Source organism: Gemmatimonas sp., assembly GCF_027531815.1.
Lineage (GTDB): Bacteria > Gemmatimonadota > Gemmatimonadetes > Gemmatimonadales > Gemmatimonadaceae > Gemmatimonas.
On sequence record NZ_JAPZSK010000017.1, the window covers coordinates 57,672 to 171,845 of the forward strand.

The window sequence follows — 114,174 nt, forward strand, 5'->3', positions numbered from 1 at the left end:
GGGCACCGGATCGGTGGCCTTGAGAAACGTCGTCCAGGCCGTGGCGCGGTCGGCGAGATCGGCATCGCGCAACGCCCTGAGCTGATCGGGTGTGGTGAACCAGCGCAGGAACGCGAGCATCTCGTCGAATGTGCCAATGGGCACATCTTCGCCGAGGGTGACCAGGACGCGCGTGCGCGCCGTGTCGGTGCGGCCGGCGGCCGTGACCTGAATGGTGTTGATGCCAATGGCCATGCGGTTCACGGGCAGCCCGACGGTGGTGCTGCGCCCCGCCCCGCGCTGCGGCAGTTCCACGACGGTGTCGATGCCCACGATCTCGGCGTCACCCACGGCGCGCACGCGCACACTGCCCGGTGGCGTGCTGCCGACCGCATCGATGTAGAGCGCCAGCAGCGAGTCGATGCCGTATACCACCGTGGAGCGCGGACGCGCCAGAACACGCGGCAGCGAGTCGACCGTCTGCCGCGGAATGGCCTCGTACACGGGTATGGCGGTGGTCAGGCCGCCCGGCGCCAACGCTGGCACCTGCAGCGAGACCTCTTCGCTGGAGCTCCGGATGCTCGATTCGTCCTTGACGCTGACCGTCATGGTGTAGCGTCCCGGCGCCAGCCGCAGGAACTGCTGCCAGATGATGCTTTCGTCGGTACGAGACGTTTCGCGGAAGGTGGGAACGCGCACCTGTTCCGTGGCTTCGATGGTGCGCACGACCGTGGCTCCCTGTCGCAGCTGCACGCGGGCCACGTAGGCGGCCGCGTACCGGTCGCCCTCGCGCGCAAAGCCCAGCGAGCGTGAAGGGATCGACAGCGCCAGCAGCGTGAGCGTACTGTCCGGCGACGGCGCACGGAGGAACGACACGGAGGCAGTAAAGGGGATCGTCCCGGCCCCGGCGACCAACCCCATGGCGCGGTACAGCCGTGTCATCTCCGCCGGGGCACCGGGGATGGGGACGCCTGGCGCACCTGGCGCTCCGGGTGGTACGGCCGAGGCTGCTCCGGTGGGACGCGGCTTCGCACACCCCGTCAGAGCAAGGGTAACGGCGACGGCACCGGCGATCGTCCCAGCCGCGGGACGTGGGAGCAGCTTGCGTAACATGGGTGGCTGATGGGCCGAAGGGTACGGCACGTTCCTGACCGTTGTCTTGCTGCGACTGCTGGACGGCGTTACGTTCGCCCCGTGGCTATCGAGACGCTAGTCGGGACGACAATGGCCGGGTACACGGTACGTGGGAAGGTTGGTGAGGGTGGGACGGCAACCGTCTTCCGCGCCGACCATCCGACGCACGGTACCGTTGCCCTGAAGGTGCTGCGGGAGAAGTTGCAGCACGACAAGACCGCGGTGGCGCGCTTTCTCCGTGAAGCGCAGTTCGGTGCTCGGGTAGAACACCCCAACATCGTCCGCACCCTAGACTACGGTCAGTCGGACACCGATCGCTACTATCTCGCCATCGAATGGGCGGGTGGTGAGATTCTCGACAAGTACGCCGAAAAGAGCGGTTCTCTTCCCTGCAAGGAAGTGGCCGCCATCATGGCGCAGATCTGTGGTGCCGTTCAGGCCGCCCACGACGTGGGTATCGTCCATCGCGACCTGAAGCCGGAAAACATCATGTACGACCCGGCCGCACGGCAGGTCAAGCTGCTCGACTTCGGCATTGCCGCCGACACCGAGGCGGCCCCCGATCAGCGCCTCACCCGCGCCGGCTTCTTCGTGGGCACGCTCATGTACGTGGCCCCCGAGGCGTTGTCGGGCGAGCTGGTGGGACCGGCCGCCGACCAGTACTCGCTGGCGACAATCGCGTACTACCTGTTGTCGGGGTGCCTGCCCTACACCGGCAAGTCGCCGCGCGAGCTGTTCTCGCAGCTGCTCACGCAGCCGCCCGTGTCGCTCAACAAGGCCAAGCCGTCGCTCGCGTTCCCCGCCGCCGTCGAGGCCGTGGTCATGAAGGCGCTGTCCAAGACCCCGGCGGAGCGGTACCCGTCGGTCATGGCCTTCAGCGACGCCTTCAGCGACGCCGCGAACGCCGAGGTCACCAGCTCCGGCGCTGCGCCCGCCACCGCCGCCAACGATGCCGGCAAGGACAAGGGTGGGCTGTTCGGGAAGATGAAGGGACTGTTCGGACGTTGACCACTTCGGACACGTCGCTCGCCCGATATTCCGCACGACTGATCGCCCTGCTGGCTGAACGTTCGGCCAAGCGGGGTGATTTTGTGCTCGCCTCGGGACGTCGCTCCTCGCTGTACGTGGACTGCCGCCTCACGGCCATGCACCCCGAGGGACAGCTGCTCATTGGGCGGGTCGGCCTGGCGACGCTTCGCCACAGTGGCTGGCCGGTCGATTCGGTAGGCGGGTTGACCCTGGGAGCCGATCCGATCGCGTATGCCATCGCCCACGCCAGCGCCCTGGCGGCCGAGGCGGGTACCGGGGAGATGGTTCGGGCCTTTACCGTGCGCAAGGAAGCCAAGCAGCATGGTACCGGCAAGCTCATCGAGGGCCCGTTCCAGTCTGGCGACCGGGTGGTCGTGGTGGAGGATGTGATCACCACCGGGGGGTCGGCGCTCAGGGCCGTCGAGGCCGTGCGCGCTGCCGGCGGCGTGGTGGTTGGTGTGCTGGCGCTGGTTGACCGCCAGGAAGGCGGGCGCGAGGCCATCGAGGTGGCGGCGGGGGTACCGGTGATCAGCCTGGTCACGGCGGAACAGCTCGGGCCGCTGATCGGATAACGCCGAACGGGTCACCCGAGGCGTTTCGGGCAGGCTCGGTGGCGCGTCCTTGCTCTGTCATGACCGCCTCCGCCCGTCCCCGCGCCACCCCGCTGTCGTCGTCGCGATTGCCCACCCCGCGCGCCGGCGTGCGCGCCGTGGCCCTGCCCTCGGCCGTGCTGTTCGAGGAAGAGCGCGCCAAGGACCTGGCCACGTTCCGCCAGGCGGGCAAGCGGCGCCTCTGGAGCACGGTGGTCATTGCCGTGGTCCTGGTGGCGGCCATGCAGCTGGGGCTGGCGCGTGTGCCCCTGGCCACGGTGGCCACCCTGGTCGCCACCGCCCTCGCCCTCAACGGTGCGCTGTCGGCGCTCGGGCGCTCGCCGGCACTCTACCGCCGGTGGCTCAAGTATGTCTTTGCCGTCTTCGACGCCGCGCTGATCAGCAGTGTGGTGTTCCTGTTCGGCGCCCCCGTGCTCGTGCTGGCGTACGTGTTGGCCATCGTGCCGTACTCGTTCGATCGGGGGCCGGCGCTGGGGTACGCCACCACGGCCGCTTCCGTCACCGGCTTTCTCGTGGCGAGCCTTGCCCACAACGCGGCGGTCCCGCAGAACGCCACCCCGCTGCCGCAGATCCTGCTGGCGGCCGGACTGCTCGTGGTCATTGCGCAGCAAGTCATTCAGATGCCGTCGCGGCTGATCGCGCGGTTGCGCCGAACGCGTGAGCGCATGGCGCAGGTGGAGCGTGGGGATCTCGCGGTGCGCGCCGATGCCCGGCACGCCGACGAGCTGGGTTTTCTCGAGCGCAGCTTCAATGGCATGCTCGACGAGCTGCAACTGCTCATTGAAATGGTGCAACGGGAAGCGGATGAACTCGCGGGCGTAGCCTCGCAGGTGTACGGCGCAGCCAGTACGCTGCAGCGACGCGCCGGTGAGGTGGCGGGCGGGGCGCACGCCCTGCGCGAGGAGTTGGAGGCGCAGCAGGCACACGCCGCCGCCGGCGTGCACACTGGTCATGAGGCGCGGCGCACAGCCGATGCCGCGCGCCGCACGGCGGACGTCACGGCCGCCGACGCGCACGTGGTGGATAACGTGGCCGCGGCCAGCCGCGAGGCCATCGAGCGGGCGGCGCAGGCGCTGGTGCGGGTGGGCCGAGACGTCACGGCCACGGCCGCCACGGTGCGTGCCCTGCAGCCGGCCTCCGAACAGGTGGGTCGATTCGTGGAGACCGTCTCCCGCATCGCGCGCCAGACCAACATGCTCGCCCTGAACGCCGCCATCGAGGCCTCACGCGCAGGTGAGGACGGGTTGGGGTTCGCGGTCGTGGCCGACGAGATTCGCGCGCTGAGTGTGGAGAGTGCCCTCGCCGCGAAGCGGGTAGCGGCCACCGTGCAGCGCGTGCGTGACGAGATTGACACGGCGGTGCTGGCCATGGACACCACCGCCCACGAAGTTCAGGGAGCCGGCACCATTGCTCGTGATGCCACGCGGGCGCTGTCGAGCATGGTGGACGGAATCACCCGCATCACGAAGCAGAGCGACGAAGTCGCCGCACTGGCGCAGACCCAGGCCACCCTGTCGGCCTCGGCGGCCATGGCATTCGATGCGCTCGAGCTGTCGGCGCAGCGGGCCTCCAGCGGCGCCCGGGCGGCGGCCGATGGCTCCGATGCGCAGCGGGCCAGCATTGGGGAGCTCTCGCGCAGTGCCCAGCAGCTCACGCAGGCCGCTGCGCGGCTCCGGGTGCTGGCGCGGCGTCACACGGCGGAGTTCCCTGCGGTGTGATGGTGTACTGGCGCGCTGATTGCCGTTGCTGGGTACGGCTCCGGCGCATGCGGCTCCGGCGCGCGCGACAACCACGCGGGCGGTGACGCGAAGGGGTCGAATTCGCGCAGCTGGGTGAGATACGGCAGCACCAACTGGTCCCGCATCATCTCCAGCATGCTCTCGCCGGTGTGCCGACGACGAAACTCGGCGGCGCCAATGCGCAGGGTACCGGAGAGATGACGGGAGAAGCTCTGTGGCGAGGAGTACTCCATGAGGAAGGCCGCCTGGGTGATGCTGCACCCCGGGTTCTCGAGGAGGTGGGCTGCGCGCACCATGCGGGCGGATGCCAGGTAGCGCTTGGGTGTGGGAATGCCGTGGCGGACGAACCGACTCATGAGCGTGGTGGGAAGGACGCCCATGTGCCGAGCCAGCTGTTGCACGGTGGTGAGACTGCGCGGCACGGTAAAGAGCGTCTCGAAGAAGCGCACGCTGGCAGACACCGCTCCCTGCAGATCGCGCCGCAGAACGGCGATGGCGCGGGTGTCGATATCCTGTACGTACTCGGTGGTGACCAGCGTCCGCAGCGTGCGCCATCCGGCCGGGTCGCGCGCATCGACGAGCGTGCGCACCCCATGTTGGCCGAGCGAGAGCAGGGCGGCCGAGCTGCGGGCTTCGTTGCCGGTGAGCAGGGCAACGGCGGGGACGCGCGGAAACTCCCGAACGAGTCGCGCCATGGAGGGGGCGTATTGCTGCTGATAGCGCGACACCGACACGATGACGGCGGACACCGAATGTGTTCGCAGGTCGTGCAGCACCTGATCAAGAGTGTCGCGGTGCATCGCCACACAACGGCCGTTCGTCAGGGCATCGACGCGTTGCTGTTCGGATGGGGTGACGAAGGTGACGACGGCGGACGCGCCGCGTGGGCGCGCCTGGTAGCTCGTGGACATGACCACCCTCGATCGGTGGGAGTGCGGGGTTTCGCCACGGGCGCTCATGGGCGCTGGCGGTGAGTGAGCGGGGATGGCCAGCACGGTAGTCGCGCGTGTCAGTCATGTGTCACCGTGACGCGTCATCGCGGGCGCCGGCCGCGTGAAATTGATGCCGCCGAGGGGTGAACCGGATGCGCGCGGGGCGGCGATTGCGCGTGCGAGACCGCTATATTGCGGATGAACGGATATCGTCGGCCGGACGGTCGCGAAATCGGGGAACGGGCCTTCGTGGTCACGCCACGATTCCGAGGAAAGTCCGGGCTCCACAGAGCAGGTCGCCAGGTAACGCCTGGGCACGCACGGCGCGAGCGGTGCGTGACGGACAGTGCAACAGAAAGCAAACCGCCGTCTTCGCGAGAAGGCGGTAAGGGTGAAAGGGTGGGGTAAGAGCCCACCGCGCGGCTGGCAACAGTCGTGGCACGGCAAACCCCGGCCGGAGCAAGGCCAAATAGGCGGTGAGAGGCGGCTCGCCTCGACCCCGTCGATCTGCCTTCGGGCAGACTCGGCGAACCGCGGGTAGGCTGCTGGAGCGTGTCGGTGACGGCACGCCGAGAGGAATGACCGTCCGGTGCACCTCGGTGTACCGACAGAACCCGGCTTACAGGCCGGCGGTATCCGTTCAACTCCTGTTTCGGGTTTGGGGTCTTGGGTTCTGCGCTCATCGGTACGGCGCGTCGCGCGATGGCGTCGGCGTTGTTGCTCACCGCCTGTGGCGGGGGTGGAGCGCGCGTGTCCACCGCGGCGGCCCCGGCCCCCGATACGGCGCCGGCGCCACCGTCCGCGGTGCCGGCCGTCGTGCGCGTATCGCTGCCGGCGCGGCTCGTCAGCACGACCTGGCGAGTCCAGTCATCCGCGCGAGTGGCCCTCGCCGGTGGCGGCGGGGAACAGCGCATTGACAGCTACGCGCTCGTCTCCTGGTCGGCCGAGCGACAGCCGCATGGCGCCCTGCGGGCCAGCGGCCAGGTGGATTCCTTCACGGTGCGCAGCGGGCTGGACAGCCGACGCACGGCTCCGGTTCCGACCATGCCGGCGCTTATCCTGCTGGACGCGACGCTGGACAGCGGCGCGGTTCGGGTCTCCACGCGCCCCCCGTTAGCCAACGAATGCGATCGTCCGGAAGCGAGCGCTGCGGCGCTGGCGCGCGATCTGCTCGTGCGGGTCCCGAACGGTGTTGCGGTCGGCGATCGATGGCGAGACAGCGTGGTGACGCTTACCTGTCGCAGTGGTGTTCCTATGGTTGTCCAAACCACCGTGCTCTCTCAGCTGGAGGATCTGACCGACGAGATGCTGGTGGTACGTCGGGACCTTGCCGCCCGGTATCAGGGGAAGGGCGGAACGGCCTTCAGGACGCTCGAACTGACGGGCACCGGGGTAGGAGTCCAGCGCGCCCGCGTTCATGCGCTGCGGGGCACCCTGGAGCGCCTGGATGGCATGATGACACTGACGTTGCAGGCCACGGAGCGCACCCCCGGGAATGCCCCGCGCAGTCAGCAGATCGTGCAGCGCACGGAGTTCTCGGCGGTGCGGGCGCGCTGAGCATGGTGTCGCGGCCGTCCGGTGGGCCGGCCGTTTATGACAAGGGAGGGGGCAGGGGGAAGGTGGTCAGGAGGATGGGGGAAGTTCTTGCCCCTGCTCCCTGAATGCCTTCCGCCTGCCCCCTCCCTTGTCACCCCACGCGCGCCCCCGGCGCGCGCACCATCCAATCAGTCCATCAACCGCAGGGGCATGACCAGGCAGAGGTACTTGGCCGGATCGTCCCACCCTTCGGGCTCGATCGTTGCGGCGCGCTCCGGCGCCTTGAAGGTGAGGCGCACCTGCTCGGTGGGCATGAAGCGGAGGATCTCGAGCAGGTAGGTGGCGTTGAAGCCGATATCGAGCTGGTCGCCCGTGTAGTTGACCGGGAGTTCGTCGCTGGCTTCCCCAAGATCGGGGGTGGTGACGCTGAACTTCAGCATGCCGGCGTTGAAGGACATCTTGATGCGGTGCGTCTGATCGCTGGCAATGACGCTCATGCGCTTGAGCGCCTGCGTGAGCGCGGCCTTGTCGGCGAGGGCGTAGCGATCGTTGTCCTTCGGGATGACCTGCTCGTAGTTGGGATACGGGCCTTCCACGAGGCGTGTGAACACCGACGTGAACGGCGAGCGGAAGCCCAGGTGATTGTCACCGCGCGCGATCTCGAGTTCTTCTTCGGCGGGGAAGAGGCGACGGATTTGTTCGAGCGCCTTGGGGGGCACAATGAGATCGCCCGGCGGCGCACTGCTGGCTTCGACCGGCAGCTCCATCTTGGCCAGCCGATGGCCGTTGGTGGCCACCATGCGCATGCGCTCCTCACGCAGCTCCCAGAGCACGCCGTTGAGAATGGGGCGCGACTCTTCGGTGCTCACGGCGAAGGCGGTGTGGGCGATGAGCTTCTGCAGCTCCCCCGACCTGACGCGCCACGAGTCGTTGAAGCGCACGCTGGGGAACGTGGGGAACTCGTCGCGGGGCAACCCCAGCAGCTTGAACTTGGATCGGCCGCACTCGAGCGTCACCCGCTGCTCGCCGCTCGCCGCGATCTTCACCGGCGATGGGGGGAGCTCGCGGGCAATCTCGCTGAGCTTCTTGGCGGGAATGGTGATGGCGCCAGGCGTTTCGACATCGGCACTGACTTCTGTGCTGACGGCGATGTCGAGGTCGGTCGCTGAGAACCGGATACCGCGATCGGTGGTCTCGACGAGCAAATTGGCCAGCACCGGCAAGGTGGTCTTGGCCGGTACGGCAGCGGTCACGGCCTGGAGGCCTTCCTGCAGCTTCTCACGCGAGATCGTGAACTTCATGCCCGGAATTGTGGAAGGACTGCTGGTGCCTGCTGTTTAAAAGCAGACTTAGATAGAAAACCAGTAGTAGCAGCAGGGGGTGTGGGCTTGTTTACAAACGCTGCAAGCTACGCGTTTTCAGTCACTTCCGCCATACCACCTCATGTGGACATCCTGTGGGGTGCTGGAGGTACTCCCCGGCGGCACACAGTGGGGGGGTGGGCCAATGTGGGGTCGTGTGGAGCGGCGGGGATTCAGGAGCCCAGCTGACCGGTTGTCCGCAGGGTTTCCAACATGCTCCGCACCTTCAGCACCCGCTCGGCGAACCCCGTCTCCGCGGCCATGTCTTCGGCCACGCGCTCCAGGGAGTGGATGACCGTGGAGTGATCGCGACCCCCGAAGGCGTTGCCGATCTCCACCAGCTGCAGCGCCAGCAGCTCCCGACACAGATACATGGCAATCTGCCGCGGCACGGTGAGCTGCTTGGTGCGCGTCTTGGAGCGCAGGCCATCCGGCGTCACGCCCCACTCGCGGGCCACGACCTGCTGAATGGTGGCGACGGTGATGGTGGTGGGCGGGACGTCGGGGAAGTCGGAATGCGTGGCGCCGCGCAGCTTGTCGCGCAGCGCCTCCCGCGCGAGGTCCACGGAGATGTCGCGGTGCTTGAGGGAGGCGTAGGCCAGCAGCTTGATGATGGACCCTTCGAGCTCGCGGACCGACGACTTCACATGCTGGGCGATGAACTCGATGACTTCGTCGGGGATGGTGAGTTCGAGGTGATCGAGACTCGCCTTCTTCTTGAGGATGGCGATGCGATGCTCGAAGTCGGGCGAATCGACGTTGGCGACCATCCCCCACTCGAAGCGCGAGACGAGGCGCGACTCGAGTCCGGGGATCTCTTTCGGGGGCCGATCGGAGGTCAGCACGATCTGTCGTCCGGCCTCGTAGATGGCGTTGAAGGTGTGGAAGAACTCCTCCTGGGTGCTCTCCTTCCCCTTCAGGAACTGCACGTCGTCCACCAGCAGCAGGTCGATTTCGCGGAAGCGACGGCGGAAATCGCCCATCTGGCCGGTCTGGATGGCGCCGATGAACTCGTTGGTGAACTGCTCGGTGCCGACGTAGGCGATGCGCAGGGCGGGGGTGCGCCGCAGCTGTTCGTGGGCGATGCCCTGCATGAGGTGGGTCTTGCCGAGCCCGGTCTCGCCGTAGATGAAGAGGGGATTGTAGACCTTGCCGGGCGCCTGGGCGGCGGCCTGGGCGGCGGCGGCGGCGACATCGTTCGACTTGCCGATGACGAACTGGTCGAAGGTGTACCGCGGGTTGAGTGGCGTAGACATGCGCGATTGCTGCGCCACTGGTGGCGCGACAATCGGGGCTGGAGGAGGCGCCACGAACATGTCCATCTGGACCCGCCCCACCCGCTCCTCGTGCACCTTGAAGCGGATCTTGATGGGATGTCCAAGCGCGACCGGGGCAAAGGTCGCGAGCAGGTCGGCGTGCTTCGAGTCGCTCCAGTCGGCGGAGAACTGGTCCGGGGCGCCAATGACGAGCGTGTCGCCTTCGACCGCGATGGCGTCGGTGGGCTCGAGCCAGGTACGGTACGTCTGCTCCGGAAGCACCTGCCGCGCCCGTTGGCGCAGGCGATCCCAGATTTCAGCAGGCGATAGCGACATTGGCGACTCGAGCGGTGGCGAACGGAAGCGACGCGGGCGGCGAAGGTACCCCGTTTATTGTGGATAAGTCAATTGGTACAACCCGCGTGAGTTGGGCGGCGCCGGCGCGCCGATACGTGTTGGCAAGCAAGTGGACCTGTTGATGCTCAAGTCGTTGTCCGGAGCTAGTTTAGAAGTGCCATTCCGGCGCAGACGCCCCTTGACCCTCACCACGGGCCCGGATACATTCCGAGGCTCGACGGGATTGCGCTACGTGCGCGGCCTGTCCACCACGCTGACGTTGCGCCGGCATTCCGGCTCGTTTTCACTCGTTCTTCGTAGAGTTCGCCATGGGCAAGCCCACTTATCGTCCGCGCAACACGCGTCGCATCCGTAAGCACGGCTTCCGTGCGCGCATGGAGACGAAGTGGGGTCGCGCCGTCCTCGCTCGTCGCCGCAAGAAGGGGCGCAAGCAGCTCACCGTCCAGCTCCCGTCCAAGTACGCTTGGCGCCTGAGTCCCGCGCCTTCCCGCGTCCGCTTCGGCTGACGCGCGGCACCGACCTCGAACGGGTTCGTCACGAAGGGAAGCGAGTGCGCACCGCGTCACTGGACGTGCGCGCCACCGCTTCCCTTCATGCGTTATCGCGCGTCGGGTTTGTCGTGCCCAAGTACAAGCACTCCGGGGTGGCGCGGAACCTGGTGAAACGCCGCCTGCGGGAGCTCGTACGGCTCCGCATGCTCGGCCTCCTGCAGGAGCACCCCCCACTCGATGTGGTCGTGCGCGTTTTCCCCTCTGCCTACGACCGCGACTTCGCGGTGCTCGGCGGGGAGCTGGAGCAGGCCATCCGCCAGCTGCTCAAGCGGGTTGGGTAAGCCGAGCATGGTGCGGCAGCTCTTCATCCTGCTCGTGCGCGGCTATCAGGTCGCCCTCTCGCCCATCTTCGGTGGGGCGTGCCGCTATTATCCTTCCTGTTCCGCCTACGCCATCGAAGCGCTGGAGAAGCATGGCGCGTGGCGCGGGGGGTGGATGGCGTTGCGCCGCATTGGCCGCTGCCATCCGTTCCGCCCAGGCGGATTCGACCCGGTGCCCTGACGCGATCGCTTGCCGGACCCTCCCGCCGGGATTCGCCGTCGGGCCAACCGGACAGGGACATTCCAGCGCCACTCTCAATTTCCCATGGAACCACGTCGTATCGTTCTGGCTGTCGTGCTGATGGCGGCCGTGCTGCTCGTCACGCCGTACCTCTTCCCCACGCCCACGCCGGTCCCGGGCGCCCGGAAGGCCACGGCGGATTCGGCACAGACCGTGTCCGACAGCAGCGCCCCGAGCGTGCGTGGTGCCGTGGCCGGCGACGCGCTGGGCGTGCCGGTGGCGCCAGCCGAGCCGGCGGTCGTGCTGCCGGTCGATACCGCGGTGGTGAACACCGCCGTGGCCGACTACCGCACCACGAGCAAGGGCGCCGCGCTCATTGGCGCATCGCTGACGCAGTTTCAGGCGCTGTCGAACGGGGGACGGACCCGCAGCGGCACCGTGGAGCTCGCGCTCCCCAACGAGCGCATGCTGGGGTATCGCCTCGTCGTGCCCGGCGACACGATCGACCTCACCACGCAGACGTTCCGTTCCACGCAGTCGGCTGACGGCGACAACACCGTCATCACCTACGAGGCGGATCTGGCGGGGCGGCTGGTCTCGATCCGCTACTCCTTCCTTCCCGACAGCTATCGCGTGAACGTCGCGGCGGCGGTCGCCGGGGTGCCCGAGAACAGCTACCTGCTGGTGGACCTGCCCACGGGGTTCCGCAGCTCCGAGTCGGACACTACCGAAGACCATTCGCATCTGGCGTACGCGTACAAGCCGGAGCTGTCGGGCGCCGAGGGGATCGCCTTCCACTCCGTCGACCCGGGCGAGCGCGAAATCGACGCCGGTCCCATTACCTGGGGCGTCGCGAAGAACAAGTATTTCATCGTGGGCGTGCTCGCTCCCAAGGGGGGCACCCCTTTCGCCGAGATCAACGTGACCGGCGGGCCACGCATCAACGATGAGGCGGTGCGCGGGCAAGCCACCCTGGTCACCCCACTCAAGGCCGGCAACGCCGCCTTCGAAGTCTATGTCGGCCCGCAGGAGTTCAAGCGGCTGGTGGCGCTGGGGCGCGAATTCGAAACGTCCAACCCCTACGGCGGCTGGATCCAGGGAATCGTGCAGCCCTTCGCCACGATCGTCATTCGCCTGCTCTTGTGGATGAAGAGCACGCTCGGGCTGTCGTACGGCTGGATCCTCGTGATCTTCGGTGTGGCCATCCGCATCATTCTCTGGCCGCTCAACCAGAAGGCCATGCGCAGCAGTATGCAGATGCAGCGTATCCAGCCCGAACTGCAGGCCATCCAGACGCGCTACAAGAACGAGCCGCAGAAGTTGCAGGCCGCCATGATGGAGCTCTACAAGGAGCACGGCATGAGCCCGTTCAGCTCGCTCTCGGGGTGCTTGCCCATGCTCATCCCGCTGCCGGTGTTCTTCGCGCTCTTCTTCGTCTTCCAGAACACCATCGAGTTCCGCGGTGTGCCGTTCCTCTGGTTCCCGGACATCTCGGTGAAGGACCCGTACTACATCATTCCCGTGCTGGTGGCAGCCACGACCATGCTCATGTCGTGGATCGGCATGCGTGGCCAGAAGGGCAATGAGCAGCAGAAGATGATGATGTATCTGATGCCCGGCATCATGCTGGTCTTCTTCTTCAGCATGGCGTCGGGGCTCAACCTGTACTACTTCATCCAGAACCTCGCGTCGCTGCCGCAGCAGTGGCTCATTTCGCAGGAGCGCACCAAGCCGCTGGTGAAGGGATGACGCTGCTGCCCGGCGACGACGATACGATCGTCGCGCTGGCGACCGCCTCCGGGCGCGGCGCGGTGGCCATTGTTCGTCTTTCGGGAGCGCGCGCCATCGACATGGCGCGCGCTCTCGGCGCATTCGGTGGGGTAACGGGTGGCGCCATCAACCCTCGCCGCACGCAGTTGGTGAAGCTGGCCGACCCGGAAACCGGGGCGCCGCTGGAGCAGGCGCTCGTGACCGCCTTTCCCGCCCCGCATTCGTTCACCGGCGAGGACGTGGTGGAGATCGGCACCCACGGCGGGGCAGTGTCGCCGACGGTGGTCATGGGCGCCTGCATCCGCCTTGGCGCGCGCGCGGCCCGGCCGGGGGAGTTCTCCCGTCGCGCCGTGCTGCTGGGCCGCATGGACCTGCTGCAGGCGGAGGCCGTGGCCGACGTGATCGAGGCGCGCACGCAGGCCATGCAGCGGCAGGCGCTCGCCCAGCTGGACGGCGGGCTCTCGCGCCGCCTGCTGGCACTGCGCGACGAGGTGATTCAGCTTGAGGCGCTGCTGGCCTACGATATCGACTTCCCCGAGGAAGATGACGGTCCCATCGCGCCGGAGCGGGTGACGACCGCGGCGCGGGCCCTCGACGAGGCGCTGGAGGCGCTCCTGCGCACCGCACCTCGTGGCGCGATGGTACGCGACGGCGCGCTGGTGGTCATCGCGGGGCCGCCGAACGCCGGCAAGTCGAGCCTCTTCAATGCGCTGCTCGGCGAGTCGCGCGCGATCGTGACGGCGGTGCCGGGCACGACGCGTGACGCCATCGAGGCGCTACTCGACCGGGAAAGCGGGCTCCTGCCGCTGCGCCTCGTGGATACCGCAGGGCTGCGCGACACCGACGACGAGGTGGAACGACTGGGGATCGAGGTGAGCGGACGCTATCTCGCGCAGGCCCAGGTGGTGCTGGCGTGCGGGGCCAGCACGGAAGACCTCGTGCACACGCAGCAGGTCGTGCGCGAGCGCACGATGGCGGTCGTGGTGCCGGTGCTCACCAAGAGCGACCTGCGGAACGCCACCAACGGAACGGGTGACGGCGATGCGGTGCCGGTCAGCGCGGAAACGGGCGCCGGACTTTCCGCGCTCCTGCAGCGCATCGATGCAGCCGCGCAGGCGCACACACCGGGGGAAGCCGACGCCGTCCTCATTACCCGGGAGCGCCATCGCGCGGGGCTCACGATCGCGCGCCACGAGGTGGTGGCCTTTCTGGCGGCGTGGGACGGAGGCGCGCTCCCCGCACCCGTGGCGGCGGTGCATTTGCTGGCAGCGCGCGAGGCGCTCGCGGAGCTGATCGGCGCGGTCGACACGGAGGAGGTGCTGGACCGGGTCTTCCGCGACTTCTGCATTGGGAAGTGAGTGAGACGGGAGCCCCGGACCGTCTCGGCTCCCTTCTCTCAGCTGACGACCGTCAGACGCGGGCGCTCGGTGACCGGCTCCGCTGCCGCCGCGAGCTCGTGGGCGCTCGCGCGCACTGACCACGCGAAGCCGCGCCCCTGGATGGCAGCCTCCACCATGCGGGCGCCAAGGAAGTAGCCGGCGCGTTCGGGGAGCACGGTGCGCTCGAGGGTGCGGGCCTCGTCGCTCATGCCACCGGACAGGTAGCGCAGGCGCAACCCCAAGGCCGTGCGCTCGAAGTCGCGCGTGGCGGCACGGGTGAGCACCGGCTCCACTTCGCGCACGCGCGCGTACTGCCGCCGACCGAAGCCGAAGTACTCCCACGCCGCATGTCCCGGGCTGACCGCGCGGGACACCTGCACCGCGAGTCCCTCGTTCACGAGCAGTTCGCGCAGGGAGGCCTGCCGCCCCGTTTCCCAGTATGAGTAGTAGCCGCCGGCGTCGCGCACGAGGTCGCGCATGCTGCTGCGGCTCGTGGGGGAGGTGTAGCGGATCACGTGGGTGATTTCGTGCGCCAGCCAGAGCGGAATGAGCTCGGGATCGAGGCCCAGCCCCTGCGTATCGGGGTTGGCAATGCCGGTGAAGTGCTCGAGGCAGACGAAGGCGATGCCGCGCCCGTTCACCACCAGTTCGCCGGCGTTGGCCGCCCCCACGCCCACCATGAGCACGATGTCGTATGGCACGTCGACATCGAGCAGCATGCGCACCTTGTCTTGGGTGTGCCGCGCCAGCGTGACCAGGTCGGCCGTGGCGAGCAGCGCGTGCAGGTCGCTGCGGTCGGCAGCGACGGTGTTGCGCACGACCTCCTCGAAGTGGGGACCGGACGGCTCGAGGACGTAATTGTCCCAATAGGCGGTCAGCAGTTCGCGGTGTCGCTCGAAGTACTCGAGGTAGGCCGCGAAACGGTCTTCGGCTTCAAGAACCGCAAGAAAATCAGGAACGAGATTGATCAACATCAACGACCCGGGGTCGGGAAGCCGGCGCGATCGTGACGGTGTGTCGGCACGCGGGGACGGACCCCGGCGCGAGACACCTATCGCTCGCCGAACGAGACGCGGAGGTGGGAAGCGTCCACGCACTCCATGGAAGGCGGGAAGTTAGCCCGCCCCCAAAGTCACAACAAGAGACAAGTGACACGGAATGTGGAGAACCGGCGTCGCCTGGTTCAACTTGGTGACGGTTGATGCCGAGACTCGGCGACATCCCCATGCTTCCGATGTCGCCATGACCACGCTCCACTTTATCGAACTGACCTGCCCCGTCTGCGCCACGGTCTTCCGTTCGCAGACCGTCGTGGCCACCAATAGGTTGGGCGGCAAACGCACCGACTTTCACGAGCACGCGGCCGGGATGCAGCCGCTGCCGTATCTCGTGCATCTGTGCACGCACTGCGGCTACGCCGGTGTGGCGCGCGACTTCGATGACGACGTGGTGCCGAGCACCCTGCTCCAGGAGCTGGTGTCGTCGGAGCTGACGCCGGCGCTGCGCGCGTCGCTGCCATCGGGGTCGCTCAAGTACGAGCATGCGGCCAAGGTGGCGGCCTGGCAGGGGAATGAGCCGCGCTATCTGGCCGATCTGTACCTGCGTGCGGCCTGGTGCTGCGTGGACGAGGGGGACACGGAAGCGGAGCGGTACTTCCGTCGTCACGCCGCGTGGGCCTTTGCCGACGCTCTGACGATGTTCGATGGTGTACCCCCTGACGAGCGCGCGGTGATCACCTATCTGGTGGGGGAGCTGTGGCGCCGCATCGGGGACGATGTGGAGGCGGAGCAGTGGTTCGACCGGGTGGCGGACGAAGTCACGGAACCGACGGCACAGGGGTGGGTGCTGGAGGTGGCCGAACAGCAGAAGCTGCAGCCGCGGGAGTGGTTCACGTAGCGGCAGACATGGCGTCGCTCTATCGCGTCCCGAACAGCCGGTCCCCGGCGTCGCCCAGCCCCGGCAGGATGTAGCCGAACTCGTTGAGCTCCCGGTCGAGCGATGCGGTGAGGACGGGCACATCAGGGTGCGCCGCCGCCAGGCGATGCACGCCCTCCGGCGCGGCCACGAGACACAGGAAGCGAATGCGCGTGGCGCCGGCGCGTTTGAGCGAGGACACGGCGGCGGCCGCACTGCCTCCCGTGGCCAGCATCGGATCGAGCAGCAGGAAGTCGCGCTCCGACACGTCGCCCGGCACCTTGAAGTAGTAGTCCACCGGCTCGAGCGTATCGTGGTCCCGGTAGAGGCCGATGTGCCCAACGCGGGCGGAGGGCATGAGGCGCAGGATCCCCTCCACCATGCCCAGCCCGGCGCGCAGAATGGGCACCAGCGTGAGCTTCTTGCCGCGTACCGTCCAGCCGCTGGTGGTTTCGAGTGGCGTATCGACGGTGGTCGGCTCCAGCAGCAGATCCCGAGTCGCCTCGTAGGCCATGAGCATGGCGATCTCGTCCACCAGCTCCTTGAACTGCTTGGTGGGGGTAGCGCGATCGCGCAGCAGCGTGATCTTGTGGCGCACCAGCGGGTGGTCGACGATGCTGAGCGTCGGGAAGTCGATGCCTTGGTGGGAATGAGCCATCCCCGATTATGCCCGGAAGCGACGCGAAGCGCGAGCGGTCGGCCGCCGAAGCGGTCGCGGCGGGGGCCGCGGTGCCGCGGCGCTGAACGCGCTACACTTCAGGCATGACGACAGCCGCCGCCACGCCCCACACGACGCTTCAGCGCGTCGCAGTCTACTGCGCCTCGAACGAAGGGGCCCACCCCGACTACGTGCACGCCGCCCACGCCCTCGGAACGTTGCTGGCCAACCGCGGGATCGCCGTGGTATACGGCGGCGGTCGGACCGGGCTCATGGGTGCCCTGGCCGACGCGGCCATGGCGGCAGGCGGCGAGGTCATCGGCGTCATGCCGCACGGTCTGGTGGAACGTGAAGTCGCGCACCGTGGCATCACGTCGCTGCAGGTGGTGGATTCGATGCATGAGCGCAAGGCGATGATTGCGGAGCTTGCCGACGCCTTCATCGCCCTGCCCGGTGGGATCGGTACCCTCGAGGAGCTGTTCGAAACGTGGACGTGGGCCACGCTGGGTGTGCACCGCAAGCCACTGGGGCTGCTCGACACGCGCCAGTTCTGGGAGCCGTTGCTGTCGCTGGTCGCACGTCTCGACCAGGAGGGGTTTCTTCGCGGGGCGCCCGCGGAGTGGCTCGTGCGGCACGACGATCCGGCCCACCTGCTCGATCGCCTGACGACTTTTGCCCCGCCCCACGTGCGGCGCTGGTTGAGTCTCCGCGACACGTGAGGATGCGCCGTCGCGCCTCGTCGCACGACGGTCGCCACCCCGTGCGCAGCCCGCGGGCTGCATCTGGCGTCGCCGCGGCAGAACGCCGAGAATCGAGGTCATGCACGCGCCTCGATCCACTAAGTGGTTGCTGACGGGATCGCGATTGGTGCCGCTTTGGCGCCGGCTGGCGGCGCTGGTGGGGATGTCCTCGGCCTGGTGGTACTCGTGCTCTGGCAGGTGCTCGTTGCGCGCGCCCTCGTGATCGACATTGCCGAGCCGGTCGATGCGCCGCATTCGCCACTGCCGGTGGTGGTGCTCGCGCTCGGTCTCACGGTGTCGATGCTGCTCACGACCGCCCTGTGGCTCCAACGTCGCATCTGGCAGCAGCGCCTCGAGGAGAGCGAGCGCTTCCGCGCCGTTTTCGACACGGTCTTTCAGGTGCAGCTGCTGCTCGATGCCGACGGCATCGTGCTGGAGGCCAATCGGGCTGCGGGTGCACTCGCGGCGATTCCGCCGGGGCAGCTGGCGGGCGTGCCGTTCTGGCACGCGCCCTGGTGGGATGGCGACGCCGATACGGCGGAGCGCGTTCAGGAGCGCTTCGCCCGCGCGCGCGCGGGCGAGATTCAGCGCTTCGAGGTGGAGCTGACCGCCGGTCGAGAGGGCGCCGTCACGATGGACTTTTCGCTGAAGCCGTTGAACGACGGCCATGCGGGCGCCCACCGCGTGATTGCCGAAGGGCGCGACCTCACCATCCGCAAGCGCGCGGAGGAGTCGCTGCGCGAGATCAGTGCGCTCACCACCATGGGGCAGCTCGCCGCGCGCGTGGCGCACGAGATCAACAATCCCCTGGCCGGCATCCAGAACGCGTTTCTGCTCCTTCGCGGGTCGATTCCCGAGACCCACCCTCATTACCGATTCGTGGGGGCGATCGAACGCGAGATTGCCCGCATTGCCGCGGTGACGCGACAATTGTACGAGACCTACCGCCCCGATCAGTCCACAGCGACGCAATCGTCCGTCATTCTCGCGGTCAGCGACGCGGTGACCTTTCTCGAACAGGTGAATCGCAGCCGACCCGTGCACATCGTCACGGACATGTCGCAGGCGCCATCACTTGTGCCAGTCCCCGACGCGCTGCTTCGGCAGACGCTGTACAACCTGGTGCAGAATGCCGTGGATGGGTCACCCGCCAACGGCACCGTGACCGTCTGTGCACGGCAGGAGAGGGATCACTGCGTCCTGCGGGTGACTGACGAAGGACCAGGCGTGCCCGCGGCCATTCGCGATCGCATCTTCGACCCGTTCTTCAGCACCAAGGATCGAACCGTGAAGACCGGTGGTATGGGAATCGGATTGGCGCTGGTGCGGCAGTCCGTCCTGGCGGTCGGCGGTACCATCACCGTTCACGATCGCGCGGGCGGCGGTACGGAATTCGAGGTGCGTTTACCCATGACTCCCCTGGATACCGGAGCGCTGCGATGAGTCGTGGTCGCATTCTGATTGCCGACGATGAACCCACCTTTCTCAGCTCGACGGCCGAGTTGCTGCGGCGTGAGGGGTTTTCCGTGGACACGGTGGAGGACGGCGAAGGGGCCCTGCAGGCGATCGCGGCGGCGCCTTACGACCTCCTCATCACGGATCTCGAGATGCCGGGGAATGCGGATCTCGACCTGGTGCAGCAGGTGGCCCACGTGAGTGGCGGGCTGCCCATCATCATCATCACCGGTTTCCCCAGTGTGCGCTCGGCGGTGGCCTCGATCGAGCTGCCCGTAGCGGCCTATCTCGTGAAGCCGGTGCACTTCCCCGATCTGCTCAAGCGGGTGTCGAGCGCCGTTGCGCGATTTCGCTCGTATCAGGCCATGCAGAGCGCCGAGGCGCGCCTGCGCGCGTATCGCGAGCAGATCGAACCCGCCGAGCCGCGCGTGTCGCTTGGCCTGCCGGTGCTGCCAACGAGCGAGCCTCGCGCCGACGTGGACACGTTCCTGGCGCTCACCCTTCGCAACGTAATGGGGTCACTGACTGACCTCGAGCAGCTGGGGCGGGCGCTTGCCGGCACGTCGACCTCCGAGGCACATCCCTGCCAGCTCATCAACTGTCCGCGCGGTGCACAGCTGCAGGCGGCCGTGGAAGAGACGATCGCCGTACTGGAGGAAACCAAGGGGGCATTCAAGTCGAAGACGCTGGGTGATCTGCGGCAGCGTCTCGAACTGTTGCTGAAGCATGTGTGAGCGGTTCCGGCGCAGAGTGAATCACAGTGCACTTGTGCACACCTAATCCACATTGTGTACGCCGCGTGATGTTCCACGTGGAAACCCCTCTTGCGGCGCCGGTCCTGCTGCGCAACCTTCCACGTGTAGACCGTCACGGTGAACTCGGCAGGGTGCGGGTCGTCGCCGCTGATCGGGAAACACAGGCACCACCCACATAGGGATCACTCGCTGATCCAACCTTGGCGGACGGGACTCGGGTCCCGGTCAGTCGAAGGCGCGCAGCCCCGCTCTCCGAGCGCAGGCAACGCGCCTTTTCTGCTTTTCCCATGTGATTTGCCGCACTCCCCTCACGATGCCCGACGCTTGTCGACATCTCACCAGGTCCGCACATGAGCCACGTCGCTCTGTACCGCAACGAGATCGCTGCGTCACACGCTCTCGCCCGTGCCATCCCCGGCCCCTCGCGCCACGTCGGTGGCCGCGATCACGACCCCGCCCATGCTGCCGCCACAACGGCCACCGATGCCACGGCTTCCCGGCGCATCATGCGCATTCTGGTCGTCTCGCCGGACCACGTGGCGCAGGATGCGCTGCGCACCGCGTTCGAAGGTGAGGGTACGGAGGTGTTGAGTGCGTCCGGTGCGCCCGGTGTGGTGGATATGGTCGCCCGCGCGCAGGTGGATCTGGTGGTCTGCGACCAGCAGCTGGCCGACGACGCCGGCTTCGTGCTGCTCGACGCCATGCACGACCGCCACCCGGAGGTGCTCACGGCGCTCCTCGCGGCGCCCGGGCTGTCGTCGGCACCGCACCAGGCCGCCGAGCACGGGGCGAGTGACTACCTGGCACGACCGGTGGAAGCCCAGGAGGCCGTGGCCTTTCTCCGGCGGCTGGGGAGCATGGCGCTGGTTCACGAACCGGCGGTGCCGGTTCCGGGCGTGCCGCAGGCAGTCCCGATGTTCCGCGGAATGTACGGTACCACGCCAGTCATGGGGGACGTCTTTCGCATGATCTCGCGCGTGGGGCGCACCGACGTGACGGTGCTGGTGACCGGCGAGAGCGGGACGGGCAAGGAGCTGGTCGCGCGCGCGCTCCACGACGAAAGCGGTCGACGCAACAAGCCCTTCGTGGCGCTCAACTGCTCGGCTCTGCCGTCGGAGCTCGTGGAGAGCGAACTGTTCGGCCACACGCGCGGTGCCTTCACGGGAGCCGTGAAGGATCGCGGCGGCCTCTTCGAAGCCGCGCACGGCGGCACGCTCTTCCTCGACGAGATCGGCGACCTCGGCCCGCTCGCGCAGGCGAAAGTGCTGCGCGCGCTGGAGAACGGCGAGGTGATGCGTGTGGGCGGCACCCGATCGACGCACGTGGACGTGCGCGTCGTGGCCGCCACAAACCGGCCGCTTGACGACATGGTGGCGGATGGTCGGTTCCGTGAAGACCTGCTGTACCGGCTCAAGGTGATCTCGCTGGCGCTACCGCCACTGCGCGACCGCAAGGACGACATTCCGCTGCTCGCCAATCACTTCCTGCACGTCTTCGCGGAACGCCACCGCCTGCCGGCCCGGGCCATCGGTGAGGATGCACGCGAACTCCTGATGTCGTACGACTGGCCGGGGAACGTGCGCGAGCTGCGCAACGTGATCGAAGGCGCCATCGTCATGTGCGACGGGGCGGAGATTGCCGTGTGCGACCTGCCGGCCAATCTCGCCAACAGCACCCCGCGCATGCGCATGCCTCTGGCGCTGCTCGAGCAGTCGGCTGACCTGCCGTTCGTGGAGGCGCGCGAGCGCGCCCTGCGCGAATTCGATCGCGCGTTCCTGACGGCCGCGCTGGCCCGCAACGGCGGCAACATCGCGCGCACGGCCCGGGCACTCGGGTTGCACCGGCAGTCGTTGCAGAAGCTGCTGGCGCGCCGCGACCTGCGGACCGGCGAAGTGCATCGCGAGCTCTAGGTGGGGGCGCGGGCGGGGCATCGACGTGCCCGCCCGCGTCCCGTCTTCTCCCTCAACAGCCGCGCCGGGCCTGATACGTCAGTTCGTCTGTCGCCGCGTCGAGCACGATACGGTTGGCCCACTCCACCCCCTGGGCCACCGAGTGATCCATGTTGCCCACCTCGTAGCGCCAGGCCCCGAAGCGTCCCCGCGAACAGACGCCCACTGATCGCCGCCACGTAATCGTCGGCACTCTCCGCCACCGTCACGAGTGGCACGACGTGGCGCACGACGTCGGCTACCGGGGTCGACACGATCGGCTTGCCGGAGGCCATGTACTCGAGCGTCTTGGTGGGGTTGATGTACTGCGTGGCCTTGTTGAGGGCAAAGGGCATGAGGCACACATCGAAGCCCTTGAGGAAAGCGGGGAGCGCCTCGTACGGCTGCTGCCCGAACCAGTGGATGTTCTCGCGGCGTGGCAGGTCGCGGGTATCCACTTTCACCACGGGGCCCACCATGGCCACGCTGGCGGCGGGAAAGCGCTCCGCCACGTGGGCCAGCAGGGCATAGTCGAGCCGCTCGTCGATGACGCCTACGTAGCCGAGTACCGGTCCGGGGAGGGCGGCCAGCAGCTCGGGGATCGCCGTGTCGGCGTCGTGCGCCCGGGCGAAGTGGTCAGCGTCCACGCCGCAGCCAAAGAAATGCACATTGTCGTGAAAGCGGGACTTGGCGGTGGCCAGGGCATGGCCGCCAGCAAACACCACGTCGGCACGCGCCAGCAGGTATCGCTCGCGGTGCACGAGTTCCGTGGGGGCAAAGCGGAACTGTGCCAACTCGTCCATACAGTCGTACACGACGGCACACTCCTGGAACGCGCCCAGCATGGCGGGCGCCGGCATGGGCGTATAGAACCACTGCACCGGCGCGTCGAACCGGTTGGCCAGGTCACCCGTGGCACCCGTCAGGTCGAGCAGCAAGGCGCGGATGGCCGTCAGGGAGGCGGCCTCGCTGTCGCGGTACGACGCCGGCAGGCGCGGGATGACGCGATGAACGCCGGGCTGCGGCTGCGTCCGCTGCAGCGTGGGACGCACCAGATCATCCAGATACTGCGGCTCCTCCACGAAGAGGACCTCGTGGGACCGTGCGAACCGCGAAAACAGCTGCTGAGGGCGCTGCCACACGAAGTCCCAGCGCAGGTGGCTGTGCACGAGAAGTGGCCGGCCGCTGATCACATCGGCAATCGAAGTCGTCACGGAATGCGTCCCGCTGAAGGGGAGAAAGCCAGAAGCAGCCGGATCGGCGCGCCTCACGGATCAGCACAAGGGGGCAAGGCAAGTGCCATTGGCGCAGTGATGAGCTTCGCGTGGGTGCCCCATGGGACGCGGCGCGGCCACGGCTGGCCGACGGAGACGCCAAACGAAACGGCGGTACCCCCGGCACCCCTCCGCACCGGACATACCGCCGCTCGTGCGCACCCGAAGGTGCGGTCCTGCGCGCGTACCGTGCAGTCGTGTACGCTAGAACGCCTCGTGGCGGCGCGGGATCACGCCATTGCTGTTCGCGCCGATGTAGTTCGAGCGTTCCCGACCACGCCGCCGTTCACCGAAGAAGCGCTGGTCGTCGTACAGACCATCGCGATAGAACGCCTCCTCGTCGCCGTGCCCATCCGCCAACCCTGACGCGGACGATGATGTCGCGGGATTCGTGCCATCGGCTTGCGGGAAGCGTTCCCGCAACGACACTTCGTACTCGCGCGACAGCGAGTGACGATCATATGGCGGGAGCGTGCGGGGGTCGACGATCGACGAGCTCAGCACCACGTCATCTTCGTCGTCGTCGAGCCGCGCCGATCCGATGGGGATGAGCACGTGTCGGTCGGCGGAAGTGTTCAAGGCTTCCTTGTTGAGACGCGCCTCGATGTAGCGCACCTTCATCAGCCCGGTGTCCACCACCAGATCCTTCACCGTGCCGACCTTCTCGCCATCGGCGGTGCGCACATCCCACCCCCGGATGTCGGGATCGCCATCGGCAACCTGCAGGTCGCTCATCTCGTCGAGGTGCACGAGGCGGGGAGTCCCATTGCGCCCGTCGCCGTGCAACGACGCGTCGCGTCCCGCCACGTCATCAAACCGATCGGGCTGCATGGACATACTCCTGCGGCGTCACCGCGGTCATGGTTGTGAATCACGCGACACGCCGGTGCGCGTGCCGCCCTCCGGTGGCGCAAGCGTCCCGGCCGCGGCACCGCTGTCGATCGCCATACGGTTGGTGTCCGTCGCCGTGGTCACATCGGCGGCGGGTTTCCGCGCGAAAAGGAACCAGAGCACGCCGACGAGCAGCAGGCCGGCGAGCAGCCATGGCCAGACGGAGCGTTCCTTTCGCTGAATGTTGATTTCTGCCATCGCGGGGCCTCGTGGTGGTCATCGTGGTGATCGATGCGGAGCTCGTGTACCTCGATACCGGGTCGGCAATTCCCGGTCCACGCCACCCTGCCCGTTGGCGGCACCGCGAGGGTAAATTGCGCCATGGCCAACAGTGGCCGGCTGTACCGCCTTGAGGCGGCCAATGTGAATCACGCCGAGGATGTGATGGGTCGGCTTGCACTACCTGATGAAATCATTCCTTTGCTGGCCGAACGCTTCAAGGCACTCGCGGAACCGGCCCGACTGCAGCTCCTGCGCGCGCTCATGACGCGGGAGCACACCGTGAACGAGCTGGTCCTGTCCACACAGCTCAGCCAGGCCAATGTCTCCAAGCACCTGCAGCTGCTGCACACGCTCGGGTTCGTACGCCGGCGCAAGCACGGGCTGTTCGTGCACTACGCGATTGCCGACCGCCAGGTGGCGAAGCTGTGCGACCTGATGTGTGCCCGGGTGCTTGCCGAAACACCGCGCTCTCGGAACGGCGGGTAGCCAAAGGGCCGATCATTCGGCCGACAGTGCGCTCTTCGCTCCGCATGAGATGACAGGCCGCTCACGGCCACCCGCAAGTTGTGCCCCACGCGACCCGCCTGATGCGGCGCGTCGGTCGGCCCGCCCGGGTCGACGGCTTCTCTCGCCACGGGGGCGTCTCGCATGCACAAGCTTCAGGTCGGTGGCGCAGGCGCTCGGCGCCTGCTTCAGGCGGCCGCGCTGCTGCTCCTGTTCACGGCGCTCGCGGCACCGCTCGTGGCGGCGCCGGCAACGGGCACGACACCCGCGGCGGCACCTGCGGCGGCACGTGCCGCCGTCGATCCGCTGCGCACCACACGGCTCGTCCGCCGCCTCCACCTGCGCCTCGGCGGCGCTGCCGTGACGGCGCTCCCCCCCCACGAATTGCAGCGCGCGCATAACGACTGCGCGTTGACCATCGTCGCTCGGCTCCACCGCCGGGCCACGCACCCCGTGCCCGCGCTCCCCGCACCGCACACCCTCGCCCGCCAGCTCGAGCTCGGTCCGCGGGGGGTGGCGCTCGAAGCACTCGCCCGCACCCTCCGCCAACTCGGCTGGCCCGCCCGCGTGCAACGGGCACGCACCCCGCTCCACCCCCCGGCCATCGCCCTCGTCCACCCGGGACACTACGTGCTGCTCCTGCAGCAGTCGCCGGCAACGGTGGAGTACTTCGATCCGCTCATTGGCCTGGTCCAGGAACCGCGGCCGCACTTCGCGGCGCGCTGGACCGGCAACGGCGTGCAGTTGTCCACAGGGGACAACTGACACTCGGCGCGCCGGCGCCTCCCGCGCGACGGCCGCCATCATCATCACCCACGCAACGGAGAATCCATGTTGCTTCGACATACCACATCCGTCTTGGCGCTCGCCGTGGCCTTCGCCCTCGGCGCAGCACCGCCCGCCAACGGCGCCGGGCCCGTCCCCGCCACCGTGCCGAACACGCCCGCCGCAACCGAAATCGGCGGCGGCGGACCCGGGCTCACCTGCCTCGGCTGCGTCGGGGCCGGTGTCGTCGGGCTGGCCACCGCCGGCTTCGGCGGCCTGTACGTCACCCTCATGGTCGGCGGCGCCAAAGCCGTCGCCTTGGGCGGAAGCGTCGTCACCTGCGCCGCCGCCTGCGTCGCCTACTTCAACGAGGAATAACCACCATGCGACAGACACTCATGCACCTCGCCTGGGGGCTCGCGACCGCCGCCCTCATCATCGCCACGCCGCTGCGTGCCATCGGTTCGCCGGACATGCCGCCAATGGCACCGGTCGCCGCCACCACGGCCCTGCCCACCACGGCCCTGACCGGCGCCGCGATCACCGCCGCACTGCCCGTCACCGCCGACACAGCAGTGAACGCGGCGCCCGTCGCCTCACCCATCGCCAGTGAATACGGCGGCGGATGGACCCAGGTGTACTGCGCCGCCTGCGTCGGACTCGGTGCCTACGCCCTGTTCGCCGGCGGGTTCACCATGCTGCCGGTGATCCTCGCGAATCCGGCCGCGTACGGCACCTTCTCCGGTACCTGCGTGATCGCCTGCCGGTCGGTGCTCGACGACCTCATGAAATGACACGAGGGCTGAGGTGATCTCCCGACCCACCTCCGTCGCCGTGCTGGGAGCCACTGCCCTCACCCTGGGTACGCTCCTGGCTCGGCCAGCCCGCGGCGATGCCAGCGCACCGGCGCGCCAGCAGTCCGAGGCGATCCTCGCGGCACGCGTGGCCTCCGCCATCACCGCGCTGCCGCAGCCAATGGGCGCCGCCATACCGACCACTCGGCTCGTCGTCGCCGCCAACTGCCCCGCCTCACACACGGTGGTGCGCGTGCTCCTTCGCCGCGTGGCCCACCATGCCACCCTGCCGCCACTCGTGATCCTCACCGATCGCTCATGGCCAACGCTCGACTCCCTCCGCTACGCAACAGCCAGCACGCTGCAGCAGGTCACGCAGCTCCCCCAACGCATCGGCGTTACCCCCGCTGCCGTCACCACCAACCCGGCCGGCAGCGCGCCCGGAGCAACCACCTCGCTCGGGGTGCATCAGGTGCTCGCTCACCTCGCCCCGATCCCACCAGCCCGACCATGACCCCTCCACTCAGTCACCGCCGCTCGCGAACCACACGACCCGCCGGCCGGCGCCGCGAGGCGGTGGCATCGAGTGTGTCCGCACCGCGACTGCTTCCCGCCTATCTCGTCGCCGTCAGCCTCACGGTCAGCATCGCGTGCATGATGCTCCTGGCCATGCAACGGTCCGCACCGTTCGATCTCACCGGACAGGTCGAGACGCTGCTCCCCCTCGCCAAGCTCAGCGTCTTCGCGGCGCCACTCATCGTCGCCGCGCGAGCAGCCGGGGCCGCAATCACCGTGTGGCTGGTGGCCGGCGCACTCAACGAACCGCTGCCACTCCGTACCATCGCCGCCACCATCGTGTTGTGGATTCCCCTGCTCGAGCTGTCAGCGCTCGTCGATGGCGTCGCCATCCTGCTCGATCCGCAGCGCGGATGGAATCAGGCGCATATCGCCCTCGGCCTCGATGCCCTCCTGCCGCAGCTCGATGGCAGCGCGCTGATCGCGGCTCGCCTCATCAACCTGCCATGGCTGGCCTTCACACTCGTGCTCTGGCGACAGCTCCGCACACGCCATGACCGCAGCGATACCGTCGCCGTACCCGCCGCTCTCGCCGCGTCACTGCTGCTGGTACTGCTGCCCCTGCTGCAGCGCTGAACGTCCCGTTGCCCCTCCCCGCTCCCCTCACCACTGCCACCATGCTGGTTGTCGACCGCGCCGTCGCACAGTACCCGCGTTTCACCCTCGGTCCAGTCACCCTCACCCTGCAGCCAGGTGATCGGGTCGCCCTGCTGGGCCGCAACGGCACCGGCAAGAGCACCCTGCTGGCACTCATGGCCGGGCTGCGACAGCCCGACCACGGGACCGTGTCCGCCGTTCCCGGCGGTGACGATCGTCAACTCACACTGCGCCGAGATGTCGCGTATGTGGGCGCTGCCTTGCAGGCGCTGCCCTGGCACTCTGTCCAGGAACACTTCCGCTTCATGGCGCAGATGTACGAGGGCTGGAACACCGACCGCGCACTGGCCCTCGCGCATGAACTCGCGCTCGATGTGGGGGCCACCACCGGCACGCTGTCGCGCGGCAATACCGTGAAGCTCAACCTCGCGACCGCATGGGGGCGACAGGCCGACGTCCTGCTGCTCGACGAGCCAACCGCTGGCCTCGATCCCATCGCCCGCACCGACCTGCTGCGCGAGCTGCGCCGAACCATCCACGCGTTCCCCAACGCGATCGTCGTCTACGCTACCCATCTGCTCGACGAGCTGCACGAGATCGACCCCACTCGACTGCTCGTCCTGCGCGACGGGATGGTGCACAGCCACGACGGTGCGGCGATGGCGCAGTTGGACGTGGCGGCCCTCACGGCGCTGCTCACCGATACGCCACGGCGTAGCACCCCGGAGGTGGCATGACGCGTCCCGCCTGGCAGTCGCTCATGGCCATCCACTGGCGACGCGCCCGCGCCAGCCTGCTGGCGGTCACGCTGGCCGTGGGGCCGCTCTGCCTGCTGTTCGCACACAAGTCGGGATATCGCGCCGAAGACATCCTCGCCAACGTCATCATGCTGTGCGCGTTCCTGCCATTCGGCGTCGGCAGCGCCGTGGCCAAGTCCAAGGCCGACGGCTCGCTCGCCTTTCTGGCCAGTCTGCCGGTCAGCGCCGCCGAGCATGTGCGGGCCTGGCTGGTGCTCGCGGCACTGCTGGCCACTCCACTGGTTGTGGCGGTCACGGCAGCCACGCTGGTTTTGCCCTTGGGACTCCCCGCCGTCGCTGCACCGGCCATCGCGGTCACCACGTTCGCCTTCATCGTGAGCGTCACGCTAGCCATGCTGGCCGTGCAGCTCAGCAAACCCCCCGCCGGTGCCGGTGCCTACCTGATCGCCACCATGAGCACGGTGCTGCTGGTGCTCTTCGCCGTGGGCAAGGTAGCCGAGCTGACGCCAACGCTGTTCTCGGCGGTCGTGCGGAGCCCGTATTTCGTTCCGGGACTCTCGGTCATCTTGTGGGGAGTGGTGGGCGTCGTCTTCTGGCGCTCCTGCCATCGCATTGGACACTACATGACCAGCTACGTGGGTGATCCACCGCAGGCATGATGCGCACCCGCACGGAGACACCGCTGGGCACGTGGCGCATCTGCTGGCAGCTGGGCGTGTCCGCGCTGGCGACGTCTACCACGGGCACCGCCACGAGCATCGCGCTGGTGGTCACCAGCGTGGCGTGCGTGGTGGGCGCCGATCGGGCGTTCCTGTCGCTTGGCCAGCTGGTGCAGCAGCTCGCCGATGGTGGCAATTCCCCGGCTGCTCAGCTCGAGGTGACTGCCTGTCCCAAATGCCCGGCCGCGCTCTCGTCATGGGCCAGGTTGCACCCCCAGCTCGAGCAATCTGCCGTGACCACGGTGGTGGTGAGTAGTGTCGGTGGCATCGCGATTCCGCGCCGCACTGTACCCGTGCGCTGTGTCCCTCCGGGTCAGACACCAGCGGCAGTCAGCTGGTGGAGCAGCGGGGCGCGCCTGGCATGGCACGAGCAACCAACCCTCGGCACGAGCCACGGGGCCATACTCGCCGGTGTCGATTTGGCGCCACGCCGTCGCGGCAACGAGCGCGCGATCACGATGGAAACAACCGCGGGTGCGTGGGCCGTGATCGGAACGCTGCCTGCACGGCCGCTCCTGTCGCAGCACCGCGAGGAAAACGGTGCGCTGCTCGTGCCGTGGCGAGCGCCCTTCGATCGCCTGTGCCGAGGCGGCACGCGGCAGTGGCGTGTGGTGGCGCGCGATACACTGGCGCTCACGCGTGCGCTTGCCGAAGTGGGCGCCGCGTTGCGCCGTGATCTGCAGTTGCGCCCCACCGACGCGCCACCATGGCGCGTTCGCCGCCTCGACCGCTTCGGCACCCTGGTGCGTGGGCTCGTTGATCGCTTCTCGCGCTGGCTCATGGTGGTACCGCTGGTGGTCATGGTACTGGCGGGAGCCGGCATCTTCAGCGTGCAGGCGCTCGAGAGCGCGGCCCGCATTGACGAGTTCGGCGTGCGCAGAGCCGTGGGTGCCAGTCGCAGCACGCTGATGGGCCAGCTTGCCGTGGAAGCGATGATCGTGAGTGTGGTGGGGGTGGCGCTGGCGACGGCGGGACTGTGGTTGGCAGGCCTGCTCGAGGCGGGTGCGGTGGCGCTGTGGCGGGCAGCTGCGCAGGGGGCGGGCATCGCGCTGCTCATGACCACGCTGGGGATGTTGCTTCCCGGCGTGAGCGCGCTGCGCGCGGCATCCATTGCGGCGCTGGAAGGCGGGAATCCCTGAATGCGCATGGTGGGCTCGGCCGAGCAGCTGCTGCACCTGTGGCAGGCCACCGATCTCGTACGCGCCACCCGTCGGCAACCATGGCTCGTGGCCGTGGCACTGCTCTCACTGGCGGCCACCACGGCGATCACCGCCCTGGTGCATGCGGGCGTAACGGGGGTGTCGGCTGCCTTGCGGCGCGACTTGGCGCAGGACGTTGGCGATGTCCTGCAACTGCAGCCCGCAACCGCCGCCGCCCCCTGCCCGCTCTCCGTGCGCCGCTGTACCGAGCGCGGCGCCGCACCGGTGCTGCGCGGCGTACGGACACTGCGCACGCTGGCCGCCACGCTTCCGGTGTCGTCGCACGCGTTGGTCCGTGAGGGGTCGGCGCTGCTGCACCGCCCGACCAGCCGCCAACGTGTCGGTCTGGTGGGCACCGGCAGGGCGCTCTTCGGGCTGCAATCCAGCCGCGCGGTGAGCGGCCGCGTGTGGTCGGCCCACGAGGAACGCAGCGCCCGTCGCGTCGGTGTCATCGGGCGCACACTGGTCGACTCACTCTTCGGCGGCCGTCCCCCCGCTCGCGTGCGCCTGGGCTCGGTCACCATCGGCATCATCGGTGTCGTGCGGTCGGGACCCGTGGCACCCATCGATCTCGATCACGTCTTCGTTGTGCCACCGTCGGTGTTCCGCGATCTGACGGGCCCGGCGGCAGGCGCATACAGTTTGCTTGCACGGGGGAGCGACCACGGCGAGGCGGTGACGGCACGCGCCGGGTTGCTGCGCCTCCGCCACCAGTCGCCTCGCCGCTTCGCCAGCGTCACGGCGTCCACGGCACAGGAGCGGCTGGGTGATGTCGCGAAGCTCGAGGACGCACTGCGCTATGGCGCGCGCGCACTGTCGTTCGTGTTGGCGCTGGCGTCGGTGGTGGCGGTGGCAGCGCTGAGTGCCTCCATTGCGCGCGCGCATCGCCGCGATGTGGGCATTCTGCGCGCGTTGGGGGCGACGCGCCTGCTCGTGGTGACCCAGGGCGCGCTCATCGGTGGGGTGCTCGGGAGCGTCGGCGCCGGAGCGGGCTGGCTTCTGGCCGCGCCGGCCATGCAGCTGCTCCCCTGGTGGTTCGACTTCGCGGTACTCTCGCCGGCTACCGTCGTGACCTCACTGCTCCGGGGAGCGGCCCCGGCACTCTCGGTGGCAGTGATCGTCAGCACCCTGCTCTTCGCACGGCTTGCCCGTCAGCCCCCGGCCGCCTTGCTGTAGACAACTCTGGCTGGGACGACATGCGACGTGACGCATCAGGTTGCTATTGCGCCGGCATACGGCGGCGATAGTGACGGGTGTGCGTCGGAAGCGCACATTGCTGGAGTCCCCAACCAGGTCATGACCATGCACATCGCATGCTCCGACTTTCGAGAAACGTCTGGTCACTCCAGCATATCCCTGAATCAATCCATCGCTCTCGCTGAGCTGGCGATGTCCTTACCTTTCCTTGCGCAGGGAAGGACAGGACTGCGGCTTTCAACCAGGTCGTGAACTTCGGAGGTGGTTGTGGGGGTTGGCTGGCCGAGGACACCGGAAGAGCTGTATGGCGGAAGTGCGTTCATCTTCCTGGTCGCAGCTATCTGGTTGGCGTATCGAGGACTCGAAGGGATACTCTACCGGAGAATGGGGCCGTGGCCCCTGCTTGGACTGTTTATCCCCATTCTGGGAAGGCGCGCGATCCTTACGGGGATCATCGCGCTCGCGTTCAGCGGAGCGTGCGCGTGGTTCTCCTATCTTTCCGCGTCTGGTTGCGCATTTCGGCTGATGTCGATCACCTGTTCCGGTTGATGTCGATCACCCGGGAGGCCGCGGCTGGGGACCACCGCGGTGTTCCCCCCGTCCTGAGGTCCGGATGTTCTGTGAGTCCGACCCCGGGAAGCGGGAGGACACATGCGGAGATCGCGGTTCACGGACGAGCAGATCATTGACGTGCTGCGCTTGGTTGATCGCTTAGCAAAGCGGACGACGGTGTGTCCTCGGCTCAAGCGGCTCGTCGCTGACCTGTGCCTCGACACGACGAACCTGCGGGACTCGCTGCGAAGAAATGGTGAGCCAACCTCAGCGGCGGGGATGAGAATCGGTGGCTGGTCATGACCAGCTGGTCGACCAATCCGGAGGTCGTGATGCACTTTCTGGATCACATTGAGTTCCGAGAACGCACCGAACAGACCGGCGTACCACCCAATCGCGCCCCATTGCTTGCCAAGTCGATCACACGAATGCAGTTCAGAGTAGCCCCATCTGACGCCCTCGTGATGATCTCGGCTTTGCTGTCCCCGATCCGACTCTGACCATGCACATCGAATTCTCCGGTGCGGCCCGCGAAGTCACCGGCTCCTGCCACATCCTGCGGGTGGGCAGCGGCCGCACACAGCGCACGGTGCTGCTCGACTGCGGCCTCTTCCAGGGCAGGCGCAGCGAGTCACGCGCCAAGAACACGAAGCTGCCGGTACCGGTCGACGAGATCGACGCCATCGTGCTGAGCCACGCGCACATCGACCACGCCGGCCGTCTGCCGTACCTGGTCGCACAGGGCTACAAGGGCACCATCTGGGCCACCGCCGCCACGCGCGACCTGTGCGCGATCATGCTCGCCGACTCGGCGCATATCCAGGAGAAGGACGCCGAGTATCTGGCGAAGCACCGCGACGAGTTCATCGAACCGCTCTACCGGGTGGAGGATGCGACCCGGACCGTCGAGAGCATGATCGGCATGCCGTACAAGAAGTGGTTCGAGGTCACCGACGGCGTGCGGGCCATGTTCACCGAAGCGGGGCACATTCTGGGGAGCGCGTCGGTCGTGGTGGAACTGCGTGAGGGCGACGCGTTGCGGCGGGTCGTGTTCTCCGGCGACATCGGGCGCAATGGGCTGGCCATCATTCGTGATCCTGAGCCCCCGCAAGTGGGCGCCGACGTTATCATCTGCGAAAGTACCTACGGCAATCGCGATCACGAGTCGGTCGACGGCGCGCGGGCGCAGCTGGCGCGGGTGGTGCGGGACACCGCCGCCCGTGGCGGGCGGGTGCTTATCCCCGCCTTCGCCGTGGGACGCACGCAGGAGCTGGTCTACGACCTCCACGCGCTGCGTCGCGGCGGGCAGATTCCGGATATTCCCATCTTCATCGACTCACCGCTGGCCACGGATGCCACCGCGGTGTTCGCCATGCACCCGGAAGCGTACGATCACAACGAGGAGCTGGTACGCCGTGCGCCCAACCTCTTCGACTTCCCCATGGTGAAGTTCACGCGCGACGTGAGTGAGTCGAAGAAACTGAACAGCATGCATGGTCCCATGATCGTCATCGCCGCCTCGGGGATGGCCGAGTCGGGGCGCATCCTGCACCACCTGCGCTACGGGGCCAGCGATCCGCGCAACACCATTCTCGTGGTGGGGTTCATGGCGGAGCATACGTTGGGGCGTCGCATCGTGGAGCGGCGGCCGGTGCTGCGCATCTTCGGTGAGGAGGTCCCGCTGGCGGCAACGGTGGAGGTGCTGCTGGGCTACAGCGCGCACGGAGACCGTGGGGAGCTGCACCACTGGTTGCAGAGTGTGCGGGAACACGGACGAAAGGAGGGGCGGGCGCGTCCAGTCGTGTATCTGGTCCATGGCGAAGCGGAGGCACAGGACGCATTCGCCGAGCGACTGCGTGCCGACGACTTCCACGTGGAGGTTCCCTCTGCCGGCACCACGGTCGCGATCGCGCCGTGATCGCGTGACCAAAATGTCGTGGCGGTGAAGGTGCCGCCCGACAGCGTCATGGCGTAGTTTGGCGGAGTCTATGGTCCGTCAGGCTCCGAAGATCCCTCGCCCGCGCTTCGTGCGCTTCGCCACCCGCGCGCTCATCGTGCTGGGAGCTGGGTGGTTCGTGGCGTTGCTGTGCATTGCCGGATGGTCGCGTCGCTCCTCGGCAGGCACCGCCGATGCGATCGTGGTGCTGGGGGCCGCGCAGTACGGGGGGCGTCCGTCACCGGTGCTCAAGTCGCGGCTGGATCACGCCTTCAGTCTCTACAGCACGAAGCGGGCGCCGCAGGTGGTGCTGACCGGCGGCCGCCGGCCAGGTGATCTGATCAGTGAGGCAGCCGCCGGGCGTCGCTATCTCGTGCGTCGCGGTATCCCCAATGAAGCGATGCTGCTGGAGTCTGCTGGCCGTACGTCGCTGGCTTCCATCCAGGGTGCCGCGCAGCTGCTGGTGCACCGGCGCGATTCCCTGGCCGGCCCCTCGCCGGTCGCGACAGCGGCGCCTCCGCCGCGCGTGATCCTGGTGAGCGATCCATTTCACATGCTGCGGTTGGAAATCCTGGCCCGGCTGCACGGGCTCACCCCGCTTCCGTCGCCCACCCGCACCAGCCCCATTTCCGCCAACCGCGCCGTGCTCGAGTACATGCTGCGCGAGTCGGTGGCATTGCCCACGGACTTGGTGCTCATGCTCTGGCTCAAGCTGAGCGGGCGCACCATCGACCCGTCGGCGTCGCGCTGATCACTGCCGCAGTCGGGTGACGCGCCCCCGTTCGTCGAAGCCCTTGAGCGGGAGCCGCTTCACGTCGTTGTGCAACCGGCGGCTGGTCTGCTCCACCGGGAAGCGGTAGAGGGCCGCCGCGAACGAGAAGCCTTCGGCGGCCGTGAGGTTGACGGTGTAGCCGAGATCCTGCAGCGAGCCCACGGAGAGCGCACTCAGCGGATTGCTGCTGCGATTGAGAAACCCGGTCATGAGTTCGTTGCGCAGAATGCTCTCGCGCCAATGCGAATCACGGGTGCCGATACCGCCGCTGTTCTCGACAGGGACCGGCGTGCCCGAGTATACAGCCCGGTTGAGCCGCGTGAACTGCGTACGGGCACCCGCCCCCTGGAAGTACGGGTCGTTACCGCCCTCTCCCACCAGCAGCGCGCGCTGCACATCCCAGAGGGTACCGATCCCCAGCACATGCCCCATCTCGTGCACGATCACATCGGTGAGCAGCCCCTCGGCCACGAGCGCATTGAGGTCGAACTCGTCGAACTCCATGAGCCCGTACGTGGTGAGCCACGTGCGCGTGTTCACGGCGCAGGGCCCTGCTTGACCGAGAATGTTTCCGGTGGAGTCTCCCGCGCCGTCGATGGGGGCGACACGGGCGTAGATCACCACATCGTTGATGACTTCGTTGACGGCGGGGATCCAGGAGGCGCACTCCCCCGCCCCCTCGACGACGCGAGTGTCGTGCAGGTTGCCCACGATGATGGTGCGCCACTTGGCCGCGGCGGTGAGAAACGCCTGGCGGACAACGGGATTGTTCACAGTGCCGATGAAGCGCACGTCGATGTCGAACTGTGACGTGCTCACGGTGGCGGTGAAGCTCACCGCGCGTCCCGGGAGCGCGGGGCTGCTGGCCACGAGCGTCTGCCGCGGTTCGGTGGGGCCGAGAATCCACGCGCCCACGAAGGCGGTGCCGTTGGCGGGGTCGGAGGTCTGTTGTGCCGAGGCCACGGTGCCGGAGGCCGGCCCGGGAGTGAAGGTGACCGGGACGTTGCCCACGCCGTTGCCGAAGATGTCAACGACTCGCACCCCCGGCGGTACCGGCACGGCATTGCCGAAGGAGCCGACCTGATTGTCGCCGGCGATCCGGATGAGGTCGGCCGCGGCGCCGGCCTGTGCCAGGGCGTTGACCACGGCGGTGGCGGCGCGTCCCTGCTGCTGGTCAGTCACGGTCGCCTGGACACGCTGCACCCCGGCAAGTGTCCCCAGCCGCCACGCCGTGGCGGCGGCGATGCCCTGTGCATTGGTGGTCTGCGACGGGCCGACCACGGTGCCATTGCCTTCGATGACGGCAAAGGTGACGGGCAGTCCGGCAATCACGTTGCCGAACTGATCTTCGGCGCGCACCGCCGGCGCGGCAGGGACGTCGGTATTCACGGTCGCCACCTGATTGTCCACGGTGGCGAGGGCCACGGTGGCCAACGGGCCCGGCAGCGCCGTCGCGGTGAACACCGTGGGGGGAAGCCCTTCTACGGTCGCGGTGAGCGTCTGCGTTCCGGCGACGGTGCCCAGCAGCCAGCCACCGGATACCGCCACACCCGCCGCGTCGGTACGGGAGGAATCGTTCGTGACCCGACCACCGCCGCTGGAGACGCGCCAGCGCACGAGAAGCCCGCGAATGTGCTTCCCTTGCTGATCGGTCACTCTCACTGACGGCGCGGTGGGCACGGCCGTACTCACCCGTGCCGTGAACGCCGGGGTTTCCACCGGGACGGCCGCGGTGGGAACCTGCGGGTCGTCACCGCACGCCACGAGGAAGAGCGCACCGACAGCGAGGACCGCGCGAACGCAATAGGACTGAGTGGACATAAACGAAGCGCCGCGGGAAGATCCGGGGAATGGCTCAGTGCGTGACCGTGTCATGAATACCGACAGTGAACGCGAAAGCATGATCGCGGGGTTTCGAGTTGCTGGTACACGCCCGAATATTGACCCATGCACATCCCCGTCGAGAGCTACCACCTCCCGAATGGCCTGCACGTGGTGCTCTCCGAGGACCATACGGCCCCCATCGTGGCGGTGAATCTGTGGTACCATGTCGGCTCCGCGAACGAACGACTCGATCGCACCGGCTTCGCGCACCTGTTCGAGCACATGCTCTTTCAGGGGTCGGCGAACGTCGAGGCCAATGAACACTTCGAGTTGGTGCAGCGTGCCGGCGGGACCCTGAACGGTTCCACGTGGCTCGACCGCACCAACTATTACGAAACGTTGCCGTCGCACCAGCTGGCGCTGGCGCTGTGGCTGGAAGCCGATCGCATGGGGCGCATGCTCCCCGCGATGACGCAGCACAAGCTGGACACGCAACGGGACGTGGTGAAGAACGAACGGCGCTGGTCGGTGGACAACCAGCCGTACGGAACCTGGTGGGAGCGGCTGCCGGCGTTGGCGTTCCCGGAGGAGCATCCGTTCAACCACTCCCTGATCGGCTCGATGGAACATCTCAGCGACGCCTCACTCGACGACGTCGCCGATTTCTTCCGCACGTATTACACCCCCGACAACGCGGTTCTCACCGTGGCCGGCGACTTCGACCGCACTGAAACGGTGCGTCTGATCACGTCGTACTTCGGGGAAATCCCGCGCGGGGCCCCACGGCCGCCGTTGCGGGACATGACCGTGCCACCCACCATGGGGAACACGCGGCGGGAGGTGATACCCGACGCCGTGGCGTTGCCGCGCCTCTTTGTGGCGTGCCGCACACCGGTGTTCGGTACCGATGGCTACTATGCGGCCAGTCTGGCCAGCGCCGTGCTGGGGATGCGCACCGGCTGCCGCCTCGAGCAGTCCCTCGTACGGCGCCAGCGCATCGCCTCCCAGGCAAGTGCCTTCACCTACGATCTGGCCAAGGGCAGTGACCTGCTGGTGATCGACGCCACCGCGCACGCCGGTGTGAGCGCGGAGCAGCTGGAGGTGGCCGTGCTGGCGGAACTCGATGCCATGGTCGCGCAGGGGGTCACGGAGGATGAGGTGACGCGGGCGCGGGCGCTCATCGAGACGAGTTTTGTCATGAGCATGCAGTCGGCGGCCGAGCGCGCAGACCAGCTGTCACGCTTCACGACGTACTTCGGTGATCCCACGCTGATCAACACGCAGGTGGCTCGGTACGCGGCCACGACGGCGGCCGATGTGTCACGTCTGGCCCGCGAGCGACTGGGCGCCGACAACCGGGTGCTCCTGGTGTACGTGCCCGCCGAGGAGCCGCCGGCCGAAGCGGCGGCGGTATTGGCCGAGGCGATGGCATGAGCACGACCGAGTTGGTCTCCATGCCGGCGGCGCCGCCGCGCCCCAGCGCCGGGGCGCCGCGCCCGTACCGCTTTCCGCACTTCGTGACGCGCATCCTCTCCAACGGTTTGCGGGTCATGGTGGCGTCGGTGCCGGCGTATCCGGTGGTGACGACCCTGGCGGTCGTGGAGGCCGGTGCCACGCGTGACCCGCGCGACCACGAGGGGCTGGCGCAGCTGGTCACGCGCGGGTTGAGCGAGGGGACGCGCAACATGAACGCCCTCGAGCTCACGACGCGCCTCGAGATGCTGGGGACAACCCTCGACACCGGGGCCGACTGGGACTCGGCCATCGTGCAGCTGACCGCGCTCTCCTCACGCGTGGAGGATGCGCTGGCGGTGCTGTCGGAAGTGCTGCGCTACCCGGCGTTTCCCGAACACGAGCTGGAACGGTTGCGGGCCGAACGCCGCGCGGATCTGGCGCAACTGCGCACGGAGCCGCGTGGGCTGAGTGATGTGTTCTTCTCGCGATTGCTGTATGAGCGGGCGTCACGCTTTGCCCGGCTGGCCGGTGGCGACGAACGCAGCATCGAGCGACTCACGCGCGACGCGGTCGTGTCGTACCACGAGACGTACTATCGTCCCGATGCCACGGCGCTCATGCTGGTGGGGGACATCGATGTGGAGACGGCGGTGCGCATCGCCAGTACGCACTTCGGCGACTGGGCGGGTACGGCGCCCCCGGTCACCGAACCGCCCGCGGCCCAGCGGCACCTCGACGCCCGCGTGCATCTCGTGCACAAGGCGGATGCCCCCCAGAGCGAGGTGCGGGTAGGCCATGTGGCGATTCCGCGCTTCCATCCGGATTACTTCCCGGTGGTGGTGATGAACGCCATTCTGGGCGGGCTCTTCTCCTCGCGGCTCAACCTGAACCTGCGCGAGCAGCACGCCTACACGTATGGCGCGCACAGCGCGTTCGACTGGCGCCGCGCCGCGAGCCCCTTCGAGATCAGCACGGCAGTGGAGACGGCGGTGACCGCCGACGCGCTGCGCGAGATCATGGCCGAGTTCACACGCATCCGGGAAACACCGGTGAGTGAAGCGGAGCTGTCGCTAGCCGTGTCGTATCTCGTGGGGGTGTTTCCCATTCGCTTCGAAACCACGGCCGAGGTGGCCGGGGGGATGGCGAACGTGGAGATCTTCCGCCTGCCCAGCAATTACTTCGATACCTATCGCGAGCGCGTGGCGGCGGTGACGGCCGATGACGTGCTGCGCGTGGCCCGCACGCATCTGGACCCCTCGCGGCTGCAGGTGGTGGTGGTGGGCGATGCCAACGCCATCCGCGAGCCGGTTGCTGCACTGGGGTTGGGTCCCATCACGGTGTATGATCCGCTCGACGACGATCGCGTGGACGCGGTCTGACCGATCGTGCGTCGTTCACCGGTTGCTTGCTCGTTCCTTCGCCCCCACGTTCCCCTCTCGTGACGCCAGCTCGGAAGTCTCCGCCCGCTTCGCCCAGCACGGTCACCCGGAAGGTGGCCACGACACCGACAGCGCCGCCGGCCAAGAAGGTGGCCAAGAAGGTGGCCAGGAAGGTGGCCAGGAAGGCGGCCAGGAAGGCGGTCAGGAAGGCCACGCCGGCGAAGCCACCCAAGTCGGAGCTGTACGAAGTGCGGCGCTCGCGCATTCAGGGACGCGGCGCGTTCGCGATCAAGCCCATTCGCAAGGGACAGATCGTGGACGAGTACTGGGGACAGCGCATCACCCACGAGGAAGCCGACCGTCGCTACGACGACAACGAGGGGCGGCATCACACGTTCCTCTTCGTGCTGGACGAGAACACGGTGCTCGACGCCCGCTTTGGCGGGAACGACGCGCGGTTCATCAATCACTCCTGTGATCCGAACTGCGAGACGGAGATCGAGCGGGGGCACATTTACATCAAGGCCATCAAGGCCATCGCCCCCGAAACCGAGCTCACGTACGACTACCGCTTCGACTGGCAGGACGAATACGAGCCGGAGGACATCCGGTATTACGCCTGCCGCTGCGGTTCGAAGAAGTGTCGCGGCACGATTCTGCGGGTGCCGGTTTATCTCAGGAAGACGGCGCGCGAGTGGTTGGCGGGGAACGACGTGAAGAAGCCCAGGAAGCCGGTGCGCAAGCGGACGGCCACGCAGGCGGCCGATCATCATGTGCTGCACCCGCACGTCGCCGAACGGCACGCCACGAGAAAGCGCCGGTGAGCGAACCCGGCAAGGTAGGCGGGACGCGCGTCTATCATGGCCGCATCATCTCGGTCGATCTCGACGAGGTGCGCTTTCCCGATGGGTCGGTTGGCACACTGGAGATGATTCGCCACCCGGGCGCCAGCGCGGTGGTGCCGCTGCTCGGTGATTCCGGAGACGACCCGGAGGTGCTGCTCATTCGGCAGTACCGATATGCCGCCGAGCAGTTTCTGTACGAGATCCCGGCGGGACGGCTCGACCCCGGGGAAAGCCCAGCCGACTGCGCTCGGCGAGAGCTGCAGGAGGAAACCGGGTACACGGCAACGTGTGTCGAACAGCTGTTCACCATGTACACGACTCCCGGCTTCACGGATGAGAAGATCCATCTCTTCGTGGCGACGGGGCTCGTGCCCGGTGAGGCGCATCGCGAGGCCGACGAGTTCATGGAGCTGGTGCCGACCCGGTTGTCGCACGCCCTCTCCATGATCGAGCGGGGGGAGATCCAGGACGCCAAAACGGCACTGGCCCTACTGTATGCGGCAGGCTTTCGTCTCAGCTGAGCACAAATGTCGCGGGTGGCGTCCACTTTTCTGGACAGGAATCTCCGGAAAGGGACGCTCGAGCGGACAGGGGGTACAGCGGTGATGCGGGGAGCAGAACAGTAAATCGTTGTTATGCAACGGTTTGCGGGAGAATGTTCCAGAAGGTTCCCCGCGGCATGCCCCGTGCGATATCCCCTGGTGTGCGCCAACATGATCTGCCGGGTCGTCCGGCGGTCTGGTTACCGCACCGCGCGTTGTCTCTCGCGCGTCACCGCTGGCGCTCTGCCCAATGGCAGGAGGGCTCGACCCATGGCCGATCTGGCTCGTACGAAACTGACATCGCACTCCACCCCCGCCGTGCCGGTGCGGGAGCACCTGCGCACGCTCGAGGACGGGGACGTGGTGTCGGCGTTCCTCGGCGGAGAGGAGCGGGCGTTCGAGGAGCTTGTCGACCGCTATCAGGGCCGTCTGCTGAACTTCGTGTATCGCACCATCGGCGACCGCGATCGCGCCGAGGACCTGGTGCAGGAAGTGTTCATCCGGGTGTATCGCCATATCGGTCGTTTCGACCGATCGAAGAAGTTCAGCACCTGGATCTACACCATTGCGTCCAACCTGGCGAAGAACGAGCTGCGCAACCGGTCGCGCAATCCGTTGGTTCTGTTCCAAACCATCAAGGCGAAGTTCGAGGACGAGGAGCGGCCGTTGCAGTTCGAGGACGTGACCTCGCGTCCCGACGACCTGTTCCGGAAGCGTCACCTGCGCGACATGGTGGAGCAGACGGTGGGGCAGCTTCCGGCTCACCACCGTGAGGTGTTCGTGCTGCGCGAGCTCGAGGGGAAGAGCTATGAGGAGATCGCCGACATCACTGGCGTGAATCTGGGTACGGTGAAGTCGCGGCTGAACCGCGCGCGAACGGCCTTTGCGGATATCATCGCGCCGTTGGTGAGGTAGGTAGGGGCGCTATGCGCCCCTCTCGTGACAAGGGAGGGGGCAGGGAGAAGGGAGCAGGGATAGAGGTGGGGGCCGGCGCGTTGCGCCGGCCCCTTTTCCGCATTCCCCCTGCCTCCTGCCTCCTGCCTCCTGCCCTGCAACCACCCGCGAGGCCAATTGCGCTGTCCGCTCCGCGGTCGTATTTCCTGCGTGACCGTGGCCGAGACCGGCGCGGGGTCGGGGATCCCCCCGGAACCGCTCCGGTCCCGCTGGGTACCTTCGCCTGCACGCACTCTCCGCAGGTTTCCGCCTCATTCCGATGGACTGCAAGCTTTTCCGCACACACCACCTCGCGTATCTCGACGATACGCTGCCGGGTGACCTGATGGCGCAGGCGCAGGGCCATGTTCTGGCCTGCGACCGCTGCGCGGCACACGACACCCTGGTTCGACGCTCCCTCATGGTGGCGCGCAGCATGCCCATGCTCGAGCCCAGCGCCCAGTTCCAGTCGCGGCTGCAGGCGCGACTGGCCGAGTGTCGGGCTGAGCGGGAGGCCAACGCGAGCTCGGTACGCGAACAGCGCGCGGTGGCGCTCCCCAATGGCCGACTGGTTTCCCCATCACGCACCGCCCTGGCCATGGCTGCCAGTGTCGTGATTGGCGCCCTGGCGCTGCAGGCGCTGCGCGAGAATCGCGCGCCCACGCTGGCCATGCAACCGGTCCTGGCCATGCCACCGGTTCCTGTGGCGTCGGCTCCGTACCTCACGCCCGCGCTGCTCCAGGCGATGTCCACCGGCAACCCGGTGTGGCCGGCGGCGATGATCGTGGAAGATGCGCCGGTTGGTTTCATCAACGCCGAATACCGCTTCGCCGAACTGCGCTGAGACACAGGGACCACAGGGTCCCTGTTATTTTTTGCGGATGCCCCCGAAGTCATCCGCGACGCCCCCGAAGGAAAGCTCTCCGCTGCGTGTGGTGCAGGCGGCGGTGCAGTCGCGGCAGTTCGCGCCCGTGTACTATCTGCATGGCGACGATGACTACCTGAAAGACGGCGCCCTGCACGATCTGCTGCAGGCGGCCATCGACCCGTCGACGCGCGACTTCAACCTGGAGCAGCGACGCGGCAGCGACCTCGACGCGGAGAGCGTGGCCAGCCTGCTCACCACGCCACCCATGCTGGCGGAACGGCGTGCCGTGGTGCTGCGCGACGTCACCGGACTCAAGAAAGCGGCGCGGGCCCAGCTCGACCGATATCTCGAACGCCCCGCCGGCGACACGCTACTGCTGCTCGTCTCCCCCGCCGGCACCAAGGCCGATGGCGCGCTGCTGCACGCCAGCGTCCCGCTCGAATTCGCGCCGCTCACGCCGGAACGGGTGCGCCGCTGGATCACGCATCACGCCACGACGGTGCTGCAGGTCGACATCGCCGATGATGCGGCGCAGCTGCTGCAGCAGGCGGTGGGCAACGACCTGCATCTGCTGGCGGCGGAGCTCGACAAGTGCGCGAGCTACGAGCTGGGTCTTCACGAGGCGGGGGTGCCCAGTGGCAGCGCGACCCGCGCGATGATCGGGGTGGAGGCCGTGGCGGCGGTGGTGGGCGTGCGTCGGGGGGAGACGGTCACCGACCTGCTGGATGCCGTGGCGCGCCACGACGCCCAGGCGGCGGTGGCCTTGGTCCCGCACGTGCTCAGTCAGCCCAAGATGTCCGCCGTACAAGTGGTGATGATGCTGGGCACCCAGGCTTTTGCGTTGAGCTTCGGTCGCGCGCGCCGCGATGCGGGCGTGCCCACGCCGCGGCTGCCGCAGGAATACTTCGCCTTTCTCAAGGATACGGGCGGCTACCCCGGACGTCCGTGGGGAGAAGCCGCGTCGGCATGGACCAAGGCCACCGATGGCTGGAGCGCCGAGGCCTGCGCCCGCGCGCTGGCCCTGTTGCTGGAGGCGGATACGGCACTCAAGGACACGCGGGTGTCGAACGAAGAGCAGCTGCTTACGTCGCTCGTGTTGGCGCTCTGCGCCACACGGTCGCGACGGGCCGCGTAACGAGGAATGATGAGGACATCCATGACGCAGCGGTTCACGCTGACGGCGATCTTGCTGGCCGTCTTCGCCCCCGGCATGCTGCCGGCCCAGTCACCGGCGCCGTTGCCGGCGTCGGCGATCTCGCCCGCCATGGACCGGGCGGTGGCGCGGGCCCGCGCCGCCGTGGACAACGGCGACGGGGCGGATGCGCGCGCGCTGCTCGACTCGCTGGTGACCGCGGCGCCCAGTGGCAGCAACGATCTGGCGGAGGCGCTCTTCTGGCGCGCTACGCTCGCCGAACGGGTGAGCGACGCCGAGCGCGATTGGAAGCGCCTCGTCATTGACGCCCCGCTCGCGCCGCGCGCGACCGACGCCCTGTTGCGCCTGGGCGAACTGGAGATGCTGCGCGGGCACCCGGCGGACGCGCGCACGTATTTCGCGCGCGTGGTGCGCGAGTACCCGGCGGGTCCGGCCAAGGCGCGCAGTCAGCTGTGGATTGCCAAGAGCTGGGTGGCGCAGCGCGACCTGCCACGTGCCTGTGTCGCGCTTGCCGAGGCGGCCGCCACCGGCGTGCCCGACGGTGAGCTGCGCCTGCAGGCCGAAGAGATGGGGCGGCCGTGCGCCACCGTCGACCGCAAGCTCATTGCGCGCGCGCAAGCCGAAACGGGCAACGCGGCGGCGTCCGCGGCTACCGCTACCGCTACCACCTCGTCCGCGCCCGCGCCGGTAGGGTCGGCCGCGGCAGTAGCACCGGCCGCAGCTCCGGCCGCGTCGTCGGTGCCCGCGAACGCCCGCTACAGTGTGCAGCTGGCGGCTTTCGATACGCGCCCGGAAGCCGAGGCGAGCGTGCGCCAGCTGGGGGCGCGGCAGATCGATGCCCGGGTGGACGGCGAACGCAAGCCGTTTCGCGTGCGGAGCGGCTATTTCGCCACGCGCGCCGAAGCGACCGCCGCACTGGCGCGCTTCAAGCGCGCGGGGTTCAACGGCTTCGTGGCGGAGCTCGTGAAGTGACCAGTGGTGGCAGCGGCAGTGCCACGCCGCTCATGCAGCAGTACCGGGAGATCAAGGCGCGGCATCAGGACGCGATCCTGTTTTTCCGCATGGGCGACTTCTACGAGATGTTCTACGACGACGCCGAGGTGGCGTCACGCGCCATCGGGCTGACGCTGACCTCGCGCAACAATGGCGGGGCCGCCGAGGTGCCGCTGGCGGGGATCCCGGTGAAGGCGGCGGCCGAGTACCTGCGGCGGCTGGTGCAGCAGGGGCATCGCGTGGCGATCTGCGAGCAGGTGGAGGACCCGAAGCTCGCCAAGGGCATCGTGAAGCGCGAAGTGATCGAAACGATCACGCCGGGCGCCGTCTTTGCTGACGACCTGCTGGATGGCGCCCGCGCCAACTACGTGTGTGCGGTGGCCATGGGGCGCGACACCGTGGGCAAGCAGGGTGGACGCGACGGCGAGCGGGCGCGCGAGCAGATTGGCGTGGCCGCGGCGGATCTCTCCACCGGCGAGCTGCGCCTGTTTCTGGTGACGGCGGCCGATGCCTCGGCCGTACTGGCGCGGCTGGCGCCGCGCGAACTGCTGCTGGTGCGCAACGTGGCCCACGCGGAGCTCGACGGCGCGCTGCGGGTCGTGGAGGGCGCCCTCGTCACGGAGCGCGAAGGGTGGGAGTTCGACGCCCAACTCGCCACCGACGAGCTCATGCGGCAGTACGCGATCGGCAGCCTCGAAGGGTTCGGACTTGGCGTCGAGGATGCGGCGGTCGTGGGAGCGGCCGGCGCGCTCCTGCGCTACCTGCGGGAGTTACAGCCCGGCGGATTACCGCATCTGGCGCGGCCGGTGGTGGAGCGTCCCGGCGGCGTGATGCCGCTTGACGAGATGACGCGGCGCAATCTCGAGCTGGTGGAATCGCTGCGCGGCGGTGAGGTGGCGGGCACGTTGCTGAGCGTGCTCGATCGCACGACCACCCCCATGGGGCAGCGTCAGCTGCGGCAGTGGCTGCTGGCCCCGCTGCTCGAACGGGATGCCATTGAAGCGCGCCTCGACGCCGTGATGGTGCTGGTCCGCGACCCGGTGGGGCGCGCCACCCTGCGCGATGCGCTCGACGGCGTGCGCGATGTGGAGCGATTGGCCAGCAAGGCCGCGGCGGGGCGCGCCACGCCGCGCGAACTGCGGGCGCTGGGTGACTCGCTGGCGCGGTTGCCGCAGGTGGCCGCCGCGGTGCACGCGGTGCTGGCGCACGCCAATCAGGGTGGCGCGAATGGCGGCGTGCTGGCCCGCATGCTGCACGACTGGGACGATGGCGCGGACTGTGCTGCGCAGCTTACGCGCATGCTGGTGGCCCGTCCGCCGCTCCTGATCGGCGATGAGGACACCATTGCGCCGGGGGTGGACGCGGCGCTCGACGAGCTGCGCGCGTTGCGTGATGGCGGCAAGGATGCCATTGCCACGATTCAGCAGCAGGAGCGCGCCCGCACCGGCATCAGCAGCCTCAAGGTGGGCTACAACAAGGTCTTCGGCTACTTCCTTGAGATCTCGAACGCCAACCGGCACCTGGTGCCCGACGACTACCAGCGGCGTCAGACGCTCACCGGTGCCGAGCGGTACGTCACGCCGGCGCTCAAGGAGTACGAGGAAAAGGTGTTGAGCGCCGCCGAACGGATCGAGGCGCGTGAGCGCGACCTGTTCGAGGCGCTGCGCCGCGACGCCGGGGCCGCGATCATGCGTTGGCAGGCGGTGGCGCGGCGGGTGGCGACGATCGATGTGCTGGCCAGCTTCGCCGACGTGGCGGAGCGCGAGCAGTACGTGCGCCCCGAGCTGCACGACGGCTTCGATCTCGAAATCACGGCCGGTCGGCATCCTGTGGTGGAGCGCATGATGGCGCGCGAGAAGTTCATCCCCAACGATCTCGCCCTCACGGAGGAGGCGCAGCTGATCGTGCTCACCGGCCCCAACATGGCCGGCAAGAGCACCATCCTGCGCCAGATCGGCCTCATCCAGCTGTTGGCGCAGGTGGGCGCCTACGTGCCCGCGCGCAAGGCGCGCCTGCCCATCGTGGACCGGCTGTTCACGCGCGTGGGGGCAAGCGACAATTTGGTGCGCGGGCAGTCCACCTTCATGGTGGAGATGAGCGAAACGAGCGCGATTCTGCACACGGCCACGAAGCACTCGCTGGTGCTGCTCGACGAGATCGGACGCGGCACAAGCACGTACGATGGCGTAAGCATCGCGTGGAGCGTGAGCGAACATCTGCACGACGCGATCGGCTGCAAGACGGTGTTCGCCACGCACTATCACGAGCTCACGCAGCTCGCGAACGAGCTGGGGGGGGTGCGCAACTTCACGGTGGCCGTGCGGGAGGTCGGCGATCAGGTGCTGTTCCTGCACCGCCTCATTCCGGGTGGCGCCGATCGCAGCTACGGCATCGAGGTAGGGAGGCTGGCCGGGCTCCCGGCCCCGGTGATCACACGCGCCAAGGAAGTCCTCGCGCTGTTGGAAGGTGAAGGAGAGCAGATGGCCGCGCGCCTGACGGCCGACGGCATGCAGGCGCCGGCGAGCACCCGGCGCCGCGGGCCTCGCCTCAAGCATCAGCTGCACGCCGACCAGCTGGGCTTCTTCGCCGAACCGGTGACGCCGGTGGATGCGGCCGCCACGCGCCTCAAGGCGGCGGTGACGGCGCTCGACACCGACAGCATGACCCCGCTCGAGGCGCTCACCACGCTGGCGGCGCTCAAGAAGGGCGCGGCGGCGCCATAATGAGCAGGGCGGTGACGGCGGCGGCGCCACCCAAGCCGTCCAAGGCCGAGCTGGCCGCGGCGGTGCACAAGGTCGTCCCCGACCTGGTGGCGCCCAACCTCACCGTGCTCTTCTGCGGTATCAATCCGGGGCTGTACACCGCCGCCATCGGGCACCACTTCGGTCGCCCCGGCAACCGGTTCTGGCCGGCGCTGCACGGCGCGGGTTTCACGCCGCGGCTGTTCAAGCCGTGGGAGGAGCACGAGCTGCTGCCGCTGGGGTATGGCATCACCAACATGGTCCCGCGCACCACGGCTGCAGCGTCGGAGCTTCGCCCCGAGGAGTACGTGGCCGGCGGCGCCCGTCTGGCGCACCTCGTCCGCCGCTGCACACCGCGTGTGGTGGCCTTCCTGGGGATCGGCGCGTACCGTACGGCATTCGGCCGCCCCAAGGCGCAGCTGGGTTTGCAGCCGGAGCCGCTCGAAGGCAGTCGGCTGTGGGCCCTTCCGAGCCCGAGCGGGCTCAACGCCAATCATCAGCTTTCGGATCTCATCGCGATGTTGCGTGCGCTGCGCCTCTGGGTGGAATCCCCTGCGGCGCGCGACCGCTGACCCGTTTCGGCCCCCCTCATGACTGCCACTTCCTCGTCCGCTCGCGGCCTTCGCCGTCGTTCCCGCGCGACCACTGCCATGATCGCGCTGTCCGCCTTCGGCTTCGTGGGCCTCACCGGCGCCTTTGCGGGGTGCAGCGAGGGGGAGCCGGCGCCGGCGGATACGGGGACCACGCTGGAGACGGGGCCGAGAACGCCGGGCTACGGCGTGGAGGTGGTAGCCGAGTTCCCGCACGACACTGGGGCCTTCACGCAGGGGTTGCTCTGGCACGAGGGCAAACTGTTCGAAAGCACGGGCACCGTGGGGAAGTCGGGCATTCGTGAGGTGGCCCTGGCCTCGGGTAGGGCGCTCCGCCAGCAGCCGCTGGAGGAGCCGCATTTCGGTGAAGGCATCGTGATTCTCGGTGGCACGCTGTACCAGATCACCTGGCAGAGCGGCAAGGCGTTCACCTACGACTGGAAGACCTTCACGCGCACCGGGGAACTGCGCTACGACGGTGAAGGGTGGGGACTCACCACCGACGGCACGTCGCTCATCATGAGCAACGGCAGCAACACGCTCATTTACCGTGATCCGAAGACCTTCGCCGCGCAGAAGGCCGTGACGGTGACCGATCGCGGCAACATGGTGTCGCAGCTCAACGAGCTGGAGTGGGTGAAGGGGGAAATCTGGGCCAACGTGTGGCAGAAGGATTCGATCGCGCGTATCGACCCTGCCACCGGGAACGTGACGGGGTGGATCGATCTCACCGGCCTCCTGCCACAGCTCGATCGCACCGGCAAGGAGGATGTGCTCAACGGCATCGCGTACGACGCGGCCACCGACCGCATTCATGTGACCGGCAAGCTGTGGCCCAAGCTGTACGAGATTCGGCTCAAGGCGAAGTAGCGAGGCACTGAGAACGTCAGCGACGAAACACCGACTCCCCCGGAGATCACGTGATGTCCGGGGGAGTTTGTAGTTCCTGGTACGAGTTGTTGGTCGTCAGTGCAACCGCAATCGCAACCGCAATCGCAACCGCAACCGCAACCGCAACCGCAACCGCCTACCGCAGCCGCACGATGCCGTAGCGCAAGGCGGCCGGCGGCAGCGCGCCGTTGCTGGAGAGCTGCACGAGGGCGCGCTGGCCGGCGGGAACGCTGAAGCGGAGATACGCGCTCGTCCCGCCGGCCAACACGATGCGCTGCGGGGCGTTGCTGTTGAGGGTGCGCGTGGCGATGGGATACACCCCCAACGCCGCCCCGCCGCTGAGCCGCAGTCCCGGAAAGATGCTGCGGAAGTTCCACGCGGGATTCACGAACCGCGCCCCGAGACCGGCGGTGGTGGCGGCGCTGAAGTCATCCGCGATGAGCGAAACGGACCAATCGCGCAGGTACTCGGCAAAGCCGCCGCCGCCGAGTACCTGCTGCAGGTTGGCCACGCCGGTCGTGGTGGAGTTGACGAGCTGCCGCAGGAAGGTGGCCTCGCCGTTCGCCCCCTGCCGCGCCGCGGCAAAGCGCAGGAAGTTCCAGATCGCACCGCGGGTGGCGAGGGAATCGTTGGGCGCGTAGGGCGAGTTGGTTTCCGGCGCGATGAGAAAGCCGTAGAAGCGCGAGAAGTTCTGCGAGGCGTACGTGGTGAAGTTCTCGGCGCGCAGGCCGTTCACGTCGCTGAGCACGAGGTTGCTGCGCGACGAGTACCCGCTGATGCGCAGGTACAGCAGCTCTTCGGCCAGATGCGAGAGCCCCTCATCGAGCCACACCTGCTCGGTGGTGGTGCCGGCGCCGTTCACGTAGAGCCGCCGTGACGCGTTGATGAGGTGCTGCAGTTCGTGCGCGATGGTGTTGAGGTTGAGTCGCGTCACCACATCCTTGGCCCGACGGTTGCCGTTCACCAGCCCCTCGGGGTCGGGCACGAGCAGATAGAACATCTCCTGCTCGTTGGACGTGGCGCAGGCCGGCAGGCTGTTGCGCGCCGTTCGGGGATACAGATCCCGCGCGAAGAAGAAGCCGCCAATCGTGAAGTTCGAGTTGGCCGGTGTGAGCTGATTCACCGCCCGCGTGTAGAACAGGATGATGCGGCCGTACTGCGAGATGTTGGACGGCGCGCCGAAGGCGGCGGTGTCCATGGGGAAGACCAGCGTATCGAAGGTGGCCGCAATGGAGGCGAACTCCGCGTCGGTGTAGCCCCCCGCGGGGTTCTCCTTGTCGCTCACCACCAGCGCGCGCGTGCCCACGGCTGCGACCCGACCGGTGCGGGTATCGGCATTGCTGCACGCCTGACTCGAGTTGGCGTTCAGCCTGATGTCGTCCCCCACCCTGATCGGGGTGAGGGCCGCCTGGGCGCGCGGTTCCTGGTGCCACTGCTGCGCGACGCCGGCGAGTGGTGGCAACTCCTGTTGTTCGCGCAGCCGCAGCGCCTGCTCGAAGCGCTCTGCCGGGGAGGGCATGTTGCCCAGCAGGGTGCCGGGGGGCATGGCAATCGTGTTGCCGGTGGGAAGGGGTGCCATGAGCGCGGCGGTGGTGGGCGCACGGGTGCCCACCGCGAAGACATCGGCCACGGACGTGAGGCCGAACGACGGCGCGGTGGAGATGACCGTGAGCGCGAACTCCGCGCTGAGCGTGCCCGGCGGCGCCTCGAGGCAGGCGGCGAGGCTGTTGGTCCCCGCCTGCGGATCGACCACTTCACCAACCGCGAGTGTCCGTGCCGCCGTGGGCCCGCAGGGGCTGGAGCCGGCGGCCCCGATGGTAAACAGCACCGTGTCGGCGCGCCCCGAAGCGGCGGCCACGACGCGCGCGGCGCCGGGCGCGAGGGCGGTGACCAGACCGGCGCCATCGACGGAGGCACGCGCCTCATCGAGCGAGGTGAAACTGAAACTCTGCCCCACGATGACGTTACCGAACTGGTCGCGCAGCGAGCCGCGCACCCGCAGCGTATCGCCCACCCCGAGGAAGCCCGCCTCGGGGATGGCCACCATGCTTGCGGCGGGGCCGGGGAGCACGGTGGCAATGAAGGGGGCCGGGTTGACGCCGTTCACCTGCGCACTCAGCCGCGCCGTGCCGGCGGTGATGCCCACCGTCCACGACGTGGTGGCAATGCCGCGGGAATCGGTGGTGCTGCTGGAGGGGTTCGCGGTTCCCGACCCCACACCCACGTCCCAATCCACCCGGCGCCCGGAAACCGGCTTGTTGTCCTTGTCGGTCACGAGTACCGAGAGCGCCGCCGGGAGCGCGGCACCGGCTACGGCCGTCTGCTGGTTGCCCGCCTGAATGACCACGGCGGTGGGGGTGGCGCCGGGACCGGTGCCTTCGCTGGCGCGGCAGGCGCTCAGCAGGATGCTGGAGACGCCAAAGGCGGCAACCACGCGCGGGACACGACGACGGGTGAGAAGCAACGGGCGCATGACGTTGAGCAAGGGGAGACCAATTCGGACATGACCGGCAGCACTGAAACATGACCTGCCGAGTACGACACGTGAATGCAGACGACGGCACATCGTGCGACGCCGCCGGAGGGGGGGCGGTGTACATTCCAGCATGCGTGCCGTAGGACGGTTCCTGCTTATGCCCCTCACCCTGCTCGGCTGTTCCGAGCGGGTGCGACAGGCCCGGCAGCCCCGGTCCGGAAGTGACGCCTGGCTGCGCAACGCGTCGCTTCTCGACCTGCCTGACGAACGCCCTCAGATACTCAACGGCGAACTTCCCTTCCGGTATCCCGTGGCGCAGTACGAGGCCGGGGTGCAGGGGGAGGTGCTGCTGCGGGTGTTCGTCGATTCCGGCGGCCACGTCGTGACCGACAGCACCAGGCTGGTCGAGCCGTCGGGGCACGCCGCCCTCGACAGCGCGGCGCTGGCCGGAGCCTCCCAGCTCCGATTCCGCGCCGCCCGGCGCGGCGGTGTCCCCATTGCGGTTTCGCTGCTGTTTCCCGTGCACTTCCGACACCCGGGGGGGCTTCCTCCCCGGGACTCCCTGCGACCTCCCCCGTGACACCCACCACGATGGCCACCTCGCTCCCCACCGACGTGCCCACCCCGGCGCCGGCAGCCGCCGGCTCCGGCTCCTCCGCAGAACACGTGCGGCACCGCCGTCCCTATGACAGCGTGCTCGAGACGATCGGCTGGACGCCACTCATTCGCCTGGCGCGGGTGGCCAAGGGGATCCGCACGCCGCTGTACGGCAAGGCGGATTTCTTCAATCCGGGCGGCAGTGTGAAGGATCGCATTGGCATGCCCATGATCGAGGCGCACGAGGCGGCGGGGACGCTCAAGCCGGGTGGAACGATCGTGGAGGCGACGAGCGGCAACACGGGGGTGGGGCTGGCCATTGCGGCGGCGCTCAAGGGCTATCGCTGCATTTTCACCATGCCCGACAAGATGAGCCAGGAGAAGGTGCGCCTGCTCAAGGCGTTCGGGGCCGAGGTCATCATCACGCCCACGGCGGTGCCGCCGGATCATCCGCAGAATTACGTGCAGATGGCCAAGCGCATCGTGCGGGAAACGCCGGGCGCGGTACTGGCCGGGCAGTTCGAGAACCCGGCCAATCCGGCGGCCCACGTGGCCACCACAGGCCCCGAACTGTGGGAGCAGACGGAGGGGCGCATCACGCACTTCGTGGCCGGCGCCGGTACGGGCGGCACGATCAGTGGCGTGGCGCGCTACCTCAAGAGCCGGAACCCCAACATCAAGATCATCGCTGCCGACCCGCAGGGGAGTGTGCTGGCCGACCTGTGGCGCACGAAGGGTGAGGGGCATCCCACGGGCGCGCCGTACAAGGTGGAAGGGGTGGGGCAGGACTGCGTCCCGGCCACACTCGACATGGACATCATCGACGAGTTCATCTCGGTGGGGGACAAGGATGCCTTCACCATGGCACGCCGGCTCACGCGCGAAGAGGGGATCTTCGTGGGGGGCAGCGCCGGGATGATTGCGCATGCGGCGCTCACGGTGGCGCGTCGCCTCGATGACCCGAACGCGCTGGTGGTCACCTTCCTGTGCGACACCGGCGAGCGCTATCTCAGCAAGGTGTTCAACGACGAGTGGATGCGCGAAAACCAGCTGCTCGATTCGCCGCACACCAGCATCGAGAGTGTGTTGGGCAACAAGGATGCGAGCGCACCGGCCATCGTGAGCGTCACCACCGGCGCCACGGTACGCCAGGCGATTCGCCTGATGGCGTTGCACAACGTGAGTCAGGTGCCGGTCATGGACGGCGCGGTGTGTGTGGGCAGTGTGGCCGAGTCGCGGCTCACCACGGAATCGCTGGCCGACCCCAAGGCACTCGACAAGACGGTGAGCGATGTCATGGACCAGCCGTTCCCGGTGGTGGAGCACGACGCGCCGGTGGAAGCGGTGGCGAAGCTGCTCTCCAAGTCGAACCGTGCGGTGCTGATGCGCAAGGACGGCGTGGTGCAGGGGATCGTGACGCGCTTCGACGTGCTGGAGTACCTGATGCACCGGTAAGGTGTGGCCGCGCCTGCGGCGCGGCCTTCATGACAAGGGAGGGGGCAGGGGGAAGACTTTCAGAGAAAGGGAGCAGGTGGTTTGCTCTACCTTCTGACGATCTTCCTCCTGCCCCCTTCCTTGTCAACCACAGCGGCGCGCCGCAGGCGCGGCGCCTACCACTCCTTACCCGTCCCGCTCGAACGCCGCATCAAAGCGCACGTCGCTTGGCGGAAAGTCCACCGCCTTCACGCGGGCGCAGGCTTCCCGCGCGCCGAACGCACGGTCCATGCCAATGTCTTCCCACTCCACCGACAGCGGGCCGGTGTAGCCTACCCGGTTGAGCGATCGCACGATCCCCTCGAAATCCACGCGTCCGCGCCCGATGGAGCGGAAGTCCCAGTGGCGATCGCGGTGTCCAAACTCGAGGTGACCGCCGAACACGCCGCTGCGCGTGGGACGGTCGCTCCACCACACGTCCTTCATGTGTACGTGGTAGATGCGATCGCCGAACGTCTCGATGAAAGCGAGATAGTCCACGCCCTGATAGGCGAAGTGCGACGCGTCGAAGTTGAAGCCGAAGGCGCGGCGCCCACCCACGGCCGCCACGGCGCGCTCGGCCGACGAGATATCGAAGGCAATCTCGGTCGGGTGCACCTCGAGGGCGAAGCGCACGCCGACCTCGTCGAAGCTGTCGAGAATGGGATTCCAGCGGTCGGCGAAGTCGCGGAAGCCGGCGTCGATGGCCGACGGCGACACCGGGGGGAACGAATAGAGCAGCGGCCAGATGCGGGAGCCGGTGAAGCCCGGCACCACCGTCACGCCCAGCTTTGCCGCCGCGTGCGCCGTGCGCTGCATCTCCTCAGCGGCGCGTCGTTGCACCCCGGCGGGCGTGCCGTCGCCCCAGACGCGCGGGGGCACAATGGCCTGGTGCCGCTCGTCGATGCGGTCGCACACCGCCTGCCCCACCAGATGATTGCTGATGGCGTGCACCGCGAGGCCATGCTGCGCCAGCAGGTCACGCTGACGCTCAACATACCCATCTTCGCTGACCGCCCGCTCCACATCGAAGTGATCGCCCCAACAAGCGAGCTCGAGACCGTCATACCCCCAGTCACGCGCCATGGCGGCAAGAGTGGCGAGCGGCAGGTCGGCCCACTGGCCGGTGAACAGCGTGACGGGGCGCATGGGATGCAGAACGGGAAGAGGAAGAAGGAAACGGGGAGAACACGGCGAGAACACGGCGAGAAAACGGGGAGAAAACGTCGTCAGGTTGGCGGCGTGTAGGCGGCATCGACCCAGTGACCGCCGCTGCCCACCTCCCCGCCACTGCGCAGCGCCGTCTCGATGAAGTGCACACCAATGGCGCCGTCCTGCACCGTGGGGAAGTCCAGGTCTGCGGGATCGGGCGCGTCGCCGGCCACTCGTGCGGCGATGGTGCGCAGCGCATTGGCATACACATTGGCGAACGCCTCGAAGAAGGCCTCCGGATGCCCCGACGGCAGCCGCGTGGCGCGCTGCGCCTCGGGACTCAGGTAGCCACTGCCCCGCGTGAGCAGCTGTAGCGGACCGTCGACGGGGCGCAGCAGCAGGCGGTTGGGATCTTCCTGGGACCACTCCAGCGAGGCCTGACTGCCGTACACGCGCAGACTGATGCGGTTCTCCTCGCCGGTCGCCACCTGCGAGCAGTGCAGGATGCCACGCAGCCCGTCGTCGTAGCGCAGCAGGAGGTTGGCATCGTCATCCACCCGCCGTCCGGGAATGACCGTGCCCACGTCGGCCATGAGGCGCGAGATGCGCCGTCCCGTGACGTAGCGCGCGAGCTGCTCGGCATGAGAGCCGATATCGCCCAGGGCGCCCGCGCCGGCACGCGCGGGATCGGTGCGCCAGTCGGCCTGTTTCTGCCCGCTCGTTTCGAGCGCGGTGCCGAGCCATCCCTGCGTGTACTCCACCACGACCTTGCGGAGCGTGCCGAGGGCCCCCGACGCCACCATGGCGCGGGCCTGCTTCACCAGGGGATACCCGGAGTAGTTGTGTGTGAGCGCGAAGACGACGCCATGCTCCGCCACCAGGCGGCAGAGCGCCTCGGCATCGGCGAGCGTGGTGGTCATGGGCTTGTCGCAGATCACGTGGAAGCCCCGCGCGATGAAGGCGCGGGCCGCGGCGTAGTGCACGTGGTTGGGCGTCACGATCACCACGACGTCGATGCGATCGCCGGGTGACCGCGCTGCCTCGCCCTCGGCCATCGCCTCGAAGCTGGGATAGCAGCGGGACGGGTCGAGGTGCAGGGCGCGACCCTGCTCGAGCGACTTCTGCGGATTGGTGGAGAAGGCGCCGGCGACCAGCTCGGCCAGTCCGTCCAACTCGGCGGCGCGCCGGTGCACCGCCCCGATGAAGGCGCCCGGGCCTCCCCCCACCATCCCGTAGCGCAGTTTGCGATTCAACGGCATCGATCCTCCAGCAGGGACTCGGCAATCGCCGACAGGTGGACCCCGTGGAACGAGGCCGCCGTCGTGCGCGGGCGCGCGGGCGCCCGATACAACTGCAATTCTAGGTGGTGCCCCATCGCGGGCAAGCAGGGCCCCCAGGCGGCATGCGAGTTCGCAGCAACTGTTGTGACGTTTGTGCTGTCCACGGGGTTGCGCTGATGTCCTTGCCGTTGGTTCCTCATGCCCGTGCTGCCGCCACCATGCTGGTCCTTCGCAGTCTCGCCCTGTGTCTGGCACTGGTCGCCGTTGCTCCGCGGCTCGACGCCCAACGACCCCCGGCAACCCGTTCGCTGCCATCGTCCGGTCCGCTGCGCGTTTTCCTGGACTGTCCAGGGTTCACGAGCGGATGCGCGCTCGACTACTTCGTGGTCGAGCTGCCCTTCGCGAACTGGACCCGCGATCGACTCTTTGCCGACGTGCAGCTGCTCGTCACCACTCTCACCACCGGCAGCGGTGGTACCGAGTGGACCGTTGCATTCATCGGACGCGAACGCTTCGAGGGGATGGTGGACACGCTCTCGACCTCCACGATACCCAACGCCTCGGAAGACGACATCCGCCGGGCGCTCAAGGACGTGTTCGTGCGGGGGCTCTATCGCTATGCGCTGCGCACGCCGCAGGCTTCCGATTTCAGTGTGCGCTATGCCAAGCCGACGGGTTCCGATACCGCCGCGAAGACCATTCGTGACCCGTGGAACTTCTGGGCCTTCGAGACGAGCGTCAATGCGTTCCTCAACGGCGAGCAGCAGCAACGCTTCGCGAATCTGTGGGGCACCTTCGAGGCACGGCACATCACCGAGCGGTGGAAGATCATTGCCGGGCTGGAGACGGAATACAACGAGCAGCGCTTCACGCTGCAGAACTCCCGTGGTGAGCCGCAGACCTTCACCAACATTCTGCGCAACGACGGCGCCCGCATACGCACCGTCCGCCGTCTTTCGCCGCGATGGTCGGTGGGTATGGTGGCCTCCGCCCGCCGCAGCGATTTCCTCAACACCGACCTGGCGTTGCGCAGCGGGCCGGTCGTCGAGGCCAATCTGTTTCCGTGGAGTGAGGCCACGCGCCGTCAGCTGACGGCCAGCTACGCGGTGGCCGTGAATCGTTTCGACTATCGGGAGCGCACGGTGCTGGGTCAGCTCGACGAGACGCGCCCCAACCATGCGCTGACGCTGGCCGCCAACGTGCGGCAGAAATGGGGGAGCGTGGACGTGTCGGCACGCGGGTCGCAGTTCCTGCACGACCTGGCGCGGACCGAGCTGTCCGTGGGCGGATCGGTGAGCCTGCAGCTCGTGAAGGGGCTCTCGCTCACCATCGACGGACGCTACGCGCGCGTGCGCGACCAGCTGTACCTCCCGGGTGATCGACTGAGCAACGAGGAGATTCTCGTGCGACAGCGCGCCCTCGCCACGGGATACTCCTACTTCACCTTCGTGGGCGTGAGCTACACCTTCGGGTCCATCTACAATACGATCGTGAACCCGCGGCTCGACTCGTTCCGCCTGCTCGGCAGCGGCGGGTTCTGATGACAGAGAGGCGCACGAGCGGGACCAAAAAAACACCAGCGAATGCGGTCATTAAGCAGTCAGTGGACTGGCAGTGATTCGGGACCGTCTGTCCAGAGAAAACACTCACGGCCAGACGACAAAACTGCGTTGACAAAGTCTGGCGGCGGTGTTGGATCTGCAACAATTATCCGACAGCTTGGTGCTGTTGAGTAGAGGAAGTGATCGATCTCAGGGCGGTCAGAACGGTGGTACGACAGTCCAATGAAGACGCAGTGGGTAAGCTCCGGTCCGATACGTCTGAACATCGAGTAACCTGGTGCTACCCACTGAAATGAAGTGTACGGATTCGCCTCGTAAGGTAGCACAATGAGAGGCTCAGACGGCGGCTGAGACCACTCGTGACGCGGGACTATGCGCAACGGAGCATTGTTCATGTACCCATAGACTCGCAGCGGATAGCTGAGATTCCCTTTCACCAGGCCAGCAAGATCAAAGTCGGCTGAACCATGTGGCTTGAAGACGCGCACTGTTCCCGGAGCCACGTTGTGCATGCGGTGATAACGTCGACCGGAACGCCGAAGCACTTCCTCCAGCAAACAGTCATAGTTGAACGACGCTGTTGTGACGATCAAATGCGCATGATCTCGAAACCAGTGAGCCCAACGCCAATGCTCAAGTGGCCCATTTGCCAACACATGAGAAAGGAAGCGGTAGGCAAGTGCGAGAAAATGACGCGCCTCTACTTCAGAGTCACTTCCAGCTTGCGCTTGAACACCCACTAACTCTCGCAGCAAATCGAATTGGGTCGCGTCCGGGCGTATGTCTCGCACTCTTTCGAATGCCTCATGAAACCTCGGTAGCGCGTCCCTAAGGTCGACTTCAGGTTGCGAAGGGATCCGAAAAGCCCAGTCTACCGGTCGAGTGACGTCAAGTCCCGTTAGCCCGAGCTGTGAGGTGCAATCAAGCGTAAAGCCATTTCCCACTACAATCGCGAGGTTAACGAGGATCCCGCGTTCTGGTGAGGACTGGAATTCGCTGGTCACTGTCAGTTACTGGATGAGGCGAACAGCCCGTTTGCCCGTGCCGCAGACGCATCTGCCGCTGGGCGGGGGCAACCTGCAATTGCTTACAGCTATTGTTACGAGGCAGAACGGAGAACCTCACACGGCAGCGCCGTCTTGTCTCCGTGCAAATGACTTACTGCACCACGCCCGTCTGCACGAGGTAGTTGCGACCGTCGGCCGTCTGCCGTTCACCGATGCGGCGCTCCGCTGGTATCTCGCCCACCGTGGCTACCGCGCGTTGCGTGGCCACGAGCGCGGCGGTGAGCGCCAGCACACCGGTGAACTGATGCAGCACCCCGAGGGGAATGGGCACGGCGAGCAGCAGCGTGGTCACGCCGAGGACGAGCTGTACGGTAACGACCGTGGCGAAGCCAGCGACGGCGCGCTTCACCGACTGTGGAAGCGACGCCTGCCGCGTGCGCCACGCCAGCGTGAGCACGAGCGCGGTGACGGTGAGCGCGAGCACGCGGTGATGGAACTGCGCCGCCGCGGGGTTCTCGAAGGCGTTGCTCCACCACGGAGTGAGCGTGGCGTAGCCGGGCGGCACCACCTGGCCGCCCATGAGCGGGAATTCGTTGAACACCTTGCCGCCGCGCAGCCCGGCCACGAAGCCACCCGACAGCACGGTGATGGCCAGCAGGGTGGTCGCGCTCACGAGCGCGAGGCGCCACGCAGGTGACGTGCGGGTCCCTTCCTGCAACTCCTCGGCCGTACGCGCCCGCAGCTCACTGTAGGTCCACACGGCCACTGCCAGAATGCCGAGGGCGAGGCCAAGGTGCGCCGTGAGGCGGTAGGCGCTCACGCTGATGCGTTCGACGAGTCCGCTCTGCACCATGTACCAGCCCAGCGCCCCCTGTCCGGCGGTGAGCAGGGGCAGGGCGGTGAGTCGCAGGCGCAGGGCCTTGGGCAGGCGCCCCTGCACGAGAAACACGAGATACGGGATGGCGAACACCAGCCCCACGGTGCGCGCCACGTTCCGGTGAAACCACTCCCACCAGTAGATCCACTTGAACTGCGCCAGCGTGATACCCGCGTGGGTGGTGCTGGCCTGGGGGATCTGCCGGAACTTCTCCAGCTCGAGCGCCCAGGCGGCGTCACTCGACGGTGGCAGGGCGCCCGAGACCGGTTTCCATTCCGTTATGGACAGCCCGCTTTCGGTGAGCCGGGTAATGCCCCCCACCGCCACCGCAAAGAAGACGGCAATGATGGAGGCCAGCAGCCAGCGGCGCAGGGCGAGGCGGTCGCGCTCGGGGAGCGCGCCGGGAAGTCCGAAGTCGGTCGTGGTAGCCACCCGTGTACCCTGACAGGGGGGCCGGTGAGGGTCAAGGGAGCGGGTGCCGCCCCACCGTGATCCCCCGTGCGTCCGGACTCAGTGTGTCGGTCAGGGAATCACGATCAGTCCCGCCTTGCCCCCGAAGTCGTCGTCCACGACGGCCAGGCCGCGCGGGGCGCGCCATGCGCCACCATTCACGCGCACGGCCACGCGGTGCGTGCCGCTGGGCAGCGGGAAGCGGTGCACGAATCGGTCGCCCTCGCGCGGGGCACGCACGGGCTTCCACTCGGTGCTGCTGGACGCGATCTCCACGACGGACCCGATCGCGGCGAGGAGACTGATGCTGACCTCACCCTGGCCCTCGCGCCGCTGCACGAGCACCTCGTCACCGCGCACATCGGGGACGGTGGTGATGCCGACCGTGCCGCCCCGTTCGTCACCCAGCGCGCGCGCGTCACGGCGCACGCTGGGCGGACGGATGGGATTCCAGCGCATCCCGAGGCCGGTGTACCGTGCCTGTGGTACGCCGCGCACGACGTCGGCGAGCTGCTCCCCCACCTGCGCGATGAGCGTGGTGCTGGCGTTGAGGCTCCACGCGGCGGCCAGATGACCGGCCGCTGCCGTGCCCCGTGTGGCGCCGGTGCCAACCCGCCAGGCGCGACTGGCCTGGATCCACAGCGGACCATGCTGCCAGCTGGCGTCGAGCTGGCGGTCGGCGAGGGTGTACGATGGCGCCGGGGCGCGCAGCCCGATCCCCGCCGCTTCCATGAGCCTGAAATCGTCGGTCCATCCGCGCACGTAGTGGCCACCCGCGCGCACGGTGCCCACCGCCGTACTGCGTTGCCAGGCGAGCGCGCCGCCAAGGCGACGTCCCTCACTGGGTCGACCTGCCCGCGTCGTGCGTCCGACCCCCGCGAGCGCGCTCAGCTCCAGAGGACCCACCCGCACGTGCTGCCACAGCGCGAGGGCGCGATTTCCGTGGGACCCCGGGAGGATCCCCCCGTTGGTGGTGGCGCTCAGGTCGATGTCGGTGCGCACGACTGCCCGTGGAAGCACGGTGACCCGCACGACGTACTGTCCGGCCCTGATGCTGTCACTGGCGAGCGTCGTGCTTCCCTCAGCGGCCAACGCGACCCGATCGCGGGCGTGCCACACGCCGCCGCCGATGCTGCCGGCCGAGCGGCGTGCGCTGGTGGGCTGCTGCACACGCGCGCCACCGGCATCGAGCCAGACCATCGTGGCCGACCGCGGGACCGGTGCCTGCGCGCGCAGGGGCGCGGCGGCAACCAGGACGGCTGCCACCGCGCCCCACCGCGCCAGGTGGCCGTCAGTTCTTGCCGGTTGGGCGCAGCGGGGTGCTGGTGGTGCCAATGCCGGTCCGTGATTCGATGAGCGAGAGGACACCCTTGGAGCGTAGCTCCATGGCCGCATCCGGCGCGAGGCCGGCGGCGATGTCGCGGCGGACCGTCGTGCCGAGGGCAGCGAACTGGGTGAGCGTGGCCCCCTTGAGCAGCAGTTCCCGGACCCGCCGGGTTGCGACGGGTCGCGAGACGCCGTTGGCCACCATCTCCGCCAGCACCCCCAGCGGCACCGTGAGGGGCTTGGAGGGCCAGATCCTGCGCATGTCGCGCAGGGTGGCCGCTGGAATGCCGGCCTGGAGGGCATCGGCCGCTGCGGTCAGCTCATCGGCGGCGCGCGACGGGGCCATCGCCTCGGCGGCCGTGGCCAACCGGTCCCTGAGCAGCGCCGTGGCCATGCGGATGCGTTCGGGGGCGGCCTGCTTGGCGAGCCCTTCGCGCACCTTGGTCACGAGCGGTGCGGTGGGAAGCCCCCGGGCGGCGGCGTCAGCGATGATCGTGCGAACGGCGGCGCGGGCCGGCTCGTCGGTGATGGCGTCATAGGGGGTGGCGTCCTGGGCGTCGGCCGCGTGCGTGGTGACGGCAAGGAACAGCGCGACGGCGGACGCCCGGATGGCGCATCGGCGCACAGCCGAAGCGCGATTGGCACCGGCACGACCGGTGCAGGCGCGAACCACAGGGCGGGTGGGGCACGGCGTGATCACGGTGCCTGCACGATGATGACGGAGCCAGGGCGCCCGAAGTCGGTGTCGGCGGCGCGCGGTGCCTGCGGGTCGGCCAGCCAGATGGTGCCGTTCACCACAAACGCGTACACGTGTCGACCGGGGGCGAGCGGGACGCTGATGCTCCAGACGCCGTTGTGGAGGGCCAGCGGTGTGGCGCCTGCATTCCAGTCGTTGAAATCGCCCACGAGACTCACCTGCGTGGCGTCCGGCACGTCGTGCGCGCCGAGCAGGAACTGCACGGGGACCGGGCGGGTGGCGGCATCGGCGGCGGCGTCCACCGGCTGCAGCGGCGCGGCGGTGGGCGCAGCGGCGGTGGGCGCAGCAGCGGTGGGCGCAGCAGCGGTGGGCGCAGTAGCGGTGGACGCAGCAACGGCACGTGGCGGCGCCGTGGTGGTTGGCTGCATGACGAAGCCGCGGCTGACGAAGCCCACGACGAGTGCGGCGGCGGCCAGGGTCGCGCCCCGCACGATGGGCGAGGTGGCCAGATGCCACGGCCCGCGCCGCGTGTCCCACGGCGCTGTGAGACGCTGCCACGGGGTGCGCCGTCGGTTGTGCACGGCCGCGAGCACTTGCGCCACGTGCCGCCGATCGACGGCGGGCATGGGCGACAGCACGGCCCTCACGCGGGACAGGAGGAGCTCGTCGTTGGGCGACACCTCATGCAGCGGGTCACGATGCCGGTCACTCACGGGACACTCCCGCGCTCAGGGTGGGCTGCAGGCTTCGACGGAGCGCATCGACCGCGCGCTTCACGCGCATGCGGAGGGTGGAGCCTCTGGCTCCGGTCACGAGGGTCATCTCTTCGTAGTCCATATCGTTGACATGGCGCAGCAAGAACGCTTCGCGCTGTTCGGGCGGGAGGGTGGCCAGCGCGTGATGCACCGCGCGCGCGAAGTGCTCGTCGGGGACATCGGCCAGTTGGTTGTCCACGGCGTCGCGGGGCAGCTCGCCGTAGGCGATCAGATCGTGGTGACGCTTTCGGCGTGCGAGCATGGTGCGGCACCGGTTGCCCAGGATGCGGAAGAACCAGGGATCGAAGGGTGCCTCCTCACGAAAGCGCGACAGGTTATCGTGCACCCGCAGGAAGGTGTCCTGCACCGCCTCCTCGGCGTCCTCGCGGCGGCGCAGCATCTGCAGCGCGAAGCGCAGCGCCCGTGGATAGTAGTGGTCCACAAGCTGCGCGAAGGCGACCGAGTCGCCGCCGCGCGCCTGACGGAGCACGAGGAGCAGGTGAGCGGCGTCCATGCCCGGGTCAGAGGGTGATGCTGGTGGTTTGCGTGGCACCCTGCGCCGAGCGCGTGCCGTCGGCGTTGCGGCGGTAGCTCCACCAGAGCACGCGCGCCTCGCGCGCTTGCGGTGTATAGCCGGCAATGGCCGTGTAGGGGACGGTAACGGAGGCGCCGGGCGCAAGAATGGGGCACCGCTGGCCGCAGGGCGGGAAGAGGGCAACGGTGATCATGTCCCGTTCGACGACCAGGTAGCCCACGTCGGCGCCGGTGGTGTTGCGGAGCGTGAGCACCCGGTCGGCGGGGTTGGCCGTTACCTCGAGGGTGCCGCTCACGATGCCCCGATTGGTGGAGGGGGTCTGGTCGGTGTCGCTGGCGGTGGGCGCGGCGGCGCAGGCGGTCATGGCCCAGGCGCTCACGACGCAGGCGAGGAACGCCAACACGCGAACGGTGGGGGCGCGGCGGCCACGCGGGGCGGTGTGCATGGAAATCGGGGACATGGATCGGGACGTTGGGGGTGATCGGAGGATATGCCCGGCTGTACCCGCGGTGCAGGTCCCCCGTCACGGGCGCGGGAGGTCATGGGTGGGGACCGGTTCGCCGCGATGCGCCGCTGATCGTCTCGGCCCTACCCTGCACACTGTCGGCTGTGGTCCCTACCGTCTGCGGTCTCTACTTTGCAGGATGCGCCATGCCATCACCGTCCTCCTCGGCGGCACCTCCGCCGAACGCGATGTCTCCCTGTCGAGCGGTTTGCGCATCGCGGCCGCGCTGCGCGAGAAGGGGCACGAGGTCATCTGCCTCGATCCGGCCGAGGGCGTGCTGACGCGCGAAACGGAGCATCGGTTGCTGGCGGCGGGCGTGGGCAGTGCGCCGCCGTCGCTCGAGGCCCTGGCCGGCATGGCGTCGCAGTCGCTGTCGCCCACGCTGGGCACGCTCCCTGAGGTCACCGAGGCGGACGTGGTGTTTCTCGCGCTGCACGGCGGCCAGGGGGAAGACGGCACGGTGCAGGCGCTGCTGGACATGGTGGGGGTGCCGTACACCGGCAGCGGCCACCTGGCGAGTGCGCTGGCCATGGACAAGCACCTGAGCAAGGTGGTGCTGCGAGCCGCCGGCGTGTCCACGGCCGACTGGATCATGGCGCCGCGCGATGTGCGCCGCCTGGATGCGGCGCAGGTGGGGCGCGCGCTCGACTGGCCGGTCGTGGTGAAGCCCTCCAAGCAGGGGAGTACGGTGGGGCTCAACATCGTGCGGGAGCCGGGCGCGCTGCACGCCGCCGTGGTGGAGGCGTTCCGGTACGACGACGAGGTCATGATCGAGCGGTTCGTCCCGGGGCGGGAGCTCACCGTGGGCATTCTGGGGGACGCGGTGCTGCCCACGATCGAGATACAGCCGGCGAAGGAGCTGTACGACTACGAGTGCAAGTACACGCCCGGCATGGCGCAGGAGTTCGTAGCCGAACTACCAGCGGAGATTCAGGCGACGCTGGCCGATCAGGCCCAGCGGGCCTTTTCGGCGCTCAAGCTGGGCGGCTATGCCCGGATCGATTTCCGGTTGGACCCCGCGGGGCAGCCGTGGTGTCTGGAAGCGAACACGTTGCCCGGGATGACACCCACGAGTCTCATCCCGCAGGCCGCCGCGGCGGCTGGTGTCTTGTTTCCCGACCTGTGTGAGCGCATCGTGCAGCTGGCCCTCGCGGCGTCGCGGGATCGCTGACCACGGGATCGAAGAACGCGTCGCCCTCGTTGATCTGAGATGAGTTACGTCACCTACGACGAGTTCGAGTCTGCGCGCACCCCGAGCGCCGTGTATTGGCTGATCGGGTTGTGCGTGGCCGTGTATTTCGTGCAGGCCACGCTCGTGGGCGACGCGAACATGGCCAACTGGCTGGGCTACGCCTCCGGCGATCTGCAGTCACGCTCGCTGTGGACGCTGGTGACCTACATGTTCGTGCACGGTGGGTTGGTGCATCTGCTGCTCAACATGTGGACACTCTGGCTCTTCGGGCCGCGTGTGGAGCGGTCGTGGGGGGCCAGCACCTTCACCTGGTATTACCTGTGGTGCGGGCTGGGGGGGTGGGCGTTCCACGCCATGTTGCAGCCCAATGCCGGTATTCTGGTGGGTGCTTCGGCGGCCATTCTGGGCGTGGCGGTGGCGTATGCGAGTCGCTGGCCCGACGACGAAGTCCTGTTCTTCGGCGTGGTGCCCATGAAGGTGAAGTGGCTGGTGGTGTTCATGGCGCTCATCAACATCACCATGACGGTGATCGACAGCGGCAGCACCGGGGGCACGGCCTACGCGGCGCACATCGGCGGCATGCTGGCCGGCTGGATCTACCTGCGCGCCCCCAACGTGGGGAGTCTCGACCGCCTCCGCAGCCGCATTGCGTCGGCGCCCGACTACGGCGACGAGCCGCCGCGCGCCGTCCCCAAGAGCAGCCGCCCGCGCGAGCGGGAGCGCGAGACCGACGACATCGTGGCGCAGAGCAAGGCGGCCATGGCACGGGTGCGTCCGGCGCCCAAGCCGCAGCCCAAGGAGCAGCCGGTGGTACCCACGCCGGCGGTGGTGCCGGCGGCGAGCACGGCGCTCGATGCGGTGCTGGACAAGATTGCGGCCACCGGGATGGAGAGTCTCACGGTGGCCGAGCGGCTGCTGCTGGACGAGTGGTCGAAGCGGCTGCGCGAACTGACGTGAGTTGCTGCGCGTTGGATGCTTCAGCGGGCGCCCACGCGGCGCCCGTTTTCATTCGGTGTCATTTACGTTTCGCCCATGCCCAAGCCACAACTGCTGGAAACGTTTCCGAATCCGTATGCGGATCGGAAGTACGAGATCTACATGGAGACCGACGAGTTCACGTCGCTCTGCCCCCTCGGCGGCGTTGAGACCGACGCGGTGGAACTCAAGCTGCTGGAAGGCGGCGCGCCCGACTTCGCGACCATCAAGATCACCTACTGGCCGGCCGAGCAGTGTCTCGAGCTGAAGAGCCTGAAGCTCTATTTCTGGAGCTACCGCAACGACGGCATCTTTTATGAGCGGGCGGTGAACCACATCCTCGACGATCTGGTGGCCGCGTGCCGGCCGCATGCGATGACGGTGGTGGGGGATTTCAACGTGCGTGGTGGGCTCAAGAGCATCATCACCGCGCGCTACGACCGGTAGGGAGCAGGCGGGATCGGTTGGGGCCCGGGTTCCCTTTGCCCACCCGACGGCTATATTCCGAGACTCTGGTGCGGCGGCGTGCCGCGCACCTGGATTGGCTTGGTAGCTCAGTTGGTAGAGCAGCGGACTGAAAATCCGCGTGTCGGCGGTTCGATTCCGTCCCAAGCCACTGCACAAAACAACGCGGCGCCCTGACCTGGTCAGGGCGCCGCGTTGCGTTTCAGGGGGCCATCCGGGCGAAATGTCCGGGACGAACGATCATCCGTGGTTTCGTTCAGCTCGCAAACGAAACCATGGAGGAGGCTCAGTCGCCCTTCCGCCCGCGAGCCGATGCCCGGCCGCTACGACGTGCGTCTCCCGGAGTGACTCGGCGGGTTGGAGGTTCGCTTCGACGGTTCGCGACGCTACGGCCGCGCGCGCGCGTTCAGCGTCCAGTCGTATTCCGTATCCACCCACGTGAAGCGCCCGCTACGCAGCAGTATGCGCGCGGACGCATCGTTCACGTAGCGCGCCCAAAAGGCGCCCACGCCCGCGAGCGTTCCGCCGAAGTCCTCACGGTACCATGTGAAGATCGGCGAGCCGTACACCGTGCGTGCCACGACATCCACTCGATTCTTGAATGGTTCCGCGAGAAACCGTCGGGCCTGATCATCGAGTTGCGCATCCAGGCGGCTGCCCACGAACGCTTCGCTCCGCAGCGGTGGACATCCCTTGGCCGCGCACACCAGCGCGACGTGGATTCGTGCGTCCTTGTAGGTCGGGCGAATGATGCGGTGCTCCACGTCGTCGAGGGTGAGCGTGCGTCCACCCGCCTTCACGATCGGCTCGGCCCATGGACTCTTCAGGGTCACTCCGAACCGCTTGTTGATGTTGCGGATCGAGCGCCGTTCCCTGCGGCTGTTGATCAGCTGGATGGTGTAGGCATTGTACACATTGATCCAGTAGGCCAACTGGTCGGCGGGCGCCATGCGCTCCGGGTGTGCTGCTGCAAGCGCGTCGAGATAACGCGCAAAGTCGGCGGATCCCGCAAACGCATCGTAATCCACCGCCCCATTCACCACCCACTGCTGCAGCAGCCGGTCGAACGGTGCGTGATCCACAAGCGCTTGTGGTACATCGGCAGCCGACTGCGCCGGCGCCGCGTTCATGGGGGAGAACGACACGCCCACGAGGATCGCCGCAGAGAGCCATCCGGCACGTCTGGCGAGCATGGGGAGAAACGACAGGAGCACCAACAACACGCCCGCCACTGCGACGCGCTGCAGGGCCGCTTCGCGCGCGCCATCCACACCGGCGAGGAGTGCATCGGCGAAGTACGTATAAACGACCGTTCCCGGTACGATCCCGAGCGCCGTGGCGAGCACATAACTGCCAGGCTTCACCCCGGCGAGCCCGGCGCCGAAGTTGAGGCCATTGAACGGGATGAGCGGGAGTAGGCGGAGGCGAAGCAACGCCCCAAACGCCTGTTCGCCGGTGAGTGCGTCGAGTGCCCCTGCCCGCTTGCCGAGCAAGGCGCGGACCGCATCGCGACCAATGGCGCGGGCCAGCACGAATGCGCCAGTCGCACCGAGCGTGGCCCCGAGCCAGTTGACGAGACTGCCGACCCACGGGCCGAACAGCGCGCCACCGGCAAGCGTCATGGGCGTGGCGGGGAGGCCAAACGTGGTGATGAGCGCGTACCCCACCACGAACGCCGGCGCCGCCCACGCCACCTCGCGCGCCGTACGGATGAGCGTTGGCAGTCGGTCGAGTCGCAACAGGTCCAGCAGTCCGGTTGCGCGTGCCAGGATCCACGCCGCGAGCAGGACCATCACCAATAGCGCCACGCGGACCCACGGACTATGCCGCATACGGTTCTTCGGGTGTAGGGTGTAACGGACGCGTCGTGAGGAGCGTGACCGCCGCGCCGGTCAGGAACACCAACGGAATGCCATACATCGCCCACGGCCACGTATAGCCACCCGCTTCCCCGACAACGAGGAAGCATCCCACGCCCCATGCTACCCCCACGGCCATGCTGCACCACGCAGCCGCGGTGGTGGCACGAGGCCAATGGAAACCGGCGAGCAGTGCAAAAGACAGCGCCGCGATGGGAATGTTGGCGAGGATGAGCCGGTCGAGAATGCGATCGACGAGGAATGTGCCCCCGAGCCAACTCATTGCCGCGAGCACGACCAGCAACTGCCGCTGGGCCCGCACCGTGCGCCATGCGGGGGAACCAAAGTCGGTGGCGATCATCGTGGCCATCGCACTCCACACGCCCGCCAGGGTAGTGAGTGCGGCACCGAACAGTACGGCCAGCCCCACACCGCGCAACCCGCCCGGAAGCCAGCGCTGCATCATGGTCGGCACGGCCAGCTGTGGATCGCTCAGCTGTGGTTGATCGACGCGCAGGTACGCCGCGGCCAGCACGACCACGCCGTAGAGCAGGAACACCAGCACGGCGCTCATCCCCACCGCCTGAAAGGCGATGCGCGGGTTTCTCGCGGCGAAGATCTTCTGACCATACCACGGTGCGGCGATATACGTGAAGCACGTGAGCACCACCAGCGTGATCACGAAGCGCAGGGGTAGTACGGGATCGTTCCATTGCCGCACCGGGTCGAACGCGCGCTGCGCCTCCGTGAAGGTGGAGGCCAGCCCACCGCTGGGGGCCGCGACATTCACACCACACCACAGCAGCAGCGGCAGCAGTACGAGGGTCACCGCAAAGCCGACCACATCGGCCCGCACGACAGAGCGCAACCCGCCGGGCAACACGGCGCCAAGCACGACCAGCGTCAGGAGCAGCGCCAGCACCGGCATGGGCACCACACCGGGGATGAAGGGCACGAAGAGCAGTGCAAGCGACTTCACGTACGTGGCGGTAAACCCCGTCATGGCGAGCAGCAGCAGCGCCGATGCCGTACGACCAACAGCGGGTGAATAGCGTTCAGTGAACAGCTCGGCCACCGACAACCGGTCGAAGCGCTTCCATGCACGGGCCACGGTAAGGGTGTAGAAGCCAAGCCCCACAAGAAACACGCCCGGCAGCATGAGCGCGACGGGCCCGGCCGCGTATCCGGCCGCGGCAAAGGCCATGAGCGTGCTGGTGTTGAATTCGGTCATGACCAAGGTCGCCACCAACGGAAAGCGCCCAAGATCGCGCGACGCCACCGTGAAGTCGGAGGGCGACGAGGCGCGTCGCCAACCGACTACGGCCAGTGTAGCGACCAGCAGGACGAATGCGACCAGATCGAACGTGGTGACCATGCTTCACGGCTGAAGTGAGACTTGCTGCGGGAACCTTCCGGTGGAGCGGCGACTTACTGCCGCGGTCCGACGTGTTTCGAACACGTGCCTCGCCCCCCAGCAAGACGGCGTGTCCATGAAAGGTTTCCTCGTGCGCAAACATCACCTCGTTCTGCTCGGTTGGTCACTCGCGGGCCTGGCGGCGGCCGGCGACGCCGCCGCGCAGATCCGGCCTGACCCCGCCGGGCACGACTCGCTTCGCACCACCCGATCGCTGCTGGATTCGGTCCGGGTAACCGCCAGTCAACCTCGTGCCCTGCTCGACGGGCGATCGAGAGGACTTGGTGGGGCGATCGAAGCGCGCGAGCTGACGGCGCTTCCCACCGATGCACGTGACCCCATCAGCCTGCTCTACAACATCCCGGGCATCACCCAGGCGACCGGCTTCTTCGGTGACGCGCCGCGCCTGTCGTTCAACGGCGGCAACGCGCTCTATTCGTCGTATCTGCTCGATGGCCTCGACAACAACGAGGGCTTCCTCGGCGGGCCCCGCGTGGATCTCCCATTGGGGGCCATTGCCCGGATGGACGCCCTCGTGAACGGGTACAGCGCGGCCTTCGGGCGCAGCCCGGATGGGGTGGTGAACGTGACCTCCCAGCCCGGTGGTCGGGCGCGCGGTGGTGACCTCTTCGTGTACCAACGTCCGGGACGACCCCTCGATGCACGGCTCCCGGTGACATTCGGCGCGGTGCCGCAGGCATTGAATCGCAGGCAAGAAGGCTTCGAACGCCTCCAGGCGGGTGGATCGTATCGTACGGCATCGGCCAGCGGCCGGACGCTCGTCGGGTCCGCTCTCGAATACACGAGCGAGCAGGAGGACCGCATCGGGTCCACGGCACAGGCGCAGTTTCTCGGCACCGAACACCGGCAGACTGTGAAGGGCTACCTCCGGGTGGACCATGGATGGTCGCCCACGCAAACGACCACGCTGCGGTTGGCCGGGAGCGGCGTGGATCGCGCCGGGAACGGCAGCGGGGTGGTGACCCCCGAGGCGGATATCCGCACGCGACGTATCGGCACGCTCAGCGCGCTCACGCATCGTTCGACAAGCGCCGACGGCCGCGGCACGCACACCCTGTCGGCGCAGTTCGGCACGTATCACTGGTACTTCCCGCCGGTGCGCAGCGACTTCTCGCAACCGCAGGTCACCATCGTGACTCCCGATCGCGCGGTGCAGGCCGTCGTGGGCTCCAGCAACTTCGTCTTCGACGAACGCGAGCGGCAGATTCAGCTACGTGATGTGGTCGAGCGCGACCTGTCGCGTACGCAGCGTGTGCGGGCCGGCGCCGACGTCGTTCATGCCCGATTCGCGCTGGCGGCGGCCAGCACCAATCCGAACGGTGCGTATACCGTGGTGAACGACGGCAACATCGCTGCAACGGGAGGACGCCCGCTGTCCATTCGCGATGTGCCGGCCGAGGTGCGCGTGCTCTCGTACACCGTGGATGCGCGGCCCCAGCAGGTGAATCTCACGCAGACGATGTACGGTGCGTTCGCCGAGCATGAATGGTTACCCACGCCGCGGCTCGCCGTGACCACCGGTATTCGCTGGGACTACGACGATCTGACGTCACGCGGAGAGAGTGCGCCCGATCTCGACAACATCCAGCCGCGCGTGGCGACCACCTGGCAGCGGAGCCCACGTGACCTCGTCCGGGCGAGTATCGGTCGCCATGCCGGACGTTTTCCCTACGCCATCTACTCCGACGCGATTCAGCTCGGGGCCAGCGGGAACGCTGTGCTCACGTACGAGGGCGCCTCGGCGCCGGCCTTCCGGGCGGGGCAGTTGCCGGCGCAGATCAGCGCGTCGGAAATTCAGTCGGTGCCACGCGAGATCTTCCGGACCTTTGCGGTGGGCCTAGAACAGCCGATGAGCTGGCAATCGGCCGTGGGGTACCAGCGGCAGATCGGCACCCGGTGGTCGATGAGTGCCGACGTCGTATGGAGTGAGACACGCAACCTGCCGTGGCTGGCGGACCTCAACCCCATCGCTCGACGGCTCACGGCGGCCGACACGACACCGCGCTTCTGTGCCAGTGCGTTCAGTTGCCCGGGTGATGCGAGTCGGCCGAACGTGCCGGCGACCAGCGGATACCGCCGCGAAAGCACGGCGCAGTCGGGTGGCTCGGCCCGCTACCAGGCACTGTACGTGGCCGTGCGCCGCGCGCGCTCCGACCGGTGGACCCTCGATGGCAACTGGGTATGGTCACGCGCCCGGAACAACACCGAGGACTTCAATTTCTCGGCGACGCAAGGCAATTGCTTTGCGCGCAGTGGCGTGGACGCGATTACCGGCGCCTCGTGCACCAGCGACGAGTGGGCCGACGCCAACAACGACCGTCGCCATCGTCTTACGCTACGGACGACCGCCACCCCGGTGCGTCGCCTGTCGCTCGGCGCCATCGTGGACGCCCAGACCGGCGTGCCGGTCAACCGACTGGCGGGCCGAGTCGCCGCCGATGGCAGCATCGCACGCTACGATCTCTTGGGGAGCGGGCCCATCCGTGGCAACGGATTCATCGGTAACGGGGACCGCTTCTTCGGCGTGGGGCGGAATACCGAGCGCCTCCCGGGGAGCGTGACCCTGGGCGTGAGTGCCGTGGGGCGTCCGCTGGCTCAGCGCGCGCCGGGGCTTGAGGTGCGGCTGGATGTTTTCAATGCCCTCAACTCGCTCGTGTGGGGCGGGTACGCCAATGGAATCGGTGGAGGCGGCAGCCGTACGCAGTTCGGTCGTCCCGGCGACCCGATCGAGCTGTTCGCCGCCGGGCCGCCGCGACAGTTTCAGCTGTCGCTGCGCTTCGCCTTTGGCAGTGCGACCGTTCCCTCCACGCCCTGACCTTCGTGCATGATCGACGAGCCCTTCCGCCGCTGGCTGGCGCGTCATGCAGCCGCGCCGGTACCGGTACTGCATCGCCTCGGTGTCACGCCCAACGCCTTGTCGTGGACGGGACTGCTGCTGGCGCTCGTCGCGACTGCCCTGGTGGCACGTGGCGCCCTCATGCCGGGAGTCGTCGCGTGGCTGGTGAGTCGCGTGGCCGACGGGTACGATGGGCTTCTGGCGCGCTACGCGAATACGAATTCGTTGTTTGGTGGCTACCTCGACCTGACGCTGGACATGCTCGCGTATTCGGCCATGGCGTGCGCCTTCGCGTACGTGATGCCGGCCGACCGCCTGCTCTGGCTCTTCGTCCTGACCGGGTACGTGCTCGCCGTCACCACGACGCTGGCGCTGTCGTCTCTGGCCGAGCGGGCCAACCGGCAGATAGGTGGCAATCGCTCGATTCAGTTCACCGCGGGGCTCGCGGAAGCGGGCGAGACAACCATCGTCTACGTCCTGCTCGCCCTGATGCCGTCGTTGAGTCGCTGGATTCTCATGGTGTGGGTGGGTCTCCTGATCGCCACGACGGTGCAGCGAACCCTACTGGCGCGTCGTATCTTGCGTCCATGACCGACGCCAGGGATGTGTCCGGATTGTTCGAGGAAGAAGCCATGCGTTGGCTTCCCGATGTGATGCGCTTTGCGCTCGCGCTGACGCGTGACCGAAGCGAAGCCGAGGACCTCGTGCAGGACACGTTCGTGGCCGCGCAGCGAGCGTGGCATCAGTTTCAACGTGGGACCGACGCCAGGGCGTGGCTCTTCACCATCGCGCGGCATCGGTTCTACCGTCTCCACGAACGGGCGGATCGTCAGGTGGCGACGGATAGCCCGGAGCTCGAGTCGCTCGCCGCCGCCGCGCACACCATGGAGCACGGATCGACGCTGGCAGAGCAGTTCGAACGGCAGGAACTGCGCGAAGCGGTGCGCCGCACGATGTACGCGTTGCCGTCGGTCTACCGTGAAGTGGCCATTCTCGTGGACTGGCATGACCAGTCCTACGAGGCCGTGGCTGGGATTCTCGGTATCCCGGTGGGTACCGTGCGATCCCGACTCTTTCGGGCGCGGCGCCTGTTGCAGCAAGCGCTCACCGCCTACGCCGAAGACGCGGGCCTCTCACCTCGCGCCACGCGGGGAGGGGCGCAGACATGATGTTACCCATGCTCGACTGCGAAGCGGTCATGCGCCAGCTGTGGGACTATCTCGATCAGCAGCTCACGCCGGACACCATGCGGGCAATTCACGCGCATCTCGATGATTGCCAGCAGTGCCGTCCGCACGCCGAGTTCCGTCGGGCGTTCGAGCGGGTGGTGGCGGGAGCACGCGAGGACGCCGGCGATACCGATGCTCTGCGCGAGCGCATCCGGCAGGCGCTGCGCAAGGCGGACTCGCAATAACGGCGCATGATCATGTCACTCGTGGATGCCGTGCTCGGTGCGCGTCTGTCACTGGCGCTCGGTGCCCTCGCGGTGCTGGCGTTGTGGGAGTCGATCGATCCGTTCCTACCGCTGTTCTCCGGTCGTCACGCGACCGGTTCCCGCGTGGCACATGGTGCGCGCAACGTGGCGATCGGGTTGGTGAATGCGCTGGTGGTCCGCTTCGGCTTTCTTGGCGCCTGGACCGCGGTTGCGGCGTGGAGCGACGCACATGCGTTCGGGATTCGGGCGTGGATCGGTGGGCCGGCCTGGCTGCAGTGGGCGGTCGTGCTGCTGTTGCTCGATTGCTGGACGTACGTCTGGCATCGGCTCAACCACACGGTACCGCTGTTGTGGCGCTTCCACCGTTTGCACCACAGCGATCGGGAAATGGATGTGACCACGGCCAATCGCTTCCACTTGGGCGAGATCGTGCTGTCATCGCTGGCGCGTCTCCCGCTGCTGGCGCTCCTTGGCGCGAGTATGCTGCAATTGGCCGTGTACGAAACGATCCTGTTTGCCGTGGTGCAGTTCCATCATGCGAATGTGGCCGTTCCCGAGCCGATCGATCGCCTGCTGCGCGCGATCGTCGTGACGCCACATCTGCACAGGGTGCACCATTCAGTCGTCGTTGCGGAGCAGAACGCCAACTTCAGTTCGGTGCTCACGTGGTGGGATCGGGTGGCCCGTACGCTGCGGGTGTCGCCGAACCTCGCGGACATCCGCTTCGGCATCGACGACGAACCGGCCGCGAACTGAACGCGGCTGGCCAGCGGGAACGAATCCCCCGGCTCGTGACTCATTGCGGTGATGCATTCACCGATGGTCTTTCGCCCTCTGCTGATGCCCATGCACGACGCTGCGCCATCCGACTGGCCCTCCGACATTCTGCTGCGCCCGTTCGATGCGGCGAATGCCGATCTCGTGCGTACCGTGGCGCCCAAAGGCTGGCTGGCGCCTGTGGCGAAGGATCGGTACCACCTCGTCGTGGTCGGCGCAGGGACCGCGGGGCTCGTGACGGCCGCGATTGCGTCGGGGCTCGGGGCGCGAGTGGCACTGGTGGAACGCCATCTGTTCGGTGGGGACTGTCTCAACTTCGGGTGCGTGCCGAGCAAGGCGGTCATTCGCGCTGCGCGCGCCTGGCACGATGCGCGTCGTGCGGCCGCCGAGTTCGGCGGACCATCGGTCACGGCTGACGGGGACTTCGGTGCCGTCATGGCCCGGTTGCGCCGGTTGCGCGCAGATATCAGCCCAGTGGATGGCGTCGAACGATTCCGATCGCTGGGGATCGACGTGTTTCGTGGCCATGCGGCGTTCTCCTCGTCGGATACGATCCGGGTTGGCGAGGCCACGTTGCGCTTTCGCCGTGCGGTGATCGCCACTGGCGCGCGCGCGGCGCTTCCGCCCATTCCCGGGCTCGCCGATACGCCGTACGACACTCACGAGTCGATCTTTTCACTGACCGAGCGCCCCCCCCAGCTGATCGTGATCGGCGGCGGTCCGATCGGGAGCGAACTGGCACAGTCGTTCGCGCGGTTCGGCAGTGACGTGACCATCGTCCATTCCGACGGGCACATCCTGCCACGGGAGGACACCGATGCAGCGGCTATCGTGGCCGAAGCGCTGACGTCCGACGGTGTGCGGCTGGTGAACGGCGCTCGAATCGAGCGGGTCTCGTTCGACGGTGCGGCGTTCCACCTTCATTTGGTTGGTGACCACGGTCGCCCGGTGTTGCACGCCGATCGGCTGCTGGTGGCCGCGGGTCGTACGCCGAATGTGGAAGGGCTGGGACTCGAGGCTGCGGGGATCGGATACACGCGCACCGGGGTCACGGTGAACGATCGTCTGCGCACGACCAATCCGCGCGTCTATGCGATCGGTGATGTATCGTCGCGACTGCAGTTTACGCATCTCGCCGATGCGCAGGCGCGACTGGTTGTCGCGAATGCACTGTTCTTCGGGTTGGGTGGCGGGCGCGCCAGCGCCTTGGTCGTGCCCCGGGTGACCTACACGGATCCCGAAGTGGCGCATGTCGGGTTGACCGCCGAAGAGGCGGCGGCAGCGGGGCAGCCGATCGAAACGATCACGGTGCGCCTCGAGGACAACGATCGGGCGCGATTGGATGGGGAGGCCGAGGGCTTCCTCAAGGTCCATGTCGCCGCTGGCAGCGATCGCATTCTCGGTGCAACGCTGGTGGCATCGCACGCCGGTGAGATGATCGGCGAGATGACACTTGCCATCACCGTCGGCGAGGGACTCGGTGCCGTCGGCAAGACCATTCACGCGTATCCGACCCAGGCCGAGGTGTTTCGGCGTGCGGCCGATGCGTGGCGACGGCGCAGGTTCACCCCGAGGGCGAAGCGGCTTGTGGGCTGGTGGTTCAGGGCGTGGCGCTGACAGGCTCTCGCGGGTCCGGAGGTGCGGTAACGCCTGCCGTTCCCTTTGCGACGCCTTGCCTGCGCCCGGCCCCGGGATACCGCCCCGCGTGCCGAGCGATCAGGAGACGTCGGTCTGCCCGGATCGCGCGCGACGGCGTGACGACACCAGCCCGATCATCACCAGCGGCCAGGCGAGCGAGCAGGCCGTCAGGGCGGTGAGCGGTCCTACGGTGCAGACGATCATTCCCATGAAGATGGCGGGTGGTGTCCACTGCGTGTCGCGAAAGAATCGCCCCGCCGCGGGCCCGGTGCGCACGAGCAGCATCACGAGGGTGAGGGTGGCCCCGGCGCCATACCATAGTCGCCAGCCGGTGGACTGGCGCCAGCCGAGGGTCACGGTGTCGAGGATCAGGGCAAGCGGAAGGTCGAACATGGGGGCGGTTGAGGAGGTGACGGTCGGTGAACCCGCTTCCCCGTCGATCGGTGCCCAACACGGTCCCCCACGCTGCCGTGCTGTCGAGCGTGGGGCTCAGCGACATCCTGCCGGAGACGACGGTGGCGCGCACGCTGGCTTTTCGCGGGTCGCTCTGCGTCCATGTCCGTTGCGTGCCCATGGCACTTTCGGCGCGCATCCGACCCTTGCCCCAGGGCGCGTGCCGCCGCCGTGTGACCGGCCGTAACTTCAGAAGGGGAGCCTGCGTATCGACTGCGGTGAACGCGCCAGCCATGTGGCGCCGACAATGTCTGCCCCTGTGTAACTCCGCGTGCCCACCGATTCCCCTACACTGACTCCGGATTCGCTCGAGGACCCCGCACTCGCCGCGCGCCTTCGTGGTGGCGACCCCGCGGCGTTGGAGTCGGTGTTTCGCCAGATGCACGAGCCGCTCGTGGCCTTCGGGAGCCGCTATCTTGGCGACCGGGCGCGGGCGGAAGAGCAGGTGCAGGAGCTGTTTTTCACCTTGTGGAACACCCGCGAGCGTCTGGCCTTCAGCGGCAGCCTGCGCAGCTATCTCTTTGCGGCCATGCGCAACCGAGCGCTGAACGTGCGCCGTCGCGACGCGGTGGAGCAGGACTGGGCCGACGACGAGGCGCAGGAGTCGGTACGCCTGCTGCACCGCCAACCGGAAACGCCGGCGTCCCTGCTCGAGGCGGACGCGCTGCATCAGGCCGTGAACGACGCCTTCGAGCGCCTCCCCGAGCGGTGTCGCCTGGCCATGCACCTGCGTTGGCGCGAGGGGATGTCATACGCCGAGATCGCCGAGGTGCTGGGCATTGGGGTGAAAGGGGTGGAGAACCAGCTGGCGCGTGGGCTGAAAGCGGTGCGCGCGATGGTGGGGGCGACATGAGCGTCAGCGGGCGGAGTTGGCGATCCGTGGGGGGATTTGTGGATCTCGCGTGTGATGGGGGTATGCCCCCCGTGGAGCTGTCATGACCCCGACCGACGGTCCGGTGGATCGTTCACCGTATCCTCCTGATGAGGACGCGGCGTTCGAGCGCGCCTTGGCGGGGGCGGCGCGTGGCCCGGTGGTCGTCACGACCGCGGAGACCGATGCCGCCTGGCAGGCGCTCGCGGCGCGCGTGGCGCAGACGGCGGTGACGGCCGATGCGACCATCGTGCCCATCACCTCGGCGGCGTCTGTGCGTCGCGGGCGACCGTGGCGTCGCGTCGCGTCGCTGGCGGCGGCGGCCTTGGTGGCGGTGAGTGCCGGACTGTCGTGGCAGTATCGGCAGAACGCCTTCCGTGAGGTCACCGCACCCGCGGGGCAACGGGTGGCCGTACAACTCCCCGATGGCAGTCACCTCACCCTCGCCGCCGGCAGTCATGCCCGCTGGCGCAAGGATTTCGGTGATCGGGCGCGCGACGTGTATCTGACCGGTGAAGCGGTGCTCGAGGTGGTGCATGACACCACGCGCGCGTTCCGGATCTACACCGGCAACGCCGTGGTGGAGGACATCGGGACGCGCTTCCTGGTGCGCGCGTGGCCCGAGCAGGCAGGGGTGGACGTTCTGGTAACGGAGGGCATCGTGGCGCTCGCCGACACGACGACCGCACGGCGCACGGCGCCCCTGCAGCGCACGACCATTGTGGCCGGACAGCGCGGCGTGCTGCGCGCAGACGGCACCGTGCAGGTCACGCCAGCCGATACCTCGGCGCTGGCGTGGATGAATGGCGCCCTGCATTTCGACAATGCCCCGTTGCGCGAAGCATTGCCCATCATCTCGCGGTGGTACGCCGTGGACATCGATGCCGATCCGGCACTCCTGGAGCGACGACTGACCGGACATTTCGTGCAGCAGTCGCTGCCGCAACTGCTGGACGCGCTCGGGTTGGCACTCGACGTGCGCGTGCGGCGTGACAGCGATGGTGTGCACCTGCAGCCCTGACCACTGAGGGGTTTTCCGCGTGACGCGTGTCTTGGGATCGAACGACCGCGCCACGCCCTGCTCGCACCAACGCGAACGGCACCGGCGCGCAGCGTCCTGTCATCCATACCGTTCATGACTTCGACTGTCCTCGGCGCGCGCCGACATGCCTGGTGGCGCGCCGTGCCTCTGACCGCGGTGCTGCTCTGCGCACTGGCGCGACCAGTGCACGCGCAGAACCGCGTGACTCCACCACGCGACTACGTCTCACTGGACAGCGCCAGCACGGCTCGCGGCGGCCTGCTGCGTCCCGTGTCCCTGCGTTTGCAGCAGGTGCCGCTCGTGCGCGCACTCGAGGAGATCGCCATGCAGGCGCGCCTGTCGTTCGTGGCCGACCGGGCATTGCCCGGACTCGATCGTCTGGTCACGGTGAACCTGGCCGCGACGCCGGTGCGCGACGCCATGCGCACGGTGCTGCGTGATGCGTCGTTGGAACTGCTCGTGGGCCCCAACGATCAGTTGGTGCTGCGCGTGCGCGCGCCGCGGGCAGCCGCTCCCCGCTCCCGTGATGCGCTGCGGCTCTCCGGTTACGTGCGAAACGTCTCGAGTGGCGAGGTGGTGCGGCGCGCCCAGCTCGTGGTGAACGGGACCACCAACCGGGAAGCCAACGAGGAGGGCTTCTACGTGCTGCTGCTGCCCGAGGGTGAACACCAGCTGCAAGTGCGGGCGCTGGGGTTTGCGCCCCTCGACACCGTGATCAAGTTGACGGAATCGCGCACGCTCGACTTGTCGCTGCGCCCACGCACCGTCGTACTCACGGCCATGAAGGTGGAGGCGAGCAAGAACGAACGTGGGGATCTGGACCCCAAGCTGCCCGACATGAGCGTGGCGCGGCTCGATATGAACATCGTGCGCAAGGCGCCGCCGCTGCTGGGTGAAGTGGATCCGCTGCGCAGTCTCACGTTGCTGCCCGGTGTTTCAGCCGCGAGCGATGCCAGCAGCGCCTTCAACGTGCGTGGCGGCAGCGTGGACCAGAACCTCGTGCTGCTGGACGAAGCCACGCTGTACAACCCGTCGCACGTGCTCGGCTTTCTGTCCACGTTCAACGCCGACGCGGTGGACGACGTGACCCTCTACAAGGGCGCCATTCCAGCCAAGTTCGGTGGACGTCTCTCCAGCGTGGTGGACGTGCGGCAGCGCGAGGGGAACATACGCGAGTTTGCCGGGAGCGCGTCGATTGGCCTGCTGGCCAGTCGCGTGATTGTCGAAGGTCCACTGCCCGGCAATCGCGGCAGCTTCATGGTGGCGGGGCGTCGCTCGTACGCCGACGCCTTTCTGCGCCTTGCGAGCGACTCGAGCATTCGGCAGAACGAAGCGTTCTTCTACGACATCAACGCCAAGGCCAACCTGCGCCTTGGCCAGAACGGCGCCCTGCTCTTTTCCACCTTCGTGGGGCGCGACCGCTTTGCCCAGCCCACCGAACAAATCGGCGTGGGGTGGGGCAACCGTTCCTCGACGCTGCGCTAGAACCAGGCCTACAAGCGACTCTTCTCGAAGGTCACCACCACGACCAGCACGTACGACTATCGGTTGGACTTTCGTCTCGAGCCACGCGACTCGGCACGGTGGAGCGCCAGTATCGCCAGTGCCAGCGTGAAGGTGGATGAGACCTTTCGGCTGACCGATCGGCAGTCACTGGAGTTCGGTGGCGAGTATATCGATCATGAATTCCGCCCGGGCGCCATCGCGCCCCGTGGTGATACGACGTTGCTGCGCCCTCGTACCATACCCACGCGGTACGGCACGTCGATCGCGGGGTACCTGGGGCACGAGGTAGAGGTGGGCAGTCGCATTGGCGTACGGTATGGCCTGCGCTATGCAGCCTTCTCCCGCAACGGGCCGTACACGCGCTACCGCTACGCCAACGACGCGCCGGTGGTGTACAACGCCAGACTCTCCCGCTACGAGCCCGGCCGGTTGCTCGATAGCACGCGAATCACGGACGACCGGCAGATCATCCGGTACGACGGCTGGGAGCCGCGGGCGTCCATGCGCTTCTCGCTGACTGAGCAGTCGAGCCTCAAGGCCAGTTACGCCCGCACGCAGCAGTTCCTGCAACTGGTGTCCAACACCAACTCGCCCACGCCGCTGGATGTGTGGGAGCCGGTGGGCGAGTTCATCCGGCCCCAGCAGGCGGATCAGGTGGCGCTGGGGTACAGCACCCGTCGCGGCGCGTACGAGTTCACGGCCGAAGTGTACGGCAAGCGCGCGCAGAACGTGGTGGATTACATCGACGGTGCAGACGTGGTGCTGAACCCGCGCCTCGAAACGCTGCTGGTACAGGGAGAAGGGCGCGCGTATGGCCTCGAGCTGTTCCTGCGCCGCAGCACCGGTCGCCTGAGTGGGTGGGCCAGCTACACACTGGCACGTGCCGAACAGCGCTTTCCGGTGCCGCCGCGTGCCGGTGCGGTGAGTGGCGGCGGGGTGAACGGTGGCCGGTGGTATCGCTCGCCCTTCGACAAGACGCACAACCTGTCGCTGGTGGGCGTGTGGGAGTGGAAGCCCAAGTGGACGGTGAGCTCCACCTTCCTGTTCGCGACGGGGCTGCCGGCCACGCTGCCGGAGTCGCGGTACATGCTGGACGGCTTCCTGGTGGCCGAGTACGGCGCGCGCAACGGCGCCCGCCTGCCGGCCTATCATCGTCTGGATCTGAACTTCGCCCGCACCATGGGCCGTGGGGAGCTGCAGTTCGGTTTTCTGAACCTCTACAACCGGTTCAACGCGCAGGCGCTGCGCGTACGGCAGCGCACGAACGACCCGCTGGTCACCGAAGCGGTACAGACCTCGATCTTCGGTCTGGTGCCCAGCATCAACTACGTCTTCCGCTTCTGAGCGCCATGATCAATCGACTCCTGCAACGGGCCACGTACGCGCACCGCGTTTCGCTGGTTGTTCTGATGGCCGGTGTGCAGCTGCTGGCCACGGGTTGTGAACGTGTCGTCGGCATCGAAGTGGACACCGGTCCGGAGCGCCTGGTCGTCGAGGCGCGCCTCGAGGCCGTCAACGGGGCGCCCAGCGGTCGTCAGTCCATTCGGCTCACCACCACGGCGCCGTACTTTTCGAATGCACCGACGCCAGGGGCGCGCGGGGCGGTCGTGCAGGTGCGTGACGACCTGGGGCGCGCGGTGCGGTTCGCCGAATCGTCCACGTCGGGTACCTACGTCACCGACAGTCTCGTGGCCGCCGTGGGGCGCACCTACACCCTGCGCATCGAGTGGCGCGGGGACGTTTACGAGTCCACCGACCGGTTGGATGCGGTAGCGAACATCGACTCGCTGTACTTCATCGCGCGCCCGCGCCGTGATGCCGCCAAGGAGGGGGTGCGGGCTACCATCGACCTGCGCGACCCGCCGGTGGTGGCGAACTACTACCTCTGGGATCAGTTCGTGGACGGCGTGCGACAGATCGCGCCGGACAGCCTGTTCAGGGCTCGCATTGTCGTGAATGACGAGTTCTTCCAGGGGCGCCGACTCCGCCAGTTCCAGCCGTTCGATGGGGTACCGGTGCGGAGCGGGCAGGAGGTCCTCATTCGTCAGTATTCCATCTCGGAAACGGTGTGGCGCTACTACGATGCGCTCAATCAACAGACCAATGGGGACGGCTCCCCGTTCTCCATTCCGCCGTCGAGTGTGCGCGGCAACGTGGCCAACGTGACGCGGCCCAACGTGATGGCGTTGGGCTACTTCTCGGCCAGCGCCGTAGCGGAGCGCCGCGCGCGGGTGCCGTAGCAGGGGTACGGGGCGCGCGTCCGGAGTCTTCCCCTCGGCCCGCGCGCACGCCCCGGGGGTTCCCGGCGTAGAATGCAGGTATGCCCACTTCCCTCGTGGTCGCACTCGCACTCGCTCTGGCGCTGGTCGTTTGGCCGCCAGCGCCGACCTTTGCACAAGGCACACCGTCGGCGGTCGGCCCGACGATTCCGCGCGACTCGCTGGTGGCCCGGCTGGCCGACCTGCGGCGCATTCACACCCCCGACGGCATCGAGCTGCTGGAGCCGGTGCGCGTCGATGGCACCATGCAGTGGGTAAACGTGCGCGGCAAGCACCGCGACAACCCGGTGATCGTGATGATCCACGGCGGCCCCGGTACGCCCACGCTCTCCTCGGCGTGGGCGTACCAGGCCCCCTGGGAAGACTTCTTCACGGTGGTGCACTACGACCAGCGCGGCGTGGGCAAGAATGCCGTGAGCGCCGATCGGGACGCCCTCGCCCCGACGCTGACCTTTGACCGGCTCGTGCTTGATGCCGAGGCCATGGTGGCCTGGGTGCGTGAGCGGCTGGGAGTGGAGAAGGTGATCGTGATGGGCTACTCGTACGGCACCATGCTGGGGATGGCGCTCGTGCAGCGGCGCCCCGAGTGGGTGCACGCGTACGTGGGGGTGGGGCAGGTGAGCGGCAGCGGCGACGACTACCTGTACCGGAAGTTGCGGGCGCTGGCGACGGAAAGCGGCAACCGTGACGCGCTGCGCGAACTCGACTCCATTGCCCCCTATCCGCGGCCGGGCGCGCCGGTGAGCAGCGTGCTGCTCACCCGGAAATGGGCGCGCCACTTCAACGGCGGCTGGTACGGCAAGCCCACCTTCGACCTGCTGTTCAGCCTTCCCGAGTGGGCACCGGAATACACGGCCGCCGAGGTGGCGGAGCAGCGCGCCGCCACGCAGTGGACCACGCGCACCCTCGTGGGGCGGGGGGCCGCCCCGCTGCCGACGACGTTTGCCGTGCCGGTGGTGATCGTGCAGGGGAAGCACGATCTGCACACCCCGTACGAACCGGCGCGCGATTACGTCGACCGCATCACGGCACCACGCAAGCGGTTCGTGACGCTCGACTGGTCGGCGCACGTGCCGTTTCTCGAGGAGCCGGGACGTTTCCTGCAGGTGTTGCTGGACGAGGTCCGGCCACTGGCGTTCGTGCCGCGGTGAGCGACCAGCAGTCACTCGCGGGGGAATCGCGGCGGCACGCTGCGTGGGCCGCGGCGCTGGCGAGCGTCCTGTTCGGGGCCTCGGTGGTGGTCACGCGCTACGTGGTATTGGAAATCCCCCCGGTGGGGCTTGCCTTTCTGCGGTACGTCCTGGCCACGGCGTGTTTGCTGCTGTTGTTGCGGGGCGCCGCCTTTCCCGCCATGCCCTGGCGCGACCGGGTGCAGGTGACACTGCTCGGCGTGCTCTTCTTTGGCGTGTTCCCGTGGAGCTTCAGCGCGGCGCTCACCCACCTGCCGTCGGCGCCCGTGGCGCTGGTGGTCGCCACCATGCCACTGGTGACGCTGGGGCTCTCGGTGTGGCGCGGGGAGGAACCCTGGCGGGCACGCGCGGCCCTGGGGCAGGGGATCGCGCTGGCAGGTCTGCTGCTGGCGCTGTGGCCCGGCGCGGGGGCCGGCGCGCCGCCGGCGGCGGCCGATGCCTGGGTGGGGTATGTGGAGATCAGCCTCACGGTGCTCTGCGGGGCCACGTACAACGTGTGGTCACGTCCACTGCTGCGTCGCTACGACGCCATGGCCATCTCGGCGCAGAGCATGCTCGCCGGCGCGGTGGCACTGACACCGCTGGCCATGGCCAGCGGCCTGCTCGCCCAGGTGCCGCAGGTGACGCCGCTGGGGTGGGCGGCCGTGCTGTTCCTCGGTGTCTGCGGTGGGGCGTTGGCGTTCGGGTTGTGGATCTGGGCCCTGCGACACTCCACGCCGTCGCGCGTGGCCGTGTTCCTGGCGCTCAACCCCATCACGGCCATCATGCTGGGCGTGGTGCTGCTGGGTGAACCGGTCACGCTGCGGCTCGCCCTGGCGCTGGTGATGGTGCTGGCGGGCATTCAGCTGGCCTCACGCCGCTAGATTGCGTGGTACTGTGCTCATCCCTCCCCTGCCCCGCGCCATTTTCGGCCCCACGCGCGCCATCGTTCCCCTCACGCTGACGGCCGCTCGCCACCCCACGGAGTGCCGCTGAGTGCGGGTCGCCATCGTGGGAGGGCCGGGGATCGGCAAGAGCACGCTCGTGCGTCAGCTGGGTGATCTGTATCGCTACGGCTCGTACGGCGAGGGAGAGCAGGGGGTATGGGACCCGCGCGTGCTGGCCGACATCGAGGCCGGGCGCAATCCGGTCGGGGTGACCGCGTACTTTGCGCGGCTGTACGACGCGAACTATCGCCATGCGGCCACGCACGACGAACCCGGGGCCGTGGTGCTGGTGGAGGGGGCGCAGATCACGCTGGAAGCGCACATCGCCGAGTATCCGCCGGAGACGCACGCCGCGTTGCAGGAGGTGGTGGGCATGGGCGCCCACTGGTGTCCCGACCGCACCATCGTGCTGACGTCGGGGACCGACACGATCGAGAAGCACATCCGGCTGCGCCGTCGTCCGCACGAGGAAGTGCAACGGATGATCGAGCGGTTCCGGCTCATCGACGCGGAATTCCGGCGACTGGCGCCGCAGCACGCCGGTGCGGTGCTGGTGGATCGCGACGGCATGGAGTTTCATACGCGCGAAGGGCTGCAGGCGGTCGCCGCGGCGGCGGGGCTGCCGCCGTTTCCCGAGATCCCGTACGAGCAGCTCGACTGACGACCGCCGCCGCGCTCCCGGTTGGGAGCCGCGTGATCAGGCCACGTTAGCGCACGGGTACGCGGCTGTGCTGCCACACGAAGCGGGACCCCGTGGCGGGATCGAGCCCCGGGACGAGCGTGCTCACGACGAGTGGGGTGCTTACGGTCACGGCCCGTCCGAGCTCGGTGTGGAAGCGTGCAGAGACGAGATCGCTCACGGCCGCCACGTCGCGTACACTGCTGTACAGGCGCAGCGGCCCGGTGGGAGGGAGATTGAGCTGCGTCCAGGTGGTGGTACGGTCGGCAAGCAGCTGCAGTGCACCGGCGGCGTCACGCGTGTACCCCGCATCGCCGCCGGTCACGATGCTGCGGGCCTTGGTTGCCCGGGGGATCACCCAGGCCTCGAGAGCGCCGTCGGCGACCGTGACCGGTACCACCGAGAAGGGGCGAGCACGCTTGCTCCAGGTGGGGCGCACGAGGACCGTGACGTCGCGGGCGAGCTTGGCGGCGCGCGCCAGGCGCGCGGTGTCGACCGGGTCGGTGTAGCGCGGCCGTGCCCCATCGAGACGCACGAGCTGCAAGCGGCGCACGGTGGTGTACGCGCTGTCGATGTCGTACACGCCCCCCACCGGTACGCCATCGGCCGTCCGCTCACACACGATGGCCCGCGGCGCCCGCGCTGCCGGCCCGTAGGTGCCTTCGGCGCGCAGCCGGGCGACGGTGGCCGTGCACTGCAGCCAGAAGCTGACCGCCCGGGCGCGCAGGTCGGCCGCGGCGAACTGCTCGGCAAAGCCGGACGGCAGCCCCGAGGCGTCGGGGACGGGGGTGGGCTCGGCGGGCGCGGCGCGCACCGGCACGGCATCGGGCGCTGCCGCCGGTGTTCGGCCGGCGCAGGCGCCTGCCACAAGCAGGGAGAGAACCGGCGAGACAAGGCGACGGGCGCGACGCAGCGGCATGACAAGCGGGTAAGGAGGAGGCGATCGCGAGCGCAACAGACGGACGGACGGACGGACGGACGGACGACACAAGGTAGCCGCAGGGGTCGCGAGGCGCGTGCTACATTCACGCATGTCTGCGTCCCGCCCCGTCTCCGTCGAGCTATACAAGCAGTTCACGGTGGAAGCTGCCCACCGCCTGCCGAACGTCCCGCCCGGTCACAAGTGCGCTCGACTGCACGGGCACTCGTTTGGCATCGAACTGCGGGTGAGTGGTCCACTGGATCCCGCGCTGGGGTGGGTCATGGACTTCGCGGAGATCAAGACGGCGTTTCAGCCGCTCTACGACCAGCTCGACCATCATTATCTGAACGACATCCCCGGCCTGGAGAATCCCACGAGTGAGGTGCTGGCCGTGTGGATCTGGGAACGTCTCAAGCCGGTGCTGCCGCTGCTGAGCGCCGTGGTGGTGCGCGAGACGTGTACGTCGGGGTGCGAGTACCGGGGTCCGGCGTAGATCGATCGGCGCGCCGTGCAACGCGCGGCACTTACATGATTGACCGTTCTCATTATGCTTCAATGTGTAATGAGCGCCTCCTTCCGCCTTCGCGTTCGCTTCAGGTTTCGGCACGTCGCACGTGGGTGTGCGTTGCTGACCGGAGCGGCGGTGGCCACCGTGATGACCTTCGCGGTGCCGCTCCGGGCGCAGGAGACGCACGGCGCGCTGCGGCACCTGCACGGGGTGGTGGAAGCGGGGGAGAGCGGCCGTCCCATTCGCGACGCAGACGTGGTGGTGAGCTGGAGCCTGCGCACCGGTGACCGCGTGGCCGAGCAGTCGGCGCGTGAGCGCACCGATGGCAACGGGCGCTTCGATCTTCGTGATCTGCCGCCGCAGGTGGTGAGTCTGCGCGTGCGGGCGCTGGGCTACGCGCCGTTTGTCCGCGATGTGGATCTGCGTGACGCCGACCGCCTGCTCACGGTGCATCTCGACGTGGCGACGACGGTGCTGCAGGAGGTGGCGGTACGGGCCGACACGGCTCCGGAACGGTTGTCGCGGGTTGCGGCGACGAGCACGCTCGACGCGCGCACGCTGGCGGCCACGCGGGGCCAGACGTTGGGCGAGACCATCAAGAACCTGCCCGGTGTCACGGTCATCCAGTTCGGCCCCAGCATTGCCAAACCGGTGATTCGCGGGCTCAACTCGCAGCGGGTGCTGGTCATGAACGGCGGCCTGCGCCAGGAAGATCAGCAGTGGGGCACCGAGCATGCCCCCAACATCGACAGCTTCGAAGCCGATGCGGTCACGGTGGTGCGCGGCGCGGCCACGGTGCTGTACGGTCCCGATGCCCTGGGGGGCGTCGTGCGTGTGGATCACGCGGCATTGCCCGACACGGGGGGGCTGCGTGGCACCGTGGCGCTCAATGCCTTCTCCAACAGTCGGCAAGGTGCCGTGTCGGTTGGCGTGCAGGGGGCGGATCTGTCGCTGCCGGGCATTGGCACGACCGGCTACCGCGTGCGTCTGACCTCACGGCTGGCCGGCAACGGCGGGGCGCCCGACTACTATCTCACCAACACCGGGTTCCGGGAGCTCAACGGGAGCGTGGCGCTGGGGGTCGCGCGCGACTGGGGACGCGCCGAGGTTTCGCTGACGCGCTTCAGCACCGAGCTGGGCGTGCTGCGGCAGGCGCATGTGGGCAATGCCAACGACCTGGCGCGGGCGATGAGCGGCGCGCCCCCCGATTCGGCGTTCAGCTACGCCATCGGGCGCCCCAACCAGCGTGTGGCGCACACCACCTTTCGTGTGCGCACCGTGCGCACGTTCGAACAGGCCGGCGACCTCGAGGTGGTGTACGGGCTGCAGTACAACCACCGTCGCGAATACGACAACCACGGTCCCCTGCGCTTCCGCAACGAACCAGCGTTCAATCTCAAGCTGTTCAGCAACGCGCTGGATGTGCGGTGGACGCACCCGCGCTGGAAGGGATGGCGCGGCACGGTGGGCACCAGTGCCATTGCGCAGGGCAACCAGACGCTGGGCAAGGCGTTCCTGATTCCCGGTTACGACCTGTGGCAGGGGGCCGTGTACGCGCAGGAAGAGCTGGCGATCGGGCGTCTGTCGATCAACACCGGGTTGCGCGGCGATGCCATTTCGCAGACCACGATTGCCTTTGCCGACGCGGGCATTCGCAGTCCGGCCGGTACGAAGTCGTGGCGCAACATGGCCGGTTCGCTGGGTGCCGCATATCTGGTGCGCGACGGGCTCGACGTGGGGGTGCGCCTGGCGCGGGCGTGGCGGCCACCCACCGTCAACGAGCGCTACGCGCAGGGGGTGCACCATGGCACGGCGCAGTACGAGCTGGGCGATGCGGATCTCTCGAGTGAGCAGTCGGTGGGCGTGGAGGGTACGCTGCGCTTCCGCCGTCGCTCGCTGCAGGTGGATGCGGCCACGTACTCCAACCGCGTGAACGGCTTCATCTATCTGCAGCCCACGCAGCCGATTCAGACGATTCGCGGCGCCTTCCCGGGCTTCCGGTATGCCCAGGCCGATGCCCGCCTGCGTGGCGTGGAGCTGGCCACGTCGTACACCCCGCACACGCGGGTGCAGTTCACCGCCAACGGCACCGTGGTGCGCGGCACGAACCGGCGTACCGACGAACCGCTGTTCGATATGCCAGCCGATCGCCTCTCGCTCAACGCACGCCTGCTGGGCTCGCGGGGGGGCGGTCAGGATCCGTCATCGTGGCACCTGGGGATGGGCACGTTGCTGGTGCGCCAGCAGGACGGCGTGCCCAATGGCACGGTCTATACGCTTCCCACGGCCGGCTATGCCCTGCTGCAGCTCGAGGCGGGGATCCAGCGTTGGAATCTCCTGGGGCGACGTGCGGATATGTCACTGTCGGTGAACAACGCCCTCGACACACGCTATCGCGACTACCTGAGTCGCTACCGGCTGTTCGTGAACGACGCCGGGCGGGATGTAGTACTGCGGCTGACCATGCCGTTCTGACCGGCGCGCCGGGGCGCGCCACCTGTGGGACTCTTCACCCTTCACACTCATGGAGCATCCGATGTCGAAGTTCTCGTCGCGCCGCTGGATGGCGCTTGGTTCCGGTCTGCTGGTTTCGCTCGCCGCCTGCGGTGACTCGTCCACGGCCCCCGGCGGTGAGTCGGAAGTGATCTCGCGCGTGACGCTCACGCTCACGCCGCCCACCGGCGCGGCGCTCACCACGTACATCGACGACGCCGACGGCAGCGGCCCCACGGCACCGTCGGCGCAGGTGGCCATTCCGGCACTGGTGCGCGGGGTGACGTACACGGGCAGCGTGCGTTTCGAAAACCGCCTGGTGAACCCGGTCGAGGACATCACGGCCGAAGTGCAGAAGGAATCGAATGAGCATCGCGTCTTCTTCACCGTCACGGGCACCGGCGTGACCGTCACGACGACCGACAACGACGGTCAGGGTCGCCCGCTCGGTCTGCGCTTCACCAAGGCCGTGGCTGGTACGGCCACGGCGGGTACGACGCGTGTCGTGCTGTGCCACTACGACGATTCGCCGAAGGCGGCGTCGGCCACGTCGTGCACCGGGGACACCGACATCGACGTGACGTTCGCGCACACGATCGCGCCGTAACGATTGCGTCGGCCAGGGATCGCCTCCGGTGCGAAACGGCACCGGGGGCGCAGGCGGATGGATCATCCTCCGGAGACTGCCATGCAACGTGCCCGCCGTCTCGCGCGGTGGATGCCGGTCGTCAGCCTGATGCTGACGACCAGCGCCTGCGCCACCAATCCCGTGACGGGACGGCGCGAGCTGTCGCTGGTGTCGGAGGCGCAGGAGGTGCAAATGGGGCGCGATGCCTCCCGTGGCGATCTGCAGCGGGTCGGTACGGTGGCCAATCCGGCAGCGCAGGCGCTGGTGCGGCGCATCGGGGCCCAGATGGCGGCCACGTCGGAACGGCCGGGGCTGCCGTGGGAATTTCACGTGCTCGACGACGCGGCGGTGAACGCCTTTGCGTATCCCGGGGGATTCATCTTCGTGACGCGGGGGCTCCTGACGCACCTGAACAGCGAAGCCGAGTTGGCGGAGGTGATCGGTCACGAGATCGGTCACGTGACGGCGCGACACAGCGCCGCGCAGATGAGTCAGGCCACGCTGGCCCAACTGGGGTTGGCGGGGGCAAGTATCTTCTCGCCCCAGATTGCCCGCTACGGCGACCTGCTTGGCACCGGAGCGTCGCTGCTTTTCCTCAAGTTTGGCCGTGACGACGAGCTGCAGGCCGATGCGCTCGGCTTCCGGTACTCGCTGGCGCAGGGATACGACGTGCGCGAGTCGCCGAAAGTGTTCACTACACTCGGACGCCTGAGTGGCGGGGCAGGCCGCGTTCCCGAATGGCAGAGCACCCACCCCGACCCGGGGAACCGCGTGCAGCGGGCAGAGCAGCGTATCGCCGAAACGCCGGCCACCGCGTTTGCCAACGCGCGGGTGAATCGGCCGGAGTACCTGCGGTTGCTCGACGGCATGGTCTTCGGTGAGAACCCGCGAAACGGTTTCTTCGACCGCTCGCGCTTTCTGCACCCCGATTTGCGCTTCCAGCTCGATTTCCCCGGTGGCTGGAAGACCTCGAACCAGCCCGACGCGGTGATTGCCGTGAGCGCCGACCACGGCGCGCAGATTCAGCTGGTCCCGGGACAGGGGACGCCGATGCAGGCGTTGCAGGGGCTGCTGCAGCGTCCGGGCGTCACGGTCAGGCAGTCGGCGCAAACGACGGTGAACGGGATTCCCGCCGTGATGGCGGCGTTCGACGCACAGCTCGAGCGGGGGGTACTGAACGGCCTGGCCATGGCGGTGCGCTACGGCGAGGTGACCTACGTCCTGCTGGGGCTCACCGTGCCGCAGGTGGCGGCCCAGCACGGTCCCTCCATCGACGCCGCGTTGCGTTCGTTCCGCCCACTCACCGACCCGGCAGCCCTCAATGTGCAGCCCGCACGCGTGCAGCTGGTGACGCTGGACGAGGCGATGACCGGGCAGCAGTTCGTGCAGCGGTTTCCCAGCACCGTGTCCGCCGAGCAGGTGTACGTGATCAACGGCATCGAGGCCGGGACGTCGCTGCCGCGCGGGATGCTGCTGAAGCGGGTGGTGGGGGGCGTGGGGCGGTAGCCGGGTTTTCCGCGTTCGGGGTTGATGACCCGCGCGCCGATCTGCACACTCATGGGCGAGCGCGTGGCGAGCCGAGCCGCGCCGGTGGTCCCTCTCCTCCCCGCCCATGTCCGTACCCTTCCGCTCCGCCCTGGCCAGCGCCCTGCTGCTGGCTCCCACGCTCGTCGGCGCGCAGCACGCCCGCGTGACGGCCGATGATTATGCGCGCGCCGAACAGCTGCTCCCCTGGAACGCCAGCCGTCTGGTGACGGGAGACGAAGTCGCCCCCACGTTTCTCAAGGACGGCAACCGCTTCTGGTACCGCAACAAGACGCGCAGCGGCGCCGAGTACGTGCTGGTGGATCCCGTGAGCAACACGCGCAGCCTGCTCTTCGACCACGCGCGTCTCGCGGCCACGATGAGCCTGGCCGCCGACACCACGTACGACCCCGACCGGCTGCCGTTCCGCGCCTTCCGGTTCGGTGCCGATGGCGACGACGAACGCACCATCGAGTTCCGCACGGGGAAGCGGCAGTTCGCCTGCGATATCGTGACGTACAACTGCGTGGCGAAGGACACGACGTACAACGAAGCGCCGTTCGTGCTCTCCCCCGACAAGAAGCTCGAAGTGTTCGTGCAGGGCCACGATCTGTACGTGCGTCCGCGCGGCGGCAAGGGTGACACGGTTCGGCTCACCACCGATGGCGTGGAGTACTTCGCCTACGGCGTCACCGCGATCACGCCGCAGCAGCAGTTGCGCGGCAACCGCACGCGGCGCCCCAACGTGCGCTGGAGCCCCGACTCGAAGAAGCTGCTGGTGGTGCGCACCGACCAGCGCAACGTGGGCCTCATGCCGTACGTGAGCTACACGTCGCAGCGGCCGCGGCTGTTCACGCAGCCGTACGCCCTGCCGGGCGACAGCATCGTGCCCACGCCGCACTACTACGTGATCGATGTGCCGACGAAGCGCAGCACCAAGGTTGAGCTGCCGGTGCGCTTCAACATCGCCAGCATCGGCGGGTCGTTGCGCGACTCCACGTGGACGCCGACCTCGGACAAGGCGTACATCAGCGGGTTGGCGCGCGCCTCCAAGGCGGCCTATCTGGTGGAAGTGGACGCGACCACCGGCAAGGGCACACTCATCGCGAAGGACACCGGCAAGACGTACGTGGAGCTGGCGAGCCCGCGCGATCCGGAAAGCTGGTACGTGCTCAAGTCGGGCGAGGTGATCTGGTGGTCGGAGCGTGATGGCTACGGTCATCTGTGGCTGCTGGGCAAGGACGGCAGCGTGAAGCGCCAGATCACGAGCGGCACGTGGCAGGTGGGCGCGGTGCAGCACGTGGATGAAGGCACACGCTCGGTGTGGTTCACGGCCCGGGGCCGCGAAACCGATCAGCTCGTGTACAACACGCACCTTTATCGGACAGGCCTCGATGGTGGCGCGATCCAGCGGCTCACCCCGGACACGCTCAACCACGACATCACCGTGAGCCCGAGCGGGCGCTTCGTGGTGGATCGGGCGAGCGCCATTCACGTGGCGCCGGTCACGGTGCTGCGCGACGCGGCCACCGGGCGCGTGCTGCGCACGCTGGAGAAGGCCGATGTGTCACAGCTCGTGGCGCAGGGGTGGAAGCGGGCGGTGCCGTTCACCGTGAAGGCGCGCGACGGCCTGACGGACATTCACGGCGTGATGTACCTGCCGGCCAAGCTCGACAGCGCGCGGCGGTACCCCATCATCTCGCACATCTACCCGGGGCCGCAGGTGGGGTCGGTGGGCGCGTGGAGCTTCAAGAGCAGCGGGGAGCCGTTCGCACTCGCGGAGCTGGGCTTCGTGGTAGTCCAGATCGACCACCTCGGCACGCCGGGGCGCTCGAAGGCCTTCCACGACAACTACTACGGCAACTTCACCGACAACGGCCTCCCCGACCATATCGCGGCCATCAAGCAGCTGGGCGCGCGCCACGCCTTCATCGACCTGTCGCGTGTGGGCATCTTCGGCCACTCCGGTGGCGGCTTCGCCAGCACCGACGCGCTGCTGCGCTACCCGGAGTTCTTCTCGGTGGCGGTGTCGGGAGCGGGCAACCACGACAATCGCTCCTACAACATCTACTGGGCCGAGAAGTACCAGGGGCTCCTGCGCCGCGACAGCACCCGTCGGGGCGAGGACAACTTCACGGCGTCTGCCAACAAGACGTATGCGGCCAACCTGCGTGGCAAGCTGCTGCTCATGCACGGCGATATGGATGACAACGTGCACCCCGCCATGACCATCCAGGTGGTGGACGAGCTGATCAAGGCGAACCGTGATTTCGACCTGATCATGGCCCCCAACCGGGCGCACGGGCTCAACGAGGCCTATTTCATTCGCCGTCGCTGGGATTACTTCGTGCAGCACCTGGCCATGGCCATTCCGCCGGACAGCTACAAGATGACGCCGGCGGCCGGGCAGGGCGGCTTCAGTACCGACGATGGTCCCGACGCGAACGAGCTGTGGAATCGCGGCGCCTTCGACGAACTGCTCGTGCCGGTGATCACGCCGTACTGATGCCCGAGGTCCGACGTCGGATTCGTCGGACGTCGGACGTCGGACGTCGGACCACCGATTCGTCGGATGTCCGAGGTCGGATGAATGCCCGAGATCGGAGCCGGGAAACGGCTTTCGGAGGTCGGAAGTCGGAGTGGGGCGGCACCAGCCACCGAGCCATCCGGCCTCCGATGTCCGAACGCCGTTTCCGGCCTCGGACATCCGGCATGCCTCCGATTTCCGATGTCCGACTTCCGACGATCGGACCATCCGACCTCCGCCCCCGCAGCGATCAGGATCCCGCTGCGGTTTCGGATTTCGCCTGTCGCGTGTCTCGGGCCACAAAGATCAAGCCACCCAGACAGATGGCGGCGCCGAGCACGAAGGGCGCCCCCAGTCCGGCCAGGCTGGCGACCCCGCTGCCAAGCACCGGCCCCACCACGCGACCGAGCGACGAGGCGGCCTGATAGGCACCCAGCACCCCGCCCCGCTCGTGCGGCTGGGCGGCGGCGGCCACCAGGCCACCGACGCTGGGGTTGAAGAGCGCCGACCCGATACTGAACACCGCCAGCGAGACAAGCAGGAAGGGAATGCTGGTGGCCGGCGGGATGCCAGCCATGCCGATGGCCACCAGCACCACACCCGCGACGGCCAGGCGACGCGCCCCGAAGCGGGTGGTGAGCCGGCCAATGACCCCCGCCTGAACGGCCACGGAAATGGCACCGCTGAAGGCGTAGATCCACCCCAGCATGCGCGGACCCACGCCCAGCCGCTCGGCGGAGAAGAGGGCCAACGCACTCTGCATGAGCGCCACGGCCGAGATGACGACGAAGGTGGCGGTCAGCAGCCCGCGCAGCGCCGGTCGCGACAGGAAGACGGCCGGGCTTTGCCGGGCCGCGTGAGGCTGGCGGCGTTTCTCCGGCGGCAGCGACTCGGGCAGGCGCAGCGCCGTCAGCACCAGCGCCGCGAGTGAGAGGATGGCGGCGGCGTGGGCCACCCGCGCCAGCGACCCGGCGTTCTCGTCGGTACCGCCCGCGAGCAGCCCTCCCAGTGCCGGTCCCAGAATGAAGCCCATGCCGAACGCGGCGCCGAGCAATCCCAGCGCCTTGGGCCGGGTGGCGTCGGTGGTGATGTCGGTGGTGTAGGCGTAGGCGGTGGAGATGTTGCCGGCGGCCAGGCCGGCGACCACGCGCGACAGGGCAAGCGTGAGCCCGGTGTCCGCGTAGGCGAGGAGCCAGGTGGACACCGCATTGGCCAACAGCGTGAACAGCAGCACCGGACGCCGGCCGATGCGGTCGGACAGGCTGCCCCAGAGAGGCGCGCCCAGCAGCTGCCCCGCCGAGTAGAGGCCAATGAAGAAGATGACCGCCGAGGGCGACACCCCGATCCGTTCGGCATAGAACGGAAAGACGGGAATGATCATCCCGAAGCCGACCAGATCGAGAAAGACGACGAGAAAGAGCGTGAACACGATCGTGGGGTGGCTGCGGGGCGAACGGTGACGAAGATTGCAGCATGAACGAACCCACCGGCACTCCCGATACCGGCGACCGTCAGGCGCGCATTCTCGACGACCTGCAGGATGCGGTAGAACGCATGCACGTGCTCTCCCGTTCGCCGCGAATCGTCGTGGCGTCCGGAACGCGGCATGAAGGGGCCCGTCCCATGGCGTGGCAGGTCCTGTTCGAGCGCAGCCTGGGAGCGCACCCGGCGCTGCAGTACCGCGGCACCACGGCCATGCGGCTGCAGGCGGTCCTGGTCAACGGGTACGACAGCGAGCCCACGCTCACGCCGGGGTGGGCGTGCGGCCGGCTGGGCGATGCCCTGAGTGCGGGACCGGTCGTGCAGGTCTTTCGTGCCGACCGTCTCCCGGATGATGTGAGCCGTGCGCTCGTTGGCGTGATCGTGTTCGAAGAGGACGGCCTGTCGCTCGCGGGGGTACGCGCGATCGTGCAGGAGCTGGGGCTGCGCTGACCGGGGCCGGCGCTGTCGGCATTGAAGATGCACAGGGAGCGGGGCATGGGCGCGGACCACGCCGTGCTCAACACTCCCTTGGCCGAATCCGAACGCGGATTCAACAGGACGGACTCATGCCCCTCGCCCTTCGCCCGCACTTTGGCGCGCTCGCCGGCGGACTCGAGCACGCGCTGGCCCTGGCCACCCTCGCGCACGCGGTGCACCCCGCCGGCGGCAGCCTCGCGGCCGCTGCCGAGCCCGAGTCCTGGGGGCGCCCGAGCAACGACTTCGATCAGTTCTCCCGCCTGGTGACGCTGCTGCAGGATGTGGTGCGGTACCCCGGCTATACCATCGAGGACCTGCGACGGGAAGGCTTCGCCGAGCCGGTGCTGGCGACGCTGGCGGCGCTGGCCGCCCGCCGGCCGATGTGAGACGCCCCCGCTGGTAGCGGCTCGACATGGCGCGGTTGGTACCCCACCGGTACCTTCCGCGCCATGTCATTGCTGGGACTCCTTGACCGTGCGCTGATCGGGCGCGCCGAGTCGTCGGCGCTCGAATTCGAAGACGCCGCGGGGCGCATCACGACGTACACGTTCGGCGATCTCGAGGGTCGCAGCAATGCCCTGGCGCAGCAGCTCATCGCGCGTGGCGTGGGGCGCGGGAATCGGCTGGCGTTCTATCTCACGAACCAGCCATTCATCATCGAGCTGTGGCTGGCCTGCATCAAGCTGGGCGTCATCGTGGTGCCGATCAATGTGCTGTACCGCGAGCGCGAGATCGCCCACATCGTGCACGACGCGGCGCCACGTGCCGTGATCAGCGACGCCGCGCACGCCTCGCTGCTGCCGACCGCGGCGGCGTGGTGGGACGTGGCGGAGCTCATGCGGGACGCGGCCGGCGCCGCGACCGGGCGCACGCCGGCGTTGTGTGCGATGGGTCTCGATGCCGAGACCCCCATGGCGCTGGTGTACACCTCGGGGACCACCGGTGCCTCGAAAGGCGCGGTGCTCACGCACGGCAACTTCGCGGCCAATGGTCTGGCGCTGGTGCACGCGTGGGAAATCACGCACGCCGATCGTTACCTGGCGGTGCTGCCGCTGTTTCATGTGCACGGTCTCGGAAACGGGGTGCACGCCTGGCTGCTGAGCGGCTGCCACATGAAGCTCGTGGAGCGTTTCGAGCACGACACGGCGGCCTCCTGGTTCGCGTCCTACCGCCCCACGCTCTTCTTCGGCGTGCCCACCATGTACGTGCGCCTGCTCGAGCAGCCGGTCTCGGTGGCGCGCACCATTGGTGAATCCATGCGCCTGTTCGTGTCCGGGTCGGCACCGCTGCCGGCGCCGGTGCTGACCGCGTTCGCGGAACGATTCGGGCATGTGATTCTCGAACGGTACGGCATGACCGAAACGCTCATGAACGTGAGCAACCCGTACCGGGGCGAGCGCCGACCCGGCACGGTCGGGCTGCCGCTGGGGCTCACCGCCGTGCGCATCGTGGATGATGCGCTGCAGGATGTGCCCAACGGCACGAGCGGTGAACTGCTGGTGCGCGGCCCGAACGTGTGCCGTGGCTACTGGAACCGCCCCGATGCCGATGCTGCCGCCTTTGTGCACGGATGGTTTCGCACGGGCGATGTGGGGGTGCGCAGCGCCGACGGGTACATCACGCTGGAAGGTCGTCGCAGTGATCTCATCATTTCCGGCGGCTTCAACATCTATCCGCGGGAAATCGAGGAGCTGCTGGCGGAACTGCCGGGCATTGCCGAAGCCGCCGTGGTGGGCGTGCCGGATGCCGTACGCGGGGAGGTGCCGGTGGCGTATGTCGTGTGTGGTGATGATGTGCAGCTGGAGGTGATCGCCGGCGAGGTGCGCCGTCAGCTGGCGTCGTTCAAGGTGCCGCGCGGCTTCGTGCGCGTGGACGCGCTGCCACGCACGGCGTTGGGCAAGGTGCAGCGGCATCTGCTGCCTCCGTGGCGCCCCCACTGATGGTACGCCGCGCAGGCCCACGGTGAGCGCGGCCGCGCTCTCGCTGTTCGCGCTGCTGCTGGTGGTGGCCGTGAGCCTCACCTCGCGGCTGAACGTGGGCGTGCTGGCCGTGGCGCTGGCCTGGGGCGTGGGCGTGTTCGCGGCCGGCATGAAGGTGGAACAGGTCATGACGCTGTTCCCTTCGTCGCTCTTTCTCACGCTGCTTGGGGTCACGCTGCTCTTCGGCGTGGCGCAGGCCAACGGCAGCATGGCGGCCATCACGCACGCCGGGTTGCGGCTGCTGCACGGCCATGCGGCATGGTTGCCGCTGCTGCTGTTCGTGCTGGCCGGAGTGATCAGCACGTCGGGGCCCGGGGCCATTGCCACGGTGGCGTTGCTTGCGCCGCTGGGGATGGGGATGGCGCACCGCGCGCGCGTGCCGATGCTGCTGGCCGTGCTCATGATCGGCAACGGCGCCAACGCCGGCAATCTCTCGCCGATCAGTGCCATCGGTGTGCTCGTGCTGTCGCTCATGGAGCAGACGGGGCTCGGCGGTCATGCGGCCGCGGTCTTCCTGGCCAACTTCACCGCCCACGCGCTCGTCGCGCTGGTCGCGTGGGCGCTCTTTGGCGGGCCGGCGCTGCGTCACGCGCCGGTGATGGACGATGGGCTCATGACGCCCATGCCCTTTGCGCGGCAGCATGTGATCACCCTGGCCGTCGGTGCGACGTGGGTGGCGGCCGTGCTGCTGCTCAAGTTGCCCCCCGGGCTCACCGCCTTTGCTGCCGCGGCGCTGCTCGTGCTGCTGGGGGTCGGCGACGACAGCGCCATGCTCAGGCAGGTCCCGTGGGCGGTGATCACCATGGTGTGCGGGGTGAGCGTGCTCATTGGCGTGCTGGAGAAGACGGGGGGCATGGATCTCTTCACGACCCTGCTGTCGCAGCTGGCCACTCCGGGGACGGTGAACGGGGTCATTGGCGGAGTGACGGGGCTCATCTCCACGTACAGCTCCACCTCGGGGGTGGTGTACCCGGCCTTCATTCCTGCCATTCCAGGGCTCGTGGCAAAACTTGGCGGTGGCAATCCCCTCGAGATCGCTCTCAGTGTGAACGTGGGCGCCGCGCTGGTGGATGTCTCCCCGCTCTCCACGATTGGCGGGTTGTGCATCGCCGCCGCGCCCGAGGGGTGCGATGTCCGGCGGCTGTTTCGGCAGCTCCTGCTCTGGGGCTTCGCCATGAGCGTGGTGGGAGCGCTCTTCTGTCAGACCGTGGTTCCACTGTTCGTGCCGTAACGCGGCTTCACCTCCGCCCTCGTCTTCCCGCTTCACCGGTTTCGCGACATGTCCGCCTCCGACAAAGTGCACCGCTGGCTCGACCTGCTGGCGTCGCTGCTTTCACGCCATTATCCCGTGGCCATTGCCGACTTGCGCCGGGATGTGCCGGGGTACGCCGACGACTCCGTGCAGGAGGAGAGCCTGCTGCGCACCTTCGAGCGCGACAAGGGGGAGCTGCGCGAGCTCGGCGTGGTGATCGATACCATCCTCGATGAGCACGGCGTGGGGCGTTACCAGCTGCGCAAGCAGGACTTCTACCTGCCGTTGCTGCTGGTGTGCGAAGCGCTGCTTCCCGCTGAAACCGAGGTGCGGGAGCAGCCGCGACGGGGGCGGGCTCCCGGCACGACCGGCTTGCCAACACTCGTCCTCACCCCCGACGAGTGTCATGCGCTGCGGCGGGCGGCGGCGCGCATCGTGGCACTGGGTCACCCCGAGCTGGCCACCGACGCCACGCGCGCCATGCGCAAGCTGCAGTTCGACCTCGAGGACTTCGTGGCCGAGCTGCCGGCGGCGACGGTGTTGCGCGTGGATGGCGACGTCTTCGACGTGCTCACGGAGTCGGTGGCCCTGCGCAAGCGGCTCACGTTTCAATACCACAGCATGGAGCGCAACGAAACGTCCACGCGCACAGTGGAGCCGTACGGGCTCGTCTTCCTCACCGGCCATTGGTATCTCGTGGCGTTCGATCCGACCGCCAACGGCATGCGGCAGTTTCGCGTGAGCCGCATACGTCAGGCGGTCATGGCGTCACGACCACAGCACCCCGACTTCGCCGTGCCCGCCACCTTCGACCTGTCCACGTACGCCGCCTCGCGGCGCGCGTGGGAGTTGGGCAGTGGCGAGCAGGAACGCATCATCGTGGCGTTCCGGGGCGACTCGGGGCTGGTGGCGCAGGGGAGTCAGTTGGGTGACGACGCCCCCGAGTGGCCGGGCCAGATGCCGGGTGCCCTGCCCTCGGCCGACACGCTGTGGCGTGCCTTCAGCGTGCGGCGCCGTGATCCGTTCCTGCGGTGGCTGCTGTCCTTTGCCGGCGAGGCTCGACCCGTGGCACCGCCCACCGTGGTGGCCGCGTGGCGCGAGCTCCTGGCCGCCACGCGCGCGGCCCAGCTGGACGCACCGCGCATCGCGCCGCCGCACACGGCCACGGAGGTCGCGTGATTCGCGCCGACGAACGGTTGCAGCGGTTGCTCATGGCCTTTCCGCTCATGGCCGACGAACCTCGGCTCACGCTGGAGGAGCTGGCCCAGCGGGTGGGTACCGAGGCCAAGGTGCTTACCAGGGACTTCGCGTCGCTCGAACGGTGGGATACGCCCGCCGGCTGGGTGGACACCGTGCAGGTGTTCATCCAGGGGAGCCAGGCGTCCATGCACTCGTCGCATTTTCGCCGTCCGCAAAAGCTCAACCGCCCCGAGATGCTCGCCCTCGACCTCGGGCTGAGCATGCTGCAGCGCGAGCTGCCGGTGGATGAGCAGGCGGTCATCACGCAGGCGCGCGCGCATCTGCAGGCGCTGACGGTGCGTCGCGCTACCAGCGGTGCCGAAGGACAGCGGCGCGAGGGGACCGTGCAGGCAGAGGGGGCGCCGGAGCCGCAGCTCGCGATGCTGGCCATCCTGCAGACGGCGTTCGAAGCACGCCGCGTGGTGCAGCTGGAGTACCAGCGCCCCACCGATGCCCAACCGGGCACGCGGCGTGTGCGCCCGTATGCGCTTGTGCGCGCCGACGCCAATGTGTACATGGTTGCGTGGTGCGAGCGCGCCGAGGGGTTGCGGGTGTTCCGCCTCGATCGCGTCACCGGCGCGGTGGCTACGCCCGACGTGTACCCTGTGCCCGACGATTTCTCGCTCGCGCAGGTGCTGCAGCAGGGGCATGTCTTCGCGCGCGATGAGCGGCCGGAGGAAACGCTCGTGGTACGCTACTCGCCGCAGGTCGCGCGGTGGGTAGCCGAGCGCACCGCACTCACCGTGGCTGCCGACGGGACACTCGACGTCTCGTATCCGCTTGCCGACGACGCGTGGGCGGTGCGGCACGTGCTGCAGTACGGGCCGGACGCCATCGTCCTGTCGCCGGCGAGTCTTCGCGACCGGGTGGTGGCGGTCCTCGACGAGCTGCTCGGCACGTAAGCGCGCCGGGCGCGGTCAGTCGTCGTCGCGCTCGCTGGGAATGAGCACCCACCCAAGCACCGTGGCCACGATGCTCACCAGCAGCGCGCCAACGAGCGCGGGGCCAAAGCCGTCCACGTGGAAGGGAATGTCAAGGCGGGTGGCCACGGCGCTGGTGATGAGCAGCATGGTGGCATTGAGCACCAGCGCGAACAGGCCGAGCGTGAGGATGAGCACCGGGAGGGAGAAGAACTGGAGCACCGGCCGGATGAAGGCGTTCATGAGACCGAACACGAGCGACAGCCCCAGCAGTCCGGTCGTGTTGCCGGTGTAGCGAATTCCGTCCACGAACTTCGCCGCGCACCAGAGGGCAACGGCGTTGATGAGGAGGCGCAGCAGCAAATGCATGGCATCACGATGCACGCGCGGCGGCGCTGGCGGAAGTGTGGGGTAGCGCGCATCGTGCGGGGTGACCTCCAGTACCGACCTTCACGTGTCGTCGCGGCCGAGCGACGCGCCATCGCGGGCCGTGCGCGCCTGGCGCGCCTATGGCGTGGCGCGCGGGCTCCCCGACGGGGTACGCGACCCCGGCTTTCGCGCGCTGGTGCAGCAGATCGATGGCAGTCCCGTGCATGTGTCCCCTCCGGTGCGCCTGCTGCCCGACGGCGAGGAGGCCTTCGCGCGCATGCGGCAGGCCATAGCCGGCGCTCGCGAGGAAGTGCTGGTGGAGACATACATTCTGCGCGACGATCGTCTGGGGGTGAGCGTGCAGCAGGCGCTCATCGACGCGGTCGGCCGTGGTGTGCGCGTGTGCGTGCTGGCCGACGCCATGGGGTCACTGGCCACGCGTGACGACTTCTGGTCGACACTCGAAGGTGGCGGGGTGGTCGTGCGCCAGTTCCATCGCTTCTGGCATCATCCGTTCGACGCGTTGCGGCGTGATCATCGCAAGCTGCTGGTGATCGACCGCACGGTGGGGTTCACCGGGGGCATGAACATCGGCGAGGAATACGGCTCGAGCATCAGGCGGCGGCACGACGCGTGGCGTGACACGTTCGTGGAGTTGCGCGGGTCGGTGGTGGGGGAGCTGGCGGCGGTCTTTGCCGAGGGGTGGGATCGCGCGCGGGGGCCGGTGCTGCCTGGCCTTGAGTATGTGAGCTGGAGCGAGGGCGCAGCCCATACGCCGGCGTACGCGCAGCGGGTGCGGCATTCGTCGCCATCGGCGGTGCGGGCGCTGCAGGCGCGGTTGCAGTCGGAATGGCAGCAGCGGCTGGGCAAGCGACGGGACCGGCGTCGCGGCCGTCGTGTACGCCGCAACGCCGAGGCGGCAGCCAGTGACATGCCCGGTGTGGTGGTGCTCGACCCGCGGCCGGGGCGGGGCCAACAGGAGATGCTGACGGTCCTCGTGGCACTGGCGGGGGCGGCACGCGAGCGCCTGTGGATTACCACGCCGTACTTCGCGCCCCCTGCCCGCGCGCTCACGCTGCTCGCCTCGGCGGCGCAGCGCGGCGTGGATGTGCGCCTGTTGCTGCCCAGCGAGCGTACCGACGTGGCGCTCGTGCGGCACGCCGCGCACGGCGCGTATCAGATGCTGCTGGACCGCGGCGTGCGGATCTTCGAGTACCAGCGGGCCACCCTGCATGCCAAGACACTGGTGGTCGATGGCTACGCGAGTCTGGTCGGCTCCTCGAACCTCGACTTCCGCTCTTTCTGGCTGAACGCCGAATGCAACGTCCTGCTGTTCGACGACGTCTGCGGCGCCGCCATGGAACGCATCTTCGGTGCGGACCTCGAGGGGAGCGTGGAGATCACCTCGGCGGCGTGGCGCACGCGGAGCTGGCAGCATCGGGTGCTGGACCGCGTGGCGCGGGCGCTGCGCTGGGCGCTGTAGCGGTCGGTGCTCCAGCGTCCGTAGCGCGTCATGACAATGGCGACAAGGAAACGGTTGCTCATGTCCATGTGCGGGATTCCCTGACTCCATGCGCTGTCAACCCCGATAGAGTACACGGCCATTCTGTGCGACCCTCTGTCCTGTGTCGCGTGAGGTGCCGAATCGGAGCCATTGGTGGCGTCCGGTAGCGTCGGCATCTGCCAACGGCGCGGTCGCGCCGGAGGGTTTCCATGTCCGCTATCGCTCACATCCCCTTGAGTTCCCCAAGCCGAGTCCCGTCGGTAATGGGCGGCCTGGTGCTGGTCGCCACCGACGGCAACACGGTATCACACGAAGCCGTGTTCAACGCCGCGCGCCTGGCTGCGTCGGGATTCGGCGGCTCGATCGAGGTGATCGGTGTCTGTGAGCCGATGCCGGGTGTGGCGGCGGGCATGGACGTGCTGCCGGTGCCGGCGGAGCTCGACGAAGCGCGGCGCGGCACGATGCTCGACGACCTGCGTCGGTCGGTGAACATCGCGGCGGCCGGTGACCCGTCGTGGCCCATTCATGTGCTGGTCGGTTCGCCCGCCCGCACGCTGGCGTCGGAAGCCGAGCGGCGAGCTGCGGCGCTCCTCGTCATGGGCATTGGGCGACACAACCCGCTCGATCGCCTGTTCGGCACCGAAACCACGCTGGCCACGTTGCGGGAATCGCGCGTGCCCATTCTGGCGGTCGGTCCCAACTTCCCGGCGGCTCCCGCGCATGCGGTGGTGGGACTCGACTTCAGCACCGCCAGTGTCCAGGCCGCGCATCTGGCGCTGCGCCTGCTGGCGCCGGGCGGACGACTCACTCTGGTGCATGTGCGCCCCCGCTTCGAACACCCGAGCGCGGATTGGCAAGCCTGGGACGCGGAGTACGGCCGTACGCTGCCTCCGCTGTTCGAGCAGGTCAGCGCGCAGCTCGAGGTGCCGGCGGGGATCACGGTGGACACGGTGGCGGTGCGCGGCGACCCGGCGCCGGCGCTGCTGGCCTTCGCCCAGCAGGCGAACGCCGATCTCGTGGCCGTGGGCACACAGCGCCACTCGTTCTTCGAACGCCTCGTGGTGGGATCGGTGGCGACCCGCGTGTTGCGGACCTCGCGCGTGGGTGTGCTGGCGGTGCCGGCGAAAGCGCCGGAAAACTAGAAGACCCGCACGTTCACGTATCGCCGCGGGTTCTTCTTCACGTCGGCCACCAGCGCCCGCAGCTCCCGCACCAGCGAATCGCTCTGCTGATAGAGCGACGGATCGTTGATGAGCAGTCCCATGCTGCCGCTGGGACTGTTGGCCTTGGCGAACACCGAATCGGCGCGCGCCACGGCCCGTGAGAGACTGGCTTCGGTGCGGTCGAGACGGTCGGTGAGGTGCTTGAGGTTCTGCGCCGCCTGCACCAGCTCCCGCGCTGCACTCTGCGAGTTGGCGACGATGGTTTGCAGTTCACCGCGGCTGGTTGCGGAGTCCACGCGCCCGGCAAAGGCTTCAAGACGGTTGGCCGCTTCGTTGATGGTGCCGAGGCCGGTCTGCACGTTGGTGCTGATCCGGTCGAGGTTCTTGGACTGGGCGTTCACCGTGCGCGCGAGTTCGGCCGACAGCGCGGCGAAGTTGCGAATGCTTTCGCGCAGCTCGCGCGCGGCGGCGTCGTCGAACGCCACCTGCACCCGTTCGGCCACCTTGGCCACGTCGCCGCTGATGCGGCCGGCGACGGCGGTGAGTTGGGCGATGTCGGGGAGCACGGCGCCCGCGAGGGTGTCGCGACCGGTGCGGGCCTCGTCGATGGCGGCGCGCAGGTTGCGGTCGGGGGGCACCGCGTCGCGGCTGGTCACGGTTGCCTGCCATTCGCCGAACAGACTCGAGGCGGTGAGCAGCACGACGGGGTCCTTGGGCAGCTCGACGTCGCGATCGAGCCCGAGCTTGAGGACCACCCAATCGTTGTCGCCGAGGGCGATCTGCTCCACGCGCCCCGACCGCACCCCGCGAATGACCACGGGATTGCCCAGCGCCACGCCCCCCACGTCGCGGGACCGCACGATGAGATGTTTGGTGCGCCCGCCGAGGTCAGCCTGCTTGAGCCACAACGTAGCGCCGATGAGCACCACCACCGTGACGAGTACGGTGAGCCCGACGACGAAATCGCTGGTGCGTTTGCTGGTCGTCATTTGAGTGTTCGGTTGGTGAGCCAGACCACGGCCCAGAAGGCATCGAGCACGAGGATCATCACGGCGGAAATCACCACGGCGCGCGTGGCGCTGCGGCCGACCCCCTGCGCCCCACCTTGCGTGGTGAGCCCGGCCCGGCAGCCGATGAGCGCCACCGCGGCGCCGAAGCTGGCGGACTTCACGAGGCCGTAGCGCACATCGAAGCTGGTGAAGAAGACGCGCACGCCCTTGAGGAATTGCGGGGTGGTGATGTCGAGCAGCAGGAGCGAGGCGCCCCACCCCGACACCATGCCCACCAGCATGGCCACGCCCACCACGATGGGAAACATGGCCGCCGACGCCAGCACGCGCGGCACCACGAGATGGCTCATGGGGTCGAAGGTGAGCGTCTCGAGCGCATCGATCTGCTCGGTGACGCGCATGGTGCCCAGTTCGGCGGCGATGTTGGCGCCCACGCGACCGGCGAGAGCGAGGCCCGTGAGCACCGGCGCCAGTTCGAGGGTAACGGTCTTCTGCACCAGCGTGCCCACGAAATACGGCGGCACGAGGTCGCCAACGCTGTAGCTGGCGAGCAGCGCGAGCACGATACCGGTGAAGAGCGCGATGAAGATGCCGATGGGGAGCGATTCCACCCCCAGCACGCGCGCGTGCGTGGAGAATTCGGGGCCCCAGCTGCGAACGTCGCGCCCGGCGCGGACCACGTCGAGGACGAAACGCGTGCCGGTGCCGATCGGCTCGACGAGGGCGCGCGTGGTGCGCCCGACGGCGCTCACCTGCGTCTTCATCGCGGCCACCCCAGGGCGAGGCCGGCGGCGCTCCCCACGGCGAGCATCGCCAGACCGCCGGCGGCATGTCGCCGATAGCGCGCCTCACCAATGGCGAGCACGAGCCCGCACTTGAGCGCCGTGTTGGAGAGCACCCCTACCCCCACGGCCACCGCCGCCATGGGCACCGCGTTGGGGGACGCGGCATAGCGGGTCATGGACAGTGTGAGGGCATCCATGTCGGTGAGGCCGAGCACGGTGGCGGACGCGATCAGGCCGGACGCGCCGGCGTTCTGCTGAATCCACGCCAGCGCGAACAGGACCAGCTGAAACGCCACGGCCATTTGCAGCGACGAGGTGAGCCCCAGGGGGTTGTGCCCCAGCCCGTTGGCGGGGCGTGGGTCGCTGGCGGTGGGGGTGGCCAGGTGCGGTGCGGCGTGCGGTTCGGCGTGCGGTTCGGTGGCTGGCGTTCCCGCGGGGCGCGTATCGCGCTCGCGCCAGAGCACGAAGCCGATGAGGAGGAGCCCGGCGAGGAAGACCGGGCTCAGCACCGGGAGGAGCGCGAGCGCCAGCGGCGGGCGGAGCATGGTGGTGACCACGAGCAAGCGCGGGATGAGTACCGTGCAGGCGGCGACCACGCCGAGGGCGAGCGGCAGGGCGAGCGCCGGCTCCTCCCGACTGCGCCGGCTGAAGTTGAGGGTGACGGCGGTGCTGGAGACGAAGCCACCGATGAGCCCCGTGACCGCGAGGCCGCGCGTTTCGCCGATGAGCCGGCGCGTGATGTAGCCGGCAAAGTTGAGGGCGGAGAAGATGAGGACGACCATCCACAGCTGCCGCGGACGAAAGGCCTCGTAGGGGCCGTAGCCCGTGTCGGGGAGGACCGGAAGCACGACGAGCGCCAGCACGGCGAAGAGCAGGGCGGCGCGCATCTCGGCGGCATCCACCCGTTGGAGCGCCTGCTGGAGACGGGTCTTTTCGGCGAGCAGGACCACGGTGATGACCCCGACGGCGGCGGCGGGGGTGCGAACACCGAGCCCGGCCGTGAGTCCGAGGGCGACGACCAGGACGGCGACCACTTCGGTGGTGCCGTCGGTGGTGGTGCCGGGGCGGCGCATGGTGGCCCAGTAGGCGACGATAGGCATGAGCACCCCACCGGCGGCGATGACGGTGGCGAGCGCCGGATACCCGAGCCGCACCAGCCACCCGGCGAAGCCGCCGATGATGCCGAGCAGGGCAAACGTCCGCGCCCCGGCGAAGCGGCCGTCCGGCCCGTCGGTGTGCCCCGTCCACTCGCGCTGCACCCCCACGGCGAGGCCCACGAGTGCGGCCACGAGGAGGTCGAACGCCAAGGAGAGATCAAGCATCTGGATGAATGGTACAGCGCGGGGGGAGGGGGTGCGGAGAGGGAAAACCGCACAAGGGAAGGGGATACGGTGCGGGAAGTGGGTGGGGGGCGAGCGCCGGGAGTTGGGGGATGTACTATCCAATCATCCGGATGTCCGGATATATTGCTCGGATGACTGCCCCGCGCCTGGCAATTCACGACCGAATGGTCGAGCTCGCCGACACCACCCGGTGTCGGCTGCTGGTAGCGCTCGAGCGGCAGGAGCTCACCGTGGGGGAGTTGGCGCTGGCGCTGCAGCTGCCGCAGAGCACGGTGAGCCGCCACCTGCGCATTCTGGCCGATCAGGCGTGGGTGTCGTCGCGGGCGGAAGGGGCGAGTCGGTGGTACCGCCGCAATCCCACGCTCGATCCCGCCATGCTGGGACTGTGGGAGCTGGTGCGCGGCGCGATGGCCGACACCCCCGCTGCGGTGCAGGATGCGGCCCGCATCGACGCGGTGCTCGCGTCGCGCCGCGCCGTGACGCAAGCGTTCTTCGCGACCGCCAGCGCCGAATGGGACGCGCTGCGCACCCAGATGTTCGGCGCGCGCGCCGACCTCACAGCGGCATTCGCGCTGCTGTCGCCCGACCTGGTGGTGGGCGATCTGGGGTGTGGCACGGGCGCGCTCAGCGCCGCCCTCGCGCCCCATGTGCAGCACGTGCACGCGGTGGACGCGTCGCCGGCGATGCTCGCGAGCGCGCGCACGCGCCTGGTGGCGTTTCCCAACGTGCAGGTGGACGAGGGCGCCCTCGAGGCGTTGCCGCTGTACGACGGCGTGCTCGACGTGGCCGTGCTCATGCTCGTGCTGCACCACGTGAGCGATCCGGTGCGCGCGCTGCGCGAGGTGCACCGCGTGCTGCGTCCGGGCGGGCGCGTGCTCATTGGCGACATGCGCCCGCATACGCACGAGCGCTATCGCGAACAGATGGGACACGTGTGGTTGGGCTTCGATGATCACACGCTGCAGGACTGGTTGCACGAGGCGGGCTTCGTGCAGCCGCGATACGTGCCGCTCCCCGTGGACACGGATGCGAGCGGTCCGGCGTTGTTCAGCTGTACGGCGGTGGCGATGCCGCGGCCGATGATGGTGTTGTCGTAACGAAGATCGCGCAGGGCGGGCGAGTATGCAGTTCTCAGTTGTAGTTGTCAGTCATCAGTTCACTGAAAACCGACAACTATCACTACCAACTACACACTCGTCCGACGCCACAGAAACCAATCCCAATTCGAACCGAATCCATGGCCACCTCCGTCATGACCGAACACGGCGTCGCGCTGCTGACGTCGCTCGACCGTCCCGCCTTTGCCGTGCGCGATCTCGCGCTGGCCGAGTGGGGCCGCAAGGAAATCCGCCTCGCCGAGCAGGAGATGCCCGGCCTCATGGCGCTGCGCGCGGAGTTCGCCGGCAAGGCGCCGCTCACGGGCGCCAAGATCATGGGCTCGCTGCACATGACGGTGCAGACGGCGGTCCTCATCGAGACGCTCGTGGCGCTCGGCGCCGACGTGCGCTGGGTGTCGTGCAACATCTTCTCCACGCAGGATCATGCGGCCGCCGCGGTGGCCGTGGGCCCCACCGGCACGGTGGAAAACCCCAAGGGCACGCCGGTGTTCGCGTGGAAGGGGGAGACGCTCGAGGAATACTGGTGGTGCACCGAGCAGGCGCTCATGTGGCCCGACGGCACGGGCCCGAACCTGCTGCTCGACGACGGTGGCGATGCCACGCTGCTCGTGCACAAGGGCACCGAGTACGAGGCGGCCGGCGCGGTGCCGGGCTTCGACAGCGACAATGAGCCGGAAGAGTGGGGCGTGATTCTCGACCTGCTGCGTGCGGAGCAGCAGAAGAATCCCGGCCGCTGGACCAAGGTGCTCGCCGGCATTCGCGGGGTGTCGGAAGAGACCACCACGGGCGTGCATCGCCTGTACGAGATGGAGCGCGCCGGCACGCTGGCCTTCCCAGCCATCAACGTGAACGATGCGGTGACCAAGTCGAAGTTCGACAACCTGTACGGCTGCCGTCACTCCGTGGTGGACGGGCTCAACCGCGCCACCGACGTGATGCTTGCCGGCAAGATCGTGGTGGTGCTGGGCTACGGCGACGTGGGCAAGGGGTGCGCGCAGGCGCTCAAGGGCCAGGGCGCCCGCGTGATCGTCACGGAAATCGATCCCATCTGCGCGCTGCAGGCGGCGCTCGAGGGGTATCAGGTCACCACGCTTGAAGACATCGTGGAGCAGGCGGACATCTTCGTGAGCGCGACGGGCAACAAGAACGTCATTACGGTCGAGCACATGAGCCGCATGAAGGACAAGGCCATCGTGAGCAACATCGGCCACTTCGACAACGAGATCGACATGGCCGGTCTCAAGAAGGTCGAAGGGATGAAGCGCATCAACATCAAGCCGCAGTACGACGAGTTCGTGCTGCCGAACGGCCGCTCCATTCTCATCCTAGCCGAAGGGCGTCTCATGAACCTCGGCTGCGCCACGGGCCACCCGAGCTTCGTGATGAGTGCCAGCTTCAGCAATCAGGTGCTGGCGCAGCTCGAGCTGCACGCCAACGCCGACCAGTACGCGAAGAAGGTGTACACGCTGCCCAAGCATCTCGACGAGAAGGTGGCGCGTCTGCATCTGGACAAGCTGGGCGTGAAGCTCACGCAGCTCACGCCCGATCAGGCGGCGTACATCGGCGTGGACATGCAGGGACCGTACAAGGCGGCGCACTACAAGTACTGAGAGACAGGGAGCAGGAGGCAGGGAGCAGGAAGTGGTGTCGAGGCGCCGTCACGATGCTCGTGGCGGCGCCTCGGTAGTTTCGGTGTTATGCTCAAGCCATGAGGAAATCACTGACATTGGGCGCGAGTGTGCTTTCACTGATTCCGCTGCTGCTGGGGGCGCAGTCCACCCGGCCGGCGCGTATCAGCGGCACGGTATTCGACAGCACGCTCAGTGCGCCGCTCGGGCAGGCCACGGTGGACGTCGTGGACGCGAATGATCCGCTTCGGCTGTGGACCACCACCACCGATGCCAAGGGCGAGTTCACCTTCGAGGCGTTGCCACCGGGCCGCTACGCCGTGGCGGTGTCGCATCCGCGGCTCGACGCCCTCGGCATTCGGCAACTGTCCCGTGGCGTCGCGGTACGGGCCGGCGAACGCGAACGTGTGCGCCTGGGCGTGCCGTCAGCGCCCACGCTCATTGGCCAGGTGTGCGGTGACAGCATCGTGGGGCAGCGTCTCGGTTATGTGCGCGGCGTGTTGCGCGATGCCGACCGCGCCCCGTTGGCGGTGTCCGGCACCGTGCGGCTGCATTGGCTCGAGCTGTCCATTGCCGAAGGGGGCATCGGGCGGCAGATCGCCTCGGTCGAGGCGCGCGCCGACGACAGCGGCCGTTTCACCGCCTGCGGCGTGCCAGCCGAAGGGGTGCTGCAACTGCGTGCCTGGAGTGGCGGCGATTCCACCGGGGTACTGGAGCTGAGTGTACCGTACAACGGCATCCTGCTGCGCGACCTGTACGTGGGGCGCGGCCGTACGGCCACCGTGGCGTGGCGTGACTCCGTTCCGCTCACGACCGCGGAGGCTATCGCCGACACCGGGGCCGTGGAAGTGCGCGTGCGCCGCGGCGATGGCATCCTGCGGGGCACGACACGTGCCGGCGAAGGCACGGCGGTCTCTGATGTGCGCGTGTCGGTGTGGGGAACGGGCCTCGGCGTGCGCACCACGGCCGAGGGGCAGTTCTTTCTCAACGACTTGCCACTGGGCTCACATACGGTGGACGTGCGCGCGATCGGGTATCTGCCCACCCGCCAGATCGTGGATGTGCTGCCCGGCGACAGCGGACGGATCGAGTTCAACCTCGATCGCATGGCACGGCTCGACACGATCCGCATCATGGCCACGCGCGAGCAGATCCTCGAGCGGCGCCTCGCCGAGTTCGAGCTCAATCGCAAGACGCGCGGCATGGGCCGCTTCATTGCGCCCGAGGCCCTCGAGCGGCATCCGCCGCTGCGTGTGGCCGACATGTTTCGCACCATCCCGGGGCTGCGTGTGGTACCGGCGGCCGGGGGCGACGTGGTGGTCATGCGCGGGCAGTCATTCGGCCAGTGGTGTGCGCCCGAGTTGTGGATCGATGGCGTTCGCACGGTGACCAACATGGGGCTCGACGTGCTGGTGAATGCGCAGGATGTGCTGGCCGCGGAGGTGTACAACAGTGGCGCCGCCGTGCCGGCGCAGCTGGCAGGGTTCACCGGGTGCGGGGCCATCGTGCTGCATACGGGCATGCGGGAGCGCGCCAAACGCTGACATTGGAGATGGACGTTTCCGGTACCTCTCCCCGTCGGGCTCGGTCGTGGCGCGTCGCGATGCCATCGACCGTGTGGCTGCTGGCGCTGAGCCTGGCGCCGTGCGCCGTGCACGCGCAGGTGCCGGCGGCACCGCCGCCGCAGGTGTTGCCGCGGCGAGTGCTGCCGGGTGATTCGTCGCTGCGCCCACTGCCGGCGCTGCATGACTCGGTGCGCTACACGCTCACCATGTACCGGGATGCCGACGAGATTCCGGTGGGGCGCCTCACGGAGCTGTGGCGCACCGACAGTGCGAGCGGCACGGCGCTGGTGTTGCGCGTGCAGCGCCTGCAGCGCGCCACGATGCAGCTCATCGACTCCACGTGGACCGATGCGCGCACGCTGGCGCCGCGCGCCCGTCGCTCGCTGCAGCAGACCCGTCGCGTGCTGCTGGAGTTCAGCGGCGCGCGGGTGAAGGGCTCGCTCGCGCCGCTCGACGCACCGCCGGTACCGCTCGATACGACACTGCGCCTCGCGCCCTTCGACGCCGGCAACTGGGAGATCGTGCTGCGCGCGCTGCCGCTGGCAATCGGGTACGCCGCGCGCTTGCCGGTATACGACCTCGATGGCGGCCTGCGCGAGTATTTGGTGCAGGTGACCGGCCAGACCACCATCCAGGGGGAAGCCGCGCACGTGGTGGTGCTCACCCTCGCCCGCAATCGTGAGTCGGTGGTGTGGGTGAGTGCGGAAACCGGCCAGGTGCTGCAGATCGAAACGATGCTGGGGGAGACGACCCTGCTGCGGCAGGTGCGGGTGCGTCCCTGACGTGCTCCGGCCTCAGAAGGTTCGCCCGATTTCGAATACCAGACCGTCGCCGCGTGTCCCCGGCGTGTTGGTCAGCTTGTAGCCGAGGATGACGACCGTGCGGCCACGGTGGTAGTTGAAGCCCGGCACGAAATCGGCGAATTCGTGCTGCCCGGCCCACCACTCTCCCAGCAGCGTGATGTCGTGCAGCGTGTGCCCCAGCGCCCCCGGCAACGCGGCGAGCGGCTGTTCGAAGCTGCCCATGAAGTGGGTGGTGGACTTGCCGAACATGGCCTTGGGGCCGTCGCTCACCCCCGCCATGAGGCGGGTGCGCAGCACGGGCAGCCGCACGCTCGACTGCAGGTAGCTCCACACCCCCAGTCGTTCGCCTCGCAGCGGAATGGCGACCATCTGTCCTGCGCCCACCTTGGCTTCCCACTGGGGGGCGCGGGTGGCCAACCCAGGGATGTCGGCGGCCCCCTTCCACCCTACCCCAAGGGTGGCGAGGCGTTTGAGCGGGGTGCCGACGTTGTAGGCGGTCACGGCGAGCTCGACATGTCTCGTCACGCCGTAGGTGACGAAGTGGGTCGTCTGCCAGAAGCTGGTGTCACCCCAGGAACGGATTTGGGACTCGTGCAGGGCGAACACCCGACCCTTGGGTGTCTGATCTATTGATGGCGCGTTGATGACGGTTTGCTGTGCGAAAGCAGGTCGAATCGAGGCCAAGGATACCAGGGCGAGACCGAGCGCGCGCAGCAGGCGAGACGTCCTGCGGCGGGAGACCGAACCAGGCAACATGGGGCAAACGGCGAGGCGTGAGCGAACGACGCCATGGACGCCACCAGGGGGCGCGCGACAGACCACGGCACGAAGGACGTGCGGTGGTCTCGCGCGCTGCGGTGCTCTGTCGAGTCACTCCGCAGGCGGGCAACCGGAGGCCAGTGGCCTCGTATTGACGATTGCCCGCTCCGCCGGCGCTGCCGGCGGATGGCTACTCCCCAGCCAACGGCGGGGAACCTAGAACGTCCTGTCCCGTCAGTCAACGGGCCCGTTCCGTCACGCGGCGGCCGCTACATGGGCTTCCGCACGATCACGCCGATCACGATGAAGAAGAGCAGGACGGTCGGGACTTCGTTGATCCAGCGGCACGCGGTCTCGCTGAGGAAGTAGTCCTTGGCGAGGAAGCGCTTGCGGGTGTGCGAGGCGAAGCCGTGGTAGCCGAGCAGGAAGACGATGGCCCCCAGCTTCATGTGCATCCACGGCATGCGGAGCAGCTCCGGCTGCAGCACCAGCATGGTGGTGCCGAGGGCCAGCGAGACGATCATGGCCGGCATCATGATGCCGCGCAGCAGCCGGCGCTCCATGACCTCGAGCGTAGCGGTGACCGCCGGCTCGTCACGCTTTTGCACGTGGTAGACGTAGAGGCGGAAGATGTAGAAGAGCCCCGCGTACCACGCGATGACCGCGATGACGTGAAACGCCTTGATCCAGAGATAGTGGGCAGCCATGCCGCCTAAGATATCCCGGTGACCTCGAAGCGGCAGCAGCGGCCGCCCAACGCCTGGCACTCCACTTCCCGCACGGTGGCGTGCGGTGTGACCAGGGTGCGAATGAGGCGGGCGAAGGTCCACGCGTTGGCGCGCATGGCCTCCAGCAGGAGCCGGAGTCCGGCGCGCCGGGGCAGCCACCGCATGAGCCACTGCGCCGGCCGCGGGATGCGATGCGCCATGAGGTAGTCGGCGGTGCGCCCGCCGGCTTCGTGCAGCAACCGGGTGCCCGGCTGCTCGCCCAGCTCGCGCATCACGGCGCGTACGAACGCCTGGGCCTCACGTTCGTCCACCATGGCTCCCGGCAGCGCCCCCAGCGCATAGCCGGTGCTGGACACGAGCAGGCGCGCCGCCACCGACTCGCCGTGGTGGTCGCGCACGAGCGTTTCGATCTCGTCCACAAAGCTCTTCGGATCACGCGTGCGGTACTTGCGCCAGAACTTCCACTGCCTGCAGAAGCGGCAGGTGAACGGGCGGCCGCGCGGGGGTGGCCACCACCGGCCCGTCCTCCACGAACGCGATACCCTTGATGTCGCGGCGGGTGGCGAGTGCCGTGCCATCACGCAGATGCTGCATCAGCTCCGCGATGATCTCCTCCCCTTCGCCGCGCACGATGTAATCGATC

Annotated in this window: 104 protein-coding genes, 1 tRNA gene, 1 other RNA gene and 2 pseudogenes (2 of these 108 running past the window's edge); 76 read left to right on the forward strand and 32 right to left on the reverse strand. The window is 68.1% G+C overall.

Translation table 11 applies throughout. The features are described from left to right. A protein-coding gene (locus O9271_RS17095) for a GWxTD domain-containing protein (RefSeq protein ID WP_298272407.1) crosses the window boundary here: on the reverse strand, positions 1-855 show its 5' portion. The gene continues 318 nt to the left of window position 1, outside the view; the window shows 855 of its 1,173 coding nt (coding positions 1-855); its start codon is at positions 853-855; the stop codon falls past the left edge of the window. Positions 856-1,173: 318 nt separating this feature from the next. Between O9271_RS17095 and O9271_RS17100 the strand changes: the two genes are divergently transcribed. From O9271_RS17100 to O9271_RS17110, 3 genes are read left to right on the forward strand one after another with little or no spacing between them, the layout of a single operon-like run. Next, on the forward strand, positions 1,174-2,121 hold the full coding sequence (locus O9271_RS17100; RefSeq protein ID WP_298272409.1) for a serine/threonine-protein kinase: 948 nt from the start codon (positions 1,174-1,176) through the stop codon (positions 2,119-2,121). Then, on the forward strand, positions 2,118-2,714 hold the full coding sequence (gene pyrE / locus O9271_RS17105) for an orotate phosphoribosyltransferase (RefSeq protein WP_298272412.1): 597 nt from the start codon (positions 2,118-2,120) through the stop codon (positions 2,712-2,714). Before O9271_RS17100 ends, pyrE begins: the two co-directional genes overlap by 4 nt. A 59-nt stretch (positions 2,715-2,773) precedes the next feature. Beyond that, positions 2,774-4,471, forward strand: coding sequence for a methyl-accepting chemotaxis protein (locus tag O9271_RS17110; RefSeq protein WP_298272415.1), 1,698 nt, complete (start codon positions 2,774-2,776; stop codon positions 4,469-4,471). On the opposite strand, the gene O9271_RS17115 is transcribed toward O9271_RS17110, so the two are convergent. Further along, positions 4,444-5,403, reverse strand: a complete 960-nt coding sequence (locus O9271_RS17115) for a helix-turn-helix domain-containing protein (RefSeq protein WP_298272418.1) — start codon at positions 5,401-5,403, stop codon at positions 4,444-4,446. The two genes, O9271_RS17110 and O9271_RS17115, sit on opposite strands and share 28 nt — an antisense overlap. 229 nt (positions 5,404-5,632) lie before the next feature. On the opposite strand from O9271_RS17115, the gene rnpB reads away from it, so the two are divergent. Together rnpB and O9271_RS17125 are read left to right on the forward strand one after the other, a co-directional pair. Further along, an RNA gene (gene rnpB, locus O9271_RS17120) (RNase P RNA component class A) lies at positions 5,633-6,062 on the forward strand. Between the two features lie 112 nt (positions 6,063-6,174). Then, entirely contained in the window at positions 6,175-6,981 is an 807-nt protein-coding gene (locus tag O9271_RS17125) for a hypothetical protein (protein WP_298272420.1), read from the forward strand. A 167-nt stretch (positions 6,982-7,148) separates the two neighbouring features. Here O9271_RS17125 and dnaN read toward each other — a convergent pair whose 3' ends face one another. Both dnaN and dnaA read right to left on the reverse strand, forming a co-directional pair. Next, positions 7,149-8,261, reverse strand: coding sequence for a DNA polymerase III subunit beta (dnaN, locus tag O9271_RS17130; RefSeq protein ID WP_298272422.1), 1,113 nt, complete (start codon positions 8,259-8,261; stop codon positions 7,149-7,151). A 233-nt stretch (positions 8,262-8,494) separates the two neighbouring features. Then, on the reverse strand, positions 8,495-9,913 hold the full coding sequence (dnaA, locus tag O9271_RS17135; protein ID WP_298272425.1) for a chromosomal replication initiator protein DnaA: 1,419 nt from the start codon (positions 9,911-9,913) through the stop codon (positions 8,495-8,497). 329 nt (positions 9,914-10,242) lie between these two features. Here dnaA and rpmH point away from each other — a divergent pair, with 329 nt between their 5' ends. The 5 genes from rpmH (at position 10,243) to mnmE (ending at position 14,114) form a co-directional block, all read left to right on the forward strand. Beyond that, positions 10,243-10,440: a 50S ribosomal protein L34 gene (gene rpmH, locus O9271_RS17140; protein WP_298272427.1), complete on the forward strand. Its 198-nt coding sequence runs from the start codon at positions 10,243-10,245 to the stop codon at positions 10,438-10,440. After that, on the forward strand, positions 10,398-10,766 hold the full coding sequence (gene rnpA / locus O9271_RS17145) for a ribonuclease P protein component (protein WP_298272429.1): 369 nt from the start codon (positions 10,398-10,400) through the stop codon (positions 10,764-10,766). Before rpmH ends, rnpA begins: the two co-directional genes overlap by 43 nt. A 7-nt stretch (positions 10,767-10,773) precedes the next feature. After that, positions 10,774-10,986, forward strand: coding sequence for a membrane protein insertion efficiency factor YidD (yidD, locus tag O9271_RS17150; RefSeq protein WP_291260891.1), 213 nt, complete (start codon positions 10,774-10,776; stop codon positions 10,984-10,986). A gap of 84 nt (positions 10,987-11,070) precedes the next feature. Beyond that, positions 11,071-12,735 (forward strand): membrane protein insertase YidC, encoded by a 1,665-nt coding sequence (gene yidC / locus O9271_RS17155; RefSeq protein ID WP_298272430.1) that lies wholly within the window; start codon positions 11,071-11,073, stop codon positions 12,733-12,735. Further along, positions 12,732-14,114, forward strand: coding sequence for a tRNA uridine-5-carboxymethylaminomethyl(34) synthesis GTPase MnmE (mnmE, locus tag O9271_RS17160; protein ID WP_298272432.1), 1,383 nt, complete (start codon positions 12,732-12,734; stop codon positions 14,112-14,114). The genes yidC and mnmE overlap by 4 nt, the downstream gene beginning before the upstream one ends. A 38-nt stretch (positions 14,115-14,152) precedes the next feature. On the opposite strand, the gene O9271_RS17165 is transcribed toward mnmE, so the two are convergent. Further along, positions 14,153-15,109 (reverse strand): hypothetical protein, encoded by a 957-nt coding sequence (locus tag O9271_RS17165; protein ID WP_298272436.1) that lies wholly within the window; start codon positions 15,107-15,109, stop codon positions 14,153-14,155. Positions 15,110-15,377: 268 nt separating this feature from the next. Between O9271_RS17165 and O9271_RS17170 the strand changes: the two genes are divergently transcribed. Then, complete coding sequence (locus tag O9271_RS17170; RefSeq protein WP_298272438.1) at positions 15,378-16,031, forward strand: DUF2225 domain-containing protein; 654 nt, start codon at positions 15,378-15,380, stop codon at positions 16,029-16,031. A gap of 19 nt (positions 16,032-16,050) precedes the next feature. Here the strand turns inward: O9271_RS17170 and upp are convergent, their stop codons facing one another. Next, positions 16,051-16,707: a uracil phosphoribosyltransferase gene (gene upp, locus O9271_RS17175; RefSeq protein WP_298272441.1), complete on the reverse strand. Its 657-nt coding sequence runs from the start codon at positions 16,705-16,707 to the stop codon at positions 16,051-16,053. 104 nt (positions 16,708-16,811) lie between these two features. Between upp and O9271_RS17180 the strand changes: the two genes are divergently transcribed. The 4 genes from O9271_RS17180 (at position 16,812) to O9271_RS17195 (ending at position 21,567) form a co-directional block, all read left to right on the forward strand. After that, a complete protein-coding gene (locus O9271_RS17180; protein ID WP_298272444.1) occupies positions 16,812-17,426 on the forward strand; it encodes a TIGR00730 family Rossman fold protein in 615 nt (204 codons plus the stop codon). A 123-nt stretch (positions 17,427-17,549) separates the two neighbouring features. Next, on the forward strand, positions 17,550-18,890 hold the full coding sequence (locus tag O9271_RS17185; protein WP_298272447.1) for an ATP-binding protein: 1,341 nt from the start codon (positions 17,550-17,552) through the stop codon (positions 18,888-18,890). Then, the gene (locus O9271_RS17190) at positions 18,887-19,636 is read left to right on the forward strand and encodes a response regulator (RefSeq protein ID WP_298272450.1); all 750 of its coding nucleotides are present in this window, start codon (positions 18,887-18,889) and stop codon (positions 19,634-19,636) included. Before O9271_RS17185 ends, O9271_RS17190 begins: the two co-directional genes overlap by 4 nt. A gap of 371 nt (positions 19,637-20,007) precedes the next feature. Beyond that, positions 20,008-21,567 (forward strand): sigma-54 dependent transcriptional regulator, encoded by a 1,560-nt coding sequence (locus O9271_RS17195; RefSeq protein ID WP_298272452.1) that lies wholly within the window; start codon positions 20,008-20,010, stop codon positions 21,565-21,567. Between the two features lie 263 nt (positions 21,568-21,830). Here the strand turns inward: O9271_RS17195 and O9271_RS18500 are convergent. The 3 genes and pseudogenes from O9271_RS18500 to O9271_RS17210 form a co-directional block, all read right to left on the reverse strand. Next, positions 21,831-22,445, reverse strand: a pseudogene (locus tag O9271_RS18500) (glycosyltransferase); the annotation flags it as partial. Between the two features lie 618 nt (positions 22,446-23,063). After that, positions 23,064-23,690: a PRC-barrel domain-containing protein gene (locus O9271_RS17205; RefSeq protein ID WP_298272455.1), complete on the reverse strand. Its 627-nt coding sequence runs from the start codon at positions 23,688-23,690 to the stop codon at positions 23,064-23,066. 27 nt (positions 23,691-23,717) lie between these two features. After that, on the reverse strand, positions 23,718-23,948 hold the full coding sequence (locus O9271_RS17210) for a hypothetical protein (protein ID WP_298272457.1): 231 nt from the start codon (positions 23,946-23,948) through the stop codon (positions 23,718-23,720). Positions 23,949-24,071: 123 nt separating this feature from the next. On the opposite strand from O9271_RS17210, the gene O9271_RS17215 reads away from it, so the two are divergent. The 12 genes from O9271_RS17215 (at position 24,072) to O9271_RS17270 (ending at position 34,320) form a co-directional block, all read left to right on the forward strand. Beyond that, on the forward strand, positions 24,072-24,458 hold the full coding sequence (locus O9271_RS17215) for a metalloregulator ArsR/SmtB family transcription factor (RefSeq protein ID WP_298272460.1): 387 nt from the start codon (positions 24,072-24,074) through the stop codon (positions 24,456-24,458). A 162-nt stretch (positions 24,459-24,620) separates the two neighbouring features. After that, a complete protein-coding gene (locus O9271_RS17220) occupies positions 24,621-25,241 on the forward strand; it encodes a cysteine peptidase family C39 domain-containing protein (RefSeq protein ID WP_298272462.1) in 621 nt (206 codons plus the stop codon). A 66-nt stretch (positions 25,242-25,307) separates the two neighbouring features. Beyond that, complete coding sequence (locus O9271_RS17225) at positions 25,308-25,619, forward strand: hypothetical protein (protein ID WP_298272464.1); 312 nt, start codon at positions 25,308-25,310, stop codon at positions 25,617-25,619. Between the two features lie 5 nt (positions 25,620-25,624). Further along, positions 25,625-26,035, forward strand: a complete 411-nt coding sequence (locus O9271_RS17230) for a hypothetical protein (RefSeq protein WP_298272466.1) — start codon at positions 25,625-25,627, stop codon at positions 26,033-26,035. A 13-nt stretch (positions 26,036-26,048) separates the two neighbouring features. Continuing rightward, positions 26,049-26,549 carry a hypothetical protein gene (locus tag O9271_RS17235; protein WP_298272468.1) on the forward strand — a complete coding sequence of 167 codons (501 nt, stop codon included), beginning with the start codon at positions 26,049-26,051 and terminating at the stop codon, positions 26,547-26,549. 74 nt (positions 26,550-26,623) lie between these two features. Continuing rightward, positions 26,624-27,187, forward strand: coding sequence for a hypothetical protein (locus tag O9271_RS17240; protein ID WP_298272471.1), 564 nt, complete (start codon positions 26,624-26,626; stop codon positions 27,185-27,187). A 41-nt stretch (positions 27,188-27,228) separates the two neighbouring features. Continuing rightward, positions 27,229-27,945 carry an ATP-binding cassette domain-containing protein gene (locus O9271_RS17245; protein WP_298272473.1) on the forward strand — a complete coding sequence of 239 codons (717 nt, stop codon included), beginning with the start codon at positions 27,229-27,231 and terminating at the stop codon, positions 27,943-27,945. Then, the gene (locus tag O9271_RS17250) at positions 27,942-28,625 is read left to right on the forward strand and encodes a hypothetical protein (protein ID WP_298272475.1); all 684 of its coding nucleotides are present in this window, start codon (positions 27,942-27,944) and stop codon (positions 28,623-28,625) included. Before O9271_RS17245 ends, O9271_RS17250 begins: the two co-directional genes overlap by 4 nt. After that, complete coding sequence (locus tag O9271_RS17255) at positions 28,622-29,824, forward strand: ABC transporter permease (RefSeq protein ID WP_298272477.1); 1,203 nt, start codon at positions 28,622-28,624, stop codon at positions 29,822-29,824. Before O9271_RS17250 ends, O9271_RS17255 begins: the two co-directional genes overlap by 4 nt. Beyond that, complete coding sequence (locus O9271_RS17260; RefSeq protein ID WP_298272478.1) at positions 29,825-31,060, forward strand: ABC transporter permease; 1,236 nt, start codon at positions 29,825-29,827, stop codon at positions 31,058-31,060. It abuts the gene before it with no gap. A gap of 1,075 nt (positions 31,061-32,135) precedes the next feature. Further along, on the forward strand, positions 32,136-33,551 hold the full coding sequence (locus tag O9271_RS17265) for an MBL fold metallo-hydrolase (protein ID WP_298272479.1): 1,416 nt from the start codon (positions 32,136-32,138) through the stop codon (positions 33,549-33,551). Between the two features lie 70 nt (positions 33,552-33,621). Next, positions 33,622-34,320 carry a YdcF family protein gene (locus O9271_RS17270; RefSeq protein ID WP_298272481.1) on the forward strand — a complete coding sequence of 233 codons (699 nt, stop codon included), beginning with the start codon at positions 33,622-33,624 and terminating at the stop codon, positions 34,318-34,320. Here the strand turns inward: O9271_RS17270 and O9271_RS17275 are convergent, their stop codons facing one another. Further along, positions 34,321-36,162, reverse strand: a complete 1,842-nt coding sequence (locus O9271_RS17275; protein ID WP_298272484.1) for a leishmanolysin-related zinc metalloendopeptidase — start codon at positions 36,160-36,162, stop codon at positions 34,321-34,323. A gap of 126 nt (positions 36,163-36,288) precedes the next feature. Between O9271_RS17275 and O9271_RS17280 the strand changes: the two genes are divergently transcribed. From O9271_RS17280 to O9271_RS17330, 11 genes are all read left to right on the forward strand, one after another. Further along, on the forward strand, positions 36,289-37,599 hold the full coding sequence (locus O9271_RS17280; RefSeq protein ID WP_298272486.1) for a pitrilysin family protein: 1,311 nt from the start codon (positions 36,289-36,291) through the stop codon (positions 37,597-37,599). Next, positions 37,596-38,999, forward strand: a complete 1,404-nt coding sequence (locus O9271_RS17285; protein WP_298272489.1) for a pitrilysin family protein — start codon at positions 37,596-37,598, stop codon at positions 38,997-38,999. The genes O9271_RS17280 and O9271_RS17285 overlap by 4 nt, the downstream gene beginning before the upstream one ends. Before the next feature lie 59 nt (positions 39,000-39,058). Beyond that, positions 39,059-39,823 (forward strand): SET domain-containing protein-lysine N-methyltransferase, encoded by a 765-nt coding sequence (locus O9271_RS17290; RefSeq protein WP_298272491.1) that lies wholly within the window; start codon positions 39,059-39,061, stop codon positions 39,821-39,823. Continuing rightward, on the forward strand, positions 39,820-40,365 hold the full coding sequence (locus O9271_RS17295) for an NUDIX hydrolase (protein ID WP_298272493.1): 546 nt from the start codon (positions 39,820-39,822) through the stop codon (positions 40,363-40,365). The genes O9271_RS17290 and O9271_RS17295 overlap by 4 nt, the downstream gene beginning before the upstream one ends. Before the next feature lie 291 nt (positions 40,366-40,656). Further along, positions 40,657-41,301 carry a sigma-70 family RNA polymerase sigma factor gene (locus tag O9271_RS17300; RefSeq protein WP_298272495.1) on the forward strand — a complete coding sequence of 215 codons (645 nt, stop codon included), beginning with the start codon at positions 40,657-40,659 and terminating at the stop codon, positions 41,299-41,301. A gap of 298 nt (positions 41,302-41,599) precedes the next feature. Continuing rightward, positions 41,600-42,163 carry a hypothetical protein gene (locus O9271_RS17305; RefSeq protein ID WP_298272497.1) on the forward strand — a complete coding sequence of 188 codons (564 nt, stop codon included), beginning with the start codon at positions 41,600-41,602 and terminating at the stop codon, positions 42,161-42,163. 37 nt (positions 42,164-42,200) lie between these two features. Then, a complete protein-coding gene (gene holA / locus O9271_RS17310) occupies positions 42,201-43,322 on the forward strand; it encodes a DNA polymerase III subunit delta (RefSeq protein WP_298272499.1) in 1,122 nt (373 codons plus the stop codon). Between the two features lie 21 nt (positions 43,323-43,343). Next, positions 43,344-44,312 carry an SPOR domain-containing protein gene (locus O9271_RS17315; protein ID WP_298272501.1) on the forward strand — a complete coding sequence of 323 codons (969 nt, stop codon included), beginning with the start codon at positions 43,344-43,346 and terminating at the stop codon, positions 44,310-44,312. After that, positions 44,309-47,056 carry a DNA mismatch repair protein MutS gene (gene mutS / locus O9271_RS17320; RefSeq protein ID WP_298272504.1) on the forward strand — a complete coding sequence of 916 codons (2,748 nt, stop codon included), beginning with the start codon at positions 44,309-44,311 and terminating at the stop codon, positions 47,054-47,056. Before O9271_RS17315 ends, mutS begins: the two co-directional genes overlap by 4 nt. After that, positions 47,056-47,646, forward strand: coding sequence for a G/U mismatch-specific DNA glycosylase (mug, locus tag O9271_RS17325; RefSeq protein WP_298272506.1), 591 nt, complete (start codon positions 47,056-47,058; stop codon positions 47,644-47,646). Before mutS ends, mug begins: the two co-directional genes overlap by 1 nt. A gap of 78 nt (positions 47,647-47,724) precedes the next feature. After that, positions 47,725-48,534 (forward strand): glutaminyl-peptide cyclotransferase, encoded by an 810-nt coding sequence (locus tag O9271_RS17330; protein ID WP_298272508.1) that lies wholly within the window; start codon positions 47,725-47,727, stop codon positions 48,532-48,534. A 157-nt stretch (positions 48,535-48,691) separates the two neighbouring features. On the opposite strand, the gene O9271_RS17335 is transcribed toward O9271_RS17330, so the two are convergent. Further along, a complete protein-coding gene (locus O9271_RS17335) occupies positions 48,692-51,028 on the reverse strand; it encodes a hypothetical protein (RefSeq protein WP_298272510.1) in 2,337 nt (778 codons plus the stop codon). A 133-nt stretch (positions 51,029-51,161) separates the two neighbouring features. Between O9271_RS17335 and O9271_RS17340 the strand changes: the two genes are divergently transcribed. After that, entirely contained in the window at positions 51,162-51,611 is a 450-nt protein-coding gene (locus O9271_RS17340; RefSeq protein WP_298272512.1) for an energy transducer TonB, read from the forward strand. Next, complete coding sequence (locus O9271_RS17345; RefSeq protein WP_298272514.1) at positions 51,608-53,083, forward strand: pyridoxal-phosphate dependent enzyme; 1,476 nt, start codon at positions 51,608-51,610, stop codon at positions 53,081-53,083. Before O9271_RS17340 ends, O9271_RS17345 begins: the two co-directional genes overlap by 4 nt. 165 nt (positions 53,084-53,248) lie before the next feature. Here O9271_RS17345 and O9271_RS17350 read toward each other — a convergent pair whose 3' ends face one another. Together O9271_RS17350 and O9271_RS17355 are read right to left on the reverse strand one after the other, a co-directional pair. Further along, positions 53,249-54,250 (reverse strand): sugar phosphate isomerase/epimerase, encoded by a 1,002-nt coding sequence (locus O9271_RS17350; RefSeq protein ID WP_298272516.1) that lies wholly within the window; start codon positions 54,248-54,250, stop codon positions 53,249-53,251. 80 nt (positions 54,251-54,330) lie between these two features. Further along, positions 54,331-55,512, reverse strand: coding sequence for a Gfo/Idh/MocA family oxidoreductase (locus tag O9271_RS17355; protein ID WP_298272518.1), 1,182 nt, complete (start codon positions 55,510-55,512; stop codon positions 54,331-54,333). A 197-nt stretch (positions 55,513-55,709) separates the two neighbouring features. On the opposite strand from O9271_RS17355, the gene O9271_RS17360 reads away from it, so the two are divergent. Then, a complete protein-coding gene (locus O9271_RS17360; protein ID WP_298272520.1) occupies positions 55,710-57,074 on the forward strand; it encodes a hypothetical protein in 1,365 nt (454 codons plus the stop codon). Positions 57,075-58,253: 1,179 nt separating this feature from the next. On the opposite strand, the gene O9271_RS17365 is transcribed toward O9271_RS17360, so the two are convergent. The 6 genes from O9271_RS17365 to O9271_RS17390 all read right to left on the reverse strand — a co-directional run bounded on the left by O9271_RS17365 (position 58,254) and on the right by O9271_RS17390 (position 63,202). Further along, on the reverse strand, positions 58,254-59,411 hold the full coding sequence (locus tag O9271_RS17365) for a COX15/CtaA family protein (RefSeq protein WP_298272521.1): 1,158 nt from the start codon (positions 59,409-59,411) through the stop codon (positions 58,254-58,256). Positions 59,412-59,501: 90 nt separating this feature from the next. After that, entirely contained in the window at positions 59,502-60,695 is a 1,194-nt protein-coding gene (locus tag O9271_RS17370) for a hypothetical protein (protein WP_298272523.1), read from the reverse strand. A gap of 25 nt (positions 60,696-60,720) precedes the next feature. Then, positions 60,721-61,380: a hypothetical protein gene (locus O9271_RS17375; protein WP_298272526.1), complete on the reverse strand. Its 660-nt coding sequence runs from the start codon at positions 61,378-61,380 to the stop codon at positions 60,721-60,723. A 71-nt stretch (positions 61,381-61,451) separates the two neighbouring features. Continuing rightward, positions 61,452-62,165 carry an isoamylase early set domain-containing protein gene (locus O9271_RS17380; protein ID WP_298272528.1) on the reverse strand — a complete coding sequence of 238 codons (714 nt, stop codon included), beginning with the start codon at positions 62,163-62,165 and terminating at the stop codon, positions 61,452-61,454. After that, positions 62,158-62,721 carry a sigma-70 family RNA polymerase sigma factor gene (locus O9271_RS17385; protein WP_298272530.1) on the reverse strand — a complete coding sequence of 188 codons (564 nt, stop codon included), beginning with the start codon at positions 62,719-62,721 and terminating at the stop codon, positions 62,158-62,160. The genes O9271_RS17380 and O9271_RS17385 overlap by 8 nt, the downstream gene beginning before the upstream one ends. Before the next feature lie 7 nt (positions 62,722-62,728). Continuing rightward, on the reverse strand, positions 62,729-63,202 hold the full coding sequence (locus tag O9271_RS17390; RefSeq protein WP_298272532.1) for a hypothetical protein: 474 nt from the start codon (positions 63,200-63,202) through the stop codon (positions 62,729-62,731). A gap of 184 nt (positions 63,203-63,386) precedes the next feature. On the opposite strand from O9271_RS17390, the gene O9271_RS17395 reads away from it, so the two are divergent. From O9271_RS17395 to O9271_RS17410, 4 genes are all read left to right on the forward strand, one after another. Continuing rightward, positions 63,387-64,418 (forward strand): D-alanine--D-alanine ligase, encoded by a 1,032-nt coding sequence (locus O9271_RS17395; protein WP_298272535.1) that lies wholly within the window; start codon positions 63,387-63,389, stop codon positions 64,416-64,418. A 39-nt stretch (positions 64,419-64,457) separates the two neighbouring features. Next, positions 64,458-65,396, forward strand: coding sequence for a rhomboid family intramembrane serine protease (locus O9271_RS17400; RefSeq protein ID WP_298272538.1), 939 nt, complete (start codon positions 64,458-64,460; stop codon positions 65,394-65,396). A gap of 75 nt (positions 65,397-65,471) precedes the next feature. After that, entirely contained in the window at positions 65,472-65,861 is a 390-nt protein-coding gene (gene queF, locus O9271_RS17405) for a preQ(1) synthase (RefSeq protein WP_298272540.1), read from the forward strand. A 96-nt stretch (positions 65,862-65,957) separates the two neighbouring features. Then, positions 65,958-66,030 (forward strand) — tRNA-Phe (locus O9271_RS17410). Between the two features lie 235 nt (positions 66,031-66,265). On the opposite strand, the gene O9271_RS17415 is transcribed toward O9271_RS17410, so the two are convergent. After that, positions 66,266-67,711 (reverse strand): DUF547 domain-containing protein, encoded by a 1,446-nt coding sequence (locus tag O9271_RS17415; protein WP_298272542.1) that lies wholly within the window; start codon positions 67,709-67,711, stop codon positions 66,266-66,268. Further along, positions 67,701-69,113: a hypothetical protein gene (locus O9271_RS17420; protein ID WP_298272543.1), complete on the reverse strand. Its 1,413-nt coding sequence runs from the start codon at positions 69,111-69,113 to the stop codon at positions 67,701-67,703. Before O9271_RS17420 ends, O9271_RS17415 begins: the two co-directional genes overlap by 11 nt. 109 nt (positions 69,114-69,222) lie before the next feature. Between O9271_RS17420 and O9271_RS17425 the strand changes: the two genes are divergently transcribed. The 6 genes from O9271_RS17425 (at position 69,223) to O9271_RS17450 (ending at position 75,838) form a co-directional block, all read left to right on the forward strand. After that, on the forward strand, positions 69,223-71,988 hold the full coding sequence (locus O9271_RS17425) for a hypothetical protein (RefSeq protein ID WP_343213936.1): 2,766 nt from the start codon (positions 69,223-69,225) through the stop codon (positions 71,986-71,988). A 9-nt stretch (positions 71,989-71,997) separates the two neighbouring features. Next, entirely contained in the window at positions 71,998-72,600 is a 603-nt protein-coding gene (locus tag O9271_RS17430; protein WP_298272545.1) for a CDP-alcohol phosphatidyltransferase family protein, read from the forward strand. Next, entirely contained in the window at positions 72,597-73,178 is a 582-nt protein-coding gene (locus O9271_RS17435; RefSeq protein ID WP_298272547.1) for a sigma-70 family RNA polymerase sigma factor, read from the forward strand. The genes O9271_RS17430 and O9271_RS17435 overlap by 4 nt, the downstream gene beginning before the upstream one ends. Continuing rightward, positions 73,175-73,423, forward strand: coding sequence for a zf-HC2 domain-containing protein (locus tag O9271_RS17440; RefSeq protein WP_298272550.1), 249 nt, complete (start codon positions 73,175-73,177; stop codon positions 73,421-73,423). Before O9271_RS17435 ends, O9271_RS17440 begins: the two co-directional genes overlap by 4 nt. Before the next feature lie 6 nt (positions 73,424-73,429). After that, positions 73,430-74,200 (forward strand): sterol desaturase family protein, encoded by a 771-nt coding sequence (locus tag O9271_RS17445; protein WP_298272552.1) that lies wholly within the window; start codon positions 73,430-73,432, stop codon positions 74,198-74,200. Positions 74,201-74,263: 63 nt separating this feature from the next. Then, positions 74,264-75,838, forward strand: coding sequence for a mercuric reductase (locus tag O9271_RS17450; RefSeq protein WP_298272554.1), 1,575 nt, complete (start codon positions 74,264-74,266; stop codon positions 75,836-75,838). A gap of 99 nt (positions 75,839-75,937) precedes the next feature. Here the strand turns inward: O9271_RS17450 and O9271_RS17455 are convergent, their stop codons facing one another. Continuing rightward, on the reverse strand, positions 75,938-76,252 hold the full coding sequence (locus O9271_RS17455; protein ID WP_298272556.1) for a hypothetical protein: 315 nt from the start codon (positions 76,250-76,252) through the stop codon (positions 75,938-75,940). A 331-nt stretch (positions 76,253-76,583) separates the two neighbouring features. On the opposite strand from O9271_RS17455, the gene O9271_RS17460 reads away from it, so the two are divergent. The 8 genes from O9271_RS17460 to O9271_RS17495 all read left to right on the forward strand — a co-directional run bounded on the left by O9271_RS17460 (position 76,584) and on the right by O9271_RS17495 (position 84,787). After that, positions 76,584-77,165 carry an RNA polymerase sigma-70 factor gene (locus tag O9271_RS17460; RefSeq protein ID WP_298272558.1) on the forward strand — a complete coding sequence of 194 codons (582 nt, stop codon included), beginning with the start codon at positions 76,584-76,586 and terminating at the stop codon, positions 77,163-77,165. An 82-nt stretch (positions 77,166-77,247) separates the two neighbouring features. Beyond that, positions 77,248-78,204: a FecR domain-containing protein gene (locus O9271_RS17465; protein ID WP_298272560.1), complete on the forward strand. Its 957-nt coding sequence runs from the start codon at positions 77,248-77,250 to the stop codon at positions 78,202-78,204. A 114-nt stretch (positions 78,205-78,318) separates the two neighbouring features. Then, positions 78,319-79,710, forward strand: coding sequence for a TonB-dependent receptor (locus tag O9271_RS17470; RefSeq protein ID WP_298272561.1), 1,392 nt, complete (start codon positions 78,319-78,321; stop codon positions 79,708-79,710). Between the two features lie 63 nt (positions 79,711-79,773). Then, a complete protein-coding gene (locus O9271_RS17475) occupies positions 79,774-81,075 on the forward strand; it encodes a TonB-dependent receptor (RefSeq protein WP_343213937.1) in 1,302 nt (433 codons plus the stop codon). A 5-nt stretch (positions 81,076-81,080) separates the two neighbouring features. Next, positions 81,081-81,971: a DUF4249 domain-containing protein gene (locus O9271_RS17480; RefSeq protein ID WP_298272562.1), complete on the forward strand. Its 891-nt coding sequence runs from the start codon at positions 81,081-81,083 to the stop codon at positions 81,969-81,971. Positions 81,972-82,051: 80 nt separating this feature from the next. After that, entirely contained in the window at positions 82,052-83,161 is a 1,110-nt protein-coding gene (locus tag O9271_RS17485; protein WP_298272564.1) for an alpha/beta hydrolase, read from the forward strand. Continuing rightward, positions 83,158-84,063, forward strand: a complete 906-nt coding sequence (locus O9271_RS17490; RefSeq protein WP_298272567.1) for an EamA family transporter — start codon at positions 83,158-83,160, stop codon at positions 84,061-84,063. Before O9271_RS17485 ends, O9271_RS17490 begins: the two co-directional genes overlap by 4 nt. Before the next feature lie 112 nt (positions 84,064-84,175). Then, positions 84,176-84,787 carry a hypothetical protein gene (locus O9271_RS17495; protein WP_298272569.1) on the forward strand — a complete coding sequence of 204 codons (612 nt, stop codon included), beginning with the start codon at positions 84,176-84,178 and terminating at the stop codon, positions 84,785-84,787. 46 nt (positions 84,788-84,833) lie between these two features. Here the strand turns inward: O9271_RS17495 and O9271_RS17500 are convergent, their stop codons facing one another. Then, the gene (locus O9271_RS17500) at positions 84,834-85,724 is read right to left on the reverse strand and encodes a hypothetical protein (RefSeq protein WP_298272571.1); all 891 of its coding nucleotides are present in this window, start codon (positions 85,722-85,724) and stop codon (positions 84,834-84,836) included. A gap of 112 nt (positions 85,725-85,836) precedes the next feature. On the opposite strand from O9271_RS17500, the gene queD reads away from it, so the two are divergent. The 5 genes from queD to O9271_RS17525 all read left to right on the forward strand — a co-directional run bounded on the left by queD (position 85,837) and on the right by O9271_RS17525 (position 93,386). Continuing rightward, entirely contained in the window at positions 85,837-86,220 is a 384-nt protein-coding gene (queD, locus tag O9271_RS17505) for a 6-carboxytetrahydropterin synthase QueD (RefSeq protein ID WP_298272573.1), read from the forward strand. A gap of 150 nt (positions 86,221-86,370) precedes the next feature. Then, the gene (locus O9271_RS17510) at positions 86,371-88,710 is read left to right on the forward strand and encodes a TonB-dependent receptor (RefSeq protein ID WP_298272575.1); all 2,340 of its coding nucleotides are present in this window, start codon (positions 86,371-86,373) and stop codon (positions 88,708-88,710) included. 61 nt (positions 88,711-88,771) lie between these two features. After that, on the forward strand, positions 88,772-89,335 hold the full coding sequence (locus O9271_RS17515) for a hypothetical protein (RefSeq protein WP_298272577.1): 564 nt from the start codon (positions 88,772-88,774) through the stop codon (positions 89,333-89,335). A gap of 81 nt (positions 89,336-89,416) precedes the next feature. Further along, positions 89,417-90,862 carry a M48 family metalloprotease gene (locus O9271_RS17520; RefSeq protein WP_298272579.1) on the forward strand — a complete coding sequence of 482 codons (1,446 nt, stop codon included), beginning with the start codon at positions 89,417-89,419 and terminating at the stop codon, positions 90,860-90,862. Between the two features lie 106 nt (positions 90,863-90,968). Then, a complete protein-coding gene (locus O9271_RS17525; RefSeq protein ID WP_298272581.1) occupies positions 90,969-93,386 on the forward strand; it encodes a DPP IV N-terminal domain-containing protein in 2,418 nt (805 codons plus the stop codon). Between the two features lie 271 nt (positions 93,387-93,657). On the opposite strand, the gene O9271_RS17530 is transcribed toward O9271_RS17525, so the two are convergent. Next, on the reverse strand, positions 93,658-94,836 hold the full coding sequence (locus O9271_RS17530) for an MFS transporter (RefSeq protein WP_298272583.1): 1,179 nt from the start codon (positions 94,834-94,836) through the stop codon (positions 93,658-93,660). Between the two features lie 44 nt (positions 94,837-94,880). Between O9271_RS17530 and O9271_RS17535 the strand changes: the two genes are divergently transcribed. The 6 genes from O9271_RS17535 (at position 94,881) to O9271_RS17560 (ending at position 100,738) form a co-directional block, all read left to right on the forward strand. Continuing rightward, positions 94,881-95,339 (forward strand): hypothetical protein, encoded by a 459-nt coding sequence (locus O9271_RS17535; RefSeq protein ID WP_298272585.1) that lies wholly within the window; start codon positions 94,881-94,883, stop codon positions 95,337-95,339. Positions 95,340-95,455: 116 nt separating this feature from the next. Next, positions 95,456-95,752, forward strand: a complete 297-nt coding sequence (locus O9271_RS17540) for a hypothetical protein (protein WP_298272587.1) — start codon at positions 95,456-95,458, stop codon at positions 95,750-95,752. Between the two features lie 63 nt (positions 95,753-95,815). Next, positions 95,816-97,306, forward strand: coding sequence for an AMP-binding protein (locus O9271_RS17545; RefSeq protein ID WP_298272589.1), 1,491 nt, complete (start codon positions 95,816-95,818; stop codon positions 97,304-97,306). Between the two features lie 22 nt (positions 97,307-97,328). After that, the gene (locus O9271_RS17550) at positions 97,329-98,576 is read left to right on the forward strand and encodes an SLC13 family permease (protein WP_298272592.1); all 1,248 of its coding nucleotides are present in this window, start codon (positions 97,329-97,331) and stop codon (positions 98,574-98,576) included. A gap of 48 nt (positions 98,577-98,624) precedes the next feature. Further along, positions 98,625-99,776, forward strand: coding sequence for a WYL domain-containing protein (locus O9271_RS17555; RefSeq protein WP_298272595.1), 1,152 nt, complete (start codon positions 98,625-98,627; stop codon positions 99,774-99,776). Continuing rightward, the gene (locus O9271_RS17560) at positions 99,773-100,738 is read left to right on the forward strand and encodes a WYL domain-containing protein (protein ID WP_298272598.1); all 966 of its coding nucleotides are present in this window, start codon (positions 99,773-99,775) and stop codon (positions 100,736-100,738) included. Before O9271_RS17555 ends, O9271_RS17560 begins: the two co-directional genes overlap by 4 nt. Positions 100,739-100,753: 15 nt before the next feature. Here O9271_RS17560 and O9271_RS17565 read toward each other — a convergent pair whose 3' ends face one another. Continuing rightward, positions 100,754-101,125 carry a phage holin family protein gene (locus tag O9271_RS17565; RefSeq protein WP_298272601.1) on the reverse strand — a complete coding sequence of 124 codons (372 nt, stop codon included), beginning with the start codon at positions 101,123-101,125 and terminating at the stop codon, positions 100,754-100,756. A gap of 61 nt (positions 101,126-101,186) precedes the next feature. Here O9271_RS17565 and O9271_RS17570 point away from each other — a divergent pair, with 61 nt between their 5' ends. After that, positions 101,187-102,608, forward strand: a complete 1,422-nt coding sequence (locus tag O9271_RS17570; protein ID WP_298272603.1) for a phospholipase D-like domain-containing protein — start codon at positions 101,187-101,189, stop codon at positions 102,606-102,608. Positions 102,609-102,838: 230 nt separating this feature from the next. Next, positions 102,839-103,771, forward strand: coding sequence for a universal stress protein (locus tag O9271_RS17575; protein ID WP_298272606.1), 933 nt, complete (start codon positions 102,839-102,841; stop codon positions 103,769-103,771). On the opposite strand, the gene O9271_RS17580 is transcribed toward O9271_RS17575, so the two are convergent. From O9271_RS17580 to O9271_RS17590, 3 genes are read right to left on the reverse strand one after another with little or no spacing between them, the layout of a single operon-like run. Continuing rightward, positions 103,768-104,781 carry an MlaD family protein gene (locus tag O9271_RS17580; RefSeq protein ID WP_298272609.1) on the reverse strand — a complete coding sequence of 338 codons (1,014 nt, stop codon included), beginning with the start codon at positions 104,779-104,781 and terminating at the stop codon, positions 103,768-103,770. The two genes, O9271_RS17575 and O9271_RS17580, sit on opposite strands and share 4 nt — an antisense overlap. Next, positions 104,778-105,566, reverse strand: a complete 789-nt coding sequence (locus O9271_RS17585) for an ABC transporter permease (RefSeq protein WP_298272612.1) — start codon at positions 105,564-105,566, stop codon at positions 104,778-104,780. The genes O9271_RS17580 and O9271_RS17585 overlap by 4 nt, the downstream gene beginning before the upstream one ends. Further along, complete coding sequence (locus tag O9271_RS17590) at positions 105,563-106,909, reverse strand: MgtC/SapB family protein (RefSeq protein ID WP_298272614.1); 1,347 nt, start codon at positions 106,907-106,909, stop codon at positions 105,563-105,565. Before O9271_RS17590 ends, O9271_RS17585 begins: the two co-directional genes overlap by 4 nt. Positions 106,910-107,061: 152 nt before the next feature. On the opposite strand from O9271_RS17590, the gene O9271_RS17595 reads away from it, so the two are divergent. The 4 genes from O9271_RS17595 to O9271_RS17610 all read left to right on the forward strand — a co-directional run bounded on the left by O9271_RS17595 (position 107,062) and on the right by O9271_RS17610 (position 112,023). After that, positions 107,062-108,027 (forward strand): metalloregulator ArsR/SmtB family transcription factor, encoded by a 966-nt coding sequence (locus tag O9271_RS17595; protein ID WP_298272617.1) that lies wholly within the window; start codon positions 107,062-107,064, stop codon positions 108,025-108,027. 155 nt (positions 108,028-108,182) lie between these two features. Further along, positions 108,183-109,658: an adenosylhomocysteinase gene (ahcY, locus tag O9271_RS17600; RefSeq protein WP_343213938.1), complete on the forward strand. Its 1,476-nt coding sequence runs from the start codon at positions 108,183-108,185 to the stop codon at positions 109,656-109,658. 98 nt (positions 109,659-109,756) lie between these two features. Continuing rightward, on the forward strand, positions 109,757-111,220 hold the full coding sequence (locus O9271_RS17605) for a carboxypeptidase regulatory-like domain-containing protein (protein WP_298272624.1): 1,464 nt from the start codon (positions 109,757-109,759) through the stop codon (positions 111,218-111,220). Between the two features lie 59 nt (positions 111,221-111,279). After that, the gene (locus O9271_RS17610; protein WP_298272626.1) at positions 111,280-112,023 is read left to right on the forward strand and encodes a hypothetical protein; all 744 of its coding nucleotides are present in this window, start codon (positions 111,280-111,282) and stop codon (positions 112,021-112,023) included. A 12-nt stretch (positions 112,024-112,035) separates the two neighbouring features. On the opposite strand, the gene O9271_RS17615 is transcribed toward O9271_RS17610, so the two are convergent. The 4 genes and pseudogenes from O9271_RS17615 to O9271_RS17630 form a co-directional block, all read right to left on the reverse strand. Continuing rightward, positions 112,036-112,569, reverse strand: a complete 534-nt coding sequence (locus tag O9271_RS17615; protein WP_298272629.1) for a hypothetical protein — start codon at positions 112,567-112,569, stop codon at positions 112,036-112,038. A 503-nt stretch (positions 112,570-113,072) separates the two neighbouring features. Then, on the reverse strand, positions 113,073-113,510 hold the full coding sequence (gene hemJ / locus O9271_RS17620; protein ID WP_298272633.1) for a protoporphyrinogen oxidase HemJ: 438 nt from the start codon (positions 113,508-113,510) through the stop codon (positions 113,073-113,075). Positions 113,511-113,515: 5 nt separating this feature from the next. Then, entirely contained in the window at positions 113,516-113,929 is a 414-nt protein-coding gene (gene bchJ / locus O9271_RS17625; protein ID WP_343213939.1) for a bacteriochlorophyll 4-vinyl reductase, read from the reverse strand. After that, positions 113,918-114,174, reverse strand: a pseudogene (locus O9271_RS17630) (cobalamin-dependent protein) (its annotated part continues 347 nt past the right edge of the window); the annotation flags it as partial. The pseudogene O9271_RS17630 and the gene bchJ, both read right to left, overlap by 12 nt.

What these genes read in the sequence shown, in the direction of transcription:
- O9271_RS17300 (WP_298272495.1), top strand. Translation starts at nt 40,657, where the DNA reads ATGGCCGATCTGGCTCGTACGAAACTGACATCGCACTCCACCCCCGCC.
- O9271_RS17480 (WP_298272562.1), top strand. Translation starts at nt 81,081, where the DNA reads ATGATCAATCGACTCCTGCAACGGGCCACGTACGCGCACCGCGTTTCG.
- O9271_RS17525 (WP_298272581.1), top strand. Translation starts at nt 90,969, where the DNA reads ATGTCCGTACCCTTCCGCTCCGCCCTGGCCAGCGCCCTGCTGCTGGCT.
- mug (WP_298272506.1), top strand. Translation starts at nt 47,056, where the DNA reads ATGAGCAGGGCGGTGACGGCGGCGGCGCCACCCAAGCCGTCCAAGGCC.
- O9271_RS17355 (WP_298272518.1), bottom strand. Translation starts at nt 55,512, where the DNA reads ATGCCGTTGAATCGCAAACTGCGCTACGGGATGGTGGGGGGAGGCCCG.
- queD (WP_298272573.1), top strand. Translation starts at nt 85,837, where the DNA reads ATGTCTGCGTCCCGCCCCGTCTCCGTCGAGCTATACAAGCAGTTCACG.
- O9271_RS17420 (WP_298272543.1), bottom strand. Translation starts at nt 69,113, where the DNA reads ATGGTCACCACGTTCGATCTGGTCGCATTCGTCCTGCTGGTCGCTACA.
- queF (WP_298272540.1), top strand. Translation starts at nt 65,472, where the DNA reads ATGCCCAAGCCACAACTGCTGGAAACGTTTCCGAATCCGTATGCGGAT.
- O9271_RS17180 (WP_298272444.1), top strand. Translation starts at nt 16,812, where the DNA reads ATGACGACAGCCGCCGCCACGCCCCACACGACGCTTCAGCGCGTCGCA.
- O9271_RS17255 (WP_298272477.1), top strand. Translation starts at nt 28,622, where the DNA reads ATGATGCGCACCCGCACGGAGACACCGCTGGGCACGTGGCGCATCTGC.
- O9271_RS17315 (WP_298272501.1), top strand. Translation starts at nt 43,344, where the DNA reads ATGACGCAGCGGTTCACGCTGACGGCGATCTTGCTGGCCGTCTTCGCC.
- O9271_RS17350 (WP_298272516.1), bottom strand. Translation starts at nt 54,250, where the DNA reads ATGCGCCCCGTCACGCTGTTCACCGGCCAGTGGGCCGACCTGCCGCTC.
- O9271_RS17190 (WP_298272450.1), top strand. Translation starts at nt 18,887, where the DNA reads ATGAGTCGTGGTCGCATTCTGATTGCCGACGATGAACCCACCTTTCTC.
- O9271_RS17390 (WP_298272532.1), bottom strand. Translation starts at nt 63,202, where the DNA reads ATGTCCCCGATTTCCATGCACACCGCCCCGCGTGGCCGCCGCGCCCCC.
- O9271_RS17210 (WP_298272457.1), bottom strand. Translation starts at nt 23,948, where the DNA reads ATGGCAGAAATCAACATTCAGCGAAAGGAACGCTCCGTCTGGCCATGG.
- O9271_RS17470 (WP_298272561.1), top strand. Translation starts at nt 78,319, where the DNA reads ATGACTTCGACTGTCCTCGGCGCGCGCCGACATGCCTGGTGGCGCGCC.
- O9271_RS17170 (WP_298272438.1), top strand. Translation starts at nt 15,378, where the DNA reads ATGACCACGCTCCACTTTATCGAACTGACCTGCCCCGTCTGCGCCACG.
- O9271_RS17610 (WP_298272626.1), top strand. Translation starts at nt 111,280, where the DNA reads ATGCCATCGACCGTGTGGCTGCTGGCGCTGAGCCTGGCGCCGTGCGCC.
- O9271_RS17595 (WP_298272617.1), top strand. Translation starts at nt 107,062, where the DNA reads ATGACTGCCCCGCGCCTGGCAATTCACGACCGAATGGTCGAGCTCGCC.
- O9271_RS17555 (WP_298272595.1), top strand. Translation starts at nt 98,625, where the DNA reads ATGTCCGCCTCCGACAAAGTGCACCGCTGGCTCGACCTGCTGGCGTCG.
- O9271_RS17465 (WP_298272560.1), top strand. Translation starts at nt 77,248, where the DNA reads ATGACCCCGACCGACGGTCCGGTGGATCGTTCACCGTATCCTCCTGAT.
- O9271_RS17215 (WP_298272460.1), top strand. Translation starts at nt 24,072, where the DNA reads ATGGCCAACAGTGGCCGGCTGTACCGCCTTGAGGCGGCCAATGTGAAT.
- O9271_RS17220 (WP_298272462.1), top strand. Translation starts at nt 24,621, where the DNA reads ATGCACAAGCTTCAGGTCGGTGGCGCAGGCGCTCGGCGCCTGCTTCAG.
- O9271_RS17580 (WP_298272609.1), bottom strand. Translation starts at nt 104,781, where the DNA reads ATGACGACCAGCAAACGCACCAGCGATTTCGTCGTCGGGCTCACCGTA.
- O9271_RS17455 (WP_298272556.1), bottom strand. Translation starts at nt 76,252, where the DNA reads ATGTTCGACCTTCCGCTTGCCCTGATCCTCGACACCGTGACCCTCGGC.
- O9271_RS17230 (WP_298272466.1), top strand. Translation starts at nt 25,625, where the DNA reads ATGCGACAGACACTCATGCACCTCGCCTGGGGGCTCGCGACCGCCGCC.
- yidD (WP_291260891.1), top strand. Translation starts at nt 10,774, where the DNA reads ATGGTGCGGCAGCTCTTCATCCTGCTCGTGCGCGGCTATCAGGTCGCC.
- O9271_RS17265 (WP_298272479.1), top strand. Translation starts at nt 32,136, where the DNA reads ATGCACATCGAATTCTCCGGTGCGGCCCGCGAAGTCACCGGCTCCTGC.
- O9271_RS17110 (WP_298272415.1), top strand. Translation starts at nt 2,774, where the DNA reads ATGACCGCCTCCGCCCGTCCCCGCGCCACCCCGCTGTCGTCGTCGCGA.
- upp (WP_298272441.1), bottom strand. Translation starts at nt 16,707, where the DNA reads ATGGCTCATTCCCACCAAGGCATCGACTTCCCGACGCTCAGCATCGTC.
- mnmE (WP_298272432.1), top strand. Translation starts at nt 12,732, where the DNA reads ATGACGCTGCTGCCCGGCGACGACGATACGATCGTCGCGCTGGCGACC.
- O9271_RS17335 (WP_298272510.1), bottom strand. Translation starts at nt 51,028, where the DNA reads ATGCGCCCGTTGCTTCTCACCCGTCGTCGTGTCCCGCGCGTGGTTGCC.
- O9271_RS17250 (WP_298272475.1), top strand. Translation starts at nt 27,942, where the DNA reads ATGACGCGTCCCGCCTGGCAGTCGCTCATGGCCATCCACTGGCGACGC.
- O9271_RS17205 (WP_298272455.1), bottom strand. Translation starts at nt 23,690, where the DNA reads ATGCAGCCCGATCGGTTTGATGACGTGGCGGGACGCGACGCGTCGTTG.
- O9271_RS17260 (WP_298272478.1), top strand. Translation starts at nt 29,825, where the DNA reads ATGCGCATGGTGGGCTCGGCCGAGCAGCTGCTGCACCTGTGGCAGGCC.
- O9271_RS17330 (WP_298272508.1), top strand. Translation starts at nt 47,725, where the DNA reads ATGATCGCGCTGTCCGCCTTCGGCTTCGTGGGCCTCACCGGCGCCTTT.
- O9271_RS17590 (WP_298272614.1), bottom strand. Translation starts at nt 106,909, where the DNA reads ATGCTTGATCTCTCCTTGGCGTTCGACCTCCTCGTGGCCGCACTCGTG.
- yidC (WP_298272430.1), top strand. Translation starts at nt 11,071, where the DNA reads ATGGAACCACGTCGTATCGTTCTGGCTGTCGTGCTGATGGCGGCCGTG.
- dnaN (WP_298272422.1), bottom strand. Translation starts at nt 8,261, where the DNA reads ATGAAGTTCACGATCTCGCGTGAGAAGCTGCAGGAAGGCCTCCAGGCC.
- O9271_RS17540 (WP_298272587.1), top strand. Translation starts at nt 95,456, where the DNA reads ATGCCCCTCGCCCTTCGCCCGCACTTTGGCGCGCTCGCCGGCGGACTC.
- O9271_RS17115 (WP_298272418.1), bottom strand. Translation starts at nt 5,403, where the DNA reads ATGTCCACGAGCTACCAGGCGCGCCCACGCGGCGCGTCCGCCGTCGTC.
- O9271_RS17430 (WP_298272545.1), top strand. Translation starts at nt 71,998, where the DNA reads ATGATCGACGAGCCCTTCCGCCGCTGGCTGGCGCGTCATGCAGCCGCG.
- O9271_RS17225 (WP_298272464.1), top strand. Translation starts at nt 25,308, where the DNA reads ATGTTGCTTCGACATACCACATCCGTCTTGGCGCTCGCCGTGGCCTTC.
- holA (WP_298272499.1), top strand. Translation starts at nt 42,201, where the DNA reads ATGCCCCCGAAGTCATCCGCGACGCCCCCGAAGGAAAGCTCTCCGCTG.
- O9271_RS17245 (WP_298272473.1), top strand. Translation starts at nt 27,229, where the DNA reads ATGCTGGTTGTCGACCGCGCCGTCGCACAGTACCCGCGTTTCACCCTC.
- O9271_RS17435 (WP_298272547.1), top strand. Translation starts at nt 72,597, where the DNA reads ATGACCGACGCCAGGGATGTGTCCGGATTGTTCGAGGAAGAAGCCATG.
- O9271_RS17285 (WP_298272489.1), top strand. Translation starts at nt 37,596, where the DNA reads ATGAGCACGACCGAGTTGGTCTCCATGCCGGCGGCGCCGCCGCGCCCC.
- O9271_RS17485 (WP_298272564.1), top strand. Translation starts at nt 82,052, where the DNA reads ATGCCCACTTCCCTCGTGGTCGCACTCGCACTCGCTCTGGCGCTGGTC.
- O9271_RS17340 (WP_298272512.1), top strand. Translation starts at nt 51,162, where the DNA reads ATGCGTGCCGTAGGACGGTTCCTGCTTATGCCCCTCACCCTGCTCGGC.
- O9271_RS17305 (WP_298272497.1), top strand. Translation starts at nt 41,600, where the DNA reads ATGGACTGCAAGCTTTTCCGCACACACCACCTCGCGTATCTCGACGAT.
- O9271_RS17415 (WP_298272542.1), bottom strand. Translation starts at nt 67,711, where the DNA reads ATGCGGCATAGTCCGTGGGTCCGCGTGGCGCTATTGGTGATGGTCCTG.
- O9271_RS17270 (WP_298272481.1), top strand. Translation starts at nt 33,622, where the DNA reads ATGGTCCGTCAGGCTCCGAAGATCCCTCGCCCGCGCTTCGTGCGCTTC.
- O9271_RS17360 (WP_298272520.1), top strand. Translation starts at nt 55,710, where the DNA reads ATGTCCTTGCCGTTGGTTCCTCATGCCCGTGCTGCCGCCACCATGCTG.
- O9271_RS17445 (WP_298272552.1), top strand. Translation starts at nt 73,430, where the DNA reads ATGATCATGTCACTCGTGGATGCCGTGCTCGGTGCGCGTCTGTCACTG.
- dnaA (WP_298272425.1), bottom strand. Translation starts at nt 9,913, where the DNA reads ATGTCGCTATCGCCTGCTGAAATCTGGGATCGCCTGCGCCAACGGGCG.
- O9271_RS17605 (WP_298272624.1), top strand. Translation starts at nt 109,757, where the DNA reads ATGAGGAAATCACTGACATTGGGCGCGAGTGTGCTTTCACTGATTCCG.
- O9271_RS17535 (WP_298272585.1), top strand. Translation starts at nt 94,881, where the DNA reads ATGAACGAACCCACCGGCACTCCCGATACCGGCGACCGTCAGGCGCGC.
- O9271_RS17440 (WP_298272550.1), top strand. Translation starts at nt 73,175, where the DNA reads ATGATGTTACCCATGCTCGACTGCGAAGCGGTCATGCGCCAGCTGTGG.
- O9271_RS17395 (WP_298272535.1), top strand. Translation starts at nt 63,387, where the DNA reads ATGCGCCATGCCATCACCGTCCTCCTCGGCGGCACCTCCGCCGAACGC.
- O9271_RS17515 (WP_298272577.1), top strand. Translation starts at nt 88,772, where the DNA reads ATGTCGAAGTTCTCGTCGCGCCGCTGGATGGCGCTTGGTTCCGGTCTG.
- O9271_RS17275 (WP_298272484.1), bottom strand. Translation starts at nt 36,162, where the DNA reads ATGTCCACTCAGTCCTATTGCGTTCGCGCGGTCCTCGCTGTCGGTGCG.
- O9271_RS17385 (WP_298272530.1), bottom strand. Translation starts at nt 62,721, where the DNA reads ATGGACGCCGCTCACCTGCTCCTCGTGCTCCGTCAGGCGCGCGGCGGC.
- O9271_RS17165 (WP_298272436.1), bottom strand. Translation starts at nt 15,109, where the DNA reads ATGTTGATCAATCTCGTTCCTGATTTTCTTGCGGTTCTTGAAGCCGAA.
- O9271_RS17585 (WP_298272612.1), bottom strand. Translation starts at nt 105,566, where the DNA reads ATGAAGACGCAGGTGAGCGCCGTCGGGCGCACCACGCGCGCCCTCGTC.
- O9271_RS17280 (WP_298272486.1), top strand. Translation starts at nt 36,289, where the DNA reads ATGCACATCCCCGTCGAGAGCTACCACCTCCCGAATGGCCTGCACGTG.
- O9271_RS17400 (WP_298272538.1), top strand. Translation starts at nt 64,458, where the DNA reads ATGAGTTACGTCACCTACGACGAGTTCGAGTCTGCGCGCACCCCGAGC.
- O9271_RS17565 (WP_298272601.1), bottom strand. Translation starts at nt 101,125, where the DNA reads ATGCATTTGCTGCTGCGCCTCCTCATCAACGCCGTTGCCCTCTGGTGC.
- O9271_RS17195 (WP_298272452.1), top strand. Translation starts at nt 20,008, where the DNA reads ATGAGCCACGTCGCTCTGTACCGCAACGAGATCGCTGCGTCACACGCT.
- ahcY (WP_343213938.1), top strand. Translation starts at nt 108,183, where the DNA reads ATGACCGAACACGGCGTCGCGCTGCTGACGTCGCTCGACCGTCCCGCC.
- O9271_RS17545 (WP_298272589.1), top strand. Translation starts at nt 95,816, where the DNA reads ATGTCATTGCTGGGACTCCTTGACCGTGCGCTGATCGGGCGCGCCGAG.
- rpmH (WP_298272427.1), top strand. Translation starts at nt 10,243, where the DNA reads ATGGGCAAGCCCACTTATCGTCCGCGCAACACGCGTCGCATCCGTAAG.
- O9271_RS17520 (WP_298272579.1), top strand. Translation starts at nt 89,417, where the DNA reads ATGCAACGTGCCCGCCGTCTCGCGCGGTGGATGCCGGTCGTCAGCCTG.
- O9271_RS17500 (WP_298272571.1), bottom strand. Translation starts at nt 85,724, where the DNA reads ATGCCGCTGCGTCGCGCCCGTCGCCTTGTCTCGCCGGTTCTCTCCCTG.
- O9271_RS17450 (WP_298272554.1), top strand. Translation starts at nt 74,264, where the DNA reads ATGGTCTTTCGCCCTCTGCTGATGCCCATGCACGACGCTGCGCCATCC.
- hemJ (WP_298272633.1), bottom strand. Translation starts at nt 113,510, where the DNA reads ATGGCTGCCCACTATCTCTGGATCAAGGCGTTTCACGTCATCGCGGTC.
- O9271_RS17575 (WP_298272606.1), top strand. Translation starts at nt 102,839, where the DNA reads ATGTCCGCTATCGCTCACATCCCCTTGAGTTCCCCAAGCCGAGTCCCG.